Here is a 110,424-nt window from a genome sequence, read left to right on the forward strand (position 1 = left end):
AAAAGTAGAAAAAAACAAAATTGAATTTGAAGGAATTGTAATTGCTGGCCATACTTCTGGTATTGATTTAACTACATTTGCTAATAATCCTGCAAACAAGATTGATCAAATTGTAATAGGCTCGCGTGGAATGGGATTTCCTAAAGAACTATTCTTTGGCAGTACCTCTAATTTTGTATTACACAAAGCAAAGGCTCCGGTAACTATAGTAAAATAATCTCTAAAAACTTGATTTGAAAAAAATTTGGTATAATTTTTGAAAGCCGCAGACGTGTGAACGAGAAAAAATTATCTCTTCAATGATTGCGCAAGAGAATAACCCTCATCTTGGATTGTGATCTGTGCAAAAAACTACAAGAAAAACAAGCCAAATTTACTAAAGAACCTGGATTTAAAAAAGAAAGATTGTTGCTAACCAAGTAAATTGCTAGCAACAAGATATGCTCCTGCACCCATGCCAATCATTGCACCAATACCCATGCAGATAAGATCGAATTTCACGACCTTTCTAAATGGAGCATGAACAGTTTTATCCCAGTTTGAGATTTGTTGTGTTTTCATGATTATACTATGATGTTGTTTTACATAGTATGTAGTAACAATGTTGGATTACCGGTAAGCTGATCAGCTTACCAAAATATATGGTTACAATCAATTTACAATTTGTTATGCGAGAACACCGTTTCCCTAGACCAGACCAACTCTGTGAACTTTTTTCACAGCGTTCTCGCTATTTTAATAAAGAAATTCTAAATATTTTTTTGATTAATTATGAGGTGAAAGTTTTTTGAATTATGTTAATCTGTTTCAAAAGTTTGATTCAAAATTCGTAGACTATGCAATAATTGGGGTTGTCTTGTTATTTTTTATCGGCATTCTTGCATTTGAATACAAGACAATTGGGTTATCTGAACCACTGCTATTGATTCCCATTGAATGGAAATCTTTCTTTGATGGATTGATATGGCCATTGGTTGTATTGTTGATACTTGATTTGGTATTAAAATACAAAAAAGTAAATGATCCAAAAAAATTTGTAAAAAAGTATTGGATTGACATTGTAATGTTGATATTAATTCCGATATTTTCTGCATTCAAATTTCTTAAAATTGGTTTGAGTTTAATCAAAAAACTAAAGACTGCAAAAATGAGCGCAAAGGCTCTGCATAAGACAAAAAAAGTAGTTAAGAAATAAGTGTCTGTGCCTGACAAATCAATTTTGTATGCAAATTCCATATGAACTCCTTTTGCTGGTATGAATCAATAGAATTTTTTTTATGTAAGAAAACAAAATTTTTGTCATAGTTGACTACAAGTATCTTGGATGTCCAAAGTGCAAAGAAGTGGGTCTGTACTGCACTGTTCGCCGAAAAAAAGTAGAAAAGATACTTGAAGAAGATCAAATTCCTTCCTAAGGTTGTTCGCTCTAAGAAATTAGTAGGGGGTTCCCTTTTCCCTTTGATTCTTAAATGCTGTAAGGTACCATTCAAACTCATCTAGAAAACGCTCAATTCTTTTCTCGTATTCTTGATGCAAAAGATTCCCTGATTCATCTATTGCCTCATGTACTTTTGAAATTTGAAGAGAAGAAGGAATTGAAGGGGAACCTAATTCTGCAAAAATCTGTCGCAAGTGCTGTGCTGCATTAATTCCTCCAAAGGCACCCACAGAATAGGAAACTATGGCAGAAGGTTTGAAAAAGTATTCTTCCAGACAATAGTCAAGAGTATTTTTTAATGCGGCAGATGTGGTGTGATTGTATTCTGGAGTGATTGGCACGTATCCGTCAGCAGAAATTATCATGTTTTGCAGTTTTTGAAATTTTGGCTCTGGATTTTTCATTTCTTTGTACATTCTATCTAGAATCGGTAAATCCAACTGCATTGGATCCACTAATGATACCGTGTGACCTCTATCCTTAATCTTTTCTATGATGTACTGACTAACTCTTTTACCATTTCTGTCACTTCTCACAGAACCTAAAATTATTGCTATATTCATGTCAAAAAATATTCAACTAATTTCATAAAGTTTTCTCTTTTTTGATTACTAAATAATCTAAACTAATTCCAAGGATAGTTTATGAATCTCTTTTTGTTTTTCAAGCATTTCTTTGATCTTTTCAGATAATGCTAAACTATGTGGACTAGTTGATTCAATGTCTCTGTATTCTGCAGCAAGCTTTTCGTATTCTTTTTGAAGATCTTCATAATACTTTATTTTTTCATTATTTTGTGTTTGAGTCATACAATTCACTTTTGTTTTATGCCTCAATGTCTATGCTTTTTAGGTATTTTGCAGCAAATGGTCTAAGTAGTCTTGTCATTTTACGAATTGTAACAGTGCTGATGTTTGTTTTTTTAGAAATTTTCTGCATGGAAATATGTTCATCATAATTAATGGCAGAAAGATAAAGTGATGCAGCTGTGATTCCAATTGGATTTTTCCCTACATGCAAATTCTCTTTTTTTAGATCATAGATTATTTTTGCTGCCAGTCTTGCAGTTTTTTCACTAACTGCTAATGTATTTGAAATTTTGGAGACATAGTCTGTATTAAAGGAACTTACTTTAAGTTCTAGATTTTTTACAAGTCTTTTGTATGTTCGTGAAAGCTTCTTTTTGCTGATATCTGCTACTTTTGATGTATCGTCCATACTTCTTGGAATTCCTAATTGTTTACATGCAGCGTAAACGGATGCTGCCATCATGGATGGAATGGAACTTCCTCGTATGATGTCCTTGCTTACTGCCTTTCTGTAAATATAGGCTGCATGCTCTTTTCCATTCTCTGGGATGCTGAGCTTACTGGCATATGCATCTAGTACTGTAAATGCTCTCATCAAATTTCTTTCCTTACTGCTATTTTTACTCCGTGAATCCCATAACCTCATTCTTGAGAAATGGGCCTTGTTATCGGACAAAATTCTTTTTCCTACTGCATCAATATTTTTTTTAGAAATTACTGAAGATTTTGACATGTTTGACATTGCAATTTTTGAGGGAGGTCCGTTACGTACATTTTTGAGATAATCTTCATTTGTAAAAGTACCTGGTCCATTAGTTTGATCAACTATTTTTTCTTTTAACACCATCCCGCAATCACTACAACATACTTCTCCTGTATTGATGTCTGTAATGGGTGATGTGTGTTTATTCTTAAAACAATACTCTAGTATTTGCTTCATGGGTGTTATTGATGACAAAATGTTATTATGATTTGTAAAATTGTTAGCTTATTTTCAATTAATTAGCTTATAAAACTTAGGCATATTATATACAACAAAATTTTAAGATCATAAAACTAGAAAATATTTTTTTAAAATAATTGTATCTTTTTCTGTAGTGCTATTGTTTTGATTTTTAAAAACGCCTGTTTACATCCTATGGGTAATGTTTTCTTCCAATCTGCCATTTTTCTAGTCGTTTTCTTTCATAATCTTCTAAATCCTTATTTTTAGACATTGAGCATAAAATACATCATCATCATCTATAACTAATTATCAACAAATTATTTGAAATTAAACAAATCAGCTTATGAAGTAATAATAATAGTTTTTAACAAAAACACCCATGGGAGTTTGTTTTCTACTAGTTACTTGCACAGTAAATAAAAATATAGAGACGGCAGAAACTATTAGAAAATTACCTGGTGTCAAAGAAGCAATCCCTGTAATTGGCGCATATGATTGTATTGTAAAAACCGAGATGGACTCTGACGATGTCAAAAATTTTGTCTTATCTAGCATACGTCCTCTAGATAACGTACGAAGTGTTATTACACTATATGATGCGCCACCATTAATTCTATCATGACGTTTGATGATTCCAAGTTAAGCGTATACATTTTTGAGGATTCTATAGTAATAAAAAATCACAAAGATATTGCAAAACAATTTCCTAGATGTGGTATCACTAAGATAGAATCATTTGTGCTGGATATGGTTAAACGTGGAAAATTAGATGATTTGTTGTGTTAGATGAAATATTATCAAAAAACTGTTTAAAATAAAGGAAAAGTTTTGGATGATTGTTTATTATCTTCGTTGACCAAAACCCAAACTATTCTTCTCGGGCTTTGTCGTGAGTCCAATAGTATGCAATCTTTGATGGGATTAGCCAAAATTTCTTTGTTCCACCATCAATTTCTACAAGATCTGATGATTCATCAAACTTGACATTATGTTTGTGAAGTTCAAATTTTTCACCAGTGTCTGACATTACCATTAGCTCACCTTTCTCGTCAACCATTTTTTGTAGTTGTTTCAATTTTGTCATGCATTAATTTAGCTCCAGAATTACTTTAGTTCTAATATCAAAATCAGCTGAAATTAACAAGTGCAGCTTAGATGCGTATATGAATTTAAATCACAAAAAAATATTAATGTCTACACAGATTATCCCTAAATCATTAGATCATGCATGTGATGTTTTACTTGCAAACAATTCAGTAAGATATGTGGGCATTCTCGATAATATGGGCAATCTTATATTTGACAAAAAACAAAGAGAACTTGAATTACCTATATCTGATGAAAAATCACGTTCCCTATACATAAAATCTGTTTTGGGTATTTTATTTGAAAAAGATTTTGATAATAATGTTGGTCCATTAAGATACATTGTTAGCCATAGAACAAAAATTGATATGATATCAATTCCTATATTTGGTTATGTTGTGATGATCTCAATTGAACCAAATGAAAATTGTGATGTGATTGCAAATAGTGCCATAATGATATTTGAAAAATTGTTAAAAAATTAATTGCTTACATTGTACAAAAACAATTAATTTTATTAAGATTTAAAATATTTTTTTAATTATAATCTTCAAAGCTTAGGAGTTTTTATGTATTTTCGTATTCTAGAACAATTACAAATGAATCTGTATGACAAAAAAGTAATAAAATGTTCAAACTGCAAAAAAACAGTTGGGGAAATAGATATGGATGTCCAAATAGTAGATGTACTGTGCAAAAAATGTAAAAAAAAGATAGCCCAAAATGAGACTTCATACAATTATCTTGATAAACGAATGATTGAGACAATTATGCCATAAGCTCAAAAAATGATTTTAAACATACTAGCTTATGAATTACTATATCACTTAACTTTGGAATAAGACTATGGAAAAATTGCTTCATTCTGAGAAGTCCAGTCTTTTACATGAAAAAAATGTCAAAAAACAAAAACTTTTTGATACATGTAAGTTGGGAGGGCGATGGAAACGCACAGATAGTTTTACACCTCATCATTATGTTGCATTAGGTGATGGCGCATCATTGAACTTGAGCATGATTGGTGCCAACTATACTGAATTATTTAGATTCAAAAAGAATTCAGAAATTATAATCAAAGATAGTATTGCAGAATTTTATGAAGAGGATTTGATTCGGTAGATTTGTCTGAAATACTTTTTGCTGGATTATCTCTAGTCATAACTGGTATCTTGTATTTTTTTACAAGACAAATAATCAATCAAAAATTACAGGACCTTCAAGGCTCAGATAAGCTGTTGGGGTTAATTCTTATTTTTATTACCTTGGGTGAGATACTTTATCTAGGTATACACTTTGGATTATTTGATATTGCATTAGAATTGATTACCTCAATTGGTGCCGTAGCTGTAGTTATTGGAATAGCATTACAAAATCAATTAAAAAATACTGTTTCAGGTATTAGCATATTTTTGAATAGTCAAATCAATGTAGGTGATACAATAGAATTTGATTATGTTAAATGTAAAATTACAAGATTACATTTAACAAAAATTACTGCGATATCTGATGAGGGTATACGAGTTATCATACCTAATCATAAACTTAGCGAAGAGATGATCCAAATATATCCAAAAAAACTTAACACAATTCAAGCAAAAAATAAAAAATTTGAGAATTTTAATAAAATAAATAGCTGAAATTATTATTTGAAGCTTATAATTTGTTATAACTAAATATGCTGTAGTTGTTTTAATGAGAAAACTTTTAGATCCTCATCATGATTACCTCAAAACTGAAGAAAATGTTAAAAAATATCTTAATTCGTTGTCTGATTCACAATTAAAACTATATTTTGAAGCAATAGAATTTACCCCATTTCCATTAATGCTTATTCAAGAATATTCAAAACGTTTTTCTAAAAATCGTCAAAAAACACGTAAATGAAAATCACGTTGAAAAATAATTTTTCAAAATATTTTGAAATGTATTATAAAATATATTTAATAAGGATACACAAACTACTCCTGTAATTATGGATAAATATGAAGTTGTATCTGCAAATTTTTTAGAATTAGCAAGTGAACAACGACTAAAGATTCTTTCACATCTTAGCACCCATCCCTTACGAGTATCAGTTTTAGCTAAAAAAATTAATGTTACCTCTCAAGAAATCCATAGAAATCTTGAGCGATTATCAAATTCAGGATTTGTAAAGAAAGGTGTTGATGAGCATTTTCATATTACCACAATTGGACAGCTGATGTTGAGTCAAATGCCATTGATGTTTTTTATAACAAAGAATCAAAAGTATTTTGCCAGTCATGATGTGGGCGTATTGCCAATCAAATTTAGTCGAAGACTTGGGGTGCTTGAAAATTGTGAACACATCAAAGGTGTTACAAATGTTTTAAACAAGTGGAAAAGCATTTACAAAAATTCTAAAGAATTTGTTTATGATATTACCAATGAAATGCCTCTTGGCATGGATGAAATTCTGTTAAAAAGAATAAAAAATGGTGTAAAATACCGACATATAGTCAGTAAAGATCTAGATGAGCCTGAAGACAGGACTTCGAATTTACAGAAATTGGGATATTATGATTTTATCCAGAAAGGAAAAATTGAGAGAAAGGAGCTTTCTAAAACTAAAACTGTTTTAATTTTAAATGAAAATGAAGCTGGAATTGTTTTCCCTACTTCTGATGGGGAACCTGATCTACGACACATGTTTTATGGCGATGGAACTATGTTCCTAGATTGGTGTATTGATTATTTTGATTTTTATTGGAAAAAATCTAAAAAAATAAGCAAATTCCCAAAACGATAAACTATATTTTGTAATCTGTTCTCAAATGTGATAATTGAAGCTTATTTTCATAATTCGTGTTTACCTAGTATGATATACAATCGATTCAAAAAGTAAGTAATGAAAAACCAAAACGACAAATTTGGAATTATTATGTCCGTTGCTATAACTGCAGTACTTCTTGGTGTTGTGGGAAGTGTAAGTGCCACAAATGATGGCTCTATTCAACCACAAGGTCAGGCTATTATTGATAGAACCACCAATGAGATACAAGACATTCCAAATTCCATGCAAGATGTCACATCTAATGCTTTAAAAAATACTGAAGATATTATTTCTGAAATTCCAGATGTCGCTGAAGAGATAATTGAAGAATCTAATTCAGTATCTGAATTTGTAGATAATACCGGAGATATTATTGAAGATACTATGCCTGAAGTTCCTGTAGTTGTCAAACAAACTGAAGGAAAACTATTGGAAATGGTTAGTATTCCTCAAGATACAGGCGTTCCTGGTTGTGAAGAGTCAGACACATGCTACTTACCTATACATGCGACAATGAATTCTGGAGGAGAAGTAATATGGACTAATCATGACTCTATTCCACACACTGTAACATCTGGAAATCCTAGTGAAGGTCCCGATGGAATATTTGATAGTGGATTAATCATGCCTGGAAAAACATATTCAGTTCAACTGGATCTTGCATTTGAGTATGACTACTTTTGTATAGTGCATCCTTGGATGCAAGGTACAATCACAATCCAATGATTTTTTCATTTTTTGGGTACATTCAAGATTTTGTTTTAACTTGTGGTAATGTCAAACATATTTGATATTGTTTGGTACAAATTAAAAATTAGATAGAGATTTGTATGGATGGAAATTACTTAACCCATGTCTGAGGAATTTGTATTTAATATTCTTGTGTTGTTAGTGTCTGCAATTATTCTTGGAGAAGTTTTTAAACGAATTAAATTACCTGCAATGGTTGGCCATCTTTTAGCGGGAGTTATAATTGGACCGACATTGCTTGGAATTGTTCATATCGATGACTCTTTTCTAGTGTTCATTGATCTTGCAGTATTTTTCTTGATGTTTTTAGCTGGTTTGGAATTGCATCCAGAAGAAATCAAAAAGGCAGGAAAACGTGGTATTGTTTTATCTCTACTTGCTTTTAGCATTCCATTTTTGGCAACATATGGTTTGATGGATGCATTAGGACAACCAATGATTACATCAATGTTTGTTTCGCTGACTCTGGCAATTACTGCAGTACCCGTAAGTGCAGTAGTATTGATGGAATTTAAGCTATTGAAAAGTAAACTTGGTACCACTGTGATGACTGCAGGCATCATCAATGATATTTTATCCCTAGTTATCTTGGCAATAATTCTACAAATGGCAGTTAATGGAACTGACAGTGCTAGTCCTGAAGAATCTTTGGATATGATGAAAGTTGCACTATCTACTGCAAAAATAGCTGCATTTGTAGGTGGCATATTTTTGGTTGATTATTTGCTAAATAGATTTAGCCGCCAGGTTCCTAGAAAACTGATTCCTATTTTCTCAAAATTAAAGACAAGAGAATCTGGCTTTGCAATATTGCTGATTGTGACATTTGGTATTTCCCTTTTAGCTGAAATGGCAGGACTTCATTTTATTATTGGAACATTTTTTGCAGGTTTGATAATATATAGAAAAATCATTGGCAAAGAACATTTTGAAACCATTAATGATGTATATAGTAAAATTACATTTGGATTTTTCTCGCCAATATTTTTTGCATTCATAGGAACAGAATTACATGCTCAGTCTTTGTCCGGCTCAATTCCATTATTTTTGATGCTGTTGGCAGTAGCTATTGCTGGAAAGGTAGGCGGAGGATTTCTTGGAGCAAAAATTGTTGGCTTTTCAACACAAAAAAGCAAAGTCATTGGTTATCTTATGAATAGTAGAGGAATGGTTGAACTTGTTATCGCAGTTATTGGGTTAGAGGCAGGCATTATCGATGAGACAATGTTTTCAATAATAGTTGCTGTTGGATTTATTACTACAATTCTTGCACCCATAATGTCTAGAGTTTCTATAAAACACTCAAAGGAAAGTTTTTCATAGAAATTAAAATTTAATGATTAGAAACCTTAAAAATTTTCAGATAAAATTGATGATACAACTGTAAGTATTATTAACATTGGTGCAACAAATTTTAACACATGAATAGTCCAATCTGGAAAATTATATCTTGAATTTTTGTTTAAATTTTCTAAAATTCTTTTCTTTTTCATAAACCACGCTACTGAAATTACAAACACCAATTCTGCAATTGTAATGCCATATGTTCCAAAGATCTTATCTAAAAGATCTAGAAATTTTTCTTCTTGAAATTCAAGTGATATTGGTGAATAACTCAAGGCAGATGGAATTCCAAACATCAGTACCAATACCAACACAAAAAATGCAGCTTTTCTCCTTGATGTTCTAAATGATTCTTGAACTGATGCCATTGGAACTTGGAACAAACCTATTGCTGATGTAATTCCTGCAACAAACAGTAGTGAAAAAAATATTGCGCCAATTTGCATTCCGTAATCAATATTTGAAAAAATTTCTGGTAGAATATTAAATACTAATGGTAATCCTTGTGAAGGACTTTGGGCGTTTGAAAATACTAGAGAAAATATTATAATTCCTGCCAAAATGGACACTCCTGTATTTGTTACAATTATGGTTGATGTGGGTTTAAGTAAGAACTGCCTTTTGCCCAAATAGCTGCCATATGTCAGCATTGCTCCTGAACCTAATGACAGTGAAAAGAAAGCCTGCCCTAAGGCTGTAGTCCAGATCTCAGGATTGACCAAAGATGAAAAATCTGGCCTCAAAAAATACGTAATGCCTTCCATTGCATTTGGAAGTGTTATTGCATAAATTGTAAAAGGAATTAGTATGGCAATCAAAAAAACTACTGCAATTTTATTAAATTTCTCGATTCCGTGAATTACACCTTTATTGACAATGGACACTACGATTAATGTCACTACTACAAAAGAGATTAATGAAAAATATGTCTGGGCTAAATCTTCAAAACCAAGTACGTTTGAAACCAAAAAACTTGATAGATAAAATCCAATCCAACCAATGATTACCAAATAATAGCTTAGTATTACAAGCGAAACTGAAGCAATTAGAACACCAAACCACTTTAACTTTGTTCTAATTCTTTTAAGACTATTAACAATTGATGATTGAAAATATTTTCCAACTGAAAATTCCAACATCATGAGAATTACACCTAGCCCTACAACTACTATCAAAAAAGGAACAAGAAATGCTCCTCCCCCATTTTCTCCCACGATGTAAGGAAATCTCCATATGTTTGCCACTCCTACTGCTGATCCAATACATGCTAAAATGAAACCACTAGTTGATTTCCATTCTTCTCGTTTTACTTCTGATTCCAACTATATTTTTTTTTCAAAAAAACAAAAAAATACAATTAAGCTATTGTTGTTAAATTAAGCTTGAGATTTTACATGTTAGATGTATATCTTAATGGGTATTCTAAAAAATATACTTGAAAATAAATCATAAAACACATTGACATTTGTTGAAATAATATTTTCTAAACTACATGTAATGTTTAAGAGAAGTCATTTACAATATAGTTTATGGCAAATGTTACAATCAAAGCAGAGGAAAACGGTCCTCTACTAGTAGTGGTAGATAAAAAAACAACTGTTACCTTGTGTAGATGTGGCGGATCTCAAACCCAGCCTAGTTGTGACGGTGCACATGAAAAAATTGGGTTTAAAGCAGAAGGATCTGAAATTGAAATTCACAAACATCCTGAATCTAAAATGAAACCAAAATCTCTACGACATGGTGAAGGAAAATCTTTTTCAAAAATGAAAGAAGAAGTGGGATTGAAATAATTTTGACCTAATCATCTATTTCTTCTACGTTTTAGATAATCTGAAATTATTTTTCCTGCAAATTCGTCAGGTGAAAGTTCTTTTTTATTTGATTGTGATGCAAGCTTTTTTGCGTTTGTCTTTGATAGTTTAATTGATAATTTTTGTTTGATTCGCATAGTTCTTGCACGCTTTAGCAATTTTTGATGAGATGATTTTGGTGATTGGGATAATGCTTGGATGTATCTTCTTCGTAAACTTGGATCTAGTTTTGAAATTTGCCCTGCAATTTTTTCAGCTTTTTTTATGTTTGGGGTTATCTGGTAAAGTTTTGTCATTTCGTCTCGTGAAACTAATTGTGGAACAAGTGCCTTTAATTTGTCTGGAACTCCTGCAAATCCCAAGTATTTGTTAAGTGTGGGAATTGACATGCCCATTGATTTTGCAGCAGCTGATTTTCCTACATGTTCAGCTAAAAATTTACAAGAATCTGCAATCTCTTTGTGATTCATATCCTTTCTATGGATATTTTCAACTACTGATGCTGCTTTTGCATTCTCAAGATCATACGATGTTTGTTTTGTGAGAACGTGAACTGGAATTTTCTTTGCACCTAACCTCTTCATTGCAGCAAGTCTTCTTTGCCCTGACATTAGCAAGAATGTGTTTTTACTTTCTTTTTGAACTAGAGGTGGATTCAACAATCCCTCATTTTTAATGGATTTTGCTAACTCTGCAATGTTTTCTCTATCGAGTTTTCGTGCCTGAGCCTCTTTCCATACTCTGATCTGCTTTATTGGAATCTCTCTTAACCTGTATGAAATTGTAGGTTTGTATCTTCGCACCACTACCTCAAAAACATCGTCTTTAATGTAACTCTTGGTCTATTGAAAATAATTAAAACTCTAATTCTTTCAACCAATTTTTCATTAAAAAAATATAAATTAATTTCCTGAAACTAATTCCCAAATAAACTCAAAAAACTCTCTTATCATGCCACCTTATTCTTTGAAAATATAGTTAACTGTCAATCTAAAAAACCCTTGACTTGAATATAATAACTTTCAACCAGAAATTTCAAATTTTCTATAGTTTAAGATACCTTTCCATGAAAGGTTTATGTTCAAAATGTCATTCTTCCGGAATTTCACTAGTGATTGACAAAGAAACTTCTCAAGCAATTTGTGAAGTGTGCAAAACAGTATTCTTGATCTAGTCTTATGACTAGGATAATTTTGAAGAGAGCTCTTGGATCGCTTTTTGCTTTGTAGTTAATTCTTTAATTTTTTCTTGGAGTTTGGAATCCTCAGAATTTTTTGATTTGATATATTCATACTCTTCTAAAAGTTGCTTGTACTCTTTTTGTAGATTCTCATAATCTTCCAACTTTTCTTTGCTGTGCTCTATCTGAGTCAATGAATTTTTGTAAATTTCTTATTTGAAATAGGTTCTTGACAAAAAAATTTGTTTTGAGATAAATTTTTTTAAAATTACTCTATGCCTGCACCTCCTGTGGGTTTTTTGTTAAATTCTTGTAATTTTCTAGAACATGCAAGCATCTCTTCTCGCGTGTGCCTGTTTTTTTCACGCTTGCACATAGGACAAATCTCTTCAGATGATGATGGTTTTGGTGGTTTACTCATCATAACATGCTATTATACAATTATCCCTTATAGTATTTTTGATGATGTGGTTTTTTTGGAATTTGTTTTTTATGATCGCTTTTAAAAAATAGATCAAAATTATGGTTGTATTTGTTGAGTTTTCATTAAAAATTTCTGATAATGTTATTAATTACTGGCAATTTTATTTTTGAGTTAATGGCAGCAAAAAAACGTTCTATCGCTAGAAAGGTAAAACGAGGAGTAAAAAAACCAGTTCGCAAAGCCAAAAAGACTGCAAGAAGAGTTGCTACAAAAGTAAAGAAAAGAACTACAAAAGCCAAGAAAACTGTTAGAAAAGCAAAGAGTGCTGTTAGTAAGGCAAAAAGAAGAGCACAACAAGTAGCAAACAAAAGAAAAAGAGAACTTCAAAAATCAAACAACAAAGTCAAAAGCATGAAAAAGGCATTGAGAACTGCTGAAAAATCTGCACGCAAAAAGAAGGCAGATTATCAAAAAGCTCTAAAGAGAGCTTCACAAACCAAATAACTTTTTTATTTTTTTATTTTGATTTTAGATTATATTGTAAAATATGTGAGAATTATTACTTTTCGGACTTTTTGTAGCACTCTTCACATAATACAGGTTCATTTGCCCTAAAAATTAATTTGGAATCTTTTTCTTTTGCTCCACATTTGAAACATTCATCAACTCTTACCATAAATTTTTGTACATCTTTTCTTTAATAAGTTTGAATGTTTTAGAATCAAAACTAATCGGTATTTGTAAAAAATATTAAAACTTTAGAATTAATGAAACTACAAAATAATTAACCACATTAGAATTGGTTTAATACTATTTCAACTAAATTCAATTATGTCTATTCGTAAACCTGTGATTAGAAAACCAAAGGTTCCAAAAATCAAAAAACCCCTAATTTCAAAGCGCAAAGGTGTTGTTAAAAAAAAGCCCACTCTTTCTATGGGTAGAATTACTGCAAAAACCCAGAAACCTTCCAATTTAGGAAAAAAAAGTACTACTAGGACCTTGGGTACGTGTTATCGAGAAGAAAACTGTAAAGGGGTTTTGTATAGGAAGATAACCAAAACTCAGTGTAGACGTGAGGGTGGAAAAAGTTGGAGAAAAATTGGTGGCCCATGTGAGAAATTATAATTTTATAAAATTCTAAGGGATATACAAAAATGGACATGGAGCCTTCTTAAAGACTGCATCAACTGTACTGTTGTAATACAATCTTTCAGCATGAGTTCCTATCTTTGATTTACTCATTACAATAAGATCCACATTTTGATCCTTTGCAAATTCTATAATTGATTTTGATTCAAGATCACTTTTTATAATTTTAGAACTGGCTTGTATTCCTAATTTGTCGGCTTCTTTTTTTAGACGTTCATGATATTTCTTATTTTTTTCCTTTTCTTGCTCCATCTCTTTTCTATCGGATTTTGTTTTAAAAAATCCAAATGTTGCTTTGTCATGTATACATGTTAAGAATATGATTTTAGAGCAGTCTTTGTCAATTAATGGAAATATCTTTTTTACAGCTTTTTCACTGCTAGGTGTGGCATCATATGGAATTAAAATTTTTTTAATTTTTATTGTCATATGATATGTATGCTGTTAATTCTATTTAATGATTGGAATTCTGTATGATGTATTCAACACCGATTAATTAGATGCCTGAATGTTTTTTAACACTGACAATAAAATTAATGTGTGATTCCTGATTTTACAAAATTATTCAAATATTTTCATAGTATTTCTGATGATTCTTCTATCCAAAATTACTTTGATGTAAATCTTCCTAGTTGTCTTAAAATGTTGAGATTCAAAAATATGATTTGACATGAAGGCCTCTGATCTATTAGTTAAGTGTCTGGAATCTGAGGGAGTTGAATACATCTTTGGAATTCCTGGTGAAGAGAATGCTGATTTGATGATGTCCCTCTCCAAATCAAAAATTAAATTCATTCTAACTAGGCATGAACAAGGTGCTGCATTTATGGCAGATGTATATGGTAGATTGACGGGCAGAGTTGGTGTTTGCCTTGCTACACTTGGACCTGGTGCCACTAATCTTGTGACAGGTGTTGCAAATGCGAATATGGATAGATCCAGATTACTAGCAATTACGGGCCAAACTGACTCTCATCTTTTGCATAAAGAATCTCATCAAAATCTCAATGTTGTAAAAATGTTTGAACCTATTACAAAATGGAGCTGGTCTATACGAAACGCAAAAAATATTCCAGAAATTGTACGAAGAGCCTTTAAGATTGCACTTACTGAAAAACCTGGGGCAACTCACATTGAACTTCCACAAGATATTGCAAAGCGAAAGTCAGATATCCCTCCAATTGGATTTCAGAATATTTTTAGACCAAAGGCAAACCATGACCAAATAAAAAAAGCAGCAACAATGATCTTGAATGCGAAAAAACCTCTTTTGTTTGTAGGAAATGGATGTGCTAGAGAAGATGAAAGTGCACAAATTAGAAAATTTGTAGAGCAAACAAAAATTTTTTCAATTAACACATTCATGGGAAAAGGAGTTATTCCTGATGATTGTGAGACCCATCTTCAGACAATTGGAATTAAAGATGCAGATCATGCTTTGAAAGCAGTGTTAGAGGCTGATGTAATCATTTCAGTAGGATATGATTTGGTTGAATACTCTCCAAAGATGTGGAACTCTGATCTAAACAAGCAAATTATTCATATTGATTTTACTCCCTCTGAGGTTTATACATTTTATCGACCTGATGTTGAAATTGATTCTGATATTGGCTCTGCCATGGATTCTATTTTAGAAGAAATTGAAAAATTGCAATTAGAAAACCCTTCACTTGCATCTTTCCCACGCAAAAACGGTCCTGAAATTTTCAAAAAGATCCGTGCAGAAGTAATTGAGAGAATTAACACTTTCAATGATGATGATTCATATCCAATCAAACCAGAAAAATTGATTTTTAGTGTACGTGAATCTTTTGACCCTGATGATGTTGTGATTTCTGATGTTGGAACTCACAAATTGTGGATTGCAAAAATTTATCAAACATTTGAACCAAATACTTGCATCATTCCTAATGGCTTTGCATCTATGGGATTTGCACTACCTGGCGCTATATCTGCAAAGTTAGTTTTTCCAAAAAAATCAATTGTTGCAATGACTGGAGATGGTGGATTTTTAATGAATGTACAAGAAATAGAGACTGCAGTACGACTGAAACTACCAATAATTGTTATTGTTTGGGTAGATAATGATTACAATTTGATCTCTATTAAACAAAAACATGAATTTGGTAAAAGTGTCTTTACTGAATTTGGCAACCCAAATTTTGTTCAGATAGCAGAAAGTTTTGGGGCCAAAGGATTTCAAGTAAAATCTACTCAGGATTTCTCAAAAGTTTTGAAAGAAGCAAAATTAATTACAGATAAACCAATAATAATTGCAGTCGATGTTGACTATTCTAGAAATGAGGTTTTACTTGATGATTCATTTCCACCTTATGTAAAATCACTTAATGATAAAAAATGATTTTTTAATTATCTAATTCGTCAAAAAGCCTCTTTCTAACAATTTGGATATTGTAGTAGAACTTGCACATATTGGGGAACCGGTTGTTTTCTTTTTTGCCAACTCTAATCCTTTTTCACAGGTTATCATATCAAAAGAAACACCATATCTTTCTTGGATTGCTGGAGGTGCTATGCCATCATATATGAAAAATTCTCTGTAATCGATATTGTTTTGCATGATTGTTTCTAGAGTGTAATCAGAACTATCTGATGTGAATATGAATGTGTATTTTCCGGGTTCTTTTGGAGTCCATGTGTATGTTGCATAATCACTTTGTTTAGGACCTACTGACAATTTTTCAAATCCTTGAAATGCAAGCTCCGGTCCTTTGTAAATTGATAAACCAAAATTTGTTTCAGGAGGATTGCCTTCTCCAATATTTGCTACCTTGTTTGTAATGTATAGTGGTTGTTTTGTTGTAGGTGCTGTGTTTTTTCCTTCAATGTTTGAAAATAATATTGATTCTAATGTCCAATCAAAATCAGGTTGTGTGTGACCTGTTTTGACAATAACTGTTCCAATAATGTGTGGATATTCTGGATCATGATATTGATATATTCCATTTAGTCTGAAAGTAAATGACCCCTGTTCACCTGGTGGTATGTGACCAGTATCAAAATTTCCTGCTACTCTTTCATCGTCTTCAGATTGAATGGTAACTATTTGATGTGAAAATATGTCTTTGTTAATCCAAGTTATGCTATCTTCTACTATGATGGTAATTGTGTGAGGTTCTAAACATTTGTTTCCTAACTGACATTCTTTTTGATATGCACCTGATACAATGTCTACCTCATAATTTTCTGCAAAGGCTGGAGATATTACAAACATCACTAGCAATGATGAAAGAATTAGGATGCTCTTCATTATCTATAGATCTATTTTGAAACTACTTAAATGGTTTCTAGTTTTCATTTAGCAATAACGATTATTCTTTTAGTTGCTTTGTTGCATACTCAATTATTTTCGCGTACTCTGCATTGGGTTCTGTGCTTATCAACAACAACTCGCTTCCACTAATTGGAATAGTAATCAGTGTTACTTTGTCATATTCTATTGTAGCTGATTTTTCATTTCCAATTCTATATGAAAGATTTGTAGCCTTTGACCATCTATCCAAAGTATAATGAATTGACATCTGTATCTCGTCGTCTTTTAGCATTTTGTCTTCTGAATCTCTATTAATGCTTGCAACAATTTCGCTTTTTGTATTTGTGATACCGCAAAACCTTATTTTTGAATCAAAATCAATTATATTTTGACACAGATTTTCGTAATTCATTTGATTTCTTTGTTTAATATGGTATTAAAATCTGATGTTATAAAATGAAGATTCTTTTTTTGCCCCAAATCCATTATGCTACCTCTGAAAATATTGGTCTATAATTCATATCTGCTAATCTACATTTCATGTGAATTTGCTCATCAGTCTCTACCTTGCATTTTTCACAACCAAACTTTATTGGATTTGTACAAACAGAACATTTTTGCTTTATAGTCTGTACCTTCCCACATTTTCTACAACAATCTACTCTCATTTTACATTCCTCCTATAATATCAGCGAAAAAACTACTACTGAAACCACTGCTAGTACAATGAATCCATAGTAAGTTTTTTTGTGGCGTGGTATAGATTGTGATTTTTGCTTATTTTGAAACATGATAATCCCCCTTTGATACAGCAAGAACCCTGTGAAAAGAATCACAGGTTTGTACTTGTCTAGGGTAGCATTGTTCTTGCATAGTATGGATACGTTGTCTTTGATCATATACCTTGGTCAGCTAATTAGCTTACGATACTCTATCTTCAACTAGTACAAATCACAATTATGAAAACACAGCAAATCTCAAACTGGGATAAAATGGTTCATGCTCCATTTAGAAAGATCGTAAAATTCGATCTTATCTGCATGGGTATTGGTGCAGTAATGGGTATGGGTGCAGGAGCCTATCTTGTTGCTAGCGGAATCTTAGGCTAGCAACACACTTCTTTTTTATAATAACTAACACAGAAAAAAGCTATGAAATTTCGTACAGTAGAACCATCTTACACTTCAAAGGATGGATGCCGATTAGTGTGGCAAGGCGTGGATGAAGATGATGCTGATGTTGTCATATTAAACAAAGAAGAACTCGCCAAACTAGTTGAGATATTAAAACAAAATAAAACTGGCGAAGTTGAGCTAGAAGACCAAACCAGCTTTATTCGAATAAACTCTGATGTTACCCAGTTTAGCTTAACCAATCATGATTTACTTGAAGCCAATACCTCTGAAATTCAAGAACAGATTTTAGAATTTGCCAAAGTTCCACATGAACCACAATATGTTTACATTGGAACTAAAGAATTCTATCCTTCTGTCTGGATTCGAGATGATTCAAAACAAAAAGAGGATGCTCCTAAAAAGACATCAAAGCAGTCATTGATTCAGGCCATATTGTCCTCTGAACCTGAAAAACTCAGACAAGATCTTTCCCCTACTGACTTGTTTAGAGTATTTGCAACTAGACGTTCCACTAGAAAATTTGATAAGACAAAAGTGGAGGACTGGAAGATTGACAAGATTTTATCTGCAGCTGATGTTGCACCAACTGCTGGTAATTTTCAAGGATTTCAGGTGTTTCTTGTTAAAAACAAGTCTGCCAAAGAAGCACTAGTTGAGGCTGCAAACAAGCAACCATACGTAAATGCTCCTGTCGTTTTGGTGTTTTGTACAGACCCTTCTAGAGTAAATCTGAAATTTCCGCCTGATATTTTGGAAAAATTCTCCCTACAAGATGCAACTATTGCTGCAGCATTTTCATTACTTGCAGCATCTGGGGTTGGGTTGAGTACAATTTGGATAGGCATGTTTGATGAGGAAAAAGTAAAGAAAATTTTGGGCACTGATCTCAGACCTTCATCTATCTTGTGTATTGGGTATCCTGACAAGAAAAAATCCCCAAAATCTAGAAGAAAACTCAAAGAACTGATCAAGGTAATAGAGTAAACTGGAATCATTTTTATTTTGTATTGAGGACTAGCCATGATGGCAGATCTTATTGATGAAACTGCAGATTATGTGTTAGAGCTTGCAAGTTCTCAGAGATTAAATATTTTGATCAGTTTGCTAAACAAAGAACTGACTCCTACTGCATTTGCAAAAGAGATTGATGCAACAAAACAAGAAGTTCACAGAAATTTTCTTCGTCTAGAAAAATCGGGTCTGATAAAAAAGAAGGTTAATGGAAAATATACACTTACTACATTTGGGCAAACAATATGCACACAGGTACCTTCACTTGTATTTTTATCTCAAAACAGGAAATATTTTGAAGAGCATACCCTTGGTGATGTTCCACACAAGTTCCAAATGCGTTGCGGACAACTAACAAACTCCCAGTATGTTAAAGGCGTTTCAAAAGTTTTAGAACAGTGGAAACAAATCTACAAAAATTCTGATGAATACATCTATGAGATTTTATCTGAGGTCCCACTAGACTTGATTGAACCACTAGTAAAAAAAGTCAAAAAAGGAATAAAGTTCAACTATGTTTTCTCAGAGTCCGCTGTTGTACCAAAAGGCAGAAAGGCATTACTAAAAAAATTGGGCTTTTACGAGCTTATGGAAAAAGGATTAATTGAAAGGAAGATGGAAAAAAATGTCCAGACTGTTGTGGTACTAAATGAGAAAGAGGCATGTTTGATGTTTCCTACTTTGGATGGAGAGTCTGATATTAGCGAGATGTTTTATTCTGATGATCCGATGTTTCATGAATGGTGTCTTGACTATTTCAGATACTCCTGGTATGGCTCAGACGTATTTAGAGAAAGCAAACTAAAAGAGTAATGTATGTGTTATATGGACAAATTAAATTTGTATTTTCATGGATAAAGACACGATTCAAGAGATAGTTAATTTTATCAATTCCCGATATGATGATGACTTGCCTGGACCTGTCAAATTTATAGTAAAAAGAAAAGCCAAGAAGATTGAAAAACTAGATGTCAATGACATTCCAGAATCCATTAGAAAATGCACTATTGAAGAGTTTATTCTGATTCTAAAAGATGCCTATTCTAAAAAGGAATTACGATTTTAATCTCAAAATGAAGGGGCAAATGGTGAATGTCTCTTGTTTCTTATCTTCACAGCTGACTATCTTCAGAATGAAATCAACTGGTTCTCTTTGAACAAATCTTTATCAATTTGTATCTAATTGATAAACACATTTACTAATCACTTATCATGAAACAAACTTCAAAATTCAAAACTATCTCTAAAAAACATGTTCAAAAGAAAAAAAATCATTTATACAATAACGATAACAGCTTTATTGGCGTGGAATGTCCTTATTGTGAATCAAATGGTAGTTTCATCTTTTGGTCTCAATCTGATACTGTCGGACACTGTCCTCAATGTTCTAAGAATTGGGTAGAATACCAAGGAATGATATGGACCTTTTGATTAGAAGATGATGAAGATGTTATCTACAAAAGATATCCAAAAACTTGATTTGGCATGTACTGAACTTTCAAAAGATGAAAAAATTAGACATGTTGGAGTGATCAATGAGCTTGGACATCTTGTTGCAGGGGGATTCAAAAAAGGAGTTACTGCATTATTGACTGAAGAACGATTAAGGATGCTGTATATGCAGATGCAGCTTGATTTTAACATGAGACAAGAACTAGATGATCTTTTGGGCCCAATAGACTATATTGCATCAAGACGATCAAAATTACTAATCATTAGTGTTCCAATAGGTGAAAACTTGGTGTTAATTGCAGCAGAACCTGATGCAGATGACAAAAAAATAATCAAACATGCCGAAGAACTGTTTGATGATATCTCAATTAATACTCTAAAATGACTGTATTTTAGCAAAAAAGGAAAAACTCTTTGTCATACAGAACAGTAAAACAAGAATCGTGTAAGCACTCTGCATCAGTAAAGATGCCTGGATTAAAAAATAAACGTGAATGTATTTTATGTCACAAAATTTTTGATGGCTAAACTTTTGAGTAGATGAAATGATTTGGTGTTATAGGCATGAATAATTTAAGAACATACAAAAAGCAAGAGGAACTTCAATACTTATGAAATTCTTTTTTATTTTTCTCCTTTTGTTCTTCCTTTCTACAAATTATGCATTTGCACAAAGTGTTTCTCAAACTGAAATTGAAAATTTTTATGGAAATTTTACTTTATCTCTAGAATCCCCTGAAGACTATGTTGAACAAATTACCAAAAATCTAGCTGCTGGTTCAAGTGTGTATGATCTAGCTTTGTATATGCTTAGTATGGCAGTTTATGCTGTATTTGTCTGGCACTTTTACAGATTCATCTCACGACGTGAGATTATTCCAATTGACTATGACAAATATGGTACAGATGGAAAATTATCTGTTACAAGAATAGCTGCATATGCTGCAGCACATGTCTTTTTATTTCCTTTAATTATTTTTGTCTGGTTTTTGGTTTACTCATTTTTCATGTTTATCCTTGCAAAAGACATGCCAATTGATGTGGTCGTACTTGTTTCAATTTCCATAATTGGCGCCACACGAATCACATCCTATTACAAAGAAGATCTTGCTAAAGATGTTGGAAAATTACTTCCATTTGCATTGTTGGGTATATTCCTTACCAGCGCCGCATTTTATACTGACACATCAAACTTTTTCTCAATTGAGGAAATAGAATCAAAATTATCCGGATTGCCAATACTGCTCTCAAGAATAATTGAATTTGTAATCATTATTGTGGCAATTGAAGTAATACTTAGAACATTATTCTTGATTAAACGCAAACTAATTCCTACCATAGAAGAAAAACTAGAAGAGCAAATTGAAGATCAGATTGATGAAAAAATAAAAACACATGTTGAAAAAATAGAAAAGAATCAAAAAAATCTTGAAAAGAAGATAGAAGAGGAAACTGATAGCATTGAAAAGAAGATAGAAAAAGAAACTGATGATATCGAGAAAAAAATTCAAAAAGACTCATCACAAGACAGTACTTTAGGAAAATAATCTCAATTACTGCAGGCTCAACTAATGCAGTTTATGGGTATTTTTTAAAATTTTAAGTAAAATCAAAAAAATATGTCCTTGTTAACTGGAAAATAAATTGACCTGATTAAGAATGAAATCAACTAGATGTTTGATTTTAAAATCAACTCAAAATCATTTTCTCTTTTATACACCTTGTTCTTAGTCAATACATGCGATGTCCTAATTGTGGAAACCAAGCAAGCTGGAGAGATCCAAACTGTAACAAATGCGATGCAACCTTACACCAAAAAAACTGTAAGGGCAAATCTCCTGACTGTAAATGTCATGGAATAAATGATCAGATTTGGACGCAGAAAAAATCTTCACAGGTCTGACACTTGTATAAATATGATAATCTCCGAGAAAAATAATGAAAGTATCACTAATTTACAATCAATCAAAAATTGATCCACAAGATGTTATCAACGTCTTTGGAATGACTACAAAAGAGCACTATAGTCAAAAAGCAGTTGAAAGAGTTGCACGGGCTTTAGAAAAAGGCGGTCATACAGTTAAGGTCATTGAAGGAGATATTCACTTGGCAGATGAGCTTCGTGAATTTATGCCAAAAGTAGTTGCAGGGGACACTCCTGGTATGGTGTTTAACATGGCATATGGAATTCAAGGTCAGAACAGGTACACACATGTTCCTGCGATGATGGAAATGCTTGGAATTCCATACATTGGATCTGGTCCTGCAGGTCATGCAATTGTTCAAGACAAAGTCATGACAAAAATTGTTCTGCAAAAAAATAATATCCCTACCCCGGGATTTTGGGTATTCAAAACACCTGAAGATACATTTGATGATTTAGTTTTTCCTGTAATTGTAAAACCAAAATTGGAATCAACTTCGATGGGTATGGAAGTTGTTGATAATTGGGATGATCTTCGGGCTGCAGTTAAAGTACAAATTGAAAAATTTCAACAAGACATTTTGGTTGAACAATTTATTTCTGGACGAGAGTTTGCCGTTGGGTTAATTGGTAATAATCCAAACATTGAGGTTTTACCCATAGTTGAAATTAATCTAGACAACCCTGATCAAATCCAAACCATAACTGACAAAAAGAAAAAGGGAGGTGTTGATAAAACGTGCCCTGCAAATCTCTCAAAAGAAAAAACAGAAGAGATGAAACAGATGTGTATCAACGCATTCACTTCTTTGGGACTAAATGATTACAGCAGAGTTGATTTTAGAATGGATAAAGATGAGAATCTCTACATTCTAGAGTTAAACTCCATGGCAAGTTTGGGAGTGGGAGGATCTCTGTATTATGCTGCAAAGACTGCTGGATATACTTATGAATCAATGATTAACAAAATTCTTGATGTGGCAGTAATGCGATACTTTGGTTCATTGCATCAGGTGCTAGATGATGATCCTGACATGACTCAACCCTTGCGTGTAATAGCACGTACATATCTTAGAAGTCATTTACACAGTTTTAAGGAGACACTTAGGGATTTTGTCAATCTGAATACTCATGTGTATAATATTGAGCATGTAAATAAACTAGGAAGCATACTTTCTAAGCGACTTAAACATTTAGGATTCAGCGAACACATCCATAATCAGACCGACATTGGAGATATTCGTTTTTTTAAGAATCATAATGACCAAAAAAGTGACGTCTTGATCATTTCCCATTTAGATACTCATTACGGCCCTAATGACTTGATATCGTACTATGAAGATGGTGATAGAATACATGGCTCAGGAATTGCTGAAAGCAAGGGCGGCCTAACCGTAATGTTGGGTGCATTACATGCACTACGCTTTGCAAAACGCCTTCGTAAAGTAAAATGTGCTGTATTGCTTACAACTGATGACAGTCTTGGTGGTAAATTTAGCAAAAAACTAGTTCAACAATATTCTAAAAAATCAAAGTATATCTTGGGATTAAAATCTGCCAGCAAAGATGGTGGAATAATTACAACGTGTTATGGGAGAACCGATTACCAAATCCGTTTTACTTCAAATGAAACGGCTGATGATGTGCATGGTATAATCCCAATGTTAGGCAAAAAAATTTCTGCAATTGAAAAACTATCAAAAGATGAAAAAGATTATCGCATAAGAACCACCTCGGTTGTGGCACAAGGAACGCATGGTCATACTCCTAACTATGCATCACTTTCATTGATATGCAGCTACAAAACTAGTCAACTAGGAGCTACACTTGATTCAAAAATACGTTCCATTATGAAAAAACGTGAAACTGGACAAATAAAACTTGAAGCTGAAATTAACCAAATACAAACTCGACCGCCCGTAATTGAAGAAAAGTCTGACAAAAAATTCTATGAGATGGTAGAAGATTTAGCTAAAAAGCATGAAATCAAAATAAAGAGACATCAACAAATAATGTCCTCTGATATTAGTAATGTACCTTCCAGACTTCCAGCACTTGATGGATTTGGTCCACTTGGGCACAAATACCGCTCTGCCAAAGAATACATAATTCATGATAGCATCGTTGAGCGTTCTGCGTTATTGACCTCAATTCTTTACAAATGCAGTGAAAAATGAGAATTGGGTACATTGGAAAAAATAGACCTATCTCCATTCATATGGCAAATATGGTAACTAGGAAGGGAATAACCATTGAAAGATAAATTTGGAATAATTGTTAATCGACTCATTTACGGCTTTACTTTTGCATTTTTGTATCAAATTGTAATTGGAATTGCAACATCTCTACTTTCATTGCCTCTTACCGGCAACGTTCAGGATCTCATATATGGTGTAGAAAAAATAAATTCTCAAGAAGGAGTCTTATTTGTTGCTTGGTGGATAATCTCCACAATCATCATTACAGTTATTGCACTAGTAATAATTAGATACAAAAAATATCTCTCGCCATACAAAGATGAAAAAGACATTGAAGTTCCACCAAAAATTACTACAATTACTGCAATAATTATTGGCGCTTCTATCTCATTTCTCTTCTTCTTACTTGATGCAATTATTGGTTTAGTGGTAACCCCTGGTTCCCAAACAGATGTCGCAGCAATCTACGAGTCTGCACTTGTTGGTGATTTCACCCCGCTGTTTGTTAGCATTATTTTTTCAATAATTGCAGGATTCATCATTGTAGGAATTGCAAGTAAGACATCAAAAGTAAAAGAACTCACAAAAGACATTGGATTGCAAGACATCACTGGGATTAAACGAATTATGAACATGACTAAAACTCAAAAAACTACCCTATCTGATACAATCGGTCAACGCCCTGGAGCCTTAATTCATGTAGGAGAAAAAAAGGTAGATCATGTTACAATCAACCTAATTGAATATGATGCTGAAAACATCAATCAAGTACAAAATGCTTCTATTGAGCAATGTTTAGAGTCTAAAAACAAACAAAATGTTTCTTGGATTGATATTATTGGAATTCATGACCCAAAAATCATAAAAACATTTGGAGATAGTTTTGATCTTCATCCACTCCACCAATCAAACATAATGAACACTGAATTAAGGCCATCAATTGAAGTATCTGATAATCATATTTTGGTGATGCTAAAAATGCCTCATTACAGCAATGAAACTGGAAAGCTAGAATTAGAACAAGTCTCAATCATTATATCTGAAAATCACCTTGTGACATTTCAAGAAACTCCTGATGATTTCTTTGATCAAATTCGTAAGCGATTGCAAGACAAATCAGGATCTATTAGAAAACTCAAGAGTGATTATCTGGCATATGCGATAATTGATGCAATTGTTGACAGCTATTTTTTGGTAATAGAACAAGTCGGTGACATCACTGAAGACATAGAGGAAGAATTAATGAAAAACCCTACTGCTGAAACTATGCAGACCATTCAAACATTAAAGCGCAGAATGATAGCACTAAGAAAATCAATCTGGCCTGCTAGAGAGATTGTAGATTCTTTAATACGTGAAGATACGATTTTCATTTCTGAAAATACTAAAACCTATCTTCGTGATGTTTACAATCATGTGATCCAAGTAACTGATTCTATTGAAGGGTTACGTGATGTGATTGGGGGTATGCTTGACACATATCTGTCTAGCGTAAGTAATAGAATGAATGAAGTCATGAAGACTCTTACAATTATTGCGTCCATATTCATTCCAATTACATTCATAGCTGGAATTTATGGTACTAATTTTTCATATGTACCAGAACTGGCATGGGAAGGAAGTTACTTTGTAATGCTTGGTGCGATGGGAATTATCTCTATTACCATGATTGCATATTTCAAAAAGAAACGGTGGATGTAGTGAAGTATAGTGGTTAGCAGTATACTTCAAAGAACTTATGAAATTCTTGAAGGTACTACTAATGACAAATTAGCCAAGGGGTTTCAGATTTTCATTATATCTTTAATTTCCGTAAATGTACTTGTAGTGATTATTGAAACTGAGGAATCTGTTTTAGATGAATATGGTTATTTCTTTACCCCCTTTGAAGTCTTTTCTATCATTGTTTTTACAGGAGAATATGCTGGACGACTAATTGTTTGCAAACTCAATCCAAAATATCAGAATAAAAAATTTGCATTACTACGATTAGTTTTTTCTCCCATGATGTTAGTTGATTTAGCTGCAATTTTGCCATTCTTCTTGCCATTTATTGTCACAGATGTAAGATTCATCAGAATCATCAGGTTGTTGAGATTATTCAGATTATTCAAACTTGCAAGATATTCTGAACCAATGCAAACATTGGGCGAAGTATTCAAGTCAAAAGCAGGTGATTTGGCTGTAGCATTCTTTATCTTGTTCATTGTCTTGATTTTTGCTTCTAGCTTGATGTATCATGCAGAACATCAGGCTCAGCCTGAAGTATTCTCTAGTATTCCTACTTCTATGTGGTGGGGAGTGATCACCTTGACTACCATTGGCTATGGTGATGTATACCCAATCACTTTGGCTGGAAAAATAATTGGTGCAGGTGTTGCAATTCTTGGAATAGCAGTTTATGCAATTCCTACAGGTATCATGGCCTCTGCATTTACAGAGGAATTGAGGAGAAGACGTGAAACAGAAAACAAGAAATGTCCTCACTGTGGCAAGGACATTACAGGAATATGATATGGAGATTAAAAATTGGATATTAGACAAATAGAAAGCTCATTCAAACCAACTTCAAACAAAAAATGTGCCGTTGGCAAAAAGGGAATGGTTGCATCAGCATTTCCTGATGCTACAAAGGCTGGAATTGAGATGCTCAAAAAAGGTGGCAATGCAATTGATGCTGCATGTGCTACTGCACTAGCATTAGGTGTTTGTGAACCTCAAGCATCTGGAATTGGAGGACAATCTATGGCAATTATTCAATATAATGGAAAATCACATGCCATTGATGGTTCTAGCCGTGCTCCATCCCTTGCTCATTCATCTAGATTTAGAAAAAAAAGACATCGACGTTTAGGATACAGAGCTACTACTATTCCAAGCACTTTAGCTACAATTGGATTTTTGCATGATAGATATGGTAAATTAGAATGGCAAAAGATAGTTGCTCCTTCTATTAGAATTGCAAAAAAAGGTTACAAAATTACCAAACTACAACATGATTTGCAAGAAAGAGAATTGAAAAACTTTCTTTCAATAAAATCAAAATCTGGGGCAAAATATTTTCTCAAAGATGGTGTTGTTCCATATGATGTTGGAGATACATTCATTCAACCTGATCTAGCTTATACTCTTGAAGTAATTTCAGAATACGGGTACAGTGTTTTTTACCATGGCTCAATTGCAAAAGCAATTGCAAAAGACATGGAAGAAAATAGAGGATTGATACGAGAAGAAGATTTGTCCTATATGCCTGAACCAATTATACGAAAACCCTTAAGCAGAAAATATCGACATGTTACAGTTTCAACTTTGCCTCCACCTGCAGCTGGAAGAACACTACTGCTTACACTCATGATGCTTAATCACTTACCATCAAAATTCTTGCGTAGCTCAAAACCTAGTTCATATCACTTTGTTGCCGAGACATTTAGAAAGGCATTCTTGCATCGATTGCAACGCCCATTTAATCGTCATACTTATGACCAAATCACAGACAAGTTCCACCTCCAGCGCTCTTTTGCAAAACAGATGGCAGAGTCAATTCACAACTCTATGGATGCGACCCTGCCTATGATTGATCCTGAATTTGGCGGAGAAGATACTACCCACCTATCCACAATGGATGCAGAAGGAAATGCTGTTGGTATTACTCAGTCAGTAGAGCTTGCATATGGCTCAAAAGCTGCAGCTGACGGTTTAGGATTTTTGTACAATAATTACATGTCTGCATTTGAATTTACAAATCCAAACCATCCTTACTATATACGCCCAAACGCAATTCCTTGGACATCTGTTTCTCCGGCATTAATTTTTAATGATTCTAAACTTTGGATGGTAGTTGGAAGTCCTGGTAGCCAGAGAATATTTTCTACAGTGACACAATTTCTATCAAGAATTATTGATGGCAATTTGCCAATGAGTGATGCAATTATCAGACCACGCTTTCATTGCTCTATTGGTGGAACTGTTAGCATTGAGGATGGTGGATTTCGTAAAGAAGTAGTTGATTTTCTCAAAGAAATGGGATATGAAATCTCAGTCAAGGAGAGATACTCATTTTACCATGGTGCTATTCATGCAGCCATGAAAATGCAAACTAAAAACGGTTTTCAAGGAGTAGCTGAAGTCAGGCGTGATGGAACAGCAGAAGGATTAGATTGAATAAACTTCCTGTCTTACTATCAATTCCACATGGGGGATTGAAAAAACCTGCAGAACTTGAGGGACACCTGTCAATTACCAATAAGGACTTGTTTGATGATTCTGATCCTTTTGTAATTGAAATGTATGACTTGCAAGATAAAGTTCAGCGTGTAATAAAAACAGACATTGCAAGGACATTTGTTGATCTCAATCGTTCACTACAGGACATGCCTCCAAACAACCCTGATGGGTTAATTAAGAGCTCAACGTGTTATGAAAAACCAATCTATATCGTAGGAAAAGAACCTGATGAATCTCTTAGAACTCTGTTAATTGAATTGTATTACCTACCCTACCATAGGGCAATTCAAAAAAGCTTTACAGAACTTGATTTACAACTATGTCTTGATTGCCATTCTATGGCATCAACTGCTCCTGGTATTTCTCCTGATGGAAAAGACAAGAAAAGACCATTGTTTTGCCTCTCAAATCAAGATGGCTCTACATCTTCTAACGAGATGATTGAATTGCTTGCTGATTGTATCTCTGAATATTACTCTATTGACAGGAAAGATATTTCATTAAATGATCCATTCCATGGAGGACACATCACTAAAACATATGGGAACAATCCCATTCCTTGGATTCAAGTTGAGATGAATCGAAGTCTCTACTTGTCTGATCCTTGGTTTGATGAAAACTCTCTATCTGTAGATTTTACACATCTTCAAAAACTCAACAAACAATTTGAAAATTCTTTGAATGCCTACTTTTCAAAGATTGTGTGATTTTATCTTGATTCTTGATATGAATTTCATGTTGGTACTTGATTGTTGTTGAACTATCTGTTATGATTCAAAATTGATCAATTAGCTGTCTTAATAGGCATAAATAGTCAAGTAGCTTTATTCTCTCATGGGATTATCTAATCCAGAACTTAATGGATTACGAGTATTTACCCCATCTTCAATTCTTGATAACACAATAGGGTTTTTTGAATTTTTACGATATGAAACAAAATCTCTAAGGGATACAAACGCAGTCATAAAAGATGATTTTTTAGAACTAATCCCAAAAAGCACAAAAATAAAGAAAGCTTCCAAACTTAAAAAATCTGAAATTTCAAAACAATTTAATGAATTTATAAAGAATTTGGATCGAACGCTTTTTGTAAAAAACACTCCCGATGAAATTGTTGATATAAAGTGGGAAAGAATAGATAGCTTTTGCAAATTATTACGATTAATTGAAAGAAGTGATGAACGTAAGGTTCGTTGGGCACTGTATCATGTTTTTGCAACTGGCAAAACAAAAATCTCAAAACAAAATTTGAATGACCTTTTGAAAGACTTTAAGATAAAGAACTTGGACAAAGTTCTTGCAAAAATTATCAAGACTGAGACATTATCTGGATTGGATGCAACTTATGATGGAAAAATATTCACTATTAATCACAAATCTGGCGATAAACTTGTTTCACATTATTTAGCTGATGCAATTGAAGAACCATCAAGACGTTCTCCTGGTGAGTTAGAAGAAGAGATATTGGATTTAATTGATGAAGGATCTTATTCCAATCAAGAAATATCTCAAGCATTATTGCTTGATGAAGGACTTGTATCCCGAACAATTAGTAAGCTACGAGATCAAGATAAGATTATACTTTCAAGTTTTGGTCAACGTGGAACAAGATACTTTACAACAAATTGCGATAATTGTCCTTTTGGAACAACAAAGGCATCGTGTAGAAAAGAGGCAATATCATACATTGCATCTGCTTTTATGCAAGACTTTGGATTGGATCTTTCTGCAAGTGACTTTGAGTCTGTGGAAGCAAATCAGGCACTTTTAAAAATTAAAAGAATTGTAATGATGGCAAGAAAAGAAAAAAACACCAAACTTGAGCGTAATTTGAGTCAAAATCTGGAATTTTTACTATCTAAAGTAGTTGATAAATTCACCGAGATTGAATCTCCTGACAAAAAATCTTTGAATGTGCCTGAAATCAAGATGGAAATCACTTCAGACATATCAAAACTGCCACTTTTGTATCAGTTAGGTCTAAAAAAAGGAGCCAGAGGTGGAATACACCTAATGGATGAGATGCTCCATTTAGCATCAAAATCTATCAAAACAGAAGACAGACTAAAAATCAAAAAACATGCTTTAAACGAGACAAACAAATTCCTAAAAAACATCGGCCTCGATAAAAAAGACTCCTAGGTATTTCATTAGGAATTTTTTATCCAACGCAATTGAATCTAATGTTTCAACTTTCATACTGTGTGATTGAATTGTTTTTTCTCAAAATCATCTTTTTATACAAACAATTCCCAAAATAATGGATGCCATTGAATCGTAAATTATTGTTATTGATTCCAGTTCTGATGTTTGTTGGAGTTGGATTTTATTCTGTTTCTGCTGAATCCCTTGTTCCTTCATGGATAAAAAACACTGCACTATGGTATGGTGAGGGTTCTATCTCTGAGCAAGAATTCTTGGACTCTATGCAGTTCCTAATTAATAATAATATTATATTTTTAGACAAGGTTGAAAAAGGCAAGGTCCTAGATCCGATTATTACATCTGATGATGTTATTGTCACAAAACCTAGAATCAATCAGTGCTCTGTATTGTACCAAGCATACAAAAATGTTGGAAAAATACAGTTTGTTGCAAAATATGATCACATTACATTTATCAATACATGTGTAAAACTCTACCAAGATCCTATATGGAATTATCAAGGAGAAGATAGAGTAGACAAACTCAATGAGCGATTTATGGAACTCAATCAAACCCTAAAAGAGGAGAGAGCAAAACTGTCATACGCCACATCAATTAAAATCATCTCAAAGACAGATATCGGGCAAGGAAAGTATGATGTAAAATTCAACGCATGTGCAGGAGATAAGAGAATTGACAAGGCAAAGATTCTTGTAAAATCTGAAATTGAGGCAGTTCAGGTAGGTACCAGCAAAGATATTCCTGAAAACTCTTGCAGAACATATGTAACACAACTACATGCAAAAAATCCGGCAAATATTCAGGCTAGTGTACTAGAAGAAGTTTTTGTTGAATAACTAATCTATCTTAATTTATCTTGGAGGCTCTTTTTTAATTCTATAGATGTTTTTCTTTGATAGGACGATAGGTTCACCACTGTTATCAGTGCCTTCGTAATCTACCCCAATCTTTCCAAACTCATCGTCAATGTCTTCAACTTGTGAAATCGTAAATTTTAATTTCAGTACTTCGTCTGTGTATAGTGGTTTGAGAAATCTTGTGTTTCTGTTTTTCCACTCTGGGTCTCCATCTGTTCCAAGAAATACAATATGATTCCCATAAATCTGGTTCAGTCTTGAAAATTCCCCTTCCATTCTAGATAATATTGCTCTGCCTGAAACTATTTGCTGTTCTCCTTTTTGCTTGTCTTCTAGGAATGCATTTCTTACTCTAGAAAAATTCAGGTATTCCTCTAATTCCTTGTCTGAAATACTACATGTAGAATGAAATGTGTCTCCTACTCTGAATTCCGAAAATTTCTTCATTCTTATCTTGATTCATCAACACAGAAAGTAACTTCAGCTGATGAAGCAGCGCTATCTGAAACAAGGAAATTAATTGCATCTGCAATTCTCTCATTATTTGGCTCTCCACCTGTTACAGTTCCTGGGAAAACCGAAAACATTCTGATTTTAGATTTTAATACATCGCTTAATTCCTGATTGACTGTTGTTGTAAATGGTCTTAATGCTCCTCTGAAAACTTCTACCTGTGCTCTTTGCGTTCCTGTAGTCTTTCTTCCAACTGGCAAGTCTGGACCGATGATCATAATTGCTCCCTTTGCATCCTTGTAAAGGCGTGGGTCTTTTCCTCCACCTGGGACAAACTGTTCTAGTGCTCTTTGTGCTACTGTTGCAGGAGTTACAATGAATTTTGCAACAAGTTCATCCCATCCTGCCCTTGTTAACTCTGTTAATTTTCCAACTTCTGGCAGTTTTCCTGTAGTATGAATTACAGCTAGAACTTCTCCGATGTTGGTCTTGGCTGTGTTTAGCCACCTTTCAACTTCCTCAGGATTTGTAATATCTACTACATGTGAATGGAATTTTCCGCTAATTTGTTCTTGAATCTCCGTTGGAGTGGTTTTTGAAATAAAGCATGCAACTTTGCCGCCATTTTTCTCAACATGGTCTGCCAAAAATTCAACTCTTTCAGAATCTGCTTTGTCAGTTGCATCAACTGTAAAGATTACTGCTTTTCCTGCAAAGTCTGGTTGATGAACTCCTGGTGTTGTAGTTCCAATATGTGGTCTTACTGGATAAAATACTCTGTCTCCTGGAATTACTTTACCGTTTAGAATTTCTGCAATTTTATCATCACACAAATTGAGAACTGATTCTGCAACTTGTGTTTGTTTTAGGAATTCTTGGTCTGCAATCATGTGTGATGTGTTGTTTTGAATCTTTCCTGCCAGCTTTTGAATTTGTTCTAATAATTTTGTAAATGTCTCAGTTAGCTTAGCAACATCTCTGCCGTTTGCTAGTTTTTCTGCTGTTTTTGCAATCCCTTCCTTGTCTACACCATCTGCTAGTATGCATTCTAACAAGTCATCTTTTGCTTCTTCAACTTCAACTGGACTAAGGTCTTCAAATCCACTAACTCTCATGAATTCTGCTGCTGCTTTTGGATAAACTGTTTTGTAAATTCTGTCCGAGTGAACAGGTCCGGGATTTGTTGCAATTGATATGATTCCTTTGTCAGTTAACTCCCATGACATTGCTTCGGCAAGTCTGTTCTTTGCACCTTGTGATGCAGTGTATGGACTTCTAAATCTGTAAGGTCTTTGCTCTAGTGGCCTCTCTTCTGTAAAGAATGTTGAAATTGTTATTATTTTTCCTCCTTCTTTCATTACTTTTAGTGCTTGAACTGAACCCCAGAATGTTCCTGTTAAATGAATTCCAATTGTACTTTTGAATTCATCTAGTGGCGCATTTGCAAAACATGTTACTGGACCTGAAACTCCAGCATTATTAATTATGTAATCTACATTGGTTCCTTCATTTTTTAGAGTATCAAACATTTCATTCATTGCTGTTTCATCAGCAACATCTACACCTGCAAAAATTTTGACTGTTGCATTTACCCCTTGTGGGATTTTTCCTTCAAGTTCTGTTGCTGCTTCTTGTAGGGGTTCCTTTCTTCTACCAAGAATAATTACACTGGCCCCGTTTTCTACAAATTTTGTTGCAATGGCTTTTCCAATACCTGTTCCGCTTCCTGTAACTAGTGCGACTTTGTCTTGGAATTTTAGCATAGATAAAGTCTCAAATCTTTTGTAATATTTAATTGGATTGATCCCTGAAAATTTTTTCTTGATATCTTTATTTGTGGGTATGATTCATGATTCTTGATGCATGATACAGAGCCAGATACATTTGTCTATCAGACATGGCCTGAGAAATTTAGTAGTATGTTAAAGGAGATCGGTGTGGATTCAGAATCAAAAGAAATTGGAACTGATGATGTTGAACAAGGTGATTATTACAGTAGATATTTTGCTAGTACCGCTAGAATGATAACTAATAGAGGATGTCTTGACGTTAAGAATTCTAACATTGACGTGATTCAAATTATTCAAAAGGGCTAAAAATGCAAGATCCAAATCCACTCCCTTGGGGTGCACTAGACAGATTTCAAGCACATTTTATTGTAAGAAAAGATACTGGCCAAGATGTTAGTAACTATGTTGCAAAAACACAACTTACAACCAAAGGCCACTTTGCATCCAAAACTGTTCTCAAAGTGAGTTGGGATGGACCTGGTTCATTAGCTCAAAAATTAAATCAAGATACTGAATTAAATGAGATGATTGCAAGGCAGTCAGTCAAAGATGCTACCATCTATGTTGAGCCAACAGAAAATGCAGTGAGAATTCGCAGTAAATGGGATAATCATTTGTCTTTTGGAATTACAAAAGAGCTTTTTGAAATCTATGATCGTATTGCAGGTCACATAAAATCTGCTTAAGCTTTCCACCAATCTAAAGCTAAAAAGTCAACATTGTCTTTGCCTTTGGGAATTGCTAAAATGAATTGTTTTCTTACAGTTGTTGCAAGTCTTCCTGCAAGTACAATTCCTGTGGATGTAATTGACTCACTTCGATTATACACTTGAATTAAAAACGGTGCATGATCTATTCCTGGACCTTTCTCATAAACTGCAAAATCACAACCAAACTTTATTCCGGGATTGATAATGTAACCCTTGTCTCTAAAATTTTTGTATACTAGATATTTTTTATCAAAATCATGATGCTCTTGTTTGCAAATATCTGTCATCTGTTCAACTGTAACTTTACGTTTTGATTTTGAAATTGTAATTTTTTTATTTTCCAACAAATACAATGCTTCAATTAAATCCAAAATAAGAGGTGCATCAATTTCTTCAATCTTTGGTTTTGGTATTCCTATTGGCTTTCCATAATATCCTTGGCTGAAAAGTTTACGCGACTCTTCGATATTCCATACAATTACTCTATTTTCAATTAACTCTCCTTTCACAATTTTTTTAATAAATTAAAGTGTATATGAATTCACTAGCTTGAAGTGTTCTTTAAAATATAAAATAAAGTAAAAATGTAGATGATGGTTTGTCTATAGGCTTAGTGCTAACAAAATGAAAGAATCTGAAACCCTTTGGCATTTATCTGCCATCTCTTCAATTCCCTCAATTACATCTTTCATTAACATCAATTCTTTGGTGTTTGTGACTTCACTTAGAAGCTTTATTGTTGCTTGTCTGTATTTGATGTCTATTTCTCTTTCAATTGTTTGTGTTTCTTGTGCCAACTCAATTGCATTTGCAGTATTGGTGTTAAGACTTCTAATGATCTCATTTAGTTTGTAGACTTCGTCTACTACCAATTCAATTAGTTTTGTCAAGTCTTTGTCTAGTTTTGCACTTTTTAGTGTAGTTGCTTTTACATTTGAGAGTTTGAATGAGATTCCGGTAATGTAACCTGCAATTTCATCCATTGTATATGCTGTGTTTAGAAGATTCTCTCTATTCATGATCAAACCCCCTACATCTGCAACCTCACGTGTAATCTTTCTTCTTAGATTCTCTACTTCTTCCTCAATTGTTGAGATTTGCTCTAGTGTGTTTTTGATTCCTGTCTTGTCTTTTTTCATCATCAGTTCAGGAAGTGTTGCTAGTTCTCTAGAAGCATTAAGAATTCTGTTGATTTCGTCTTGTAAAACTGCTATAGCCTTTCTTTTTGCTTGAACTTCAAGCTCTCCGCTATACATAACAAAAACTACCAAATCCCAAGGTAATTTAAATCCTCTATGATTTTTGATATTTTTTGAGCATGATTACATGAGGCTTTTGTCATGTGCTACTTTTTTCTGACCTTGGTATAGTGTAATTATTTCTTCATTTGTGGATGCATCCTCTGCCATTTTCTCAACTCTCATTTTTCCAGTAAATTTTGGAAACCTTAACGCAAGTCCTGCACCCTTTCGAACTTTGTCTCTTGCTGCTTTGTGAATTGGACTAAGTGTGATCTCAGATGCAACTACCTCTATTACTAATTCTGGTTCAAACCATACATCAGCTTCCATTTCACTATCGATGCGCGGATTTTTTTTGATTGTAACTTTGGGACTTAGAATTTGATACAATTGGTCCAAATCTTCATCTGAAAATCCAGTACCAACTTTACAAATACTGGTAAATGTATCTTCATCTTCCTCATATGTTGCCAGTAACAAGGTTCCATAACTCCCAGTTCTTCTTCCTTTTCCAAAGAATCCTCCTATGACAACTAGATCTAAACTATCTCCAAGCTCATTTTGATACTCTCTTTTGAGTTTTAACCAATGACTTCCTCGTGAACCTGCTTGATATGGTTTATCAAGCATCTTTAGCATCAGTCCTTCACTTCCTGCGTTTATGCTGTTTTCAAAAAAGTCTTCAATGTCGTTTTCGTTTTTTACTATTGCCATTGGAATGTGTTTTACAAATTCATCTTCTTTTACAACTTTTTCCATCTTCTCTCTTCTTTCTTTATAGTCTAACTCTAAACAGCTTTTTCCATTGCAGTACAAAATATCAAACAGATTAACTGTTATTGGGTACTGTGTAACTGCTTTTTCTATTTTGTATTTTCTTCTTCTGTGCATTAATTCTTGGAATGGTAAAAATTCTCCTGTGTTTTCATTAACTGCAACTGCCTCTGCTTCTAGTATGATGTTTTCTGCTTGAATTGCTTTTGGAATTTTTTCTATTATGTCTGGATAGTAGCTTGAAATGTTTTCTAGACTTCTTGAAAACAAAACAACTTTGTCTCCTTCAATATGCAACTGTACTCTTTCTCCATCTAGCTTGTATTCTGCTGCAAACTCTTCTCCCATTTTCTCAATTGCTTCTTGCTCACTCTTTACTCTGTCTGCAAGCATTGGTCTGATGGGATTAAATAAAATTATTTTGAATTTTTCAACTCCTTCTAATCCGTCATTTGCTAAAATCTCTGCGACTTTTCCCAAGTCGCTAGAAACATTGTATGCATGCTCCAACACTTTTCTGTTTTCTTTATTTCCTGAAAATGCTATTGCTAATGCATCCATTACTGTATTTTCTGCAATTCCTAGTCTTAGTGTTCCTAACAAAATTTTTAGAATAAAACTTGCTTCTAGTGGACTTGCATCGTTTAGAAGACTTGAGATGTACTTCATCTTCATGTCTTGTGATCTGTTTCCTTCTAGCTTTGCAATTTTGAATAGTGTCTCATAAACGCGCTCTACTGTAATGTCTTCTACAAGAAACGTTGTTTGTGTTTTCTGCTCTAGTATTATGGTTGCAGCATGTCCCATGTCTCCTCCTTTTCTATATTCTTCTTCAATTTTTTTAATTGGAATGCCTGAAGACTTTGAAATTGCCCTTATTGCAAGTTTTTCTGCTACTCCTAACTCTATTCCTTCAAAGTCTGGTCTTAGTTTTCCTTGTAAGAGGTAAACTATTTTTGAGATTACTTCTTGTGGTGTCTTTTCAAATAATTCTACCAAGTATTGAGTTAACTCTAATCTCTTTCTAGTTGACTCCATTTTGTTAAATGCGTCAGCTAAAACAGAAAACTCCATTCTAATTCTTTACGTAATGTTGAATAAAAATTGAATCTAGATGTATCTGAAAATAGTTGGCTTGTCTGACTTTGGAAGATCAGATACTAGCGCAAAATTGTATAGTGGGTATGATTTTTTGTACTGCTTCATAAAACTCCATGCCACATCATGTGTTTTGAATTCTGTTCTCAAGCCATCAATCTGACTCTTTTTTCCAAATACATCAAATGGGACTACTGAATATTGTTTTGGACGGTTGTGGGGTTTTGCCTTTAGGAGCCAAGCAAGTGCAAATACAAAAACTGCTCCCAATACGACGTATTCTCCTGCAACTTTGAAAAAGTCTAGTACTATTACTGGTATAGTTTTACCAAATAATACTGCCATGAAATTTGAAAATGAGATAACAGCTAATGCTGTGAAAATGTATGTCTTCCAGTCAAAAATCTTTTGAAAATCCATTTCTGCCTAAATACAGTAATGTCTTTTTAGATTTAACCATTTCTTATAATTGCAGAGTCCGAACTGGCTAGTCTGGATCTTCGTAATTTTCTTTCTTTTGTCCACTAGAAGTGCTTTCTTCCATTGGTTTCATCTTACTTTCAAGAACATCCATTCTTGCTCTATACCCTTCAGCATATTCTAATTCTGATGGAACAAGTGTTGCTGGATGAATGAATCCTTGACTTCTAATTGCCATTGCTTTTTCTGTTGCTCTTTCTCTAATTAGATCCCAATCTGGAGTTGAGAATCCATCAAATGGACCTGTAAACTTTCCATTATGCATACTAAAAACAAGTGCTTCAACTATTGGAATGCAAAAGTTGATTGTTGCTGCAGAATTTAGTTTCACAGGCATTAAAGGCATGTTGTGACTTCCTCTTGTATTTCCTGCAACAAAGTGTGGATTGTTAAAGACACTTCCTACCTCTTCGGTTGCAGGGAATCTTTTTTGTGTTCTAACAAGACAAATTGGATCGTCTTTTCCAACATATGTTCCTGCAATGTTGTGTAATCTGTCAGTTGATGCAGCTAAAATTGGCTCTCCATCTTTGGTAGTGACAGAATCTACAACATATCTTCCTGGATACATTAATGCAGCTTCAATTGTTGGTTTGTCTTGCCATAATTCTAATTCTGCAATCTGAGCTTTCTCAACATCCATGATGTTCATTTTTACTCCTTCTGCAAGATTCTTGTTTACGATTAATCCTGTGTTACTTAGTGCGTCTACAAACATTCTGTAAATTGGATAGTTGAATGCACCTGGTTCTGTTTTATCCGCTGCAAATACTGTAAATGCTTCATTAGGTCTTTCTTCAAACTCCATCTCTGCAACCCCTGGACCCATACCTTTTACGTTTCCTGAAAATGAATCTTTGAGTAAATCTTGTCCTGCCCCATACAGACCTTCTTCTTTTGCAACTTGAGTTCCTGCCATGAATGCATCCCATGCTAATTTGTGAATCTGTTGGTTGTCTACTCCGTGAGTGTGAGACATTACAATGTGAGTGTCGTCTCCACAATATCCTATGTAATAATCAATAAGCAAATCTGCTGAATTTTTGACGGTATTTTTAATTGCGTCTAACAATCCGTCACTTGGTTTTGTATGTCCACCGACACCACCGACATCGGCTTTGATAACTGAAACTGTAATTTTCATATTTTCCATTTTTGCCCCTTTGATTTATGTGCTTTTAGCAAAGTCTTCTGATCTGAAATTAATTGAAAAATTTTGGATTTTTTTTCAAAAATTCATAACAGTAATAAATGCCCTCAGATACGCACTCTACATGGCAGATAAACCACACTTGAACCTGATTGTTACAGGTCATATTGATAATGGAAAATCAACAACTATGGGTCATTTCTTGATGGATCTTGGTGTTGTAGATGAAAGAACAATTGCAGCACATGCATCCGAATCCGAGAAGACCGGAAAAGGTGATACTTTCAAGTATGCATGGGTTATGGATAACATTAAGGATGAAAGAGAGAGAGGTATTACAATCGATCTTGCATTCCAAAAATTTGAGTCTCCAAAGTACTTCTTTACTTTGATTGACGCTCCTGGTCACAGGGACTTTATTAAAAACATGATTACTGGTGCTTCTGAAGCCGATGCAGCAGTCTTAGTACTTTCAGCAAAAGAAGGTGAAACAGATACTGCAATTGCTGCAGGAGGTCAAGCAAGAGAACACGCATTCTTACTCAAGACTTTAGGTGTAAACCAACTAATCGTTGCAATCAACAAGATGGATGATAGCAACTATTCTGAAGACGCATTTAAAGCCGCCAAAGAAAAGGGCGAAAAATTAGTTAAATCTGTAGGTTACAAACTAGAAAATGTGCCATTCATTCCAGTTTCTGGATGGAAAGGCGATAACTTGGTTAAAAAATCTGAGAACATGCCATGGTACAATGGCAAGACCCTACTTGAAGCATTTGATGACTTTACAGTATCTGAAAAACCAGTAGGAAAACCACTACGTGTTCCAATCCAAGATGTTTATACCATCACTGGTGTTGGTACCGTTCCAGTAGGTAGAGTTGAGACAGGAACTATGAAAGCAGGAGACAAAATTGTTGTAATGCCTTCAGGTGCTCCTGGTGAAATCAAATCTATTGAGACACACCACCAAGAGATGCCATCTGCAGAAGCAGGTGATAACATTGGTTTTAACCTTAGAGGTGTTGAGAAGAAAGATATCAAAAGAGGAGATGTTCTTGGAAGTCCAGATGCTCCTCCAGCAGTTGCAAAAGAATTCAAAGCACAAATTATTGTAATTCACCACCCAACAGCAATTGCACCTGGTTACACTCCAGTTATGCACGCACACACTGCACAAGTTGCAGCAACAGTTACTGAGTTTCTACAAAAGATCAACCCCGCAACTGGTGCCGTTGAGGAAGAAAATCCAAAATTCCTCAAAGTTGGAGATTCCGCAATTGTAAAAATCAGACCGGTAAGACCAACTTGTATTGAAACATTCCAAGATTTCCCTGAGATGGGTAGATTTGCCCTAAGAGATATGGGTGCAACTATCGCAGCAGGAATCGTTAAGGAAATTACCGAAGAGTACAAACCATAGGCGGATTTTTTATGACCCAAACCGCCCGTGTCAAACTCACATCAACAAGTCTACCAAAACTAGATGGAGTATGTGGGGAAATCATGGGTATCGGTAAAAAAACAGGTGTTAAGGTAAAAGGTCCAACACCACTTCCTGTAAAAAGATTACATGTTGCTACTAGAAAGTCACCCTGTGGCAGTGGCACTGAAACCTATGAGAAGTGGGAGATGAAAATGCATAGAAGAATTATCAATATCAACGCTGATGATAAAGCAATCAGACAACTTATGCGACTAAAGATTCCTGATGACGTCTACATTGAACTCTCCTTAACATAATCTCTAAATTACAGAAATTTTGATGATAAACATGGCTGAAGAAAACTTTGATGATGAAGTAGAAGAAACACCTGTTGAAACATTTGATGTAAACTATTCTTGCCTTAGATGTGGAACTATGGTCTCAAATACTGAACTATCTCGTTTACCTGAAATCAAATGTATTTGTGGATTCAGAGTATTTACTAAAGTAAGACCCCCAGTAGTCAAAACTGTAAAAGCAATCTAATTCTCTCTGTCTTTTTTGTAACTGTGCTCTCTTTGCAAATGAGTTCGCATATCTTCCATATTTGAAAAATATTTGTCACACACTTTGCAATCATACTGTAAATCTTTTCCATGAACAATCTGTTTGTGATTCATCAACTCTTCTTGTTTTGAAAATTTACTATCACAACTATCGCATTTTATTTTTTTAAAAAATCTCAACTGTTATCCTAACTCTGCTTTTTTCTCATCCCAGCATTTTCTGCACAGCTGTCCATCTACCTTCCATTTTCCTTTTGGATTGTATCTGATCAGTCCCATCTTGCCCCCACACAATGAACAAAAGTTTTTCTTTTTTCCAAATGATTCTTCTTTTTTATCAAAACATGGCTTGCAAAGAAGTCCCTCCATGTCCCATTGCCATCTTGGCTCCCACAGGTCCGTTATTTTTTGAGTATTCCCGCATTCGACGCATGGTTGTCTTACCTTTCCTTCATAGTACTCCTTTTGTTTTTCAAAATGGCAATCCCCACAAAGTGAACCTTTGATGTTCCATTCTCTTTTTGGTTTGTGCTTGTGAGTTAGTTCTTTGTTGCAAACGGCACAAAATGATGGCTTTTTACTAAATAATCCCATTTTACAAATCTGATGTGAATGTTTTATTCTATATAGCTTATCCTGTTGTTTTATTCTGGCACATTATGAAAATGTTAAATTTTTTGAATTCATATTTTTAATATGGAAATTATGGGAAGAGGATTTAGACAGATCATTCGAGAATCTCCACTGTATTTTCATCTGGGACTAAAAATTGGCGGATACAAGTTATTTGGTAGAAAGAGTCCATTTTATGGCTCAGCTGATATAATCAATGTCTGCAATTTGCATTGCGAACACTGCTACTGGTGGCTAAACCGAAAAGAAAATGAGGATCTCACAACTCAGCAATGGAAAAAAATCATTGATGAAAAGTTCAAGAAGCAACATGTATTTATTGCAACTTTGGTTGGTGGTGAACCTATGATGCGTCCAGACATTGTTGAACTGTTTGTCAAAGAATTTCCAAAAAGAGCATGTGTTGTGACTAATGGAACTTTTCCAATTCCTTACTTTAAGGACATTTACTTTTACTGGATTTCAATAGACGGAGATGAAAAGACGCACAATAAAATTCGTGGAGAAGGTGCATGGGCAAAAACTAGAGAAAATGTTCTAAACTATGTAAAAAACAATGGCCAAAAAGCCTGGAAAGATATATGGATAACAATGACCATAAACTCACAAAATTACAAAACAGTTGAAAAAGTAATTGATGATTGGAAAGACTATACTAATAAAATTGGATTTCAATTCCACACACCGTTTATGGAAAATGATCCTCTTTGGCTTCCATTTGGTAAAGAACGTGACAAAGTAATTGATAGACTAATTGATTTAAAATTAAATTCTCTAAAAAATTATATCATCAATCCTAAAGAACAACTAGAAATTATGAAACAAAATTGGGGTGGAAAAGGAACCACTCCTATTGATTGCCCTACTTGGGCAATTGTTTCAGTTGATCACATGGGTCGGGAAAAACAACCCTGCTGCATAGGAAGTGCTGAGAAAGATTCTATGAAGCCAATATGCGAAAAATGTGGTTTGGGATGTTACTCTGTATTGTTAGGATATGGAATAAAGGGAATGGCTTAATCATAGATTGGATAAAACAAAACAAAAATAACAAAAAAAGCGTTTATTCGCTTAGCAGTTTTTCAAGAGCTTGACTTGCATTTAGCATGCCGTTTCTTTTGGCATACTCTTCGATCATTTTGTATTGTTTTTCAGTAAAACATACTGGCATTGAACGTCTTTCCATACAGAGCAGTGGTATTTTTTACTAATATCCTTTTCTCTCGGAAGATATTTCAAACCATTTTTTGTCTTTAAGACTATGGCAAAGAAAAGACAGATCTTAGTTATTGGCCACAACACAAAGGGATGCCTTCCTAAGCATGAAAAAATTGCTTATGAGATTGGGGCTGAAATTGCAAAATCTGATTCTGTCTTAATTTGTGGTGGTCTGGGTGGGGTGATGATTGCAGCAGCTCATGGCGCAAAGGATGCAGGAGGTCTAACTATTGGAATAATTCCTCAAAATGATCCTGCTGAGGCAAATGAATACTGTGACATTGTAATTCCGACCGGAATGGGATTGGCACGTGATTTTCTCAATGCCTTGTCAGCTGATGGTGTGATAATTGTAGGTGGCGGGTCTGGAACGTTATCTGAAACATGTGCTGCATACATGCACAAAAAACCAATGGTTGCAATTAGAAATCTTGATAGCTCAGTTGATCCATTTATTGGCGGATATCTTGATCACAGAGAAAACATCAAGATAGTTGGAGTGGATACTCCTCAAGAAGCAATTAAAAAAATTCTAGAATTAATATCTCCATAATATTCTTTAGTCAAAAGATTGTATGCTAGGTTATGGCAATTCAAAATGATGAGGAATGCAAACAACTCATTGACAAATTAGACAAAGGATTACCTCCTCAAATGATAGATGAAATCATATCTTATCTTGAAAAAACAAAAAACTCTGAATTTACCATGACTTTGGTAAAATATCTAAACAACCAAAACATTCAATCACGAAATTCTGTGTGGGCACTAAGTAGTCAGATTGCAATGATTGGTGAAGATGTAGGTAAAATAAAAGAACATTTGGGCATTCATTAGTTCTGCATAGACACCAATAATGGGTCTGGTTTGTAAAACTCTCCGTACTCTTGAGCAAGTTTGTTTAACTCTTCTACAATATTTTTGATGCCAATCTCTTTTGCTGTCTCAAATAGTGGTTTTTTGAGACCCAATCCTAATTGAACTGCTTTTTCAATTTCATCAATGTCACTTGCACCATTTGTTACAAGCCATGCTGCATTGTTTAGAATATTTGCAACAATCTGAATTGGGTCACATTTTTGTGCCAGCTCTTCAGATAGTGTAACTCTTTCATATTTGTCATCAGAGTATTTGTAATAACCTTCACCTGATTTTTGCCCCAACTTTTTTTCATCAAACATTTTTTCAACTAGTGGATGTGGGTTGATTACTTTTTTGTCCCTCAAGTGCATCTCAACTGTTGCCTTGTGTATTACATCCATGCCTGTAAAATCTGCTAATTCAAAAATTCCCATGGGAAATCCTAACTTGAATTTTACTGCCGAATCAATCTCTTCAAGAGTTGCTCCAGTTCTATCTTTGACAAAACATGCTTCGTGAACCATTGGAATGAATAATCTGTTAATGATGAATCCTGGGACATCCTTTCTACACAGTACTGCTTGTTTGTTTACTGATTTTACAAAATCTTTAGTCAACTCTGTGACTTGCTGAGATGTTTTTTCTCCTGGAATCACTTCAACTAATTTCATTAGTTGTGGAGGGTTAAAGAAATGAATTCCAATAAATTTGTCAGGCCTAGATGTTGTGTTAGCAATCTCTGTAATTGGTAATGTACTTGTGTTTGATGCAAAGATTACTTCAGGTGCTGCCACCTCATCTAATTCTGCATAAACTTTTTTCTTCAAATCCATTATCTCTGGTACCACCTCTATTACCATCTCTGCATCTTTTACTGCCTCCTTCAAATCTACTACTGGTTTAATTCTACCAAAAATTGCATCCCCTTCTTCTTTTGAAATTTTTTCTTTTGAAACTAGTTTATCTAAACTCCATCTTATTTTCTCCATTGCCTTATCCAAAAATCCTTGCTCGATATCTCTTAGGACAATATTGTATCCTGCAGTGGCTGATACCTGTGCAATACCGTGTCCCATTACTCCTGAACCTAAAACAGTGATATTTTTTATCGTCATGATCTTCCAAAAATCACGTATCCTTTATAATGTATTTCAAAATTTTAACAAAATATGGGTTTGTTCAAACGTAACAAAGACAATGGCAGTAAAACAAAATGTGATACCTGTGGAACAGAACTACATGATCCTGAACGCCTGAAAAGACACATGAAAAAAGCACATGGTAATGTCCCTGCAAAGAAATTAGATCCTAATGCAGGTGATGGCGGTACTTGGTAGAATGGAGATTAGTTCAAGCCAAAAGGCTGGATTAGTCTTTGGAGGTGCATTTGTAGTTGCAGGATTGGTATTGTCTACTTTGGTGTTTCCATTTTGGAATTTAATCCGTGAGGATATCTATGAGGATGTTGAAATTTTGAGCAATGATAATGGAATCTGTTATGTTGAAACTAGTGATGCAATACCAAAAACAATTGAAAATTGTAATCACAAACCTGGTGATGTTACAACTATCAAGTTTGGCAAAGGATTGGCATGGGCAACAGTTGTAGACCCATAATTAACCATTTAATATTAAAAAAAATATGATATGATATGGATTGTATTTTCTGTAAAATAATTGCAAAGGAAATTCCATGTAAAATACTTGGAGAAACTTCTAACTCCATTTCGTTTCTAGATGCATTTCCTCTAGCAAAGGGACACGTTCTAGTAATTCCAAAAAACCACCATCAGAAAATTCAAGACATGTCTGGTGATGAGAATGCCGATTTGTTTTCACTTGTGCATAAAATGATATCTAAAGTTGATTCTATTTCTGGTGCCACTTTGGTTGCAGTACACAACGGAAAAGATGCAGGACAAGAGATACCACATGTACACGTTCATTTAGTTCCAAGAAGTTCTGATGATTCTGCATCTGCAATACATAGCATGTTTGATGGCACATTGAAATTGCCTGAATCCGAATTAGATGAGATATATGAAAAACTAAAAATGTAATTTCAATAAGGATACATTCTTTCTTTCGTGTCTGTGTTTTCTACAATTATTGCCTTTGTGGGACAAGTCATTGCTGCATCCATAATCTTGTTTACTCCTGCACCTTTTTGATTAATTACTGATGATTTTGGATTCATCATTCTTTCTTTGTTAATTTCAAATACGTCTGGAGCAATTATTTCACAGCTACAACAACCAATGCACAAACTCTTGTCTACATCTACAAAGAGATTAGGCTGCTTTTTAGGCTCTTTTGCCTTTTCATATTCTCCATTTCGTCCATCTGGACGAACTCTTGCATTGTATTCTTCCCAAAATTTTTTTTCATACTCTTTCCAAAAGTCAGGATCTCCTTCTTCAAACTCTTTTGTGTACTTTCCCCAGTCTTGCTCTGGAATTTTTTCATCTTCAGGTGCGCCCCATGGTTTTCTTTTGAAGTTTGTTTTTGGTTTTGAATCATTTTGATGATAAACATCATTTCTCTGATGATGATTTTTTTTAAGAAATTCATATGCCTCTGTAATTCTTTTAAATTCCACATCCTCATTTTTGTTCTTACTTTTGTCTGGATGATGCTCTAGTGCCTTTTTTCTAAATGCTGATTTTATCTCCTCTTGTGATGAGTTTGAATCAACATCCAATACCTTGAGGGCCTGATACGCGTTCACTAATTTTAGAGATTTATCATACGTTAAAAATAATTTCGTTTATGCCATGTATGATTATTCATTCTAGTATGATCTCATCTTCTGCTTTCCATGCAGGCTCTACTATGCACAAAAATCGCAAGTTTTCTTCCCCCTTGTTTTCAATATGTTGCTTTGAGTTTGGTGGAACATATATCGAATCATCTTTTTCTAGTTCTAAAACTTCATCATCTACTATCAAATTTGCGCTTCCCTCTAAGATATAGTATATTTCAGATGACTTTAGCTTGTGAATCTTTGATTTTTTTCCTGGCTTTAATGTGAATTGTGCAAGGCTATAGTTAATCTCGTTTAGCGTATTGTGTGGGTGAAAAAATTGTTTGATACTAGTTCCTTCATTTCCTTGGATTGATTCTATTTCTGAATTTTTTCTAACTGACATTCTCTAAATGATATTAATAGCCTTTGTCTTAAAATCTGATTCCCACCAGACTGTCTTGTACTGTGCATTTTTTCGTGGCAAAATATTGATTGCAATATGAGAAAACGTCTTTTTTTTATCCACAGATCCGTGAGTATGGAGTGTCTTTGCAGGTATGTGTACAATGTCCCCTTCGTTTAGAGTAATCTTTTCAGTCTTTTTTATTTTGAAATTGCTTTTACTTGTGCCATACTTTTTAAAAATTTCAAGACTGCCTTTACCTTTGGTTGCAATTAATACTTGGTTTCCATTATGTGCATGAAGTTTTGTTCTAGAACCCTTTTCAAAATGAACATGATAGATGTCTTGATCTTTTGATTTTATTTTCTCTGATAGAACCTTCATCCATGTTTTAGATGTAAACCAATTTGGATTTACATTTCTTTTATCATTAATACCATTGATATTTGATTTTTTCATCTTAAATTCTATCCAGAATCTTCTTTTTCTTTGCCTGAAATTCTTTTTGAGTAATGACTCCTGCCTTTCGAAGTTTTCCTAGTTTCTCAAGTGTTGCCAAATCATCTTCAGTACCTACCCCTGCATTTTTTACAGCAGAAATACCTTCACTAATTTTTTTGGTACCTTTCTTGTGTAGTTGCTCGCTTTCTTTTTTTGCCCTGTTTTGGATTTCTTTGCTTGCCTGTGCTGCCTGTTTTGCAGTCATTGAACCAAACTCTACTGCATCCTCTAATACTTCGTCTGCTCTCTTTACCCCTTCATCAATTGCCTTGTCTGCTTTTTTCAAAAATCTCTCAATATATCCAACTTTCTTTTTTGTTGCCATATCTGTATTTTGAAAAATCTATTATTTAATTCCTAGTAGAATTGGTTTAATAGCTATGATGCTGTATTTTGTTTAGTTTTGGTAAAGTCAAATTATGATGTAAAAACCACAGTTCTAAGAAAGAGCATAGAACAAGATGAGGCAGAGCAGATTGTTGAAGACAAAAAGACCTCACCATTCAAGTCATTGCTTTCAAGACCAAAAAAAGAAGAGGTTCACCTCCATTCCTTAAAATTATACTATGAGTGCATTTTGCTAGTATCTGGAAAGTACATTGCTGATTATTTTAGAAAGGCAGTACATACAATCTCTGTTCCTTCAAATGTAAATGAAGTTGTTTTGGGAGATGGTGTGTTTCCAATCAAATCAAAGTCAACTCTAGAAAAAGCATTTGTTGGAAAGCGAGGAAAAAACAAGATTGACATAAAACTTGAGGAGCATGTCTTTGTTGAAGAGGAAGACGAGCTTGCGTTTGATCATCATGGAAGAGAGATAAACTTTCCATTCAAAGTAAATTCAAAATCAGTTGAAAATTATCCAAAGGGAATACTAGAGCAAAACGAACCAAATGTCAAAAGACCAGAGTTGACATATGATGCAGCTATTGACAAGCTTCAGACGATGCTAAAAAAACCATTGGAAACTGATGTCCGGGATCTTTCTGAAGAATTTGTTTTGCGAGAAATTACTGAACTGTATGTTCCAATATTTGAGGCACGACTCATTGGCCCAAAAAAGAAAGTTGGTCTTATTAGAGTTGATGCGGTTCGCAAAAAAGTATTATAATTTTAGCAACTTTCTGAACTGATCATTGCTGTGCAACTTTGTAAATATTGGCTCTTCTTTTGCCCATGCGCGAATGACTTTGGGACTTACAGATACTGCCTGCTTTAGGAGTTCTAGGGATTCGGGATATCTCTCAAGTGCTGCGAGACTGCGTGATTTTGCATAAACCACATTAACATTGCCTTTGAATTTTTTTAAAATCTCATCAAACACATCTAGTGCTTTTTTGTGTTGCCCTAATTCTGCTAACTGTACTCCTTTTTGAAAGAATGCATCCAAATTATTTGGATATTTTTTGCAAACATTAGAAAAGCAATTCAAGGCTTCCTCGTTTCTTTTGAGTTTTCCTAAAACTATTCCTTTGTAAATTTGGGCATTTGGCTTTTTTGGATCAATTGAGATTGCCTTGTCTAAAATAGTCAAGGCCTCTTCATGCTCTTGGAGTTTGTCTAGTAGTACGCCTTTGTTAAAATAGGCTGATGCGTACTTTGCATCAGCTTCTATTGCTTTGTCGTAATATTCTGCTGCCCCCTGAATGTTGCCAGTCTCTGCCATAGCTATTCCTCTGTTGTTTAGGGCTTGGGCATCTTTAGGATCAACTTCTATCAGTCTGTCAAAGCAAGTAATTGCGTCCTGATATTTTTTTATCTTGTTTAGCGCCAATCCCTTTTGTAGTAATGCCTCTTTGTTTTCTGGCTCTTGTTTTAGAACTTTGTTAAATAATGAAATGGCAGCTTTTGGTTGATTTCTTTCTACCATGTCCATTGCATCATACATTAGGTCTTCAGGATCTTCTTTTTTGCCAAACAGTCCCATTTTTTTTAAAAACCTCTCTTCTATAATCAAACTTTACTGATTATTCAATGATTTGAATTTCTTGATGGCCTCCTTTGCCATATCTTCTTGGGACTTTGCATCTGTATTGGTAGGGTCATCAGTTGCATAGGCATCTTTTACTTCCTTTTTCTTTTCCAATATTTTGTAAAATCACTTATTTTATAAAAACATGAAAATTAGTTCTGGTGTTGTCTGAAATTTCATTTCTAGCTGAAAAAGTGTTTGTTCACAGGTGGCCCCATGATACTCCCTTGTGGAGTGATGAAGTCAAAAAGAAATTAGATGAGACCATCTCCAAAAATTCAAATCCCAAACAAATAACCATCAAAGAAAATATAATTCAAATCCAAGATTTTGAGTTCTCAAAATTAATCAAGATTGGAATCTCTGTACCCTTCTTCAAAGACGAGTGCAGAATGATATTTGAGTGTCAGTTTGGAGAACTGTATGCCCACATACACATCACTGTAAAGTCAAAAGAATATCTAGAAATTTTCCGAAAACTAAAGGCTTGGAAGTCAGAATTCTTTCCAAATGACTCTAATAAATAAAGTCCTCAGATGCCTTTACCATCTTTTTGATATCTGACTTTGAATGTGCATCTGATATTGCGCCAAGTTTTCCTGGTAAGAAAAATATTCCATCATGGGCTATCATCTTAAAGTGATACTTTGCCAATAATTCCCCATCGCATTTTGCAGCCTGAGATGAGTTTGTAATTTCAGTAATTCCGTCTTTTAGAAAATGAGTCATAAACAATGAACCCTTTCCAGTAACTGCAACCTTACCATCAAATGTTTTGGTAATCTCTTTTCTTGCATATTTCCCAATAGAGTTAATTTTAGAATAAATTGATTTTTTACTTTTCAACTCAGATAGTGTAGAAAAACCTGCCACCATTGAGGCAGGATTTGCAGAAAACGTACCTCCACCAACATAACTTCTCTCTGACTTTTTCTTTCCAGTGGTATCTGCATACTCCATGATTTCCTTTTTGCCACACATCACACCAATTGCCATTCCCCCTCCTACAATTTTTCCCAAAGTTACAATGTCAGGATCAAGCTTCATTGTAGGGTATAGGCACCCAAATCTAAATCTAAATCCAGTAACAATCTCATCTAAAATAAATAACGAATTGTTCTTTTTACAAAACTCCTGTACACCTTTCAAGTAATCAACATCAGCTGGAATACATCCTCCACCACCTAGAACTGGCTCTATAATTACACCAGCTAATTCCTTGCAATATTTTTTCAAAATAGAAAGTGATTTTACCAAATCATTGTATGGAATTGATATAATCTGCTCTTCATTTACAACACCACTACTTTCAGACTCTGAAAACGGCCAGTTTACAGATTTTAGTAAATCAGAAGTATATCCGTGCCATCCACCATCAATCTTTGCAATAATTTTTTTCCCAGTTACAGAGCGGGCTAATCTTACTGCATACATTGTAGCTTCAGTTCCAGATGTGACATAACGAATCTTCTCAGCTACTGAAACTGCTTTTGATATTAGTTCAGACAGTAAGATGGTCTGCTCATTTACTGTTCCATACATCCAAGATTTCTCAATCTGTTTTTGTAGATTCTTTTTAACTCCTTTTGGACCGTGTCCTAGAATCAAAGCCCAATGACCCATCCAGTAATCTGTATACTTGTTTGAATCAACATCAATCAAATTTTTTCCTAAAGATTTTTTTACAACAAATGGATATGGTTCATAAAATCTTATGTTATGAGAAACGCCATTGATATGCATCTTTGCTGATTTTGCAAATAGTTTAGCTGATGCAGGAGTTTTCTTTTTGTACTCTTTAGTATAATCCAAAACCAAATTCACAAATTCGCTTCTATCATTTTAACTATTGAAAATGGCGTAGTCATCTGGCACAAATTTTTGAAAACTATATAGTTTTGCAACGTTGAAACATTGTAATTTTTACAACAAATAGCCCCGATCAGGTATAATTTTACGCATGGTTTATATGGATTCTGAGGTGTTGACCTTTTGCATACGTAACGCAATAGGCGGCGCTTGTGATGAAGTATGGTATTATGCCATTTTGTGATTCATGGGCCTCCAGTTACGCATACAAAAATGAGGATTTGATCAAGTGATCAATATCTGAGATGTGAAGATTATGTGCATCCGTCAATTCCAATTAAAGTACAAATGTACTTCAATAATCAAAATCAAAAATTTCAGAATCCGGTTGATCCTGCCGGACCTGACTGCTATCGGATTGATACTAAGCCATGCGAGTCATTGTAGTAATACAAGGCAGACGGCTCAGTAACGCGTAGTCAACCTACCCTATGGACGGGAATAACCTCGGGAAACTGAGTATAATGCCCGATAGAACACTATATCTGGAATGGTTTGTGTTCCAAATGATTTATCGCCGTAGGATGGGACTGCGGCCTATCAGTTTGTTGGTGAGGTAATGGCCCACCAAGACTATTACAGGTACGGGCTCTGAGAGGAGTAGCCCGGAGATGGGTACTGAGACACGGACCCAGGCCCTATGGGGCGCAGCAGGCGAGAAAACTTTGCAATGTGCGAAAGCACGACAAGGTTAATCCGAGTGGTTTGTGCTAAACGAACCTTTTGACAGTCCTAGAAACACTGTTGAATAAGGGGTGGGCAAGTTCTGGTGTCAGCCGCCGCGGTAAAACCAGCACCTCAAGTGGTCAGGATGATTATTGGGCCTAAAGCATCCGTAGCCGGCTCTGTAAGTTTTCGGTTAAATCTATACGCTCAACGTATAGGCTGCCGGGAATACTGCAGAGCTAGGGAGTGGGAGAGGTAGACGGTACTCGGTAGGAAGGGGTAAAATCCTTTGATCTATTGATGACCACCTGTGGCGAAGGCGGTCTACCAGAACACGTCCGACGGTGAGGGATGAAAGCTGGGGGAGCAAACCGGATTAGATACCCGGGTAGTCCCAGCTGTAAACTATGCAAACTCAGTGATGCATTGGCTTGTGGCCAATGCAGTGCTGCAGGGAAGCCGTTAAGTTTGCCGCCTGGGAAGTACGTACGCAAGTATGAAACTTAAAGGAATTGGCGGGGGAGCACCACAAGGGGTGAAGCCTGCGGTTCAATTGGAGTCAACGCCAGAAATCTTACCCGGAGAGACAGCAGAATGAAGGTCAAGCTGAAGACTTTACCAGACAAGCTGAGAGGTGGTGCATGGCCGTCGCCAGCTCGTGCCGTGAGATGTCCTGTTAAGTCAGGTAACGAGCGAGATCCCTGCCTCTAGTTGCCACCATTACTCTCAGGAGTAGTGGGGCGAATTAGCGGGACCGCCGCAGTTAATGCGGAGGAAGGAAGGGGCCACGGCAGGTCAGTATGCCCCGAAACTCTGGGGCCACACGCGGGCTGCAATGGTAACGACAATGGGTTTCGAATCCGAAAGGATGAGGTAATCCTCAAACGTTACCACAGTTATGACTGAGGGCTGCAACTCGCCCTCACGAATATGGAATCCCTAGTAACTGCGTGTCATTATCGCGCGGTGAATACGTCCCTGCTCCTTGCACACACCGCCCGTCGTTTCATTGAAGTGAGCTTTTAGCGAGGTGACGTCTGATTGGCGTTATCGAACTTGAGGTTCGTGACAAGGGAAAAGTCGTAACAAGGTGACCGTAGGGGAACCTGCGGTCGGATCACCTCCTTAGATAAGGAAAGTGTACGGATGCACTAATCTTCACATCAAATCATCGATGCAATGCATCACGAAAGTGGTGTATGAAGGATGTAGCGGGTCCCTGCCAGGGGATTCGCAATGATCGTCGTGCATAGTCGTGTAATATGTGGCTGAATTTGCCGGTGTAAAGACGGTAATAGGTGGATTGCTAGGCTTGAGGAGAGATGAAGGACGTGGCAAGCTGCGATAAGCTCGGGGTAGGCGCACGCATCCTATGATCCCGAGATGTCCGAATGAGAATCTTGCACTTTTGTGCATTCCAGTACACTAGTATTGGAAGTCGAACCGTGGGAATTGAAGCATCTTAGTACCACGTGGAAAAGAAATCAATTGAGATTTCCCAAGTAGAGGCGATCGAAAAGGAAAGAGCCCAAACTGAATCCTTCGGGAGATGTGGTGTTTTGGTATGATAATATGGAATCTTGAAACACAGCTGAAATGTTCTGAAAAGTACTGACATAGAGGGTGATATCCCCGTAAGCGAAATGGGAAGAGTCCTATTCATACCCGAGTAGTTGTCCTTGGTAGTGGGCAATGAATATGGGTGAAAGTAGCATCCGAGGCTAAATATCTCTCAAGACCGATAGTGGACTAGTACCGTGAGGGAAAGCTGAAAAGTACCCCGGAAGGGGGGCGAAAAGTGCATGAAACCTATTACTTACAGACGTGCATGGCATGGAAGGTGATTTTTTCATTTTGGAGATTCTAGCAATAGAGTTGAAGATTTGATGTTCAAGTCATCAGTGTCATGCGTTCCGTCTCGAAACACGGGCCAGGGAGCTAACTGTCATGGCAAGCTTAAACCTGTAAAGGTGTAGGCGAAGGGAAACCGAGTTCTCGCAGCATTGTGAGGAGAAGCGTGTGAAAGTGCGTAGAGTCATGGCGGCTAGGCTAGAAGCCAGTCGATCTATTCCTGGGCTAGATGAAGGCGGGCGAAAGCCCGCTGGAGGTCTTAAGACGTTCTGACGTGCAAATCGTTGTTGTGACCTGGGAATAGGGGTCAAAAACCAATCTAGACTGGCGCTCGCTAGTTCCAACCGAAGCGTCTCGCAGGGCGTGCTTTGTGGAGATAGTGTTTCCGGTAGAGCACTGATAGAGCGGCGCGGGGGAGAAATCCCTCACCGCTCATTCAAACTCCGAACGGATATACATCGTAGAAGCAAGGACACGGGTTCATGTGGCGTAAGGCTCATGACCGAAAGGGGTTTAACCCAGACTGAAGTTAAGGTCCCCAAATTTTTGCTAAGTGTCAAGCTAAAGAGCGTGTTCTCGCCAAGACAGCAGGGAGGTAAGCTCAGAAGCAGCTATCCTTTAAAAAGTGTGTAACAACTTACCTGCCGAGGGGGGATGCCTCAAAAACGGACGGGGCTAAAGCAAAGTACCGATACTTTAGATAATCATCAGTGGATGATTCGTGGTAGGTTGGCGTAGTGATTGGGTCGAAGCAGGGCGGTGACGTCCTGTGGACCGGTTTCTATTGCAGATCCTGGCGGCAGTAACAGCATAGTATGGTGAGAATCCATACCACCGTAAGCGCAAGGGTTTCCAGGCAATGCGTTATCAGCCTGGAGGTAGTCGATCCTAAGATGTACCTCAACAGAGTACACCGAATGGGAAACTAGTTAATATTCTAGTACCTTGCATTGAGCGTTTGAGCTATATGGTTCGCTTCCGGATAGGGATTGTACAATCGTCGTTGTATCTAACTATTCGAGAATTGGGGAGTGTCGTAATGACGAGAACCAGTTCGAGGTAGGAATGGCTTCGCGTTAGCGGAGTTTTCTCGATTCCAGGAGACCATGAAAGACTGTGTAGTTAGCAAAGTGCAAGCTCGTACCCAGAACCGACACAGGTGCGCTGGCTTAGTAAGCTAAGGTGCTACGGGTATACCGTATGGCGAGGGAATTCGGCAAATTAGTCCTGTAGCTTAGGTATAAGGGATGCCTGCGATCTTCATGAGGAATGGGGACCGCAGGTTGCAATGACAAGGGGGTTTCGACTGTTTAATAAAAACACAGGCGACTGCTAGTCCGAAAGGATTTGTATAGTCGCTGAATCCTGGCCGGTGCCGGTACCTAAAACTTGGGTTCAACCGAGCTAAGGGCCGGTTAACGCCGGGAGTAACTCTGACTCTCTTAAGGTAGCCAAATGCCTTGTCGGGTAAGTTCCGACGCGCATGAATGGAACAACGAGAGCCCCACTGTCCCCGCCTACAACCCGGTGAAGCCACATAAGGTGGACGAACAGTCCATCGCCTTCCATCGGGGAGAGAAGACCCCGTGGAGTTTTACTGCAGCTTGTGCTTGTGGTATAGTAAGAATTGCACAGGGTATCTGGGAGCCATGCTTAACACTCTCCGGGGTGTTGAGAAGCAACGATGTAACACCAGACTCTTTTTGCAGTACCACTTATCCAGTGAAGACCGGAGACACGTGCAGGTGGGCAGTTCGGCTGGGGCGGCACCCCTTTGAAAAGATATCAAAGGGGCCCAAAGTTGAGTTCAAACGGGGCAGAAATCCGTTGAAGAGGGCAAAGCCAAAAACTCGACTGAATGGATTTCCAAACGCACGGAATTCATAGACGAAAGTCTGGCTTAGCGATCCTTCGTGTGCCCACTATTGGGGCCCGGAGGTGACAGAAAAATTACCCCAGGGATAACAGGCTCGTCGCGGGCGAGAGCTCCTATCGACCCCGCGGTTTGGTACCTCGATGTCGGCTTTTCCTATCCTGGTCCTGCAGCAGGGGCCAAGGGTGAGGCTGCTCGCCTATTAAAAGGGAACATGAGCTGGGTTTAGACCGTCGTGAGACAGGTCGGTCTCTGCCTGATGGAAGCGTGAATAACTGAGGGGAAGTTGCTCCGAGTACGAGAGGAACAGAGCAGCGTGGCCACTGGTTTACCGGTTGTCTGACAAGGCAGGCCGGGCAGCTAAGCCGTTTAGGCTAAGTGCTGAAAGCATCTAAGCACGAATCCTATCCCGAGACAAGTTATTCTTTCGTAAGATGAAGGTCGGCAGCAGAAGACTGCGTTGATAGGAAGGTGGTGTAGATCACAAGCTTCGGCGAGTGGTGAGCCAGCCTTTACTAATAGACCAACACATCGGTTCAGCCACTTACATAGAGACTATGCGCGATGAATCATTTCATTCATCAAAAGTGGAATATACACGACTTGTACGATGATTTCATTTTTAATCATGCTTAGCGAAAGCTATAGAATTTATGATTTGAAATTTCCTAGTGAAAACTATACATCATTATTCACTTTGTAATCCAAAATAACATACAACCGCATGATGCTGTGATTATTTTTTAATAATTATTTTTCTATTCAAATGTTTGAATTATTTTTTCAAAATACTCTGATGCTTTTCTGAGAATTTGGGACTAGTCATCTGTAATAGTATGTTGAACAACATGGGGTACTGTTTCTGTAAGTAACAAACCTGCTACTTTTACAATCACTTTACCTCTGTCTTAGATGGTTTGGTGCTTTATTCTTCTAATTCTATGTCATTTTGAAGCTCTTTTGGTAATCCAACCCACCAATCCTTTTGGCTGTTTGACATCAAGAGAACAGATCAAAGGTTGCTAATAGATCTGTTGGTTAATTCTTCAAAGTAACAATTCAAGAAAATCTGACCTCTTTAATCTTTCAAATATATGATATCTGATGAATCTTGTGTATTTTTAATCTTTACAACTAAAGTGTCTCCCAATCTGTTGAAAATTCTTTGCCTTTTTTGATTGGTCAAAATCCATCCCAGCACAACATCAAATGGTAGTAAAAACGATTTTCCAAAACTACTAATTAAAACCCCTTTTAAGTTTAGATTTTTCCCATAAACGTCTGTACTTTTCAAATTAAGAATTTTCTTACCAATTGTCTGACCTGTTTTGTATTCCAAAACTGTCCAATAAACAAAAAATATGATGCTAGTTGGAATGTATTGAGTATTTTCTGCCCAAAAAGTTCCTTCATCAAATTTATAATCTATATTTCCAAATACTGCAAAAATAATTCCAGTTGAAATTGATGAAACAATGATAAAATCAATCAACCATGCAAAGAACCTATCTGACCATTTTGCAAGAATAATTTTTGATGAGATTTCTGAATCCCCCATAATTTAATTAATTATTTCAAATTTATAAAACATGTTAATCATTAGCTAACACTGTTTGCAACATATTTGATTTATCTACCCATGATTAATCAAAACACATGAAAGCAAAATTTGCAACATCTTGTGTCTCTTGTGGTGATAAGATTCAACCTGGAAAAGAGATATCAAAAAATAAGGATGAAAAATGGGTGCACAAACACTGTGCTGAAGATTCTGAAGGCCTACCCTAGAAATTAATATGACTCTATTCAATTAATTTTGAATTTATTTTTGATATCGATAAATCCTTTTGATGTGTTTTTGTGGACTTTTCGTAGAAATGAAAAGGACATTGTAAATCTCTACAATACACTGTCTCCGATTATGCAGCTTGCCACTGGTGGAAATATGCTAAATTTTGGTTATTGGTCCTCCGAACACTCTGAACCACTTACTGCTCAGAAAAACCTCTGCATGGTTTTTGCAAATCTAGCTGAACTTTCATCTGCAAGACATGTTGTTGATGTAGGGAGTGGCTTGTCTGACCCTTCTCATCTTTGGCAACAAAAATTTCCAAACCTCCATTTGTATGATGTAAATATCAATTATTCCCAACTTTTATTTGGAAAGAAACAGAAAATTGAATTGTTAAACTCTTCCTCAACCAAACTACCTTTTGCAAATAATTCTGTAGATCGTGTTTTAGCATTAGAGTCTGCACAGCACTTTAAGCCATTTTCTGATTTTATTTTTGAATCAAAAAGAATATTGGCAAATTCTGGATTACTTGTAATGGCTATTCCTGTAACTCTTGGAAATTCTTCTATCAAAGACTTAGGTATGCTAAAATTTACTTGGTCTTCAGAACACTATTCCTTAAATGATATAAAAAAAATTATTCATTCACATGGATTTATAATTGAAAATGAACAACTAATAGGAAATTCTGTATATGATCCACTTGCAGACTATTATATCAGAAATAGGGAGGAAATTAAAAAATCTATTTTAAAAAAATATCCAAACTATGTTGAAAACATATTATACAAATCAATTATTAAAATGAAAGAGGCATCTGAAAAAAAAATTATTGATTATGTACTTCTAAAATGTATTTCCGATACTACACAATGAGTATTCTTTTCAATCATGTAGTATAAGGCTTGAATATATTCATCTTCAGAAGTTAATCCGTCTATAAACCACACGATACTTGTTTTCCACCATGCGGGAATTTTCTTCAACAGGAATTCCTAAATCTTCATCAAGTAAAAATTGATAATTTCCTATGCCTTTTTATGAAACAATTTTTGAATCAATCATAATTCCATCATCATCAATTTTTTTAACTTCAAACTTTTCTGTTACTGTGTTTCCATATTTGCTTGTGTATGAGTAAGTTACATAATCTGTTTCTTTTGCACATATGCCTTCGACACATGATCTCTGACTAACATTGTATATTATTTTTGGAGAAATTATGTTATTATCGATTAACGCCCTAACTCCATATGGCTATAGGCTATCTTTGTATTTCCCATCTGCCCATCTTTTTGTGTCTGTTATTACCTCATGTGGCATTGTAGTGAACTCTGTGATGTGTCTTTTTTTAGAAAACTAGAATCTCCGAGATATTTTTCTATTTTTGCAAAAAGCACAATTCTCTTGCTTGATGTTCACTGCTCCATGATTGTATAAAATCCTACATGCTCTAATATTTGGATATTGGGGATGTATATCTACAAGTGTATCTTACCCAACCGATTCATATTACTCATAAAAAAATTCACAGAATTTCAAAATATCTTCAGGTGTTTTACTGAAAAATCAGATAGATGTGCAAAGGCATCTTGTACACTAAAACTTCCTAATATTATAATTGCTAAAATTAAAAATATTGTTATTTTCAACATTTTCAATTTTCAGTTTTTGCTTATTAATTTCATGTAAAAACTTGTTAACTTTGTGACCAATTTGGAAGATTTTCAATATGAATAATTGACTAGGTTTTTATTTTTGATATCTTGAATTATTTTATAATGTCTAGTTCTGAAGGAGTTTTGAAATTATATGGTGAAAAATGTGATAAATTACTAAAAGAATCTGAGATTCGTTTTGCCGGTATAGTTGATAAAGCTGGACAGCTTATTGCAGGTGGATTCAAGGAAGGATTGACTCCTCATGAAGGTGATGAAACACGATTACAATCATTTTTGGAATTTGTATCAAAGGCATCTATAAGAAAAGAATATGATGAAAGTTTGGGACCAATTAATTATCTTGCCGCAAGACGAGATAAGGCTGTTTTAGTGAGTTTCCCATTTCCTATTACGCAGATATTATTGCTGATTTCTGCAGAGCCGACAGCCAATATCGAAAATTTAGCAAAAAAAGTGGTTGAAATCTTTACTGATGTGAATTGACCTTTTAATTTCTGATAAATTCTTTAATACCTAAAAAAAATCTTTTTTATTGTTGATTAGATATTGTGCAGTTTTTTCAATCTTGATTCTATTTCCTTTTTCTTCTGCTTTTGGAATTGTCAATAATGTTTCTTTAAGTGATTCTTCTTTTATGGAAGGTGATATCATTAAAGTATCTGGAAATGTTCAATATGATCCTGAAAATTTTCCTGCTGTAATAATTACAATTTTGCCTCCAGACAATTCAGGTTTTGTTGCAGTTGATCAAAAAATTCCTAATTCTGATGGTAGTTTTTCTGCTTCATTCAAAACTGGTACCAGTTGGACTCAAGAAGGTACATACACTTTACGAGTTTCTTATGGGACAACATTTGAAACCAATTTTCAATATTTGTTTGCAAATAATGACCTGCCATCTACAACTTCATCTTCAGAACCAAAAACATCTTCAGAACCAAAAACATCTTCAGAACCAAAAACATCTTCAGAACCAAAAACATCTTCAGAACCAAAAACATCTTCAGAACCAAAAAAATTAGGTATTGCCCCGTTTGTTGATGTCTCAAAAGATCCTTGGCATTATGTTGAACGCTATAACAACGAACCTAAATACAAAAAATGGTTTGATGACAATTATCCTAATTACCAATCTATCTATGAGGCTGTAGGTTTGACAGGACCTGTAGAAAAAATTCCTCCTTGGATTAAACATAATGCTTCATGGTGGGCAGAAAAAGAAATTGATGATAACACGTTTGTTCAAGGAATTAAATTTATGCTAGAAAATGATATAATTTTAATTTCTGAAATGACTGAATCAAAATCGCTTACTGCTGAAAAAATTCCTGATTGGGTTCGCAATAATGCTAATTGGTGGTCTCAAAACATTATCTCTGATAATGAATTTATAAATTCTTTAAAATTTCTTATTGAACAAGGAATACTTGTAATAAACTAATTTTTTAAGCATATAGTTTTAATTTGATAAATTACTTATCTAATTTTATGAAGGCGACATTTGGTGCTGGATGTTTTTGGCATGTTGAGGATTTGCTTAGTAAAACAAAAGGTGTAAAATCTACACAAGTTGGATACATTGGAGGTAATTTACCTAATCCTACATATGAAGAAGTATGCACCGATAGAACGGGACACGCTGAAGCTGTTGAAGTCGAATACGATCCTAATGAAATTTCATATGAAGAACTTTTAGATGTCTTCTGGAACAACCATAATCCTACTAGTTTAAATCGTCAAGGCCCTGATGTGGGGATACAATATCGTTCTGCAATTTTCTATCATGATGAAAAACAAAAAGAGATTGCAGAAAAATCAAAACAACAACTTGATTCTTCTGGAAAATATGACAAACCCATAGTCACTGAAATTAACCCTGCACCTACATTCTACAAAGCAGAAGAATACCATCAAAAATATTTCAAAAAGAACGGATTCTAAGTTATTTTATGGCATTTAAATTCTGATTGTGTATTTTTAGTAACTTGCTCCTAAAATGCATGATTTGTTTTGTTGAATACTCTCTAAAAAACCATAATTTTTGATGATCGCAAAATTAACTAATACTTATCTACCGATAATAATTGAAGCTAAAACAGTGGATGAAAAATTTCTTGAAATCGATGGGAACAAGATTCGTTATTTAGAATCTGGAAATTTTGATAAAACATTGGTTCTTATCCATGGATTGGGGGCATCTGCTGAAAGATGGGAACAAGTAATGCCAATTTTTGCAGAAAAATTCCGTGTAATGATTCCTGATCTTATTGGATTTGGATATAGTGATAAACCACTTGCTGATTACACAATAGAATTTTTTTCAAATTTTCTTGAAAAATTCTTCTTGACTGCAAACATCTCTTGCCCTTATTTGATTGGTTCTTCTTTAGGAGGACAAATATCTGCTGAATTTACTGCATCGCATCCCAATGATGTTGACAAACTAATCTTGGTGTCTCCCTCCGGTGTTATGAAGCAGTCTACTCCTGCACTTGATGCGTATATTATGGCTGCACTATATCCTAACGAGCAAAATGCAAAAAATGCATTTGAAATGATGGAGGCTTCTGGTGAAAGCATCGATCAAAAAATTGTCGATAACTTTGTTGAAAGAATGAAGTTACCAAATGCCAAACTTGCATTTATGTCTACTATCCTTGGATTGAAAAATGCTGAAATCATCACAAAAAAATTACCTTCCATATCTACTCAAACCATGTTAATTTGGGGCAGTGAAGATCCAGTAATCCCAATTCAATACGCTGATGATTTTATTTCCTCTCTAAAGGACTGCCGCTTTGTTAGAATGGATGGATGTGGACACACTCCATATGTTCAAGATCCTCAAACTTTTTCAGAGAAGGTACTTGATTTTCTGGGGGCAAATTAGGTGCACTTAAATACCACTTAATTCCTACCATTACCTATGAGTGGTAATACAAACCAATATGATCCAAGTGAAATGTTCAAAGATTGGATACAAAAAAGTGGACGTGCTCAAGCAGAGTTTATGAAAAATTTTGGTGCTTTAATGAATAATCAAACTAGCAAAACATTCAACCCTTTAGATACTCTCAAAGAAGTTTCTGAAACTACTAGACAAGCTCAATCAAATTTGATGGAAAACATGTCTTCTATGCAAAACAAAAGTATGGATACTATGTTTAGCATTGGACAAATGCTTCCTTCTTTTATGAATTGGGGTGCATACAAAACTACCGTAAGTAGTAATGGTAGAATTTCGATCCCAGAGGCAGAACGTAATGCCCTCGGATTAGGCGAAGGTGACTTGGTTCAAGTCATCGTTCTTCCAATAGCAAAAAAATCAAAAGCTAGGGAGGTGAAAAATTGAGTAAGAACGAACAAGCACAATCAAATCCAAAAGATCTATTTTCTGTATATCAACAAAACGTAGATAAATTCTTCAACGGTATTAGAACATCAGTACCACAATATCATCAAGCAATTACAAATGTACAACAGGAATTCATACAGGCTTATGAAAACATTGCAGATTCTACCCTTTCACTACAAAAACAATTTGCAAAGAAAGCAGGTATTGCAGCAAACATTCCTGAAGCAACAATCAAAGTAATGCAAGATACAACAGAAGAAATCGTAAAGGCTACATCAATTCAGAACCAAGTAACACTTGCAACAATTGATGCAACACAACAAAATATCAAGACCTTTAATGACAACGCAAAATCATTTGCTGAGTTAAACAGAAACATTCTACAATCTTGGATTTCTGCATTCACCACAAAGAACAACTAGTGGCGAATCTATTTTTTTAATTTTTTTCCTTTTTTATGATCTTTCAGCCAACCATTGACCCAGCTCAGGCAATACCTTTTTCTGAGATAATGAACTAGCAATCATCCCAACATGGCCTGTGGGGTACATTCGCAATGTCTTGTCTTCACTTCCGACCGCGTAATGAAGTGGCATGCTGCATTCAGGTGAGACTAAATGGTCTCCTACTGCTACCTGTGTGAAAATTGGCATGTCTATTTTTTTCAAATCCACTAATTGTCCTTCTACATACATTTTATTTTGAATAAGCAAATTTTCTTGGTAGATATCTTTAATCCACTGCCTGAATAATTCTCCTGGAATTGGTGGTGTGTCTCCCAACCATTTTTCTACTCTTAGGAAACTATCTACAAATTTCTTGTTTTCAATATTTTTGAAAAAATTGACATATTTTTCAATACCTTGTTCAAATGGTTTGAGAACTGAAAAACAATAGTACATGAATTCTGGAGGCATGTTTCCAATAATTTCTACCATTTTATCCACATCCATATGCTTTGCAAGATTACTAATTACTGTGGTATCACGCCATCCATCAATTACAGGTGCAGTGGCAATGTAGTTTTTTACACTTTCTGGATGTAATGATGCATATGTTGTAGCAATTGTTGCACCAGTACAATATCCTTGCAATGAAATTTTTTCAGTGGATGTTTCGTTTTTAATGTATTCTACATATGTATCTAGATATCCATTAACATAATCATCAAAATCTAAATATTTATCCATGCTAGTCGGTGTTCCCCAATCAAGCATATACACATCAAATCCTTGTTGAAGTAAATTCCGCACCCAACTTTTTTCTGGATGTATATCCAAAATATGATATCTGTTAATTAATGCATATGAAATCAGCAAAGGAGTTTTGTGTTGTTTCTCAGTAATTGGCTTGTAATGTAATAATCTAGTTTTATCCATTTGTTGTACAATATCATGTGGAGTTACTTCCAAACTAATTTCATCCGGAGCTGCTACTAATTTTGGTGCATCAATAACATTTTTACTAAATTTTAGAATCTCTTCAATTATTTTTGGATCTACATTTGATTCACTTTGCATTTTTCTTCATCTCTTTTTTCTTTAATTCTAATTCTAGTTTTGCTACTCTTTTTTTGAGTGAATGTATTTCTTTGTAGACTTCATCAATCTCTTCTTTACTTGGAAGATTCACAGATTGTAGTATTACATTTGTGATGTTGTTCCAATGTTTTGTTAATTCTAATTCTTTTGAAACTAGTTTACCATAATTCTCTCCAAATTTTCCCGAATCAAACAATTCTGTAAAATCGTTATCAAAAATATCAATCCAAATTCTTTTGACTGCTTCCATTTGCTCAACATCATGAGGAATTTCAGGTGCTTTGAGATTGACTTTTTTTTGTGCATCACTCCATGTATCTGCTAGTTGTTTGTAGTACTCTGTTAGGTGCTTGTTAAACTCCATCAAATCCTCATTAATTTCAATTAATTCAGTTGATATTTTCTTAGAATTTGCGGCAAAAGCACGCATTGGACCAATTGATGCTAATGCTTGTGGTTTGCTTGACATTAAATGCACAATATCTGTCCAGAAAAGTGAAAGATGTTTGTAATAATCTGTAATGTCTTTAGTGGACTCTGATTGCATAGACATCTTTTAAAACAGATCGCAATAAATAGTTCGCTTACATAATTAGACAAGTGGAGAACATAGAAGAACTAGAGAAAATTTGTCAAAAAATTACAAAATTAGATCCTAAAATGCGCTCAGCTAGGCTCATCAATAGTAGAGGTCATTTGATTGCTGGTGGAATGAAAGAAGGCTTGCTTTCGCTTGAGGCACAAAAACAAGATGAAATGATGTTTATGGAATTGGCATTACGTGTTAGAATGAGACATGAATTTGACAAAGAGTTTGGTCAAGTTCATTTTTCTATGTCTTATCGTGATAAAGTAATTGTTATGAGTTTTCCATTATCCAATGATGATGTACTGTTAGTGTCTTGTGAGAAAGAAATTGATTTTGGGAAAATACCATTTAACATCCTTAAAATTATTGAAAATCTTAAAAAATCTCCTATGAAAACATTTTGATCACAACAACTTAATTCTGCTCATCATAATTTACAATATTGTCTCAGGAAGTAGATTGGCATGAAATTGAATTGCTTGTAAAAAACATCTCTCAAAAAATAACAAAATCATCTCGAACTTTTTCTAGTATTACCACTCTTAGCAGGGGTGGATTAATTCCTGCACGTCTAATAGCAGATCAGTTGGGAATTAAAAAAATATATGTTGATAAAAATAGCATATCTGCAAATTCTTTGTTTGTTGATGATATTTTTGATACTGGTAATACTTTTAATAAAATCATTAAGCGAGTTGATATTCCTTCAAAATTTGTTTATGTAACCCTGTATGCCCGACGCGGAAAAAAATACCCTGAACAATTAGTATATGCTAAACAAACTGATGATGATGAATATGTTGTATTTCCTTGGGATAAATTAGAATTTGAAAGATCTCAGAAATAACTTCTTAATCATTAATTATTTTTCTTAATCCTGCACATCTGTTTCTAATGGTAACTTCTGTTACTCCTGATGCTATGGATATGTCCTTTTGTGATTTTACTTCTCCAGTACTAATACATGCAAGATACAATGCGGCAGCAGCTATTCCCATTGGGTCTTTTCCTGCAACTACTCCCATCTTCTTTGCTTCATTTAATATGGCAATTGCTTTTCGTTTACTTTTTTCACTGAGTTCTGCAATGCTAGCAATTCTAGAAACTCCTTTCACTGGATCAACTACTGGCATTTTTAATTCCAACTCTCTGAAAATTAATCTATAACATCTTGCAACATCTTTTCTTCTAATGTTGATTCCTTTTGCAACATCGTCTAGTGTTCTTGGGGTCTCTGTATTTCTACATGATGCATAAAGACATGCTGCCACCAACCCTTGAATTGAACGCCCTCTGACAAGTTTTTTCTCCATTGCTTTTCTGTAGATATAAGCAGCTTTTTCAATTACTGCATCAGTTAATGCTAATTTGTCTTTTAGTTTATCCATTTCATTTAGTGCTTGTCTTAGGTTTCGATCTGCTGAAGAATGTGCTTGACTTCTGCTATCCCAAGTTCGTAATCTTTCAATTGAACTCTTTACACTTGCAGACAGTGGTTTTCCTGTTGAATCTTTGTTTGCTGCTCCAATTACAGTTGACAGACCCATGTCGTGCATTGTAAGTGATGTTCCTGCACCTGTTCTTGCTTTGTTTCCTTCATCATTTGAAAAAGAACGCCACTCTGCCCCAGTATCTGCAATTTTGTCTGAAACAACAAATCCGCATTTTCCGCAAAATAATTCACCTGTGTTCTCATCTGTAATCATTTTTTTATCGCCACAGGCAGGACATTTTGAACCTGTAACCATTGGGTTTCTAAGCATAATACTTTGGATTTCTTTTATTACCTTATTATCCATTTTACCTGATTTCTACCGGTTATTTGTGTGTAGGTTAAGCTAATTCTGTTTTTTCAACAATTTTTCAAAAATTTAGCTTAACAAACAATATGCATATGATGGTGTGAATGAGGGATACATTATGCTGGTTTTATCTTGGACATGTTTCAAACCTATAGAATGACCCAGCTCATGAGTCATTATCGTCTCTACACTTTTAACATCATACAATTGAAAACTTCCATCACAATTGTAATCCCCTAGTGTAACTTCCAGCACTCCTTTTCCAAGATGTGCATGTCCTAAGACACCTTCGCCGATATTTCTAACTACCCATGTTACCCAAACATTTGCTTCATGTTTTAAATCAGTTATCTCAAATTTCATTTTTGCCTTTTGATCGTTTGTGATAAGTTCTTGCTCTTCCCAAAATGCAAATGAATTACTTAGTGTACTTACATGATCTAGTGGAAGACCTGTAGGCTGTTCATTAATGAAAACTTTGTAGTATATGATGTACGTTCCATTGACAATTTCATAGGTTGGATCTGGAAAGTTTTTTGCAGCTTTTTTTACTTCTTCTTCAAAATTCCATTTTATATAGTCTCTAAGAAATTTTTTAATTACATCTTGACTAGGATTTGAATATTCAATATACCGTGTCTCTTTTGAAATGTTATTTTTAATATCTTTTAGATATTTTTTAAATAGATAAAATTCATAGTCTGATTCCTCTTGTGTTTTTTGTGGTGTCTCTTCAATATCAATTACAATTAAACCATTTTTTATCATGTATTGAATACCTTGAACAAATGATTCATCATCAATTTGATTGTCTGCCCACCAACCTGCATTATTTTTTATCCACTGAGGTATCTTTTCTTCAGAAATATTTTGGGTTTCAATTGATGGTATCTGAATAATTTTTTTATTTATCATGTATAGTAATGCGGCAACAAATTCTGAATCATCAATACTGTCATTTGACCACCATTTTGCTATTGGCTTTATCCAGTCCGGTATCGATATTATTTCCTGACTTTCGAATCTTTCAGGTTTTTCTGTAGGTGTGTATGGATATTTTGAAACAACTTTGTCTACAAATTCTTTGTAATTTTTTATGACGGTGCTATCTGGTTTTTCTTGTAGAGCTTTTTCAAAATATGCTAATGCTTCTTGATATTCACCTAAATTCCCAAACCCTACACCCATTCCAGTTAATGATATGACATCATCAGGTTTGTCTTGTAAAATTTTAAAAAATTGTTCTAAAGATTTTGTGTGATCTCCAAGATTGCTTTGAGCAATTCCCTTCATCTTCAATGTAGATATATTGTTTGGTGCACTCTCAAGTATTTTATCATAAATTGTTATTGCTTGTTTGTATTCTCCATTAGAAAAATACTTCATAGCTTGATTGAACATAATTTCTGGTTCTTCATCTGATTGTGCAAATGAAAAATTTGCAACACTTTGCATTCCAAGTAACATGATAAATAAAATACAAGAAATTCTCCTTACACCATTTATCATGTAAAATGAGTGCTACATGGTTTATTTTTATTTTCTACTAACTTTTGTGCATACTTTTCATATTGTTTCATATGTATTTTAGAAAATCTTTAATTTATTGGGAGTTTGTGTTTTGATATTGAAAAAGATTGGTGCAGGGGAAATCATCTATGAACTTCGTAAACAAATACAACAAGCACAAGCAGATTTGGCACGATTAGGTGATCCTTCATCTGATATTCCTGAATTAGTTGACACTGCAAATCTTATTAGATCCAATGAATACCTTCAAAAAGCAAATACTAAACAAAATGAATTGATTGCTACCTATGAGAAATACTCTAATGCCTTGGAGGAGTTGCTCTCTACTTTGTTTGAGATACAAAATGAACTTAAAGAGATTGTAAAAGAACAGTCTTCTATGCTTTCCAAACCAAAGCGCTCTTCAAAGACTAGAAAACCAAAAAACACAAAAAAATAATTTATTTTCCTAAGTGGACTATGTCCCCTGCAATTACCCTATTTGTGTTACTATTATTTGATAAAATTAGCGCACCATCAGCATCAATTCTAATTGCCTTTCCTTTTATTTCCCCCTCAACTGTATTTATTTTGACATTTTTTCCAATAGTTGATGATCTTTTTGTCCATTCTGAAATAATTTTTTTTGTTTGTCCTGAATTTAGTAATTTGTATATTTTTTCCAATTCTACCAAAAACGATTGAACTAATTCCACTGGTTTAATTTTTGTTTTATATTCACTAAGTGAGGCAACACCATAAAAATTAGGAGTGCTGCTGAGATTTTTTTCAATTTTTTTTACATCTACATTAAAATTTATTCCAACACCTAATACTAAACTCTCAATTTTGTTTGACTCTAGTGATGCATCAACTAACATCCCTGCCAGTTTTTTTCCTCTAACCGTTAAATCATTTGGCCATTTTAGTTCTGGAGAAACCTTCAATGTCTTTTCCAATGCTATAGCTAATGCTAATGCTGAGGCAATAGGAAATAATGTTGCTGTTGATATGTCAAATTTTGGATGCAAAATAATTGAAAACCATATACCTCCTTTTGGCGAGACCCATTTTCTTCCTGATCTTCCTCTTCCAATAGTTTGTTTTTCTGCAACTATTATGGCTCCATTTCTTTCAGGGTCTTGTGCCATTTTTAGAGCTTGATTTTGTGTAGAATCTGTTGAATCAAAATAAAATGCTTGTTGTCCAATCATTTTTGTCTTTAATCCTGAAGTAATTTCCCATGGAAGTAATGCATCTGAATTTTCTGTTAATCTGTAGCCTAGTTTTTGCTTTGATTCTACAGTATATCCTAATTCTTGAATTTTTTTAATATGTTTCCAAATTGCAACTCTGCTAATTCGTAGAACATCACTCAAATCTTGACCTGAAAGATATTCTGTATTGTGTGTCTGTAAAAATGTAAGAACTTTGATTAATCCTGGATTGTCAAATGAATTGTAAATCAATTGTAATTTCTTTTTGTTTCAAGTATAAAATTTACACTAGAATCCAATATCTATGTCAAAACCACCATCGTCCATGCCGCCATCATGTCCTCCACCATCGTCCATGGTTCCATCAGAACCTTCTGGCATACTTTCAGCTGGAACATAATCTCCCATACTGGCACCAATCATACTGAACATCATACTAAACATCATTATGTCCATAATTCCAAAAAACATCATCATTGGGAAAAATGATCTATTGTCATCCATGAAACCTTGAAGTTTTTGTTTATCTCCACTTTGGTATAATGCTTGCATTTGATTCCATTTCTCTTTAACTTCATGTAATCTGTGATCTAGCTCGTTTGAACCTTTATTCGTAATCTCTAATTCAATTTTTTTTCCTAACCATCCTTTTTTTTCTTCAACTGTTATGAGGTTTCTTTCTTCTAGTTTTTCTAAAATGGAATTAAGTTCGTCAGGTTTTATTTGAGTTGCTTTCTGTATTTTGTCAAATTTCTTATTACCTCTCCTGATTGCACCTAAAACAATAATGTCTTTTGCCTCTCCTTCCATATCTTTCCATTTTCTATACTATTAAAAAATTCTTTGTTTAGTATTTCAAAAATTATATTCCTCACCTTCTTTTGATCTATATGGAACGAGACGATCATACGGATGAAGAAATTCGAGATATCTTATCTCTAAAAAAAGTTGCCGTAATTGGAATGTCAAAAAATTCATCAAAGGCAGCACATTATGTACCCCGATATCTGTCTGAAAATGGCTTTGATGTAAAGCCTGTGAATCCTACTGCTGATGAAATACTAGGAAAGCAATGCTATGATTCTATTTCTCAAATTGATGAAGAAATTGATATTGTAGATATTTTTCGCCCATCAGAGGACGTTTTGTCATTTGTTCAAGAGGCAATTAAGAAAAGACCTAAAGTTATTTGGCTTCAAGAGGGAATTCATAATCCTGAAGCTGAAGAATTAGCTAGAAACGAAGGAATTGATGTTGTTTTTAACAGATGTATGTTGGCAGAACATCAGAGATTGAGTTAGTATGGAAAACTTTGAGAATTTTTATCAGGATATACTTGATTTGGCAAAAAAATATGAGGCAAAAAATATTCCAATAAAGATTGAAAGGGATTTGGAAAATGATATCATCAAAATATTTGGAGAGAAAATTACATCTTTAGCAAGAGCAAAAAATGGTCTTAGTGATGTGAGTGAATTATCATATACCACTGCAGAACATCACCCATATTGGAATTTATTGTATAATTGCTCCGAAATTGCAACGAGTCTTCTTGAAAAATGGAAAGATTCCCTTTCAGAAGAAGATTTGGGTGATATTGAGTGGGCATTAAAAGAATTGACTCAATCTCTTGAACAAATTAAAAATAAAAATCTGATTGATTCCTAGGCAGAGATAAATATTCTGAGATGAAAAATATTGCATGCCTATCAGGCTTGGATTAATTGGTAAAACCAATACTGGAAAAACCACTTTTTTTAATTCTGCCACTTTATCTTCAGAAGAAATCTCGTCATATCCATTTACTACTAAATCTCCTGTTTCTGGAGTATCAAATGCAATTACTCTTTGTGTTCACCCTGAATTTAACATACAAGATAACCCAAATAATTCAAAATGTGTTGACGGATGGCGATACATCCCAATAGAACTAATCGATCTTCCAGGATTGATAAAGGATGCTTGGAAAGGAAAGGGTCTAGGAAATCAATTTCTATCAATTGCTGCACAATCTGATGCATTACTTCATGTTGTTGATGCTTCTGGAGGAATTGATTCAACAGGTAAGATTAGTGAGGTTGGTACTGGAGATCCAATTTCAGATTTTGCAGATATTGAAGAAGAATTAATCATGTGGTATCATAAAATTCTAGAAGGAAACAGAGAAAAAATATCAAAGTTGGTTAATTCTGGTTCTGAATTTGTAGATGTTGTAACTGATCTTTATCGTGGAATAGGTGTAAACAAATCACATGTAAAAGATTCACTTGTAGCAACCGGTCTTGAAGAAAAGAACTTTGATGATTTTGATATGACTGATACAAAAATATTTGCTTCCTATCTAAGAAAAATCTCCAAGCCTACATTGATTGTTGCAAATAAAATTGACGTTGAAGGCGCAGACGCAAATTTTGTTAGATTACGAGAGCGCTATAATGACTCTATTGTAATTCCTGTAAGTGGTGACAGTGAATTTAGTCTTAGACGCGCTGAACAAAAGGGATTGATAAAATATTCTCCAGGTTCAGAACAATTTGAGATTCTAAAACCTGATGAATTAAATGAAAAGCAAATCAACGCTTTGAATTTTATCAAAAAAGGGATTATGGGTGAATACATGCGTACTGGTGTTCAATTTGCTATTAATGTGGCAGTATTCAAATTACTCAAAATGAATTCAATATATCCTGTTGCAGATGAAACAAAACTTGCTGACAAAAAAGGAAGAATTCTACCTGACTTGATTCTTCTTAAAGATGGGGCAACAATTAATGATCTTGCAAAGGAAATACATACTGATTTGACAAAAGGTCTTCTTTATGGCAAGGACTTGAGATATAATCTTAGATTGCCTGTTGACTATCAACTAAGAGACAGAGATGTTGTGTCTCTAGTTAGTGCTGCAAAAAAATAAACTAGACCTTTTTTTTACTTCGTGGCTTTGTTCTAAGTACTGCTTTACAACAAATGCATCTAGGATCATCAATTGCCAAAAATATCCCACAAAATGTACATCTTTTTTGTCCTATCTCGTATCTAATTTTATTTGGTGCTGGTCCTGCCTTGTGCATCTCACAAATACCTCTACATGTTCTACCCATTAATTTCACCTCCAACTTTTTTCAAAATTTCCTTTGTTCTGTCTCTAATTGTAACTGCACTAATTCCAGATACTTTGGAAATTTTTAATTGAGAAACCTTCTCGCCATTTTTAATTGATGCAAGGTATGTGGCTGCTGCTGCCATGGCCATTGGGTTTTTACTTGCCGAAACCCTATTTTTTGCTGAAACATCTAAAATTCTAAATGCAAGTCTTTCTGATTTTTCAGAAATACCTACCGCTTTTGCAATTCTTGTAACAAATTCTGTTGGGTGATAAATTTCAGGAGTTAAATCTAATTCCCTAGCAAGATATCTGTATGTTCTCTGAATGCTTTTTTTGCTCACATTACCTGCATTAGCAATATCTTGTAATGTTCTCGGCGTGTTTGTCATTCTACATGTAATGTATACTGCAGCACAGAGAATTCCTGCAGTTGATCTACCTGCGAGGATTTTTTTTGCAGCAATTTTTCTAAATAAATAGGCGGTTTGCTCTATAACTGATTCTGGAAGTCCAAGTTTTGCACTTACTCCATCTAGCATTGTGAATGCCTTTTGGAATGATTTAACAGAATTTGCTGATCTGCTATTTCTATCCCACATTCTTAGTCGGTAAAACATTCTACGATTTTCACTTGATAAACCCCTTCCAGTTGAATCCCTGTCCTTAGATTCAATAATGGTTGATAATCCCATATCTATCATTTTTAGAGAAATTTTTCTACCCACTCTGGTATTATTTTGATAATCTTCACTTGTCATGCCGACACTTTCAGGACCACTGTCTACTGATCTTTCAGATAATACAGCTCCGCAATTGATACATGCAATTTCTCCTGTGTGTAAGTCTGTAATGACTTTATTTTTTTTGCAAGTCTTTTGATGTACAAGTTTAGTCAACATTTTATTCTCTCCTTAAAAGTACTCCACATTCTTCACATGAGATTCCGAATTCATGGAAATCAATATTTGAATTGCCACAATTAATACAAATTCTGATTTCGTTATTCTTAATTTTCAAATTATTACTTTGCTCATGAATTATCTGTTTACTCATGAATCAATTTGGTTCTTACTTTATTTAAGAGGGCAAAAATAATTTCTCTAGTGCCAACCTACTCTACATACATTTGACGTTTGTATCCTAATAAAATTAAAGTAATTCCTAATATCACTACTCCTAATGAAATTTTTTCAGATGTGATTTCTGGTGATGTAAAAAAATGATGCACAAAGTCTGGACCCCAAATTATCAAATTTTGAATTGGAATTATGGCTGCAGAAATTAAAAAGATAACTCCAAAAGCTGTTAAAACATTTGGTTTGTATGATTTAAATGAAAACATTTTTGATCCTATGATATATACACTATTGTTGCAAAAATTTGTGAATCAGTAATAGAATTTTTTCTTAAAATTTTTCTAAATAACTCTTGCCTAGTTTCCATGACCTCTGCATATGTATGCTCTAGATGTTCTTGTTTCATAATAAACCTAAGACGTTAGACTATTTTAGTAGTCAAAAATTTCAATTCTAGTGCTAATTTATGGGTACTTTTACCTACTAAAAATTTTCTTTTGGCACTATGAATATTTTTTCATTCTTATTATATATTATAATTTTGCAAGGCTATGTATGCCACATATTGTATTTGATAAAAGAATTGATCTAAATGATTTCTCAAATAAATTTGATCCAATATTTCAAAAAGAACCTACATTAATTAAAATTTCAACTATTTTTGTTGATAAGAATGGATTAACTGCCTTGCTTCCCACAATTGTTATTTCTGATATTCATCAGGAATTTTTAATTGAAATTTCTACAAGAAAAGAAAAAACTACAATAAGACTATACCCTGCTACTGATCCTGAAAAAACTGATGGTGTTAAAACTTCGATGGCATTACTTGCAAAGCAAATAATTTCTTACTATTCTGATTTTAAAGTTACAAAAACTAATCTTTCTGATTATCTAAAACTGGTTGTGGTAAATTGAATAATTTTACATTAAAGCGCCATTCTGTATTGTCTCAAGAACAAATTTTTGCAATTAGTACTGATGTGAAAAACTTTCATCTAATAATGCCTGATTATTTTAAATCTTTAGATATAATTAAACAAAACAATAATGAGAAAATTGTTTATGAGAAAATTTCATTTCTAGGAATTCCTATGAAAATTAAAACTAGACATGTTATTAAACATCCAAACATCCATGAAGTTCATATCTTCTCAGGCCCAACAAAAGGAACTAGATTTATAGAATCCTATGTTAAATCTGGTAATGGCACAATTGTTACTATTGATGTTCATTTGAACTTTAATGGGATTTTAAAATTATTTTCGTTTCTCAAAAGTTTTGTTGCAAAAAAAATGAGTCAGACCATGGATGACTTTATCATATCTGCTGAAAAATTTCATTTATCTGGTACAATTCAAAGTTAGCACTATTTTGTAATTTTATCCCTAGATAAATACCAAAAGCCAATAATTTGATCATGAAGAGCAGTGTTATTGTTATCGGTGCTGGTGTTGGAGGTTTGACAACCGGTGCTTTGCTTGCCAAAGAAGGTTATTCAGTACATATTCTTGAGAAATCATCAAAATTAGGTGGTAGAACTGCTTCTTTAGTATACAAAAATCACATCCTGGATAATGGTTTTCACATCATGCCTTTTTACAAAAAATCTGCAATTTTTAGCGTTTTGAAAAAAATTGGAATTGACTCTAGACTAAAACTTGCCACTGTCAATAACATTGCTTTTCATTCTGATTCTGGCTTTCACAAATATCCTAAGGGTATGCTAGATTTACTCCAACTATCTTTAATTCCGCTAAAAAGTAGAATTCGTTTATTGAAGTTATTATTACCTATGGCATTTACTTCAATTGAAAAAACTGAAGAATGGGATGAAAAGTCTTTAACCGATATTACTGAAAAACTTGATTCTGATACCAAAGCATTTTTTGAGGCAGTCTGTATGTTAGCATTTGCTGATACTGCTGATCACATTTCGTTAGGTGAATTCGCAAGAACAATAATTCGAGCGAATCCATTCAAAGGCGGAACTAGTGAATTTGCTTACCCCGATGAAGGTGGGTATGATTCTATTTCTCAAGTTTTAGGTGATTATATTTTGGAGCAAAACGGAATAATTGAAACAAATCAATCTGTCAAAAAAGTTGTCATTGAAAATTCCAAAGCCATTGGTGTAATTACAGGTAATGAAAAATTTTATCCTGCTGATTGTGTTGTCATTTCGTATCCTGCCTATATGGCTTTAAATCAATTATTTGATGATGGTGTAATTGATAGGAAGTTTATTGAAAAAATTAATCGCCTAGATAAAAAAACTGCTGTCGTTGAAGTTCATTTTGCATTAAATTCAAAAATTGATAATAAGCAAGTTGTATTTCCTGTAGGTAACCACTATACAACTAAAGGGATATTTTTTATTTCAAATATTACTCCAACTGTATCTCCCCACGGGGAACATTTGATTATTGCAGGAACTCCTGTAAATCCTTCTGTGGCAGATAACTCTGAAAAAATTAGAGATATTGTAAGTACTATGAAAAAAGAAATCTCTTCAATTTATCCTAATTTTACCTCTTCATTATTATGGGAGCGACCAATGGCTTGGAAATTAGTCGAATCTGTTGTAAAAGAACCTGGAATGGTCTGGAAATCCAAAATGCCCCATCAAATACCTGACATAGAAGGGCTATTTTTTGTGGGTGACTCAACAATTAGTTATGGAATTGGGACTGATTCTGCAGCACACAGCTCAATTCTATGTTATCCAAAAATTGAATCATTTCTTAAGACTTAAACTATATTTTTCTTAGAATTTTTGGGACTTGTTCAAGGCCACAATCTGGAATTACTTCTCCTGCAAATTTAGGAATTTTTTCGCCTCTAAGTGCGTACCCTCCAATCAAAACTGGTATGTTTATGTGATCCTTAATTTTTTTAACAAGTCTTTGACCTGCTGAAAGATTATCTTCAAGTGTAATTGATATCATAACTATGTCTGGTTTATTATTGTCAATAAAGTTAAGAATTGATTCAGTTGGCATTGATACTCCCATATTGTAAATTTTAAATCCCTTAATTGATAGATAGGTCTCTAGAACATCACAACCAAGGTGATGCTCTTCCCCTTGTGGTATGCAAATGAGAATTTTTTTCTTATTGGCTGAACCCGTAATTTTATCCATGATAATTTTTACTAATGTCTGTGCAACATTGCTTGCTACGTGTTCTGTGGCTATACTGATTTTTCCAGTTGCCCACTCATCTCCAATTCTGTACATTGTAGGTTTTAAAATTTTATCAAAAAAATCTGGTGCATTAAAAATTTTAGTGTACTCATCATATGTTTTTACAGAGTCATGAATATTTCCCTCTGTTAATTTTTTGTATAATTGTTGTTTTGATTTTTTTGTGGCGTCTTCTCTTTTTTTGACATCTTTTGGATTGTATGATGCTAATACTGATAATACCTTTGGATCATTTCTATAATCTACTGGAATGTCGTCTTTCACTACATCTGATGCCTTTCCAAGATACTTTACAATTTCTTGTTTTGAAGTACTTTTTTTAGAATCCCATACGCTTTTTACCAGATACAAATATTGATCTGATTTTACTTTCTTGGCTCTGATGTAAACCATACTTTGTGTCTAATGTTTGGATATATAACTAATGGTAATTATAATTGCTAGTGGTAATTTACAATTTCCCACCCTTAGGTTTTTGCATGCACATACATGATGTTACCACTAGTAGTGTAGTTAACACTAGTTTAAATAATTTAGATCTATGAGAAAATTGTGACATCTAATAAAAACACAAAGATGACTTCTAAAGCGGCACTACAGGAATCACCATTTTCAATCTTAGTTACAGGCGCAACTGGATTCATAGGCTCCAGATTGATTTCCGAACTATCTTCTTCTGGATACACTGTAAAGGGGTTGAGTAGAAAAAAAATTTCTGATACAAAAAATGTAAAGTATGTTCAAGCTGATGTTTTTGATCCTAAACAACTGCTACATGCACTAGATGGTGTTGAAATTGCGTATTATCTACTCCATTCTATGGAGGGTAGTAAAGATGAGTGGCAGGAATTTGCATCTAGGGAAAAGATTCAAGCTGAAAATTTTCTTAAAGCTGCAACACAGGTTGGAGTCAAAAGAATAATCTATCTTGGAGGATTGGTTCATGAGGGCTCAGATTTATCTCCACATATGAAAAGTAGAAAACAAGTTGGACAAATTCTTGCATCTGGTGATATTCCAGTTACTGAACTGAGGGCATCTATAATTATTGGTGCAAAGGGTGGCTCATATGCAATGCTTCGATACTTGGTTGAACGATTAAGAATCATGGTTTGCCCCTCTTGGGTAAAATCTCTAGCACAACCAATAGCTGTTGATGATGTAGTACATTATTTGGCTGAATGTATTACAAAATCTGAAACAGTAGGAAAAATATTTGAAATTGGCGGTCCTGACAAAATGACCTATGAGGAGTTAATGCGTGTATATGCTGCATACCTTAACAAAAATTTGTTTGTTATTCAAATCCCATTTTTGACTACTAGATTGTCTTCTTATTGGGTTGATCTAATAACTCCAGTAAAAGCATCATTGGCTAGACCCTTGATTGATAGTCTGGTTCATGACACTGTGGTTACGGATGATTCAATAACAAAAATTATTCCACTTCGTTTGAAATCTGTTCGTGAGTCAATTGATATCGCAACAAAAGAGATGAAATCCTCCCCCCCTAAAATTGAATCCAAAACTGAAAAAACTAATTTTAAAATTAATCAAAAAATTATCCAAACCTCACTAATTGCACTTGGAATAATTGGCACCACCTACTATTGGTTAGATGACCGTGCAGATGTGTATGATCCACTATGGATACTTGCATCTGTTGTATGGTTTACTGTGATTGTTCTTTCAATTGTAACTATTAGAAACAAAACCAGGTTGGGATATATGATGGCTGGTGTGCTATCTTGGGTTACCCTTGCCTTTTGGCTTTTTGATAACTATTATGTTGTCTTTGGGATCTCACTTATTGCATCTACGCCAAATGAATTAATTACTATTAGAAATTTTATTGGTATTGCAGTTGCATCCATCACTGTGATTGCATCTCATAATCTATTTCACAAAGTAATGATCTATCAAGCAAAAGGAAAGCCTATTTGATTTTATTCTATTTTAGAAAAAGAATTTTCTGAAACTATCGTCTTTTGAAATTCATTTGGGTGTATAATTTTTGCAAGAATTTCAATTCCTTCAATTGTACGTATGCTAGGTTTGCTAAAAAAAGAATTTGCGTCAACTGCAAAAACTTTGTTGTTTTTTACGGCATCAATATTTAGCCATGCCTGATTTTTTGCCAGAATCGATTTGTATTCTAAAACTGTTCGCTTGACATCAAACCCACAAGGCATGAGAATTATTATGTCTGGATTACTTTCTTTAACCTCTTCAAAACTCATCCGTCTAGAGTGCTCTCCTGCTCTACTTATCAAATTTCTACCTCCTGCAATTTTGATCATTTCTGGAATCCAGTGACCTGCTGTAAAAAATGGATCAAGCCATTCTAATGCCAAAACTTTTGATGATTTGTCTTTTACTCTATTTTTGATTTTTTGAATTCTTTTTTTCAAAGACTCTAAAATCTCTTGTGCTTTCACTTCTCTTCCTAAAACAATTCCTATCTCTCTTACTGACTCAAATATTTCTTCTAAATTGTGAGGATCCATTGAATACACTGATGGTTTTTTCTCAAGAATTTTGATGGCTTTGTTCACTTGATTGGTGTAAGCTGCACAAACAGAGCATGTTTCTTGTGTAATTATTATATCTGGGTTTGCATCAATTAGATTTTTTTCATTTAATTCAAAAATGTCTTTTTTATCATTGAGTAACTGGCAAGTTATAGTATTGATCTGGCTACTTGTTAATTTTTCAGAATCTATTACTGAATTGATTACTTTTGGCTTAAGAGACGCTTCAGTTGGAAATTTGCACTCATGTGTTACTCCGTAGAGATCTTCCTGAGCCCCTAACTCATAAATTAATTCTGTAGCACTTGGCAAAAACGACACAATTCTTTTTTCCATCTGCAAATCCTATGTGTATAAGTTCTTAAATTCAATTATGCACTATTATGTGTATGAAACCACAATCGTGTAGAAATTGCGGGAAAGAGCTATGGGAAAACCAAACCATTTGTCCCAAATGTGGGAGAGAAAGAGAACAAGAAAATCCTGAATAATTTGCATTTACACATTGTCAATTTCTATGATTCATCAAGTTATTAGACACAACCTATGCATAATTTTTGATGTCTTCTAATTCTCAGGATATACGACGTTCCATTTTAACAAAGTGGCATGAAACATTATCAAGATACGGAAATCTATTTTCTTCTGATTCAATTAGTGGTACAAGCCCTCCGTCTGTGTTTGTAGGTTCGTACAATTATCCCAAAGTCTTTGTAGGTCCAATGGTTCCTCCAATTCATGGAGATACAAGTTTACTTGATTCACCTGAAAAATGGAAAGGCAAATCTCTGGAAGAAATTGTAAATTTTCGATTAAATTTAATTCGTGGGACCCAAAAAATACCTATTGATAAAACTGAAGGTCGTTACATAGAGAGTCTTCAAGAAGTAACAATGTCTTCAAAACCAACTGATTCAGATTTAATTTTCCAAAAATCTGTTTCTTCAAACATTTCTTTGGATGGTGAAAGTGCACCTTTTGGTCCTACTGGTGAGATAAAATCTGCAAAATTTTCTGGAACATCATCTGTGAAAACCATTGAAAAAACATTCTATGATAAGGATCTTAAGGCCCAAGATGCTGTTTTAAATTTATACAATTCTGGAATTGATATTTCAAAAATTCAAAAGTGCTTTAGTATTGGAATGTTAGGCCAAAGACGTAAACTTGTCCCTACCAAATGGAGCATCACTGCAACTGATGATATTATTGCATCCTCTCTGGTTGAAGATGTATTGGATTACGGGTTGATTGATTCTTGCAAAGTTTTTTCATATGATCATCTTGGAAATCATTTTGCTGTTGTTTTATTCCCTCATAGGTGGATTTATGAAATGATTGAAGCCTGGTATTCTAATGGTGTTATGGGATTTGGTTCTGATCATGAGGATGCACGTGGAATCAATCATCCTCCTGCTATAGCAGGTGCTTATTTTGCAGCAAAATTAGGCGTACTTGAATATCTCCACATACATGAAATTCAGTCCGGCGTGGTGATTCTAAGAGAAATTAGACCTGAATATGCTATTCCTGTTGGTGTTTGGCAGGTACGTGAAGGTATCCGGGAAGCAATGAAGAGAAAGCCCTTAGTTGTAAACAATTTTGATGATGCTCTAACATTGGCCTCAAATAAGATGAGTATTAGTAAATCTGAATGGTTGTCTCATGGCAATATTTCAAAATTAATGCGACAAAAAACACTCTCAGATTTTTTCTAGCTCTATTTCTGTGATAACATTTGAAAGAAATTTCCTAGTTGATTATCTGCATACAAGAGAAAATATGTTTGATTTGCAAGATATGTAGTGTTGAATCTATAGGTGATTGGATTAATCTCAGATAATATTTTTCCAACCGTGATCTTACCTTCTCTAAATTGATTTAATAATTTGAAAAATAATTCCTTTTCAGAGACATTGAATTTTTTTGAAAAATACCCAAAAATATGCATTATAGCATTTGCATGCGATTTGGTTGTTGGTGGTTTTTCTAACGCTTTTCTAAGGTGCTTTTCATATTCTGACATAATCTCTGATAATGAAACTTTTTTGTAACTTGCAACAATGTTCCCTAAAATTTTTAATTCATTTTGATCATGAACCATAAGCATGTATTTGTTCATGGCTTGAAATGTTACCAGATTACTGATCTTTCCTTTTTTCACATCATCGAATCTTTTTAAGACATATTCTTTGATATCCTCTTCAGACAGTATTGACATGTCAGTTTTCTCTTGATTTTTGTTCACTTGTATGGATCATTTTTTTTTGGATATAAACCAGAATTGCTTGAATTCAAATTACCACTAGATTTTGCCTTGTATTTTTGGCACTAGAAGAACATTTAGCACCAGCTTATATATCATAACTGAAAATAGATGTTAATGAAAATAGCATTAACTGCAATGACTGCAATAATACTAGTAGCATTAACATCATCAGCATATGCCGACGTTCCATCTTGGGTCAAAACCAATGCAGGTTGGTGGGCCGATGGCACCCTATCAGAATCTGAATTTGTTTCAGGCATAGAGTTTTTGATTAATGCTGGAATCATCACAGTTGCGCCAACAACCGTCTCCACTCAAAGCTCAGAAGGAGTTCCCGACTGGGTAAAAAACACCGCAGGTTGGTGGGCAGAGGGAATAATCACTGATGGTGAATTTGTAAATGGAATCCAACACCTTATTTCCATAGGATTAATTTCTGTGGATTCAAGCCAAACTCAGGAAGATATCTCGTCTGTAGAAAAAACATCCGACACAGAGTTGTCAATGTTTGAAAAGGAACTTGAAAAATGTTCTGAGATTACAAAGGCATACAAAAGATTAGACTGTGAAAAACCTATCAAGAAAGCAATTCAGCTTTACGAATACAAAAAGACTGCACAAAAGTTTGAAGTAGGTCCGATAATTTACTATTGGCAAGGAATGGGTACTGAAGGAAGTGAATTTGAAATTACTCCTACAGGACAGGCAATTCTAACTATACGTATGCTAGCTGAAAATACTAGTTCTGATATTGTTGCGTTGAATTGTACTAGTCCCCAGATATGTAACTATGATGTTTGGGATGGCTCAACTGCATTCAAGTATTCTGGTATGGACTTTACCAGCGGTCAAATCAACATTAATCCTGGAGACACTAGAGAATTCAATATGTTATTTGGTCCTAACATAGGATATGGTGGAACTCAGTTTCTATATGATCCATCATTGACATATCACTTTAGAATAAGTGAGAACTTTGGAAGTACAAATGTCCTATTAGAATTGGAATAGGATTTTCCTTTCTTTTTTATTTAATCACAAAAACCCAAGAGCATAAATTCTAGATTATTGGAACAAAACCACCTTGAGTGAAGAATCTTCTGACTTTGCAAAATATGGCTCTTATGAAATCACTGATTCTTTGAATCTTACATTCCCTGGTACTGAAATCAAGATTAGAAAAGTTGGGAATAATGTCTTTTCCTATGCTAGAAATGACTCTGAAGATAATTTTGTGGAAAAATTAATTCCCACTAAATCTGAAAAACTCAAAATTGAAATTACACCTATACGCCCCTTGAATTTTCCTGCGCGTCGCACAAATTATGTATATTTAGAACTTGAAACTCCAATTTTTCTACATGAGGGGTCTTCTGCAGCAGTTTTTGTTAGATGCCCTATTGAAATAGGCGTATATTATATCCATGAAACTCATGAAAATTCTTTGGATTGCTTTACTTGTGATTCATTTAATGCTCGATTTTGTCTATATGGGTCTCCTGAATCTGGGACTTTGTGCAAATATTACAAATCTGAAATTGTTGAATCTTATGAGGATTCTGTCCCTTATGTTAATGGAGTTTTACAGATTTCCTTGAATAACCATTTACAAAAAGGAGTTAGTATTGGAAAAATTGTTTTTCCAATTTCTGATAATTCCATTTACTATAAAGGCTCTAGGGCAATAATTGATTCAATAACTGCTGAATTGAAGAAAAAATTAACCATTGAAATTATTGATATACAACCAAAATCAATTGAAACAAATTGGAAAAAATCACCTACATACGAAAAAATTGAAACTGCAAAACGGATGGACATGGGTGTTGATTAATGGTGTTTGAATTTCTACAAAGTTTTGATGCAATTGAAATCACAGGTGGGTTGACGTTACTTAATTTGTTAATGGGTGGAATAATAATGGCTGTTGGCCTTATTATTGCAAGAACTATAAAATTACTTTTTACAAAATACTATGCACCAAAACTACCTCAGGACTCTGCAAAAAATTTAGGAAAATTAATCTATTTTGGAATAATCATTCTTTCATTTTTAGTTTTTACTTCTTCAACGGGAGTTGATTTATCTGGATTACTTGTTGCAGGTGGAATATTTGGAATTGTAATTGGTTTTGCAACTCAATCAGTTGTAGCCAATTTAATCTCTGGAATATTTTTGATGATTGAAAAACCTGTAAAACAAGGAGATAAAATTGAAATTCCTGGTACAGATGTAAATGGAACCTTATTAGATATTAGTACGTTTTCTGTTCGCGTTAAAAGATTTGATGGAACAATTATACGTGTTCCAAATGAATCCTTTTTTACATCTAATATTAGATCCCTCAGTTCTACCCCTGTTCGTAGATCTGAGGCTATTGTTGGAATTGCATACAAAGAAGATATTGATGGGGCAATCTCTGTTTTGCAAAAACATATTCGTAAGGCGCTTCCATATGTTTTGACCTTTCCTGAACCTGAATTTAGAATTAAAGAGTTGGCAGATTCAAGCGTAAACATAGAGATTTTAGTTTGGCATCCCAGAGATGATTGGGACCAAGTGGGCCCAAAATTACTGAAAGCTGCTAAAAATGCATTAGATACTGCTGGAATTGAAATCCCATTCCCACAAAGAGTTGTTTGGCAAGGAAAAGAATAAAATTTCTTTATACTTTTTTTACAGCCATCTGTTTTTTGTTTTGTCTTTTCTTAATTAGACTAAACATTATCATTCCAACATTGACAATTGAAATTATTTCAATTAGGTCTACTCCGTACAAAAACCAATCAATTACTGGATGCACTCTTGATATCATGCCTGCCTCCAACATCATATCTGCATTCCATACCATATGTGGAATTTGAATAAATTGAATAATTGCAATTACAATTACACTTCCAAGAATTTTATTTTCATACCAATTCCAAAATTTGTTCCATGCATTCATAATAATAATTTATTTTTGCATGTATTAAACAACACGAAAATTAGATGTAACTAATTAGACTGTACTAATTTTTTTGTGCCCAATTTTTTAAAAATTAGCTTAAGCTTTTCTTTTTCTTTTGTAAATTAACAATCCAATAAGAACTAATGATGAAAAAATAATTCCAATCAAAATACTAATTGAAATATAATCATTTACAAAAAATTTTGTTTCAATCCAAGATTTAGGCAACAAAATAAACATGTCCTCTACAGAAAAATCTTCAATTGTCCCAACTGCTAAACTATATTTTCCACTCTGATTTTTTTCATCTGTTACGATGATGAAATATTTTCCATTAGCTGGTATCTCTGTTTTTAATTCTTGTCTTTCCCAATAAGTGACTTGACCAAATGGTTCATAGAATTCGGTTCCAGGAAAATCTTTTTCGTAAATTACTTTCTTTGTAATAGAATCATTTTCACTCATTAATACAAGAGTTGGTGCATAATTCTCCAGCCCTTCAATTTTTGGAACAACAATACTTGCATAAAATGAATCACCTTTTTTTGCATCAAATGTGTAAAATTTTGCCTCATTTACACCTAAATTTTCATAAATTGCCCATGAAATCTTATGATCTGGAATGTCAAGTGCAGATTCAAAATCTCTGTGAGAATCATCATGACTAATCAATTTATGGGCATAAGCTTGATTTGTTAAAAGGATTGCCAACACAACTAGCAAAATTGTACTTTTCATAAAACCATTGATTTTTGAATCACACATATTTTTTTAAAAAACATTGGTGATTTTTTTCAATTTTTTTAAATCTTTTATTTCAATATCATTACTGAGTGTCACTATTTTAGCTAATTTTGGGTTAGCTTCTTTTCCAAGTTTAAGTACTGTATCTCCTTTTAATTTTATTTCCAAAGTAATGCCTTCATGTTTGAGTTTTTTTGCAAGATCCTTTGCTTCTGATAATTGTTTTATTATTCCTGGCTTTCTTGAAATTTTTATTGGAATATCTACAATATCAATAATTTTGGAACTATTGTTGCATGAAAAACTAACTGCAGGTTTATTGTCCCATTTTACACTAAGACTTCCATTTGTTAGTGATGATAAAAAATTCGAAGGGAGATTATTTTTCATTCACTCCACCTCATTTTGCAGTAATTGTCAGTCTACCTTTTAGGGAAACCGTACCTGTTGGAACTACTTTGCCATTTTTCTCAACCTTGCCTTTCATCTCAAGATCATCAAAATCATAAGTGATTGAGGCATGTTTTTCAGTAAGTTTATCAAAAACTTCTGCAAGCAAATTTGCCCATTCTTGTTCTTCGGCCATAAATTATTGTGTTAAACATGCTATTTAATTAACAAAAAAAATTTTTTCTAGTGCTAATTTTAGACTGTACACATCTTGAAAATCTCTTTTGATTTTTGTGATTCCGATTTGTGCTCCAAAATTGGTTTTGGATATGAAGAATTTTTTGGAAAACTCTTCCAAAGTAAATGAATATTTTTAGCTGGCAGTTCTTTTAATTCAGGAATCCATTTTTTGATATATGTGCAATTGGGGTCAAATTTTTTTTGTTGTATCCATGGATTAAATATTCTGAACCAAGGCTGAGCATCACATCCAGTTGATGCTGCCCATTGCCAATTTCCTATATTGACACATGGATCATAGTCGATGAGTTTTGTAGCAAAATATTTTTCTCCCAATCTCCAATCAATATGCATGTCTTTTGTGAGAAATGATGCTACAATCATTCTAACTCTGTTATGCATAAATCCAGTTTGATTAAGCTCTCTCATTCCTGCGTCTACTATGGGAAATCCTGTTTGTCCTTTACACCATTTTAAAAAATATTTTTTATCTTTGTGCCACTTGATTTTTTGAAAGTTCTTGTTAAATTCTTTTGAAAATGTGTATTGAAAATGGTGCATTAAATATGTGAAAAAATCTCTCCAATACAGTTCTCTAATAATTGTATGATTTGGACCAAGTGTGTTAATACACACCTCATAAATTTCTCTTATGGAGCAAGTACCAAATTTGTTGTGTGCTGAAAGTAGTGATGTTCCATTTATTGCTGGAAAATTTCTTTTTTCGTCATAATCTACTAAATTTTTAATATTTTCTAGTCTCTCAAGGCACGATTCTCTTCCTCCTTTCTGTTGCAGTGAATTTCTTTTAATTTTTAATTCAGAAATATTTTCAATGGTTGTTTCAGATTTAATTTTGGCATCTGAAAGATTTGAAAAATTATATTTCTGCGGTTGCCTAATTGGTAATTCTTTTGCCTTTGAAAAAAATGCAGTAAAAATTTTGTATGGTTCCCCTTTACCTGTTTTGATTGTATCTACGTCATGCAGTAGTATATCATCTGCAATTACAAAATCTATTTTATTTTCTTCACAAATTCTTTTAATTTCTTTATCTCGCTTTTTACTAAATGGTGTATAGTCTCTGTTTACAAAAATTGCATCTATTTTACAATCTGTTATTAAATCCAAAATTATTTTTTTTGGATGTCCTGAAAAAATATGTAAATGTGATTTTGAATCTAAAAGTTGCTCATTGAGTTCACATATACAATCTTTAAGAAATTGCATTCTAAATTCACTGAACTTTCTATTTGATTTTTTGATTAATAATGGGTCTATGATGAACGCTGGAATTACTTCTAATGATGTCTTTGAGGCTGCAATTAAGCCAGAATTATCTATTTTTCGTAGATCTCGTCTGAATATGAACAGTGTTCTTTTGTATTTTGTTTTTTCACTAAATTCTGACAATTTCGTTATGTGTGTTGTAGGTTGTCATTACTAAAATTATTGTATTTCCAGTATAAAATTAAAACAAATTTTTTTCTAGTGGTAAATTATTTTTGTGATTTTATAAAATCAACTATGGATAGAATTTTTCCCATATCTGCTAAATGCCCATAACTTTTTTTCCCGCTAATTAATGATTTTTTCAATGGTTTGTTACTTAACGTACAGAAAAGCATTTTGCCACTACCAAGTGGAACTGTAATTCTTTTAATTTTTTGATATGATGAAATTGAATATAGCCCATTTCCGATGAAATCTTTTACTCGAGCATTCTCATCCCATGCATGCAATGCTCTCAATAATGTTTGCTTTGTTTCTTCAAATGGAACAAGATTTTTCAAACCTTCTCTTTGACTCCACCATAAAATTTCTCCTTTGTCATTTGAGACTGCAGCGAATCTAATATCATCATTGAAATCCATTAGCATATTGAGGAGTTTTTCTAATTTATCCACACAACAAGATTACCTTTTCTGTTAATAAATATTCCAAAAAGATGAACTAGTGGTAAATTGAATTTATTTGGGGTAATTTTGATGTTTTACTCAAACGTGTTTACGAAATCAACTATTGATAAGATCTTCCCCATCTCTACCAATTTCCCATAACTGTGTTTTTTAGTATTTTTCATAGGGGTGTTGTCTATACTCATAAACAACATGTGAAATGCATCAATAGGTAAAGTAACTCTCTTTGTTTTCTCAAATGATGTTATATGATACAATGGTTGCCCTAGGGGATTACGATCTGCTGTCTTACATCTGTCAATCCAATCATCTGATTCGCGTTTTAGAGCCCTTTTGGTTTCAGCTAAGGGGACTTGCAATTTTTCTGAAGTTCTTTTAGAACTCCATAAAATATCTCCTGATGTATTACTGATAACTGCAAGTCTTATGTTTTCATCAAAATCCATTAACATATTCAAAACTTTTTCATATCGTCCCATAAAACTTGTATTATTCTAGATAATAAAAAGAATTTGTTACTAGTAGGCAAGTGCCAACAAAACCCCAGTAAGGATTAACTTATATCTTATTTTGAAAAAGTATTTTCATGGTACAGACATTTGAGGGCTTTGTAGGTCAAGTTTGGCAAGAATTCCCTCAACTAGCAGAATGGCATGATGATGATCCAAATTTACTTCAATTGTGGGATTTAGAGACCTTTATTGAGGCAGGTTATCATAACTTTCATGCTAGTCGAAAAGAATTGTATCATATTAGCAAATTAATTGAAAATTATGCAAAAGATAATGGGCAACCACTACTTGCAACTTTTGAAAAAATTGCCCGATACAAATTTGTTGAAAAGAGATACCAGAAGATGATTGAACAAATTCCAAAGATATGGGTTGTTGCAGATTATGGCAAAACCACTATCAAAACACCTCCAAAAATTGATGTTATTAATTGTAAAGACACGCCACTATTTGATGTCTGGAGTGTCATTACCAGAGGTCCTTATGGGCCATTTGGTTTGATTGCAGAAGAATATGAAGATGGAAAATTTAGAGGCTTCTTTACACTAAACTCCAATGTTTGCAGGCATGCTCTCAAAATTATGAGCAAAGCACTTGGCAAAAAATTTGACATTCAATAATTTTGTGATTTTTCTTTAATTTCTTAGGCCCACGCAACAATTTTTTGATCCTTATGGTACACTCCTAAAAACATACCTAAAGTGATTCTTGACGTATTACCTTGGATTTTTGTTACTTCGTGAAAATGATTTGGATTAATTATTACTAAATCTCCTTTATTCACACTTTTTAGTTTGCAGTAATTAGAGGATACAACTTTTGGTGAGTATCCAAAATCTATCTCTCTAAATTTTTCATCGCTTCTTTTCCATTGGTTCTCATAAATTATTACTTTGCCTCCAACTTCTGATTCCTGCAGATGTATGACACATGATAATTGGGAATCAATATTTGAAATACAAAATTCTTTTCCCTCGTATTTGATATTGTCTTTGTGAATGGGTATGGCTTTCCCTTTTTTGTGAATTCTAATTATGTATGGCGAAAAACTTTCTTGTGATTGTTTTGCAAGAGAAATTGAAAATGTTGGAAATGCTTTTTTGAACATGGCGAAAACCTTGGAAGATGGATTTTCAACTTTAGTAAAAATTTGTTCAAATTGTTTTTGGGTTTTTTTAGCTTTTTCAAAATATTCATTTTTTTGTGTTATGTGGGACATTAAAAATGGGCCAATGTGCTCAAGTTTAGTTTTCTGAAAATGTGTTTTTTTAGCTTTTTCTATTTTTTTTATAATAAATTTACATTGCTCTTTAGAATAAAAATTTCTAATTATTATAGCTGGGATTTTTTTGTTCAAAAGCAATTCTAAATCTAAATGATTTATGCTTTGGTTTTCTATTACTAGTGGATTCCACACTAATATCCACCCACGCCTGAATGTGATACTTTGGATAAAAGAAACCCTGATTCATCCTTGCCCTCAATCTCACATTTTAGAAATGCATCATTCGTACACTGTTTCAAAATTTCTTCATTCCACTCTGATTCACTATGTGGAAGTCCAGGAATGTCTGCCTGAATAATTTTAATTTTTTCAACATCTAAGTAATTCTCTTTGTTTCCATTTTTTCTATGTGTCACATTAAGGATAAATGATGTAGGTGATAAAATATCCGATCCGTTTCCCCAAATAATGTCAGTCATTTTCTACAACTTTATGATCAAAATCAATTTTAGTTTTTAGGGATTTTTCTGTTATCTCAATTGCCTTGTTTATAATTGTGGGACTAATTGAGAAGAATCCTCTGAACATGCCGTCTCCAATATCTTCTGCCACTAATCCAAACGGACCCTTATCTCCTTTTGTTAGTACCATCCAGATTTCTGTTAAGTTAGTTCCATCACAGCTTATTACTTCTGCATTTTTTGGTGGCTGTGGGGCTAATGATGGATTATTAAAATTTCCAATAATCCATACCTTGGGTATATCTTTGACCAATTCCATGTATCTGTCTTCAACATACTTGTATCTCTTAGATGTCTCAAATGTAGCTAGTAGTGGAACTTTGTATTTTGCTGCATAATTTTCAATAAGAATACTAAGTCGATAAAGTTCTTTTCTACCTGCCTCAAATCTCACATATCCTGAATTGATGTAGTCCCTAAGATACCACAATACATTATGATCTGTAATGTCTGTAATTTTTACATCTAAAAGTTTTGGAAATTCACTAAAAAGTTCATCAATCATGCTTTTGTATTCCAACTTCATGACTTTATTTTGTTAAAATGATATATAACTAGTGACCACCAATTTTACTAGTGCTAACATTACCACTAGCATCTAATTTTATTACTAGTTAAATACCATTTTTGCACAAACTAGCTATTGAAATTAAAGTTAACTAATTTTTGTAAAAATTGTGAGAATGAGTACTGTGATTGGTCATGTGATTACTGTTATGGGAAAACAGTTTTGAAAACCATTGAGAGATAAAATTGCAAAAATCTAATCCCTCAAAAATTGATTACATGCTTTCAGATACAAAAATCCCAATTAGACTTGCTTTCATCAAGCCTGATGGATTCCCAAACATACTTTCTTTATGGTATGAAGAAATTAATGGAAAAATTTTCTGCGCAACTCAAAAATCTGCCAAAATTGTTTCATATATTCAAAAAAACCCGTCCTGTGGATTTGAAATTGCTGCCGATAATCCTCCTTACAAGGGAGTACGTGGAAGTGGCACTGCTAGAATTTTAGAAAATAAAGGACAAGAAATTCTAAATATTTTAATGAAAAAGTATTTGGGAGAAAAGGAATCTACCTTGTCAAAATTTCTCAAAGAGCATTCTTCAAATGAAGTAGGAATTGAGATCACTCCTAGTAAAATTTTCAATTATGACTACTCAAAACGAATGAGGGATGTATAACAAATGCAAGATGATAGATGTCCTACATGCGGTTCCAGAAATTATGGAATTCTTGAAATAAGAAGAGATTCAAAAAATAATCCTGCTGTGAAACGTCATTGTTATAACTGCAAAAAATTTTGGTATTCTGATTCTAACTGAAGACGTGGGCATATCTTCTACCCATACCAGAAATTTTGATTAGTTGGCACTAGATTATAAAATTGTCCCTTGCTTATATTCTAAAAACACAAAATTATAGTGAGGAGAAATGCAAGAAACAACATACAAAAAAACACCACGGCTAAAATTCATGTTGATTTTGGCTGCAGCAACTTCAGTAATCCTAGTTTTTACACTAACTCCTTGGAATGTAGTTCCAACTCTAGTTACTGAGGATGTAGCCGTTATCGCCGTTACTGACTATGGCTGTGTTGGAGAATCTGTTTTGGGGCATTCTGTTGTTGTAGCAGATTGTGATGCAGGTGTTGGAGATATAATTTCTGCAACATTTTATGTTCCTGCAATGGAACAAAACGGGTACTATGATAGAATCGAGGATAAACTAGCAATGGTTAATCCTTAATTTTTCTTTTTTAATTTTCAGCTTTGATGCTTTCTTTTTTCATCCAGATGGTCTTTCCTTTATGATCTATCAATTCTACATTCATCTCATTGAGCTTATCTCGAATTTTATCTGCTTCTTCGAATTGTTTTTCTTTTCTAAATTTTTCTCTACTTTCAATTATGTTGTCAATTTCCTGTTTCTTTTCTAAGGTCATTTCTGGGATGTTTAATCCCAAAATTTTTAACATTCTTTGAAATTCTGGCTTTATAATTTCTGCATCCTTCATTCCTAATTTCTCCTCAGCTGCCAATCTGTTTGTTTCTTTGACTAGTTGGAAAAATGCTGATAATGCTAAATGAGTGTTAAAGTCATCTTCTAACGCATCATTGAATTCTGAGGTTAGTTTGCTAATTACAGGTAGAATATTTTCATTATTTTGACTATTTGCATGAATCAGTTCATAGTAACATGTTTCAGCTTGTCTCCATTTAGTGAAATTTTCTTTTAGTAATTCTTCAGAGTAATCGATAGGCTTTGAGTAATGTCCTGAAAGGCAGAACAATCTGATGATATTTGGACCCCAATTCCCTAAAACATGCTTAATTGACTTTATGTTTCCAACTGACTTTGACATTTTTTCACCATCTATTGTAACCATTCCAACATGCATCCAAATTTTTGCAAATTGAGCGCCTGTACATGATTCAGATTGTGCAATCTCATTTTCATGATGAGGAAATATCAGATCTCTTCCTCCCCCATGAATGTCAAAATTTTCTCCAAGGTATTTTACACTCATCGCTGAGCATTCAATATGCCATCCCGGTCTTCCCTGACCCCATGGACTCTCCCATACTGGTTTTGTATCTGAAAATTTCCACACTGCAAAATCAAGTGGATTATTTTTTGCCTCATCTACCTCGATTCTTGCCCCTGATTGCAGTTCTTCAATTTTCTTTTTTGATAATTTGCCATACTCTGGAAATTTTGATACTGCAAAGTAAACCCCGTTCTTTGATACATATGCAATTTGTTTTTTGATTAATTTTTCAATGAATTGTATGATATCTTCTATGTGTTCTGTTGCCCTTGGATAGTTTGTTGCATGCTCTACATTTAACCCATCAAAATCTTTGAAATAATTTTCAATGTACGTTGTACTAATTGCCTCTGCAGTCGTGTTTTCAGCTTGTGCCCGATTAATTATTTTATCATCAACATCTGTAAAATTTTGTATAAACTCTATCTCAATTCCTTTGTCTTCCAAATATCTTCTTAAAACATCAAAAACTATGATTGTTCTTGCATGACCAATATGTGATTCATCATATACTGTTACGCCACAAAGGTAAATTTTGACCTTTTTTGAAATATCTAATTCTTGTTCTTTATTTGATAGTGTGTCTTGCAGTTTCATAATTATTCTCTATTTGGCTTTTGAGCAGGCAATCTTTTATGTTCACTGTTTTTGTTTAGTTCCTGGATTTTCAATATTGTTGAATTGTCAATCTGTGTGAGTTTTTGAGTTTCATCTACAGATAGTTTTTTCTCAAATAGACAATAAAGAATGGAATCTACTTCTTCATATGATACTCCTAGTTCATTTTCTGCCTCATGATCTTTCCACAAGTGGGGGCTGCTCTTTTTTGAAATTATATTTTCTGGAACTCCCAAATATTTTGCAATCTCTCTGACTTGTAGTTTGTATAGTGAAATTATTGGAGTAATGTCTGATGCCCCATCTCCAAATTTTGTGAAATATCCAATTAGGTATTCACTTTTGTCACTTGACCCAAGTACGAGATAATTTTTGGCGTTTGCATAGTAGTACAAAATGTTTGTTCTAATTCTTGCTCGAAGATTGCCCTTTGCCCTTTCATTTGGTTCCAAATACATTGAATATTCGTTAACTATTGGTTTAATGTCGATTAGTTTGTATTGTATTCCAGTAAGTGAAATCATCTTTAGTGCATCTTCTGTTTCAGTTTTTGGAGTAATTGATGTGTCTGGCATTACTATTGCCAGTGTTTTTTCTTTGAGTTTTCTTTTGCAAATGTATGCCAAAACTGCAGAATCTACTCCACCACTTAATCCAAGAATTAGCCCTTCTACTTTATTTTCCTCAATTTGCTCATCTAGAAAACTTTCAATTGTATTGGTAACGGCAGCATAATCCTGATTTTTTATCTCATTAATAATTTCCTGATTCAATGAATCGTTTGTAAAAACTGAGAATAAAAATCGTGCCTAAAAATTTCTAAATGTCTACGTAGATTCCATCGTCTCTTGCCTCAACAGGATACGTCTCTAATTTGACATCTTTGAGATAGTCAGTCAGTTCTCCTGTTTTGATGTTGTAGTGCCAGAAATGAAGTGGGCATTCAACGATGTCTCCTTCAAGCTTGCCTGGTGCAATTGAACCATCTTGATGAACACATAGATCATCCATTGCGTGATATCCATCTTGATTAAAAATTGCAATCTGCTTTCCATCAATTTTGAAGGCTTTGCCTTTTCCTGAATCAATATCTCCTTTTTCTGCAATTTTCTTCCAAGTCAATGATTTTCTGATAATTTTGTCATTTATTTACATTCGCATGATAAGATTTTATATCTCCAAAAGTGGGATTGTCTTATGAGTAAAGTAAAGTCTAGTCCAAAACTGATCAAAGAAGGAAAACTATCTTATGAATGGGCAAGATCTCATATGCAAATTTTAGATAATACAATTAACAGATTAAAAAAATCAAAACCTCTCAAAGGCATTACTCTTGGATTCTGTCTTCATATTACAAAAGAGACTTCGGTGCTTTTAATGGGCGCAAAAGAACTTGGTGCAAACGTTGCATGCTGTGGTGGAAATCCTCTTACAACACAAGATAACGTTGCAGCATTTTTAGCCTCTCAAGGAATTCATGTCTATGCATGGAATGGGCAATCTGTTAAAGATTATGATTGGTGCATTGATCAAGTTCTAAAACACAAACCAACAATTCTTACTGATGATGGCGCTGACATGAACATCAAGGCTCACTTTGACAAGCGATTTAAGAACATGAAAATTTTAGGTGCAACTGAAGAGACAACTGCTGGTGTTACAAGAATCAGAGCAGTTGAGAATCAAGGAAAGTTACGTTACCCTGTAATCTTGGTAAATGAGGCATATACAAAACATATGTTTGATAATCGATATGGCACTGGTCAAAGTACAATTGATGGATACCTTCGTGCCATGAATTTACTTATGGCATCAAAACGTGTTGTAGTTGTAGGATATGGTTGGGTTGGACGCGGTGTTGCATCAAGATCCCATGGAATGGGCTCCAAAGTAATTGTCACAGAGATTGATCCTATAAAAGCACTTGAAGCACATATGGATGGATTTGAGGTAATGCCAATGTCACAAGCTGCCAAGATTGGTGATATCTTTATCACCTGTACTGGAATGACTAGTGTAATTAGAAAAGAACACATTCTAAATATGAAAGATGGTGCAATTATGGGAAATGTTGGCCACTTTGATGTAGAAATTGATAGTGAATTTTTGTTAAAGAAATCAAAATCTGTTAAAGAAGTAAGACCCTCGCTTGATGAATGTGTTTTGAAAAACGGAAAGAAAGTCTATCTGATTGGGCAAGGCCGTCTTGCAAACCTGGTTGCTGCAGAAGGACATCCTCCAGAAGTAATGGCCCAATCATTTTCAAATCAGATTTTATCTGTGATGTACATCCTCAAAAATCACAAAAAGATGGAAAACAAAATAATCAATGTTCCGCAAGAAATTGATACCCAAGTTGCAGTTGATGCACTAAAGGCCATGGATGTAAAAATCGATAAACTTACTCCTGAGCAAGTAAAATATGCAAACAGCTGGTAAAACTTCTTAACCCCATCACTGCTTTTGAGAATATCTGATGAACAAGAGAGCTATCATTACTAGTGCATTACCTTATGCAAATGGTGAAATTCACCTAGGGCATGTTGCATCTACATATTTGCCTGCAGATGTCACAACTAGATTTCTAAAACAAAATGGCGTAGAAGCATACTATGTTTGTGCATCTGATGATTTTGGTACTCCGATTCTAATTCAATCTGAAAAGGAAGGAAAAACTCCTGCAGAATATGTTGCACATTGGAATAAACGTGATTATGAAGATTTTAGTGCATTCAATATCAATTTTGATTATTTTTACAAAACTAGTTCTCCTGAAAATATTAAATTTGTTCAAGATGTGTTCAAAAAATTAAATGCTGCAGGGCATATCTATGAGCAAGAAATTATACAATTTTATTGCAATAATGATAAAAAATTCTTGCCTGACAGATATGTCAAAGGAGCATGTCCCTACTGCGAGGCTGAAGATCAATACTCTGATCTTTGTGAGAGTTGCGGAAGAGTTCCTGAAGAAATAACAAATCCAAAATGTTCTTTATGTGGTCAACCGCCAACAAAGGAAAAAACAACACATTACTTTTTCAAACTTAAAAATTTTGGAGAATCACTTTCTAAATGGCTAGATGAAAATGAGCATCTTCAAAAAGATGTTAAAAAATATGTCCAAAACTGGATTAAATCTGGACTAATTGATTGGGATATTACAAGAGATATTACTTGGGGTGTTCCAGTACCACTTGAAGGTGCACATGATAAGGTATTCTATGGATGGTTTGATAACCACTTGGCATACATTTCAACTGCACTAAAATTTCTAAATGACAAAGGTATTGATGGAAAAGAATTCTGGAACTCTGCTGACATTTATCATTTTATTGGAAAAGATATTGTTTATCATCATTATCTGTTCTTGCCTGCAATGAGACTGGGAATCAACAGTGAGTACAAGCTACCTGACTATATTCCAACAAGAGGTCATCTTACACTTCAAGCAAAAAAAATCTCTAAAAGCAGAAATTGGTATATTGGACTAAAACAATTCTTAGAGTATTACCCTGCAGATTATCTTAGATTCTACCTAGTGTCTATCAATCCATATTCTCAAGATGATTTGAATTTTGATTGGGATGACTTTACGACTAGAATTAATTCTGAATTAATTGGAAATCTTGGAAACTTTGTAAATCGTGCATTAGGATTTACAAAAAAGGCATTTGATGGAAAAATACCCGAGCCTGAAAAATTTGATGAAAAAGATTTTGAGGCAGAGCAAAAAATCAAAAACTTGGCATCTGAGGTTGGTGCCTTAATGGAGCAAAATCATCTTGATAGGGCGCTCAAGAAGATTATGGAATTCTCATCTTTTTTTAACCAATATTTCCAGCATAAGGAACCTTGGAAAAAAGGTTCCGGTACTGTAACTTGTGTATATCTTTCAGCCAATGCCGTTCGAAGTTTAGCAATTGCAACATTTCCCTTCATTCCTGAATCTGCCCAAAACATTTGGACTCAATTGGCTTTGGATGGTAATGTTAATGAACAAAATTGGAATGATATGTCTGTTTTAGGAGTTTCTTCAGATCATGTACTTGGGAATGCATCGCTACTATTTGCTAGAGTTGAAGAATCTGATATTGAAAAATACAAAAAACAATTAGGACCTTCAGAATGAAATGAAACATATTCCAAGAATTTCAACTAGGGGATACTATGATCTTAAAACTGGAAAAACCCTAAAGAAAAACAACTATTATCTTTATCCAAAAAAAGATTTTCAGAAATTAATTGGCTCAAAAGAATTAACCATAATGATTCACGGGTTGAGAAATGATAATGCTGGTGCAATTGCAAAAGTTCGTTTGGCTCGTAATCGATTAAGAAAATTGAATTACTATTATCCTGTTGTTGGATTTAGTTATGATTCAAACACCACTGGTGCTCATTTAATTAAACATGCAAAACATGCACTTCGTGTGGGACAGATTATTGCAAAAAAGAATGGGCATAATCTTGGACGATTTGTTGAAGATTTTAAAAAACCCAGTCCTCAAACAAAGATCCGCTTAATGGGACATTCTTTGGGCTCTCAAGTCATTTTAAGTACTGTAGAATATCTTGCAAAAAAGAAACAAAATTTTGGTATTTTAGAAAGCATCTATCTTTTTGGAGCTTCAATCACAGAAGATGTTCCTTCTTCAAAAAAATATGGTAAACTACTTCAAAATATTGTTAATAAAAAAATTGTTAATCATTATGCCCCTACTGATGAGGTTCTTAGATGGGCAGATGATAAAAAGTATGTTTTAGGGCCTCTTGGTTTACATGGTGCAATTAGAAAACCAATTTCTAAGTATCATCAAAAACTTGTAAAACCAAAAAATCATAGATTTGCAAGTTATGCTACAGTGTTGAATACATTCCCTTAAGTTTCGTATAGTTTTTAGTGCCTATTTTTGAAATTTGATTGTGGTAAAATCAATTAATTTTGTTGTGTTGGGAAAACAAGATATTGCATCTGAATTCGGTAAAAAAGGCACTGAAACTGATCTAACTCTTTATGATAGAAAAGAATCTGATGTAATCAAAACATGGGTCATACCTAGTGGATTTCCTGATAAAATACAGCCTTTATTTCAAGCGATTAATCTAGCTGAATATGTAATATTACATGTTGATAAACTAGACAAGTTTACTGGGGAGCAAATCATTGCACTTGATTTATTAAAAAAAGAGAAAGGAATATTGTCTCATACATTTGAAGTTGATGAATCTAAACTTGATGCCCTGATTAACGGTACTGTGGTTGAAAAATACATCAAAGTTGATCAAGACAAAATAAAAGAAGAGATGGATAAACTAGAACCCCTTTCTACTGATGGCTCATCTGAAATGGTAATTGATCACTGTTTTGATGTAAAGGGGGTTGGCACAGTAATTTTGGGTAAAGTCACTAATGGTAAAGTAAAGCAATATGATAATCTGAAACTATATCCTGCTGGAATTGATGTACTCATAAAATCAATACAAATGCATGATGATCCTGTTGAAGAATCCATCTGTCCTGCAAGAGTTGGTTTGGCAGTAAAGGGTGCTAAACCTGATGAGGTTGGGCGTGGTGATGTTATTTGTGAGGAAGGAACAGTCAATATCAAAACTGAAATTGAAATTGATTTTCAAAAGAATCCTTTTTACAAAAGTGAAATTGCAGAAAATCAAGGTTGTTTAGTTAACATTGGATTGCAAATCAAAGCTGCAAAGTTTACTTCAATATCTCCTCTTAAACTAACATTTGAAAAACCCATTGTGTGTAAATCTGGGCAAATTGCAATTATTCTAAAACCTGAATCCCCTACAATTCGCATTCTTGGTAGTGGCAAAATAAAATAGTCTAATTTAATAAAATCAAATTTTATAATTTATTATGCGTGGATTAATGATGGGTAGATTTCAACCATTTCATCTTGGTCATTTAGATTTAGCAAAGCAGATTTTAGAACAATGTGATGAGGTAATTATTGCAGTAACTAGTGCACAATTCAATTATTTGGAAAAAGATCCTTTTACCTCTGGTGAAAGAATTGAGATGATTCATAATTCCCTTAAAGATGAAAATTTGGATTTGAAAAAATGTTTTGTAATTTCATTAGAAAATCAATTTAATGTTGCAACATGGGCATCATACTTGAAATCTGCTTTACCTCACTTTGATAAAGTGTACAGCGGAAATGATTATGTTTCAATGCTTCTCTCTGATTCTGGAATTAAAGTGGCAAAACCTAAATTTTTAGATAGAAACCAATTCAATGCTACAAAAATTCGCTCTATGATAAAATCTGATGAAAACTGGAAAGACTCAGTTCCAAATGCAGTATATGAATTCCTCACAAAAATTAATGCAAAAAATAGACTATCCGTAATTTCTAAATCTGATACCAACCCCACAAAACACTGATGGATCCCATACGTGCTTGCCCTATTTGCCCTAGTTGTGGATCAAAGAGATTTGTTAGATTGTCTGGTGATAAAGTAACTGTACAATGCCGTTCATGCGATAAAATTATTGAAATCTAAGTTTCATAGTTAATATTTGCAAAAGATTCTGCCAAAATCATGGCACAAACATGGAAAGATACTGATATCAGTCTTGATCCAATTAAAGATCAAACCATTGCTGTGATTGGTTATGGAATTCAAGGTGATGCACAAGCAAACAACATGAAAGACTCTGGTCTAAATGTTATAATCGGTCTTAAGGAAGGCGGAAACAGCTGGAAAAAAGCCGAAGCTGATGGTCACAAAGTAATGTCTGTTGCAGATGCAACAAAACAAGCTGACATTATTCACATATTGATTCCAGATATGATTCAAGGTCAAGTATACAAAGATGAAATCGGACCCAATCTTTCAGAAGGAAAAGCATTGTCATTTTCTCATGCAGCTGCAATCTATTGGAAATGGATTGAAGCCCCAAACAATGTTGATTTAATCATGATTGCACCAAAGGGACCTGGTTCTAAAGTAAGAGAAACATTTCTTGATAATTTTGGAACTCCTGCCATTGTTGCAGTTGAACAAGACTTTACAGGAAAAGCTTGGGATAAAACATTGGGAATTGCAAAAGCCATTGGAAGTGCCAGAGCTGGATTGATCAAAACTACTTTCAAAGAAGAGGTAGAAACTGATTGGTTTGGTGAACAGGCAGACCTATGTGGTGGTGCAGCTTCTATGGTAACAAATGCATTTGAAACTCTAGTTGAAGCAGGATACCAACCAGAAATTGCATACTTTGAAGTCTTACATGAACTCAAACTCATCGTAGATATGATTCAAAGATATGGTATTAATGGAATGTGGAGACGTGTAAGTGAGACTGCAAGATATGGTGGTTTGACTCGTGGACCAATGGTAATGGATGCTGCAAACAAAGAGAATATGAAAAAAGTTCTAACAATGATTCAAGATGGAACCTTCAACAAAGAGTGGATTTCTGAATATCAGAAAAGTGGTAAAGATGCATTTGACAAATACATGAAACAATATGACGAACACCAAATTGAAAAAGTTGGAAAACAAATGCGTAAAATGATGTGGCCTGATTCCACAGAATAATTCTTTTTTCTTATATTTTTCTTAATTTTGCTACGCCCGTATTGATATGGTTAATTATTGTAGGCAGTGGTGTTCCAGGACCAAATACATGGTCAACTCCAGCTTTAATCAATTCTTTATGATCAATTTCAGGAATTACTCCTCCGCCAACAACTAGGACATCGTTGATCTTTTTCTTTTTTAGAGCCTTTACTACTCTTGGAAATAATGTCCCGTGCGCACCATTAAGTAAACTCATAGCAATTGCATCAACATCTTCGTCTTCTGCAATCTGTGCTACTCTTTCTGGTGTTGCAAAAAGTCCAGAGTAAATTACCTCCATTCCTGCATCTCTGAATGCTCTACACAAAACAAGTGCTCCTCTATCATGCCCATCAAGACCTAATTTTGCTACTAAAATCTTGATGTTTCTTGTTTGTGTTTTTTGTTTCATGATGTTATTCGTTATTTTGTATATTTTAAAGGCTTTATTTGATTTTCGAACCCTCAAAACGAGGGGGGTTAAATTTGATTTTCTGATTTGTAATTTAATAGAAAATCTACTTAAAGAGTATCAAAATCACCTGAATCGTGGACGTTAATCCAATAAATTATGAATTAACATTTGAACCAGATCTTAAAAAATTTACCTTCTTGGGAACTGAAGTAATCACTGTTTCTTGCAAAAAGGCAACAAATCTTGTCACAATGGATTGCGCAGAACTAAAAATCAAATCCTGTGATGTTCAATCTGGCACAAAATCTGTTAAATCCTCTGTAAAAACTGATGAGAAAAAAGAAAGACTATCAATTCGATTAGGAGAAAAAATCAAAGGTAAGGCAACAATACATCTGCAATTTCAAGGGATTCTTAATGATAGATTGTTAGGATTCTATCGCAGTCAATACAAAGAAGGTAGCACTACAAAATACCTTGCAACAACTCAATTTGAAGCAGCTGATGCTAGACGCGCATTTCCTTGTTGGGATGAACCTGAAGCAAAGGCAACATTTGAGATTTCAATCATTGCTGATAACAAGTTTACTGCAATCTCTAACATGCCTGTAAAATCAACGAAAAAAATTAAAAACAAGACTCAGTATAAATTTGAAAAAACACCTGTTGTTTCAACTTACTTGATCTATCTTGGTGTTGGTGAATTTGAATATCTAACCGGAAAAACTGGCAAAGTCCAGATTAGAGTAGTCACTACAAAAGGAAACAAATCAAAAGGAAAGTATTCTTTAGAACTTGGAAAAAAACTTCTTTCCTCTTATGAAAAATATTTTGGAATAAAATACCCATTACCTAAACTAGATTTAATTGCAATTCCTGATTTTGCTGCAGGAGCAATGGAGAATTGGGGTGCAATCACATTTAGAGAAACAATCTTGCTTTATGATCCTAAAACATCTTCGACAAGAACAAAACAGTTCATTGCTGAAGTAATTTCACATGAAATAGCACACCAATGGTTTGGAAACCTTGTTACAATGAAATGGTGGAATGACTTGTGGCTCAATGAAAGTTTTGCAACATTTATGGCAACAAAATTTGTTGACAAATTTTATCCGGAGTGGAATCTTTGGGATCAATTTATTGAAGATGCAATGAATAATGCAATGGGATTAGATGCATTAAAGACAACTCACCCAATTGATGTCAAAGTAAATTCTCCTGCTGAAATCAGAGAAATATTTGATGCTATCTCTTATGATAAGGGTGGATGCATTTTGAGAATGCTTGAAAATTATGTTGGTGAGACTAATTTCAGAGCAGGTCTCAAGAAATATCTCTCTACATTCAAGTATGGAAATGCTAAAGGTCAAGATTTGTGGGATGCAATTGGCAAGGCATCAAAAATGCCTGTAAGTGCAATGGTAAATTCGTGGCTAAAACAGCCTGGATTTCCTCAAATTGACATATCTCAAAAGAATAATGATTTGGTCATAAAGCAAAATCGCTTTTTGATGGAGCCTACAAAGAAAACTCAAAAAGGATTGTGGCATGTTCCATTTACTTATGGTTTGGGAAAAGATACTAAAACCAAACTATTAACAAAAAAATCAACTACTCTAAAAGCCCCCAAGGGACCTGGATTTGTTGCAAACATCGGCCGCACTGGATTTTATCGTGTAAAATATGATGATGGAATTTTACTTGATCTTAAAATGCTAGTTGATCAAAAGCAAATTCCTCATGTGGATAGATGGGCTATCCAAAATGACTTGTTTGCATTGTGTGTTGCAGGAAAAGAGGAAGTTGAAAACTATCTTGATTTCTCTGATGCATATTTTGAAGAAGATTCGTATCTACCACAAACAAATGTTGCAAATAATCTCAACTTTTTATCACTATTGACTTTCTTTGAAGATTATACCGAGCAAATTAGAAACTATGCAATTAATTACTTTCGAAAGATTTTATCTAATCTTGGATGGGTTCCTCAAAAATCAGACAAACATACTGATGCATTCTTGAGAGGTTTTTCAATTTTTGCATTAGGTAAACTTGGAGATGAACATGTACTTGAACAAGCACAAATTAAATTCAAAGAGTTTTTGAAAAACCCCTCATCACTACATCCTGATATACGTGAACCCGTTTTCTCACTTGTTGCATGGACTGGTAATGCAAAAACTCATTCCCAATTAGTAACATTGTACAAAAAAGCAAAAACTACTGAAGAAAAATTACGATTTTTGGGTGCAATGTGCAGCTTTCAAAATGAAAAATTGCTTGTCAAAACATTACAATTCTCTCAAACCTCTGAGGTTCGTTCTCAAAACATGCAATTGCCAATAATGAAGATTGCAGCCAATCCTTATGGCAAAAAAATTCTTTGGCCTTGGCTAAAGAAGAACTGGGGAAAATTAAGTAAAAAAGTTGGACATGGAAATCCTTTGTTTAATAGAATTGTAGCAAGTATTGCACTAGTAGTTGATGACTCTATGGAAAATGATATCAAGTCATTTTTCAAATCCCACCCAACACCTGGAACTGAAAGAACACAAGCCCAGACAATTGAAAAAATTAGAATTTACTCTAAATTCTTACATCAAATGAGAAAAGAATTCAAATAATATGGCAAAAAAAATCCTTCCCGCAATATCTCTTGGAGTGCTGACCATTATTGCATTAGTCTTTTTAACTGGAGGGGGAACTGATGACAAAGATGTACTCCGTCAGACTTTTGAAGTAGATGCTGTGTATTATGATACTGGTCATGTTGAGATTGCTTTTGTAGACAAGTCAGAAAAAACTAATTCTGTGGTAATGGAGATTCTTGGAATGGATGAAACATTTCAAAAAACATTTTATGATTCTCAGTTCATTGAGATAGTTCCATTCCCAAATGAACCAAAATATGGATGGGCGGTTCATCCAATTGTACTGGAGATAGAGCATTTAGAATTGGGTCATATTCAACTAAAGACTGAGATTCATCCGCTAGGAGATTCTATTCCTCCTGTGATTTATTCAAGGCCTTAGATCGGATACAAGATTTTATTGCACCTCAAAAGATTATTCTGTATTGGATTTGCTTGTTGACTTGAAGAAAGGAAGACGTGGTGCAATTGCTAAAGCCATAACTATGGTAGAAAATGATCAAAAAGAATCAAAAAAACTCTTAAAGAAAATTTTCAAAAATACTGGCACTTCTATTATTATTGGAATTACGGGACCTGCTGGTGCTGGAAAAAGCTCGTTGATTAACAAGACTGCTGTGGCAATGAAAAAACTGGGCACAAAACCTGCTGTTTTGGCAGTTGATCCTACCAGTCATGTTACTGGCGGTGCAATTTTAGGTGACAGAGTTAGGATGACTGAATCAACTGACTCTGGAACTTATATTCGAAGTATTGCATCTCGTGGTGCCACTGGTGCAGTATCTCGCTCTTTACGAAACAGTATACGTGTTTTAGAATATGCAGGATTCAACCCAATTATTATTGAAAGTGTTGGTGCAGGACAAACTGAAGTTGAAATTTCAAATATTGCCGATATCACAGTTGTAGTCTTTAATCCAAACACTGGAGACAGCATACAAACAATTAAGGCAGGTCTAACTGAAATTGGAGACATTTATCTTGTAAACAAGAGTGATCTTAGTGGAACAAATCAACTGTTTGATGCAGTACGTGATTTTATTGGAGACTCTGAACGAAATCCAACAATCCTTAAAACATCTGTAAAAAAGAATACTGGAATTACCGAATTTGCAAAAACTCTCAAAGATATGATGGCATTAAAAAAGAAATTAAAGAAGCAAAAGGACCAAGAACGATTAGAGGCAGAACTAAAAGATATTGTTTTAAATAACATACGTGAAAAGATTGATGTCATGTTGGATTCTGATAAAACATTTTCAAAATACCTAAAAAAATTACAATCAAGGGATATGGACCCATTTGACGCAGGAGAAAAAATTACAAAATCAATGTTAAAGTGATAATATGGCCACAAAAAAATCAAAACAAAAACAACCCGAGAAGAAGGTCTTTACTGATTCTAATTTTCCGGTAAAACGTATCTATCAAAAATCCTCAAAGAAGAAACCTGTAGAAGATGCTGGTAAATATCCATTTACTAGAGGCATTCATCCTGGAATGTTCCGTGATAGATTTTGGACCATGAGACAATATTCTGGATTTGGTGATGCCAAGCTTACTAATGAGAGATTCAAATTCATGCTTGAGAAAGGACAAACTGGGCTTTCAATGGCCTTTGATCTTCCAACGCAAATTGGTTATGATTCAGATGCTCCACAAGCAGAAGGTGAAGTTGGCAAAGTTGGCGTTTCCATTACATCAATTAAAGACATGATGACTGCCTTTGATGGGATACCTCTTGGCAAAGTTAGTTCATCTATGACCATTAATTCTACAGCGTCAACACTACTTGCATATTATATTGCAGTTGGAGAATCTCAGGGATTCAAAAGTCAGGAATTGCGTGGCACAACTCAAAATGACATCCTCAAAGAATACATTGCAAGAAACACCTACATCTATCCACCACAACCATCTATGAGATTAATTGGTGACATGATTGGGTATTGTGCAGAAAAAGTTCCTTCATGGTACCCTGTATCTATTTCTGGATATCATATGAGAGAAGCGGGATGTACTGCAACACAAGAAGTTGCCTTTACTTTGGCAAATGCCATAGCGTACATTCAAACTTGTTTGGATAAGGGACTAAAAATTGATGACTTTGCACCTCGTTTATCGTTCTTTTTTTGTTGTACAATAGAATTCTTTGAAGAAGTTGCAAAGTTTAGAGTTGCACGTAAAGTCTATGCAAAAATTCTCAAAGATATGTTCCATGCAAAAAACCCAAAGTCATTACAATTAAAATTCCATACACAGACAAGTGGCGAATCATTAACTGCCCAACAACCTGACAACAACATTATTCGTGTAGCAATTCAAACTATGGCCGCAGTTGCCGGTGGTACTCAATCACTTCACACAAATTCAAGAGATGAGGCACTAGCACTCCCAACACAAGAATCTGCAAAAATAGCTTTGAGAACCCAACAAATTGTTGCACATGAGAGTGGAATTACAAAGACTGCTGATCCTCTTGGTGGCTCCTATTATCTTGAAGAGTTATCTGACCAGATTGAGGAAGGCGTTTGGAAATATCTCAAGAAAATCCAAAAGATGGGTGGTTCAGTAAAGGCAATTGAGAAAGGATTCTTCCAATCAGAAATTAGACAAAATGCATATCGATTAAAGAAAGAAGCAGATAACGGTGAGAGAATCCTAGTTGGTGTTAACAAATATGTCGAAGAAGAAGAACAGCCAGAATTGCTAAGAATTGGCGGTAAAGTTGAGATTCAGCAGAAAAAGGCATTAAAAAAATTGCGTGCATCCAGAGACAAAAAGAAATGGGAAAAGGCACTATCTGCAATGCAGAGTGCAGCTGATACTGATGAGAATCTGATGCCTTACATAATTACTGCTGCAAAGGCATATGCTACTACTGGTGAAATTAGCAATACATTCCGTGAAGTATTTGGTGAATACCGTCCAAAGGAGGTATTTTAGATGAAAATTGATCATATTGCAATTGCAGTAAATGACGTTGAAGAGTCTGCCAAAGTGTATCAACAGGCCTTAGGTGTTGATTCTGTAGAGTTTGAAACCGTAGAATCTGAGGGTGTCAAAGTTGCAATTATTCATTTAGAAAATGGGCGTGTTGAGCTTATGCAGCCAACAAATGATTCTAGTCCAATTAAAAAATTCTTGGAGAAAAAAGGACAAGGACTTCATCACATGGCATTAGAAACTGACAACATTGAAGGTGAGGTGGAAAGAATGGAAGGATGCGGTGTGCAATTCCTAGGTAAGATTAGACCTGGTTCTGCAGGCACTAAAGTTACTTTTATTCATCCAAAGTCCCTTCATGGTGTTTTGGCAGAACTTTGTGCTCATCCAAAATAATAATATTTTAAAAATAATTTATTCCATCATCTTTAATGTGTCTGATGCAGTAATGATTCCAACAATTTTAGATTTTTTTGTAACAAGTATGCATTTTGAATATCGAATTAATGGAACAAGTACATTTGCTGGTGTCTCAAAATCAACAATTGGTGGAACAGGATCCATTGTATCTGCAAGTTTTGCATTCTTTAATTCAGCTTCTCCAATATCTGCCAGATGCTTTACAATTCCATCCTCTGAGACTACTCCTACTATCTCTTTTTCATCAAATACTGGAATTTGACTGATTGATAATTGATGCATCTTCTTTATTGCATCATGAAGTGTATTTGATGGTTTCATCTTTACAATATCTTGGCTGCAAAAATCTCCTGCTTTGTGAGATGATGATCTTCCTTCTAGGTTAGATAAATTCTCAAAAATTTTTTTTGCAGTTTCATAACTTGGCTGACTTCGCCCTGATTCTATTTGATTAATCATGGATGTACTTACCCCAGTCATTCCTGCAAGCTTTTTTTGGGTGATGCCTAATTTTTGCCTCATCTGCTTTATTGATTCGATATTTGGTAGCATTTGGGATTTAGTAAGGCTTAATCTCTATTAAATTATACTGGATTATTTTTTCTTTGAATACTCAATTGATGCTTGTGCTGCTGCAACAATTGCAATAGGAATTCTATGAGGTGATGCACTAACATAGCTTAATCCTGCTTTATGGCAGAATTTGATAGAACTTGGGTCTCCTCCGTGTTCTCCACAAATCCCAACTTCCATATTCTTTCTTATTCCTCGACCATTGGCAATTCCAATTTTGATTAAACTACCTACACCGTTAACATCAATTGATTGAAATGGACTTCTTTCTAACAGTTCTTTTTCCATGTATTCTGGAAGGAACTTTCCTTCTACATCTTCTCTACTGAAACTAAACGTTCCTTGTGTCAAGTCATTAGTACCAAAACTAAAGAATTCTGCAGTTGTTGCAAGTTCATTGGCTGTTAATGCAGCTCTTACTACCTCAATCATTGTACCAAAGTTAATTGTTAATTTCATTTTGTTTTTTGTCTCAACTTCTTTTTTTATTTTATCATAAATCTTCTTTATGTGGTTTAATTCTGCAATACTGCTAATTTGTGGAATCATAATTTGTGGATGTGCTTTTACTTTTTTCTTTGTCAATTCCACTAATGCCTCAAACACTGCACGAATCTGCATCTCATAAATTTCAGGATACGTAATTCCCACTCTTACTCCCCTGTGTCCCATCATTGGATTGACTTCTGCCAACTCCCTTGCTCGCTTTAAAATAATTTTGGCCTCCTTGAGTTCTTTTGTTGCCTTTTTCTTCTCTAACTTGTGGATTTTTTCAGCTAGTTCTTCAGGATTTGGCAAGAATTCATGTAATGGTGGATCTAGTAATCTGATTGTTACTTCGTATCCTTCCATTGCTTTTAGAATTTGAATAAAGTCGCTTTTTTGTAATTGCCCTAATTTTTTGAGAACTTTTCCTCGTTCTTCAATATTTTCAGCCATGATCATATCGACAAATAGGCCAATCCTGTCACTTGCATTAAACATCCTCTCCGTTCTACAAAGACCAATACCTTGAGCACCGAATTGTCTTGCAAGTTTTGCAGCTTCTGGAGTATCTGCATTGGCACGAATGCCTAATGATTTTGTTTTTTGTGCCCAACTTAAAATCTGCTCAAAGTCCTTTGTTACTTTTGGCTCTACAGTTGGAACTTCTCCAATTAGGACTGTACCTGCACTACCATCAATGGTAATAGTTTCACCTTCTTTTACTGTGGTGCCGTTTGCAGCACATGTGTTGTTGTCATAATTGATTTTTAATTCTGAGCATCCTACAATGCATGGTTTGCCCATTCCTCTTGATACGATTGCAGCATGAGATGATTTTCCACCTAAACTAGTCAAAACTCCTTCTGATGAAAAGAATGCCGGCACATCTTCGGGTTTTGTTTCTTTTCTAATTAAGATAATTTTTTTTCCTGCCTCTCCTAACTCTATTGCCTTTTTTACATCAAATACTGCAATTCCACTTGCAGCTCCTGGAGACGCTGCAATTCCTTTAGCTAATTGCTTGTGATTTTTAACTTTTGATTCATCCATAGTTCTATGAAGTAATGCCTCTAGCTGTTGTGCAGGAATTCTTGTCAGTGCTTTGTTTTTATCAATTAGTTTTTCTTTTACCATGTCTACTGATGTTTTAATTAATGCCATTGCACTCATCTTTGCAGTTCTTGTTTGCAACAGGTAAAATTTTCCTTGCTCTATGGTAAATTCAATATCTTGTGGTTCTCTGAAATGTTTTTCTAATTTTGAGCATGCGTTACTTAATTCCTTGTAAGATTTTGGCATTTCTTTTTTTAATAGAGAAACATTTTTTCCAGTTCTAACTCCTGCAACCACATCTTCTCCCTGTGCGTTGATAAGATATTCTCCCTCAATCTCTTTTTTACCATTATGTCCATTTCTTGTAAATACTACTCCAGTTGCACTGTCATCTCCCATGTTTCCAAATACCATGGTAACAACATTGACTGCAGTTCCATTTGCAATGTCTTTTGTTATGTTGTTTTTTTCACGATAAACAATTGCTCTCTCACCCATCCAACTTTTGAATACGGCCTCAATTGCTAATCCTAACTGCTCATTAGGTGAATCTGGAAATTTTCTTTTTGTGTGTGATTCGCAGATTTTTTTATACTCTGATACAATTTTCTTTAGTGATTCAACACTTAACTGACTATCATCTTTTACTTTTTGTTTAGTTTTTGCAGATTCAAGCAC

139 protein-coding genes and 2 rRNA genes (2 of these 141 only partly in view) are annotated in these 110,424 nt (G+C 34.3%); 81 read left to right on the forward strand and 60 right to left on the reverse strand.

Going from position 1 to position 110,424, the window contains the following annotated elements; translation table 11 throughout:
• A protein-coding gene (locus NPIRD3C_RS05245) for a universal stress protein (protein ID WP_148703157.1) crosses the window boundary here: on the forward strand, nt 1–217 show its 3' portion. It extends 212 nt beyond the left edge of the window; 217 of the gene's 429 nt are visible here — the last part of the coding sequence; its start codon lies beyond the left edge, outside the window; the stop codon is at nt 215–217.
• Between the two features lie 194 nt (nt 218–411).
• On the opposite strand, the gene NPIRD3C_RS10615 is transcribed toward NPIRD3C_RS05245, so the two are convergent.
• Nucleotides 412–561: a hypothetical protein gene (locus tag NPIRD3C_RS10615; protein WP_182126881.1), complete on the reverse strand. Its 150-nt coding sequence runs from the start codon at nt 559–561 to the stop codon at nt 412–414.
• A 226-nt stretch (nt 562–787) separates the two neighbouring features.
• Between NPIRD3C_RS10615 and NPIRD3C_RS05250 the strand changes: the two genes are divergently transcribed.
• On the forward strand, nt 788–1,195 hold the full coding sequence (locus tag NPIRD3C_RS05250; protein ID WP_237087608.1) for a hypothetical protein: 408 nt from the start codon (nt 788–790) through the stop codon (nt 1,193–1,195).
• Between the two features lie 239 nt (nt 1,196–1,434).
• Here the strand turns inward: NPIRD3C_RS05250 and NPIRD3C_RS05255 are convergent, their stop codons facing one another.
• The 3 genes from NPIRD3C_RS05255 to NPIRD3C_RS05265 are packed head-to-tail and all read right to left on the reverse strand — an operon-like array spanning nt 1,435 to nt 3,187.
• The gene (locus NPIRD3C_RS05255) at nt 1,435–2,001 is read right to left on the reverse strand and encodes an NADPH-dependent FMN reductase (RefSeq protein ID WP_148703158.1); all 567 of its coding nucleotides are present in this window, start codon (nt 1,999–2,001) and stop codon (nt 1,435–1,437) included.
• A gap of 57 nt (nt 2,002–2,058) precedes the next feature.
• Nucleotides 2,059–2,247, reverse strand: coding sequence for a hypothetical protein (locus NPIRD3C_RS05260; protein ID WP_148703159.1), 189 nt, complete (start codon nt 2,245–2,247; stop codon nt 2,059–2,061).
• Nucleotides 2,248–2,263: 16 nt separating this feature from the next.
• A complete protein-coding gene (locus tag NPIRD3C_RS05265) occupies nt 2,264–3,187 on the reverse strand; it encodes a transcription initiation factor IIB (RefSeq protein ID WP_148703160.1) in 924 nt (307 codons plus the stop codon).
• Nucleotides 3,188–3,572: 385 nt separating this feature from the next.
• On the opposite strand from NPIRD3C_RS05265, the gene NPIRD3C_RS05270 reads away from it, so the two are divergent.
• Nucleotides 3,573–3,815, forward strand: a complete 243-nt coding sequence (locus NPIRD3C_RS05270; RefSeq protein WP_148703161.1) for an Lrp/AsnC ligand binding domain-containing protein — start codon at nt 3,573–3,575, stop codon at nt 3,813–3,815.
• 246 nt (nt 3,816–4,061) lie between these two features.
• Here NPIRD3C_RS05270 and NPIRD3C_RS05275 read toward each other — a convergent pair whose 3' ends face one another.
• The gene (locus NPIRD3C_RS05275) at nt 4,062–4,277 is read right to left on the reverse strand and encodes a hypothetical protein (protein ID WP_148703162.1); all 216 of its coding nucleotides are present in this window, start codon (nt 4,275–4,277) and stop codon (nt 4,062–4,064) included.
• Between the two features lie 106 nt (nt 4,278–4,383).
• On the opposite strand from NPIRD3C_RS05275, the gene NPIRD3C_RS05280 reads away from it, so the two are divergent.
• The 8 genes from NPIRD3C_RS05280 (at nt 4,384) to NPIRD3C_RS05315 (ending at nt 9,143) form a co-directional block, all read left to right on the forward strand.
• Nucleotides 4,384–4,764 (forward strand): DUF6659 family protein, encoded by a 381-nt coding sequence (locus NPIRD3C_RS05280; protein ID WP_148703163.1) that lies wholly within the window; start codon nt 4,384–4,386, stop codon nt 4,762–4,764.
• Between the two features lie 84 nt (nt 4,765–4,848).
• On the forward strand, nt 4,849–5,058 hold the full coding sequence (locus NPIRD3C_RS05285; RefSeq protein ID WP_148703164.1) for a hypothetical protein: 210 nt from the start codon (nt 4,849–4,851) through the stop codon (nt 5,056–5,058).
• A gap of 67 nt (nt 5,059–5,125) precedes the next feature.
• Complete coding sequence (locus NPIRD3C_RS05290; RefSeq protein WP_148703165.1) at nt 5,126–5,398, forward strand: hypothetical protein; 273 nt, start codon at nt 5,126–5,128, stop codon at nt 5,396–5,398.
• A 2-nt stretch (nt 5,399–5,400) separates the two neighbouring features.
• A complete protein-coding gene (locus NPIRD3C_RS05295) occupies nt 5,401–5,916 on the forward strand; it encodes a mechanosensitive ion channel domain-containing protein (RefSeq protein ID WP_148703166.1) in 516 nt (171 codons plus the stop codon).
• 55 nt (nt 5,917–5,971) lie between these two features.
• Complete coding sequence (locus NPIRD3C_RS05300) at nt 5,972–6,163, forward strand: hypothetical protein (protein ID WP_148703167.1); 192 nt, start codon at nt 5,972–5,974, stop codon at nt 6,161–6,163.
• A gap of 88 nt (nt 6,164–6,251) precedes the next feature.
• Entirely contained in the window at nt 6,252–7,046 is a 795-nt protein-coding gene (locus tag NPIRD3C_RS05305) for a helix-turn-helix transcriptional regulator (protein WP_148703168.1), read from the forward strand.
• Between the two features lie 132 nt (nt 7,047–7,178).
• Nucleotides 7,179–7,796: a cupredoxin domain-containing protein gene (locus NPIRD3C_RS05310; protein WP_160272876.1), complete on the forward strand. Its 618-nt coding sequence runs from the start codon at nt 7,179–7,181 to the stop codon at nt 7,794–7,796.
• 126 nt (nt 7,797–7,922) lie between these two features.
• Entirely contained in the window at nt 7,923–9,143 is a 1,221-nt protein-coding gene (locus NPIRD3C_RS05315) for a cation:proton antiporter (protein WP_148703170.1), read from the forward strand.
• A 26-nt stretch (nt 9,144–9,169) separates the two neighbouring features.
• Here NPIRD3C_RS05315 and NPIRD3C_RS05320 read toward each other — a convergent pair whose 3' ends face one another.
• Nucleotides 9,170–10,486 carry a sodium-dependent transporter gene (locus NPIRD3C_RS05320; RefSeq protein ID WP_148703171.1) on the reverse strand — a complete coding sequence of 439 codons (1,317 nt, stop codon included), beginning with the start codon at nt 10,484–10,486 and terminating at the stop codon, nt 9,170–9,172.
• Nucleotides 10,487–10,693: 207 nt separating this feature from the next.
• On the opposite strand from NPIRD3C_RS05320, the gene NPIRD3C_RS05325 reads away from it, so the two are divergent.
• The gene (locus tag NPIRD3C_RS05325; protein WP_148703172.1) at nt 10,694–10,957 is read left to right on the forward strand and encodes a CDGSH iron-sulfur domain-containing protein; all 264 of its coding nucleotides are present in this window, start codon (nt 10,694–10,696) and stop codon (nt 10,955–10,957) included.
• An 11-nt stretch (nt 10,958–10,968) separates the two neighbouring features.
• Here NPIRD3C_RS05325 and NPIRD3C_RS05330 read toward each other — a convergent pair whose 3' ends face one another.
• The 3 genes from NPIRD3C_RS05330 to NPIRD3C_RS10620 form a co-directional block, all read right to left on the reverse strand.
• A complete protein-coding gene (locus NPIRD3C_RS05330; protein ID WP_148703173.1) occupies nt 10,969–11,784 on the reverse strand; it encodes a ParB/RepB/Spo0J family partition protein in 816 nt (271 codons plus the stop codon).
• A gap of 376 nt (nt 11,785–12,160) precedes the next feature.
• Nucleotides 12,161–12,352 (reverse strand): hypothetical protein, encoded by a 192-nt coding sequence (locus NPIRD3C_RS05335; protein WP_148703174.1) that lies wholly within the window; start codon nt 12,350–12,352, stop codon nt 12,161–12,163.
• Between the two features lie 74 nt (nt 12,353–12,426).
• Nucleotides 12,427–12,582 carry a hypothetical protein gene (locus tag NPIRD3C_RS10620; RefSeq protein ID WP_182126887.1) on the reverse strand — a complete coding sequence of 52 codons (156 nt, stop codon included), beginning with the start codon at nt 12,580–12,582 and terminating at the stop codon, nt 12,427–12,429.
• A 174-nt stretch (nt 12,583–12,756) separates the two neighbouring features.
• Between NPIRD3C_RS10620 and NPIRD3C_RS05340 the strand changes: the two genes are divergently transcribed.
• Complete coding sequence (locus NPIRD3C_RS05340) at nt 12,757–13,086, forward strand: hypothetical protein (RefSeq protein WP_148703175.1); 330 nt, start codon at nt 12,757–12,759, stop codon at nt 13,084–13,086.
• Nucleotides 13,087–13,413: 327 nt separating this feature from the next.
• Nucleotides 13,414–13,710 carry a hypothetical protein gene (locus tag NPIRD3C_RS05345; RefSeq protein ID WP_148703176.1) on the forward strand — a complete coding sequence of 99 codons (297 nt, stop codon included), beginning with the start codon at nt 13,414–13,416 and terminating at the stop codon, nt 13,708–13,710.
• Between the two features lie 12 nt (nt 13,711–13,722).
• On the opposite strand, the gene NPIRD3C_RS05350 is transcribed toward NPIRD3C_RS05345, so the two are convergent.
• Complete coding sequence (locus NPIRD3C_RS05350) at nt 13,723–14,163, reverse strand: universal stress protein (protein ID WP_148703177.1); 441 nt, start codon at nt 14,161–14,163, stop codon at nt 13,723–13,725.
• Nucleotides 14,164–14,404: 241 nt separating this feature from the next.
• Between NPIRD3C_RS05350 and NPIRD3C_RS05355 the strand changes: the two genes are divergently transcribed.
• Nucleotides 14,405–16,096 carry an acetolactate synthase large subunit gene (locus tag NPIRD3C_RS05355; RefSeq protein WP_148703178.1) on the forward strand — a complete coding sequence of 564 codons (1,692 nt, stop codon included), beginning with the start codon at nt 14,405–14,407 and terminating at the stop codon, nt 16,094–16,096.
• Nucleotides 16,097–16,108: 12 nt separating this feature from the next.
• Here the strand turns inward: NPIRD3C_RS05355 and NPIRD3C_RS05360 are convergent, their stop codons facing one another.
• The 3 genes from NPIRD3C_RS05360 to NPIRD3C_RS05370 form a co-directional block, all read right to left on the reverse strand.
• The gene (locus tag NPIRD3C_RS05360) at nt 16,109–17,005 is read right to left on the reverse strand and encodes a CARDB domain-containing protein (protein WP_148703179.1); all 897 of its coding nucleotides are present in this window, start codon (nt 17,003–17,005) and stop codon (nt 16,109–16,111) included.
• Between the two features lie 61 nt (nt 17,006–17,066).
• Nucleotides 17,067–17,420, reverse strand: coding sequence for a hypothetical protein (locus NPIRD3C_RS05365; RefSeq protein WP_148703180.1), 354 nt, complete (start codon nt 17,418–17,420; stop codon nt 17,067–17,069).
• A 73-nt stretch (nt 17,421–17,493) separates the two neighbouring features.
• Nucleotides 17,494–17,676: a hypothetical protein gene (locus tag NPIRD3C_RS05370; RefSeq protein ID WP_148703181.1), complete on the reverse strand. Its 183-nt coding sequence runs from the start codon at nt 17,674–17,676 to the stop codon at nt 17,494–17,496.
• Nucleotides 17,677–17,967: 291 nt separating this feature from the next.
• Here NPIRD3C_RS05370 and NPIRD3C_RS10625 point away from each other — a divergent pair, with 291 nt between their 5' ends.
• The 14 genes from NPIRD3C_RS10625 (at nt 17,968) to NPIRD3C_RS05435 (ending at nt 31,955) form a co-directional block, all read left to right on the forward strand.
• A complete protein-coding gene (locus NPIRD3C_RS10625; protein WP_182126891.1) occupies nt 17,968–18,117 on the forward strand; it encodes a hypothetical protein in 150 nt (49 codons plus the stop codon).
• A gap of 42 nt (nt 18,118–18,159) precedes the next feature.
• A complete protein-coding gene (locus NPIRD3C_RS05375; protein ID WP_148703182.1) occupies nt 18,160–19,128 on the forward strand; it encodes a nitroreductase family protein in 969 nt (322 codons plus the stop codon).
• A gap of 39 nt (nt 19,129–19,167) precedes the next feature.
• Nucleotides 19,168–19,968 (forward strand): helix-turn-helix transcriptional regulator, encoded by an 801-nt coding sequence (locus NPIRD3C_RS05380; RefSeq protein ID WP_148704139.1) that lies wholly within the window; start codon nt 19,168–19,170, stop codon nt 19,966–19,968.
• Nucleotides 19,969–20,005: 37 nt separating this feature from the next.
• Nucleotides 20,006–20,221 carry a hypothetical protein gene (locus NPIRD3C_RS05385; protein WP_148703183.1) on the forward strand — a complete coding sequence of 72 codons (216 nt, stop codon included), beginning with the start codon at nt 20,006–20,008 and terminating at the stop codon, nt 20,219–20,221.
• A 146-nt stretch (nt 20,222–20,367) separates the two neighbouring features.
• Nucleotides 20,368–20,586, forward strand: a complete 219-nt coding sequence (locus tag NPIRD3C_RS05390; RefSeq protein ID WP_148703184.1) for a hypothetical protein — start codon at nt 20,368–20,370, stop codon at nt 20,584–20,586.
• Nucleotides 20,587–20,602: 16 nt separating this feature from the next.
• A complete protein-coding gene (locus tag NPIRD3C_RS05395; RefSeq protein ID WP_237087609.1) occupies nt 20,603–20,992 on the forward strand; it encodes a DUF6659 family protein in 390 nt (129 codons plus the stop codon).
• 253 nt (nt 20,993–21,245) lie between these two features.
• A complete protein-coding gene (locus NPIRD3C_RS05400; RefSeq protein ID WP_148703185.1) occupies nt 21,246–22,154 on the forward strand; it encodes a hypothetical protein in 909 nt (302 codons plus the stop codon).
• Nucleotides 22,155–22,545: 391 nt separating this feature from the next.
• On the forward strand, nt 22,546–24,708 hold the full coding sequence (locus tag NPIRD3C_RS05405; protein WP_148703186.1) for a M20/M25/M40 family metallo-hydrolase: 2,163 nt from the start codon (nt 22,546–22,548) through the stop codon (nt 24,706–24,708).
• 75 nt (nt 24,709–24,783) lie between these two features.
• The gene (gene corA / locus NPIRD3C_RS05410) at nt 24,784–26,430 is read left to right on the forward strand and encodes a magnesium/cobalt transporter CorA (protein WP_148703187.1); all 1,647 of its coding nucleotides are present in this window, start codon (nt 24,784–24,786) and stop codon (nt 26,428–26,430) included.
• Between the two features lie 9 nt (nt 26,431–26,439).
• Nucleotides 26,440–27,243, forward strand: coding sequence for an ion transporter (locus tag NPIRD3C_RS05415; RefSeq protein WP_148703188.1), 804 nt, complete (start codon nt 26,440–26,442; stop codon nt 27,241–27,243).
• A 15-nt stretch (nt 27,244–27,258) separates the two neighbouring features.
• Nucleotides 27,259–28,890, forward strand: a complete 1,632-nt coding sequence (ggt, locus tag NPIRD3C_RS05420) for a gamma-glutamyltransferase (protein ID WP_148703189.1) — start codon at nt 27,259–27,261, stop codon at nt 28,888–28,890.
• Nucleotides 28,887–29,660: an N-formylglutamate amidohydrolase gene (locus NPIRD3C_RS05425; protein ID WP_148703190.1), complete on the forward strand. Its 774-nt coding sequence runs from the start codon at nt 28,887–28,889 to the stop codon at nt 29,658–29,660. Before ggt ends, NPIRD3C_RS05425 begins: the two co-directional genes overlap by 4 nt.
• 127 nt (nt 29,661–29,787) lie before the next feature.
• Nucleotides 29,788–31,095, forward strand: coding sequence for a helix-turn-helix domain-containing protein (locus tag NPIRD3C_RS05430; protein WP_192827835.1), 1,308 nt, complete (start codon nt 29,788–29,790; stop codon nt 31,093–31,095).
• Nucleotides 31,096–31,217: 122 nt separating this feature from the next.
• Nucleotides 31,218–31,955, forward strand: a complete 738-nt coding sequence (locus tag NPIRD3C_RS05435; RefSeq protein WP_237087610.1) for a plastocyanin — start codon at nt 31,218–31,220, stop codon at nt 31,953–31,955.
• A 15-nt stretch (nt 31,956–31,970) separates the two neighbouring features.
• Here NPIRD3C_RS05435 and NPIRD3C_RS05440 read toward each other — a convergent pair whose 3' ends face one another.
• Both NPIRD3C_RS05440 and NPIRD3C_RS05445 read right to left on the reverse strand, forming a co-directional pair.
• Nucleotides 31,971–32,423, reverse strand: coding sequence for a hypothetical protein (locus tag NPIRD3C_RS05440; protein ID WP_148703191.1), 453 nt, complete (start codon nt 32,421–32,423; stop codon nt 31,971–31,973).
• 2 nt (nt 32,424–32,425) lie between these two features.
• On the reverse strand, nt 32,426–34,192 hold the full coding sequence (locus NPIRD3C_RS05445; RefSeq protein ID WP_148703192.1) for an SDR family NAD(P)-dependent oxidoreductase: 1,767 nt from the start codon (nt 34,190–34,192) through the stop codon (nt 32,426–32,428).
• A gap of 96 nt (nt 34,193–34,288) precedes the next feature.
• On the opposite strand from NPIRD3C_RS05445, the gene NPIRD3C_RS05450 reads away from it, so the two are divergent.
• Both NPIRD3C_RS05450 and NPIRD3C_RS05455 read left to right on the forward strand, forming a co-directional pair.
• Nucleotides 34,289–34,525: a hypothetical protein gene (locus NPIRD3C_RS05450; RefSeq protein ID WP_148703193.1), complete on the forward strand. Its 237-nt coding sequence runs from the start codon at nt 34,289–34,291 to the stop codon at nt 34,523–34,525.
• 2 nt (nt 34,526–34,527) lie between these two features.
• Complete coding sequence (locus tag NPIRD3C_RS05455) at nt 34,528–34,905, forward strand: hypothetical protein (RefSeq protein WP_148703194.1); 378 nt, start codon at nt 34,528–34,530, stop codon at nt 34,903–34,905.
• Here the strand turns inward: NPIRD3C_RS05455 and endA are convergent.
• The 5 genes from endA to fbp all read right to left on the reverse strand — a co-directional run bounded on the left by endA (nt 34,902) and on the right by fbp (nt 39,666).
• Nucleotides 34,902–35,438: a tRNA-intron lyase gene (gene endA / locus NPIRD3C_RS05460; RefSeq protein WP_148703195.1), complete on the reverse strand. Its 537-nt coding sequence runs from the start codon at nt 35,436–35,438 to the stop codon at nt 34,902–34,904. The genes NPIRD3C_RS05455 and endA overlap by 4 nt on opposite strands.
• A gap of 93 nt (nt 35,439–35,531) precedes the next feature.
• Complete coding sequence (locus tag NPIRD3C_RS05465) at nt 35,532–36,185, reverse strand: DUF47 domain-containing protein (RefSeq protein WP_148703196.1); 654 nt, start codon at nt 36,183–36,185, stop codon at nt 35,532–35,534.
• Nucleotides 36,186–36,251: 66 nt separating this feature from the next.
• On the reverse strand, nt 36,252–38,018 hold the full coding sequence (locus NPIRD3C_RS05470) for an ATP-dependent DNA ligase (RefSeq protein WP_148703197.1): 1,767 nt from the start codon (nt 38,016–38,018) through the stop codon (nt 36,252–36,254).
• A gap of 36 nt (nt 38,019–38,054) precedes the next feature.
• Nucleotides 38,055–38,462: a hypothetical protein gene (locus NPIRD3C_RS05475; RefSeq protein ID WP_148703198.1), complete on the reverse strand. Its 408-nt coding sequence runs from the start codon at nt 38,460–38,462 to the stop codon at nt 38,055–38,057.
• Nucleotides 38,463–38,529: 67 nt separating this feature from the next.
• Nucleotides 38,530–39,666, reverse strand: a complete 1,137-nt coding sequence (fbp, locus tag NPIRD3C_RS05480) for a fructose-1,6-bisphosphate aldolase/phosphatase (protein WP_148704143.1) — start codon at nt 39,664–39,666, stop codon at nt 38,530–38,532.
• A 130-nt stretch (nt 39,667–39,796) separates the two neighbouring features.
• On the opposite strand from fbp, the gene tuf reads away from it, so the two are divergent.
• From tuf to NPIRD3C_RS05495, 3 genes are read left to right on the forward strand one after another with little or no spacing between them, the layout of a single operon-like run.
• Nucleotides 39,797–41,095: a translation elongation factor EF-1 subunit alpha gene (tuf, locus tag NPIRD3C_RS05485; protein ID WP_148703199.1), complete on the forward strand. Its 1,299-nt coding sequence runs from the start codon at nt 39,797–39,799 to the stop codon at nt 41,093–41,095.
• An 11-nt stretch (nt 41,096–41,106) separates the two neighbouring features.
• Nucleotides 41,107–41,415, forward strand: coding sequence for a 30S ribosomal protein S10 (gene rpsJ / locus NPIRD3C_RS05490; protein WP_008299200.1), 309 nt, complete (start codon nt 41,107–41,109; stop codon nt 41,413–41,415).
• A gap of 22 nt (nt 41,416–41,437) precedes the next feature.
• Entirely contained in the window at nt 41,438–41,644 is a 207-nt protein-coding gene (locus tag NPIRD3C_RS05495) for a TFIIB-type zinc ribbon-containing protein (protein WP_148703200.1), read from the forward strand.
• On the opposite strand, the gene NPIRD3C_RS05500 is transcribed toward NPIRD3C_RS05495, so the two are convergent.
• On the reverse strand, nt 41,641–41,844 hold the full coding sequence (locus NPIRD3C_RS05500) for a C2H2-type zinc finger protein (RefSeq protein WP_148703201.1): 204 nt from the start codon (nt 41,842–41,844) through the stop codon (nt 41,641–41,643). The two genes, NPIRD3C_RS05495 and NPIRD3C_RS05500, sit on opposite strands and share 4 nt — an antisense overlap.
• Before the next feature lie 3 nt (nt 41,845–41,847).
• Nucleotides 41,848–42,258 (reverse strand): hypothetical protein, encoded by a 411-nt coding sequence (locus tag NPIRD3C_RS05505; protein WP_148703202.1) that lies wholly within the window; start codon nt 42,256–42,258, stop codon nt 41,848–41,850.
• Nucleotides 42,259–42,360: 102 nt separating this feature from the next.
• Between NPIRD3C_RS05505 and NPIRD3C_RS05510 the strand changes: the two genes are divergently transcribed.
• On the forward strand, nt 42,361–43,317 hold the full coding sequence (locus tag NPIRD3C_RS05510) for a radical SAM protein (RefSeq protein ID WP_148703203.1): 957 nt from the start codon (nt 42,361–42,363) through the stop codon (nt 43,315–43,317).
• A 43-nt stretch (nt 43,318–43,360) separates the two neighbouring features.
• Here NPIRD3C_RS05510 and NPIRD3C_RS10980 read toward each other — a convergent pair whose 3' ends face one another.
• Nucleotides 43,361–43,483: a hypothetical protein gene (locus NPIRD3C_RS10980; protein WP_255464680.1), complete on the reverse strand. Its 123-nt coding sequence runs from the start codon at nt 43,481–43,483 to the stop codon at nt 43,361–43,363.
• A gap of 75 nt (nt 43,484–43,558) precedes the next feature.
• On the opposite strand from NPIRD3C_RS10980, the gene NPIRD3C_RS05515 reads away from it, so the two are divergent.
• Both NPIRD3C_RS05515 and NPIRD3C_RS05520 read left to right on the forward strand, forming a co-directional pair.
• Nucleotides 43,559–44,068: a TIGR00725 family protein gene (locus NPIRD3C_RS05515; RefSeq protein ID WP_148703204.1), complete on the forward strand. Its 510-nt coding sequence runs from the start codon at nt 43,559–43,561 to the stop codon at nt 44,066–44,068.
• A 32-nt stretch (nt 44,069–44,100) separates the two neighbouring features.
• The gene (locus NPIRD3C_RS05520) at nt 44,101–44,352 is read left to right on the forward strand and encodes a hypothetical protein (protein WP_148703205.1); all 252 of its coding nucleotides are present in this window, start codon (nt 44,101–44,103) and stop codon (nt 44,350–44,352) included.
• Here the strand turns inward: NPIRD3C_RS05520 and NPIRD3C_RS05525 are convergent.
• A complete protein-coding gene (locus NPIRD3C_RS05525; protein ID WP_148703206.1) occupies nt 44,349–45,491 on the reverse strand; it encodes a 3-hydroxyacyl-CoA dehydrogenase in 1,143 nt (380 codons plus the stop codon). The two genes, NPIRD3C_RS05520 and NPIRD3C_RS05525, sit on opposite strands and share 4 nt — an antisense overlap.
• Nucleotides 45,492–45,545: 54 nt before the next feature.
• Between NPIRD3C_RS05525 and NPIRD3C_RS10630 the strand changes: the two genes are divergently transcribed.
• Genes NPIRD3C_RS10630 through NPIRD3C_RS05535 form a run of 3 tightly spaced genes read left to right on the forward strand, consistent with a single transcriptional unit; the run spans nt 45,546 to nt 46,436 of the window.
• Entirely contained in the window at nt 45,546–45,713 is a 168-nt protein-coding gene (locus NPIRD3C_RS10630) for a hypothetical protein (RefSeq protein ID WP_182126903.1), read from the forward strand.
• Nucleotide 45,714: 1 nt separating this feature from the next.
• Nucleotides 45,715–45,993 carry a hypothetical protein gene (locus NPIRD3C_RS05530; protein WP_148703207.1) on the forward strand — a complete coding sequence of 93 codons (279 nt, stop codon included), beginning with the start codon at nt 45,715–45,717 and terminating at the stop codon, nt 45,991–45,993.
• A gap of 35 nt (nt 45,994–46,028) precedes the next feature.
• A complete protein-coding gene (locus tag NPIRD3C_RS05535; protein WP_148703208.1) occupies nt 46,029–46,436 on the forward strand; it encodes an HIT family protein in 408 nt (135 codons plus the stop codon).
• A 2-nt stretch (nt 46,437–46,438) separates the two neighbouring features.
• Here NPIRD3C_RS05535 and NPIRD3C_RS05540 read toward each other — a convergent pair whose 3' ends face one another.
• The 4 genes from NPIRD3C_RS05540 to NPIRD3C_RS05555 are packed head-to-tail and all read right to left on the reverse strand — an operon-like array spanning nt 46,439 to nt 48,351.
• Nucleotides 46,439–47,104, reverse strand: a complete 666-nt coding sequence (locus NPIRD3C_RS05540; protein WP_148703209.1) for a ferredoxin — start codon at nt 47,102–47,104, stop codon at nt 46,439–46,441.
• A gap of 58 nt (nt 47,105–47,162) precedes the next feature.
• A complete protein-coding gene (locus NPIRD3C_RS05545) occupies nt 47,163–47,525 on the reverse strand; it encodes a cupin domain-containing protein (protein WP_148703210.1) in 363 nt (120 codons plus the stop codon).
• A gap of 3 nt (nt 47,526–47,528) precedes the next feature.
• On the reverse strand, nt 47,529–47,984 hold the full coding sequence (locus NPIRD3C_RS05550) for a cupin domain-containing protein (protein ID WP_148703211.1): 456 nt from the start codon (nt 47,982–47,984) through the stop codon (nt 47,529–47,531).
• 1 nt (nt 47,985) lies between these two features.
• A complete protein-coding gene (locus NPIRD3C_RS05555; RefSeq protein ID WP_148703212.1) occupies nt 47,986–48,351 on the reverse strand; it encodes an SHOCT domain-containing protein in 366 nt (121 codons plus the stop codon).
• Nucleotides 48,352–48,429: 78 nt separating this feature from the next.
• Between NPIRD3C_RS05555 and NPIRD3C_RS05560 the strand changes: the two genes are divergently transcribed.
• Nucleotides 48,430–49,137, forward strand: coding sequence for a hypothetical protein (locus NPIRD3C_RS05560; RefSeq protein ID WP_148703213.1), 708 nt, complete (start codon nt 48,430–48,432; stop codon nt 49,135–49,137).
• On the opposite strand, the gene NPIRD3C_RS05565 is transcribed toward NPIRD3C_RS05560, so the two are convergent.
• Nucleotides 49,132–49,953, reverse strand: a complete 822-nt coding sequence (locus NPIRD3C_RS05565) for a tetratricopeptide repeat protein (protein WP_148703214.1) — start codon at nt 49,951–49,953, stop codon at nt 49,132–49,134. The two genes, NPIRD3C_RS05560 and NPIRD3C_RS05565, sit on opposite strands and share 6 nt — an antisense overlap.
• Before the next feature lie 33 nt (nt 49,954–49,986).
• The gene (locus NPIRD3C_RS10985) at nt 49,987–50,112 is read right to left on the reverse strand and encodes a hypothetical protein (RefSeq protein ID WP_255464681.1); all 126 of its coding nucleotides are present in this window, start codon (nt 50,110–50,112) and stop codon (nt 49,987–49,989) included.
• Between the two features lie 47 nt (nt 50,113–50,159).
• On the opposite strand from NPIRD3C_RS10985, the gene NPIRD3C_RS05570 reads away from it, so the two are divergent.
• Nucleotides 50,160–50,525, forward strand: coding sequence for a hypothetical protein (locus NPIRD3C_RS05570; protein ID WP_237087612.1), 366 nt, complete (start codon nt 50,160–50,162; stop codon nt 50,523–50,525).
• Here the strand turns inward: NPIRD3C_RS05570 and NPIRD3C_RS05575 are convergent.
• Nucleotides 50,515–51,816 (reverse strand): aspartate aminotransferase family protein, encoded by a 1,302-nt coding sequence (locus tag NPIRD3C_RS05575; RefSeq protein ID WP_148704144.1) that lies wholly within the window; start codon nt 51,814–51,816, stop codon nt 50,515–50,517. The two genes, NPIRD3C_RS05570 and NPIRD3C_RS05575, sit on opposite strands and share 11 nt — an antisense overlap.
• A gap of 372 nt (nt 51,817–52,188) precedes the next feature.
• Here NPIRD3C_RS05575 and NPIRD3C_RS05580 point away from each other — a divergent pair.
• Together NPIRD3C_RS05580 and NPIRD3C_RS05585 are read left to right on the forward strand one after the other, a co-directional pair.
• Nucleotides 52,189–53,659, forward strand: a 16S ribosomal RNA gene (locus NPIRD3C_RS05580).
• 147 nt (nt 53,660–53,806) lie between these two features.
• Nucleotides 53,807–56,796, forward strand: a 23S ribosomal RNA gene (locus tag NPIRD3C_RS05585).
• Together the 16S and 23S rRNA genes form the textbook arrangement of a ribosomal RNA operon.
• 539 nt (nt 56,797–57,335) lie before the next feature.
• Here the strand turns inward: NPIRD3C_RS05585 and NPIRD3C_RS05590 are convergent.
• On the reverse strand, nt 57,336–57,815 hold the full coding sequence (locus NPIRD3C_RS05590; protein ID WP_182126906.1) for an RDD family protein: 480 nt from the start codon (nt 57,813–57,815) through the stop codon (nt 57,336–57,338).
• A 98-nt stretch (nt 57,816–57,913) separates the two neighbouring features.
• On the opposite strand from NPIRD3C_RS05590, the gene NPIRD3C_RS10990 reads away from it, so the two are divergent.
• From NPIRD3C_RS10990 to NPIRD3C_RS05625, 8 genes are all read left to right on the forward strand, one after another.
• Nucleotides 57,914–58,045, forward strand: coding sequence for a hypothetical protein (locus NPIRD3C_RS10990; protein WP_255430772.1), 132 nt, complete (start codon nt 57,914–57,916; stop codon nt 58,043–58,045).
• A gap of 40 nt (nt 58,046–58,085) precedes the next feature.
• Nucleotides 58,086–58,928 carry a methyltransferase domain-containing protein gene (locus NPIRD3C_RS05595; RefSeq protein WP_148704146.1) on the forward strand — a complete coding sequence of 281 codons (843 nt, stop codon included), beginning with the start codon at nt 58,086–58,088 and terminating at the stop codon, nt 58,926–58,928.
• Nucleotides 58,929–59,833: 905 nt separating this feature from the next.
• Nucleotides 59,834–60,217 (forward strand): DUF6659 family protein, encoded by a 384-nt coding sequence (locus NPIRD3C_RS05600; protein ID WP_148703216.1) that lies wholly within the window; start codon nt 59,834–59,836, stop codon nt 60,215–60,217.
• 82 nt (nt 60,218–60,299) lie between these two features.
• Nucleotides 60,300–61,175: a hypothetical protein gene (locus tag NPIRD3C_RS05605; RefSeq protein ID WP_148703217.1), complete on the forward strand. Its 876-nt coding sequence runs from the start codon at nt 60,300–60,302 to the stop codon at nt 61,173–61,175.
• Nucleotides 61,176–61,222: 47 nt separating this feature from the next.
• Complete coding sequence (gene msrA, locus NPIRD3C_RS05610; protein ID WP_148703218.1) at nt 61,223–61,675, forward strand: peptide-methionine (S)-S-oxide reductase MsrA; 453 nt, start codon at nt 61,223–61,225, stop codon at nt 61,673–61,675.
• Nucleotides 61,676–61,778: 103 nt separating this feature from the next.
• On the forward strand, nt 61,779–62,624 hold the full coding sequence (locus tag NPIRD3C_RS05615) for an alpha/beta fold hydrolase (protein ID WP_148703219.1): 846 nt from the start codon (nt 61,779–61,781) through the stop codon (nt 62,622–62,624).
• Between the two features lie 36 nt (nt 62,625–62,660).
• Nucleotides 62,661–63,086 (forward strand): AbrB/MazE/SpoVT family DNA-binding domain-containing protein, encoded by a 426-nt coding sequence (locus tag NPIRD3C_RS05620; RefSeq protein WP_148703220.1) that lies wholly within the window; start codon nt 62,661–62,663, stop codon nt 63,084–63,086.
• Nucleotides 63,083–63,511 carry a hypothetical protein gene (locus NPIRD3C_RS05625; RefSeq protein WP_148703221.1) on the forward strand — a complete coding sequence of 143 codons (429 nt, stop codon included), beginning with the start codon at nt 63,083–63,085 and terminating at the stop codon, nt 63,509–63,511. The genes NPIRD3C_RS05620 and NPIRD3C_RS05625 overlap by 4 nt, the downstream gene beginning before the upstream one ends.
• A gap of 33 nt (nt 63,512–63,544) precedes the next feature.
• Here the strand turns inward: NPIRD3C_RS05625 and phaC are convergent, their stop codons facing one another.
• Nucleotides 63,545–64,609, reverse strand: a complete 1,065-nt coding sequence (phaC, locus tag NPIRD3C_RS05630; RefSeq protein WP_148703222.1) for a class III poly(R)-hydroxyalkanoic acid synthase subunit PhaC — start codon at nt 64,607–64,609, stop codon at nt 63,545–63,547.
• The gene (locus tag NPIRD3C_RS05635) at nt 64,599–65,177 is read right to left on the reverse strand and encodes a poly(R)-hydroxyalkanoic acid synthase subunit PhaE (RefSeq protein WP_148703223.1); all 579 of its coding nucleotides are present in this window, start codon (nt 65,175–65,177) and stop codon (nt 64,599–64,601) included. The genes phaC and NPIRD3C_RS05635 overlap by 11 nt, the downstream gene beginning before the upstream one ends.
• Nucleotides 65,178–65,230: 53 nt before the next feature.
• Here NPIRD3C_RS05635 and NPIRD3C_RS05640 point away from each other — a divergent pair, with 53 nt between their 5' ends.
• Entirely contained in the window at nt 65,231–65,623 is a 393-nt protein-coding gene (locus tag NPIRD3C_RS05640; RefSeq protein ID WP_148703224.1) for a DUF6659 family protein, read from the forward strand.
• A 35-nt stretch (nt 65,624–65,658) separates the two neighbouring features.
• On the forward strand, nt 65,659–66,066 hold the full coding sequence (locus tag NPIRD3C_RS05645; RefSeq protein WP_148703225.1) for a phosphoribosyltransferase: 408 nt from the start codon (nt 65,659–65,661) through the stop codon (nt 66,064–66,066).
• 4 nt (nt 66,067–66,070) lie between these two features.
• Here the strand turns inward: NPIRD3C_RS05645 and NPIRD3C_RS05650 are convergent, their stop codons facing one another.
• Nucleotides 66,071–66,982, reverse strand: a complete 912-nt coding sequence (locus NPIRD3C_RS05650; protein ID WP_148704147.1) for a transcription initiation factor IIB — start codon at nt 66,980–66,982, stop codon at nt 66,071–66,073.
• Between the two features lie 108 nt (nt 66,983–67,090).
• A complete protein-coding gene (locus tag NPIRD3C_RS05655; protein WP_192827836.1) occupies nt 67,091–68,530 on the reverse strand; it encodes a M57 family metalloprotease in 1,440 nt (479 codons plus the stop codon).
• Nucleotides 68,531–68,648: 118 nt separating this feature from the next.
• On the opposite strand from NPIRD3C_RS05655, the gene NPIRD3C_RS05660 reads away from it, so the two are divergent.
• Nucleotides 68,649–68,990 carry a hypothetical protein gene (locus NPIRD3C_RS05660; protein WP_148703226.1) on the forward strand — a complete coding sequence of 114 codons (342 nt, stop codon included), beginning with the start codon at nt 68,649–68,651 and terminating at the stop codon, nt 68,988–68,990.
• 1 nt (nt 68,991) lies between these two features.
• On the opposite strand, the gene NPIRD3C_RS05665 is transcribed toward NPIRD3C_RS05660, so the two are convergent.
• Nucleotides 68,992–69,999: a biotin--[acetyl-CoA-carboxylase] ligase gene (locus tag NPIRD3C_RS05665; RefSeq protein ID WP_148703227.1), complete on the reverse strand. Its 1,008-nt coding sequence runs from the start codon at nt 69,997–69,999 to the stop codon at nt 68,992–68,994.
• Nucleotides 70,000–70,035: 36 nt separating this feature from the next.
• Nucleotides 70,036–70,557, reverse strand: coding sequence for a hypothetical protein (locus NPIRD3C_RS05670; protein WP_148703228.1), 522 nt, complete (start codon nt 70,555–70,557; stop codon nt 70,036–70,038).
• Between the two features lie 80 nt (nt 70,558–70,637).
• Here NPIRD3C_RS05670 and NPIRD3C_RS05675 point away from each other — a divergent pair, with 80 nt between their 5' ends.
• From NPIRD3C_RS05675 to NPIRD3C_RS05685, 3 genes are read left to right on the forward strand one after another with little or no spacing between them, the layout of a single operon-like run.
• Nucleotides 70,638–71,048, forward strand: coding sequence for a CoA-binding protein (locus NPIRD3C_RS05675; RefSeq protein ID WP_182126911.1), 411 nt, complete (start codon nt 70,638–70,640; stop codon nt 71,046–71,048).
• Between the two features lies 1 nt (nt 71,049).
• Nucleotides 71,050–71,415, forward strand: a complete 366-nt coding sequence (locus NPIRD3C_RS05680) for a hypothetical protein (RefSeq protein WP_148703230.1) — start codon at nt 71,050–71,052, stop codon at nt 71,413–71,415.
• Between the two features lie 34 nt (nt 71,416–71,449).
• Entirely contained in the window at nt 71,450–72,661 is a 1,212-nt protein-coding gene (locus NPIRD3C_RS05685) for a redox-regulated ATPase YchF (protein ID WP_148703231.1), read from the forward strand.
• A 1-nt stretch (nt 72,662) separates the two neighbouring features.
• On the opposite strand, the gene NPIRD3C_RS05690 is transcribed toward NPIRD3C_RS05685, so the two are convergent.
• From NPIRD3C_RS05690 to NPIRD3C_RS05700, 3 genes are all read right to left on the reverse strand, one after another.
• Nucleotides 72,663–72,848, reverse strand: coding sequence for a hypothetical protein (locus NPIRD3C_RS05690; protein ID WP_148703232.1), 186 nt, complete (start codon nt 72,846–72,848; stop codon nt 72,663–72,665).
• Nucleotides 72,841–73,752, reverse strand: coding sequence for a transcription initiation factor IIB (locus tag NPIRD3C_RS05695; RefSeq protein WP_148703233.1), 912 nt, complete (start codon nt 73,750–73,752; stop codon nt 72,841–72,843). The genes NPIRD3C_RS05690 and NPIRD3C_RS05695 overlap by 8 nt, the downstream gene beginning before the upstream one ends.
• Nucleotides 73,753–73,964: 212 nt before the next feature.
• Complete coding sequence (locus NPIRD3C_RS05700) at nt 73,965–74,195, reverse strand: hypothetical protein (protein WP_148703234.1); 231 nt, start codon at nt 74,193–74,195, stop codon at nt 73,965–73,967.
• 289 nt (nt 74,196–74,484) lie between these two features.
• Between NPIRD3C_RS05700 and NPIRD3C_RS05705 the strand changes: the two genes are divergently transcribed.
• The 3 genes from NPIRD3C_RS05705 to NPIRD3C_RS05715 are packed head-to-tail and all read left to right on the forward strand — an operon-like array spanning nt 74,485 to nt 76,684.
• A complete protein-coding gene (locus NPIRD3C_RS05705; protein WP_148703235.1) occupies nt 74,485–74,847 on the forward strand; it encodes a hypothetical protein in 363 nt (120 codons plus the stop codon).
• 29 nt (nt 74,848–74,876) lie between these two features.
• The gene (locus NPIRD3C_RS05710; RefSeq protein ID WP_237087613.1) at nt 74,877–75,296 is read left to right on the forward strand and encodes an SRPBCC family protein; all 420 of its coding nucleotides are present in this window, start codon (nt 74,877–74,879) and stop codon (nt 75,294–75,296) included.
• Nucleotides 75,297–75,349: 53 nt separating this feature from the next.
• Nucleotides 75,350–76,684, forward strand: coding sequence for a phytoene desaturase family protein (locus tag NPIRD3C_RS05715; RefSeq protein WP_148703237.1), 1,335 nt, complete (start codon nt 75,350–75,352; stop codon nt 76,682–76,684).
• 1 nt (nt 76,685) lies between these two features.
• Here NPIRD3C_RS05715 and NPIRD3C_RS05720 read toward each other — a convergent pair whose 3' ends face one another.
• Nucleotides 76,686–77,528, reverse strand: coding sequence for a cobalamin B12-binding domain-containing protein (locus tag NPIRD3C_RS05720; protein ID WP_148703238.1), 843 nt, complete (start codon nt 77,526–77,528; stop codon nt 76,686–76,688).
• 183 nt (nt 77,529–77,711) lie between these two features.
• On the opposite strand from NPIRD3C_RS05720, the gene NPIRD3C_RS05725 reads away from it, so the two are divergent.
• Nucleotides 77,712–79,079, forward strand: a complete 1,368-nt coding sequence (locus NPIRD3C_RS05725; protein ID WP_148704149.1) for an NAD(P)H-binding protein — start codon at nt 77,712–77,714, stop codon at nt 79,077–79,079.
• Nucleotides 79,080–79,081: 2 nt separating this feature from the next.
• On the opposite strand, the gene NPIRD3C_RS05730 is transcribed toward NPIRD3C_RS05725, so the two are convergent.
• Nucleotides 79,082–80,002 carry a cobalamin-binding protein gene (locus NPIRD3C_RS05730; RefSeq protein WP_148703239.1) on the reverse strand — a complete coding sequence of 307 codons (921 nt, stop codon included), beginning with the start codon at nt 80,000–80,002 and terminating at the stop codon, nt 79,082–79,084.
• A gap of 53 nt (nt 80,003–80,055) precedes the next feature.
• On the opposite strand from NPIRD3C_RS05730, the gene NPIRD3C_RS11110 reads away from it, so the two are divergent.
• Both NPIRD3C_RS11110 and NPIRD3C_RS05740 read left to right on the forward strand, forming a co-directional pair.
• Entirely contained in the window at nt 80,056–80,157 is a 102-nt protein-coding gene (locus NPIRD3C_RS11110) for a zinc-ribbon domain-containing protein (protein ID WP_160272878.1), read from the forward strand.
• A gap of 69 nt (nt 80,158–80,226) precedes the next feature.
• Nucleotides 80,227–81,384 carry an Nre family DNA repair protein gene (locus NPIRD3C_RS05740; RefSeq protein ID WP_148703241.1) on the forward strand — a complete coding sequence of 386 codons (1,158 nt, stop codon included), beginning with the start codon at nt 80,227–80,229 and terminating at the stop codon, nt 81,382–81,384.
• 2 nt (nt 81,385–81,386) lie between these two features.
• Here NPIRD3C_RS05740 and NPIRD3C_RS05745 read toward each other — a convergent pair whose 3' ends face one another.
• Complete coding sequence (locus NPIRD3C_RS05745; protein WP_425338871.1) at nt 81,387–81,914, reverse strand: DUF1722 domain-containing protein; 528 nt, start codon at nt 81,912–81,914, stop codon at nt 81,387–81,389.
• Nucleotides 81,915–82,049: 135 nt separating this feature from the next.
• Here NPIRD3C_RS05745 and NPIRD3C_RS05750 point away from each other — a divergent pair, with 135 nt between their 5' ends.
• The 3 genes from NPIRD3C_RS05750 (at nt 82,050) to NPIRD3C_RS05760 (ending at nt 84,593) form a co-directional block, all read left to right on the forward strand.
• A complete protein-coding gene (locus NPIRD3C_RS05750; protein WP_148703242.1) occupies nt 82,050–82,946 on the forward strand; it encodes a peptidase in 897 nt (298 codons plus the stop codon).
• Nucleotides 82,947–83,019: 73 nt separating this feature from the next.
• The gene (locus NPIRD3C_RS05755; protein WP_148703243.1) at nt 83,020–83,769 is read left to right on the forward strand and encodes a DUF432 domain-containing protein; all 750 of its coding nucleotides are present in this window, start codon (nt 83,020–83,022) and stop codon (nt 83,767–83,769) included.
• A complete protein-coding gene (locus tag NPIRD3C_RS05760; protein WP_148703244.1) occupies nt 83,769–84,593 on the forward strand; it encodes a mechanosensitive ion channel family protein in 825 nt (274 codons plus the stop codon). The genes NPIRD3C_RS05755 and NPIRD3C_RS05760 overlap by 1 nt, the downstream gene beginning before the upstream one ends.
• Nucleotides 84,594–84,600: 7 nt before the next feature.
• On the opposite strand, the gene NPIRD3C_RS05765 is transcribed toward NPIRD3C_RS05760, so the two are convergent.
• The 7 genes from NPIRD3C_RS05765 to NPIRD3C_RS05795 all read right to left on the reverse strand — a co-directional run bounded on the left by NPIRD3C_RS05765 (nt 84,601) and on the right by NPIRD3C_RS05795 (nt 88,657).
• Nucleotides 84,601–84,882: a hypothetical protein gene (locus NPIRD3C_RS05765; protein WP_148703245.1), complete on the reverse strand. Its 282-nt coding sequence runs from the start codon at nt 84,880–84,882 to the stop codon at nt 84,601–84,603.
• A 99-nt stretch (nt 84,883–84,981) separates the two neighbouring features.
• Nucleotides 84,982–85,599, reverse strand: coding sequence for a hypothetical protein (locus NPIRD3C_RS05770; protein WP_237087614.1), 618 nt, complete (start codon nt 85,597–85,599; stop codon nt 84,982–84,984).
• A 57-nt stretch (nt 85,600–85,656) separates the two neighbouring features.
• Nucleotides 85,657–86,019: a hypothetical protein gene (locus tag NPIRD3C_RS05775; RefSeq protein WP_148703247.1), complete on the reverse strand. Its 363-nt coding sequence runs from the start codon at nt 86,017–86,019 to the stop codon at nt 85,657–85,659.
• A 10-nt stretch (nt 86,020–86,029) separates the two neighbouring features.
• The gene (locus NPIRD3C_RS05780; RefSeq protein ID WP_148703248.1) at nt 86,030–86,215 is read right to left on the reverse strand and encodes a hypothetical protein; all 186 of its coding nucleotides are present in this window, start codon (nt 86,213–86,215) and stop codon (nt 86,030–86,032) included.
• A gap of 59 nt (nt 86,216–86,274) precedes the next feature.
• Nucleotides 86,275–87,672 (reverse strand): cryptochrome/photolyase family protein, encoded by a 1,398-nt coding sequence (locus NPIRD3C_RS05785; protein ID WP_148703249.1) that lies wholly within the window; start codon nt 87,670–87,672, stop codon nt 86,275–86,277.
• A gap of 86 nt (nt 87,673–87,758) precedes the next feature.
• Nucleotides 87,759–88,166, reverse strand: coding sequence for a hypothetical protein (locus NPIRD3C_RS05790; RefSeq protein ID WP_237087615.1), 408 nt, complete (start codon nt 88,164–88,166; stop codon nt 87,759–87,761).
• An 86-nt stretch (nt 88,167–88,252) separates the two neighbouring features.
• A complete protein-coding gene (locus NPIRD3C_RS05795; RefSeq protein ID WP_148703250.1) occupies nt 88,253–88,657 on the reverse strand; it encodes a hypothetical protein in 405 nt (134 codons plus the stop codon).
• A 107-nt stretch (nt 88,658–88,764) separates the two neighbouring features.
• Between NPIRD3C_RS05795 and NPIRD3C_RS05800 the strand changes: the two genes are divergently transcribed.
• On the forward strand, nt 88,765–89,310 hold the full coding sequence (locus tag NPIRD3C_RS05800) for a hypothetical protein (protein ID WP_148703251.1): 546 nt from the start codon (nt 88,765–88,767) through the stop codon (nt 89,308–89,310).
• Between the two features lie 23 nt (nt 89,311–89,333).
• On the opposite strand, the gene NPIRD3C_RS05805 is transcribed toward NPIRD3C_RS05800, so the two are convergent.
• From NPIRD3C_RS05805 to NPIRD3C_RS05815, 3 genes are read right to left on the reverse strand one after another with little or no spacing between them, the layout of a single operon-like run.
• Nucleotides 89,334–90,107, reverse strand: a complete 774-nt coding sequence (locus NPIRD3C_RS05805) for a 2OG-Fe(II)-dependent halogenase WelO5 family protein (RefSeq protein WP_425338872.1) — start codon at nt 90,105–90,107, stop codon at nt 89,334–89,336.
• Nucleotides 90,107–90,394, reverse strand: a complete 288-nt coding sequence (locus NPIRD3C_RS05810; RefSeq protein ID WP_148703253.1) for a hypothetical protein — start codon at nt 90,392–90,394, stop codon at nt 90,107–90,109. The genes NPIRD3C_RS05805 and NPIRD3C_RS05810 overlap by 1 nt, the downstream gene beginning before the upstream one ends.
• On the reverse strand, nt 90,387–90,941 hold the full coding sequence (locus tag NPIRD3C_RS05815; RefSeq protein WP_148703254.1) for a hypothetical protein: 555 nt from the start codon (nt 90,939–90,941) through the stop codon (nt 90,387–90,389). Before NPIRD3C_RS05815 ends, NPIRD3C_RS05810 begins: the two co-directional genes overlap by 8 nt.
• A gap of 248 nt (nt 90,942–91,189) precedes the next feature.
• On the opposite strand from NPIRD3C_RS05815, the gene NPIRD3C_RS05820 reads away from it, so the two are divergent.
• Together NPIRD3C_RS05820 and NPIRD3C_RS05825 are read left to right on the forward strand one after the other, a co-directional pair.
• Nucleotides 91,190–91,624: a pyridoxamine 5'-phosphate oxidase family protein gene (locus tag NPIRD3C_RS05820; protein ID WP_237087616.1), complete on the forward strand. Its 435-nt coding sequence runs from the start codon at nt 91,190–91,192 to the stop codon at nt 91,622–91,624.
• 250 nt (nt 91,625–91,874) lie between these two features.
• On the forward strand, nt 91,875–92,189 hold the full coding sequence (locus tag NPIRD3C_RS05825; protein WP_192827837.1) for a hypothetical protein: 315 nt from the start codon (nt 91,875–91,877) through the stop codon (nt 92,187–92,189).
• Nucleotides 92,190–92,199: 10 nt separating this feature from the next.
• On the opposite strand, the gene cysS is transcribed toward NPIRD3C_RS05825, so the two are convergent.
• From cysS to NPIRD3C_RS05840, 3 genes are read right to left on the reverse strand one after another with little or no spacing between them, the layout of a single operon-like run.
• Nucleotides 92,200–93,588 carry a cysteine--tRNA ligase gene (cysS, locus tag NPIRD3C_RS05830; protein ID WP_148703255.1) on the reverse strand — a complete coding sequence of 463 codons (1,389 nt, stop codon included), beginning with the start codon at nt 93,586–93,588 and terminating at the stop codon, nt 92,200–92,202.
• A gap of 2 nt (nt 93,589–93,590) precedes the next feature.
• Nucleotides 93,591–94,382, reverse strand: a complete 792-nt coding sequence (locus NPIRD3C_RS05835) for an NAD+ synthase (protein ID WP_148703256.1) — start codon at nt 94,380–94,382, stop codon at nt 93,591–93,593.
• 46 nt (nt 94,383–94,428) lie between these two features.
• Nucleotides 94,429–94,731 (reverse strand): Rieske (2Fe-2S) protein, encoded by a 303-nt coding sequence (locus NPIRD3C_RS05840; RefSeq protein ID WP_148703257.1) that lies wholly within the window; start codon nt 94,729–94,731, stop codon nt 94,429–94,431.
• Nucleotides 94,732–94,806: 75 nt separating this feature from the next.
• Between NPIRD3C_RS05840 and NPIRD3C_RS05845 the strand changes: the two genes are divergently transcribed.
• The 6 genes from NPIRD3C_RS05845 (at nt 94,807) to ilvC (ending at nt 101,178) form a co-directional block, all read left to right on the forward strand.
• The gene (locus tag NPIRD3C_RS05845) at nt 94,807–96,048 is read left to right on the forward strand and encodes an adenosylhomocysteinase (protein WP_148703258.1); all 1,242 of its coding nucleotides are present in this window, start codon (nt 94,807–94,809) and stop codon (nt 96,046–96,048) included.
• A gap of 37 nt (nt 96,049–96,085) precedes the next feature.
• The gene (gene metG / locus NPIRD3C_RS05850; protein ID WP_148703259.1) at nt 96,086–97,741 is read left to right on the forward strand and encodes a methionine--tRNA ligase; all 1,656 of its coding nucleotides are present in this window, start codon (nt 96,086–96,088) and stop codon (nt 97,739–97,741) included.
• 1 nt (nt 97,742) lies between these two features.
• Nucleotides 97,743–98,495, forward strand: a complete 753-nt coding sequence (locus NPIRD3C_RS05855; RefSeq protein WP_148703260.1) for a DUF726 domain-containing protein — start codon at nt 97,743–97,745, stop codon at nt 98,493–98,495.
• A gap of 40 nt (nt 98,496–98,535) precedes the next feature.
• Entirely contained in the window at nt 98,536–99,456 is a 921-nt protein-coding gene (locus tag NPIRD3C_RS05860) for an EF-Tu/IF-2/RF-3 family GTPase (RefSeq protein ID WP_148703261.1), read from the forward strand.
• A gap of 34 nt (nt 99,457–99,490) precedes the next feature.
• Nucleotides 99,491–100,021: a nicotinamide-nucleotide adenylyltransferase gene (locus tag NPIRD3C_RS05865; RefSeq protein WP_148703262.1), complete on the forward strand. Its 531-nt coding sequence runs from the start codon at nt 99,491–99,493 to the stop codon at nt 100,019–100,021.
• Nucleotides 100,022–100,179: 158 nt separating this feature from the next.
• Entirely contained in the window at nt 100,180–101,178 is a 999-nt protein-coding gene (ilvC, locus tag NPIRD3C_RS05870; RefSeq protein ID WP_148703263.1) for a ketol-acid reductoisomerase, read from the forward strand.
• A 10-nt stretch (nt 101,179–101,188) separates the two neighbouring features.
• On the opposite strand, the gene NPIRD3C_RS05875 is transcribed toward ilvC, so the two are convergent.
• On the reverse strand, nt 101,189–101,611 hold the full coding sequence (locus NPIRD3C_RS05875) for a cobalamin B12-binding domain-containing protein (protein WP_148703264.1): 423 nt from the start codon (nt 101,609–101,611) through the stop codon (nt 101,189–101,191).
• A gap of 137 nt (nt 101,612–101,748) precedes the next feature.
• Here NPIRD3C_RS05875 and NPIRD3C_RS05880 point away from each other — a divergent pair, with 137 nt between their 5' ends.
• Genes NPIRD3C_RS05880 through mce form a run of 5 tightly spaced genes read left to right on the forward strand, consistent with a single transcriptional unit; the run spans nt 101,749 to nt 107,610 of the window.
• Nucleotides 101,749–104,241, forward strand: a complete 2,493-nt coding sequence (locus NPIRD3C_RS05880) for a M1 family metallopeptidase (RefSeq protein ID WP_148703265.1) — start codon at nt 101,749–101,751, stop codon at nt 104,239–104,241.
• A 1-nt stretch (nt 104,242) separates the two neighbouring features.
• On the forward strand, nt 104,243–104,650 hold the full coding sequence (locus tag NPIRD3C_RS05885) for a hypothetical protein (RefSeq protein WP_148703266.1): 408 nt from the start codon (nt 104,243–104,245) through the stop codon (nt 104,648–104,650).
• A 43-nt stretch (nt 104,651–104,693) separates the two neighbouring features.
• On the forward strand, nt 104,694–105,611 hold the full coding sequence (gene meaB / locus NPIRD3C_RS05890) for a methylmalonyl Co-A mutase-associated GTPase MeaB (RefSeq protein WP_148703267.1): 918 nt from the start codon (nt 104,694–104,696) through the stop codon (nt 105,609–105,611).
• Between the two features lie 4 nt (nt 105,612–105,615).
• Nucleotides 105,616–107,214 (forward strand): acyl-CoA mutase large subunit family protein, encoded by a 1,599-nt coding sequence (locus tag NPIRD3C_RS05895; protein ID WP_148703268.1) that lies wholly within the window; start codon nt 105,616–105,618, stop codon nt 107,212–107,214.
• On the forward strand, nt 107,215–107,610 hold the full coding sequence (gene mce, locus NPIRD3C_RS05900) for a methylmalonyl-CoA epimerase (RefSeq protein ID WP_148703269.1): 396 nt from the start codon (nt 107,215–107,217) through the stop codon (nt 107,608–107,610).
• A gap of 18 nt (nt 107,611–107,628) precedes the next feature.
• Here the strand turns inward: mce and NPIRD3C_RS05905 are convergent, their stop codons facing one another.
• Complete coding sequence (locus NPIRD3C_RS05905) at nt 107,629–108,186, reverse strand: CBS domain-containing protein (RefSeq protein WP_148703270.1); 558 nt, start codon at nt 108,184–108,186, stop codon at nt 107,629–107,631.
• A gap of 42 nt (nt 108,187–108,228) precedes the next feature.
• Nucleotides 108,229–110,424 carry the 3' portion of a pyruvate, phosphate dikinase gene (gene ppdK, locus NPIRD3C_RS05910; RefSeq protein ID WP_148703271.1) on the reverse strand. It continues 468 nt past the right edge of the window, so the window shows 2,196 of its 2,664 coding nt (coding positions 469–2,664); its start codon lies beyond the right edge, outside the window — the gene reads right to left on this strand; its stop codon occupies nt 108,229–108,231.

Source organism: Nitrosopumilus piranensis, from assembly GCF_000875775.1.
GTDB classification, from domain to species: domain Archaea; phylum Thermoproteota; class Nitrososphaeria; order Nitrososphaerales; family Nitrosopumilaceae; genus Nitrosopumilus; species Nitrosopumilus piranensis.

Bases quoted from the DNA above. Each gene is read 5' to 3' on its own strand.
- NPIRD3C_RS10615 (WP_182126881.1), bottom strand. From the start codon at position 561: ATGAAAACACAACAAATCTCAAACTGGGATAAAACTGTTCATGCTCCA.
- NPIRD3C_RS05255 (WP_148703158.1), bottom strand. From the start codon at position 2,001: ATGAATATAGCAATAATTTTAGGTTCTGTGAGAAGTGACAGAAATGGT.
- NPIRD3C_RS05260 (WP_148703159.1), bottom strand. From the start codon at position 2,247: ATGACTCAAACACAAAATAATGAAAAAATAAAGTATTATGAAGATCTT.
- NPIRD3C_RS05265 (WP_148703160.1), bottom strand. From the start codon at position 3,187: ATGAAGCAAATACTAGAGTATTGTTTTAAGAATAAACACACATCACCC.
- NPIRD3C_RS05270 (WP_148703161.1), top strand. From the start codon at position 3,573: ATGGGAGTTTGTTTTCTACTAGTTACTTGCACAGTAAATAAAAATATA.
- NPIRD3C_RS05275 (WP_148703162.1), bottom strand. From the start codon at position 4,277: ATGACAAAATTGAAACAACTACAAAAAATGGTTGACGAGAAAGGTGAG.
- NPIRD3C_RS05280 (WP_148703163.1), top strand. From the start codon at position 4,384: ATGTCTACACAGATTATCCCTAAATCATTAGATCATGCATGTGATGTT.
- NPIRD3C_RS05285 (WP_148703164.1), top strand. From the start codon at position 4,849: ATGTATTTTCGTATTCTAGAACAATTACAAATGAATCTGTATGACAAA.
- NPIRD3C_RS05290 (WP_148703165.1), top strand. From the start codon at position 5,126: ATGGAAAAATTGCTTCATTCTGAGAAGTCCAGTCTTTTACATGAAAAA.
- NPIRD3C_RS05300 (WP_148703167.1), top strand. From the start codon at position 5,972: ATGAGAAAACTTTTAGATCCTCATCATGATTACCTCAAAACTGAAGAA.
- NPIRD3C_RS05305 (WP_148703168.1), top strand. From the start codon at position 6,252: ATGGATAAATATGAAGTTGTATCTGCAAATTTTTTAGAATTAGCAAGT.
- NPIRD3C_RS05310 (WP_160272876.1), top strand. From the start codon at position 7,179: ATGTCCGTTGCTATAACTGCAGTACTTCTTGGTGTTGTGGGAAGTGTA.
- NPIRD3C_RS05315 (WP_148703170.1), top strand. From the start codon at position 7,923: ATGTCTGAGGAATTTGTATTTAATATTCTTGTGTTGTTAGTGTCTGCA.
- NPIRD3C_RS05325 (WP_148703172.1), top strand. From the start codon at position 10,694: ATGGCAAATGTTACAATCAAAGCAGAGGAAAACGGTCCTCTACTAGTA.
- NPIRD3C_RS10620 (WP_182126887.1), bottom strand. From the start codon at position 12,582: ATGATGAGTAAACCACCAAAACCATCATCATCTGAAGAGATTTGTCCT.
- NPIRD3C_RS05340 (WP_148703175.1), top strand. From the start codon at position 12,757: ATGGCAGCAAAAAAACGTTCTATCGCTAGAAAGGTAAAACGAGGAGTA.
- NPIRD3C_RS05345 (WP_148703176.1), top strand. From the start codon at position 13,414: ATGTCTATTCGTAAACCTGTGATTAGAAAACCAAAGGTTCCAAAAATC.
- NPIRD3C_RS05350 (WP_148703177.1), bottom strand. From the start codon at position 14,163: ATGACAATAAAAATTAAAAAAATTTTAATTCCATATGATGCCACACCT.
- NPIRD3C_RS05355 (WP_148703178.1), top strand. From the start codon at position 14,405: ATGAAGGCCTCTGATCTATTAGTTAAGTGTCTGGAATCTGAGGGAGTT.
- NPIRD3C_RS05360 (WP_148703179.1), bottom strand. From the start codon at position 17,005: ATGAAGAGCATCCTAATTCTTTCATCATTGCTAGTGATGTTTGTAATA.
- NPIRD3C_RS05365 (WP_148703180.1), bottom strand. From the start codon at position 17,420: ATGAATTACGAAAATCTGTGTCAAAATATAATTGATTTTGATTCAAAA.
- NPIRD3C_RS05370 (WP_148703181.1), bottom strand. From the start codon at position 17,676: ATGAGAGTAGATTGTTGTAGAAAATGTGGGAAGGTACAGACTATAAAG.
- NPIRD3C_RS10625 (WP_182126891.1), top strand. From the start codon at position 17,968: ATGAAAACACAGCAAATCTCAAACTGGGATAAAATGGTTCATGCTCCA.
- NPIRD3C_RS05375 (WP_148703182.1), top strand. From the start codon at position 18,160: ATGAAATTTCGTACAGTAGAACCATCTTACACTTCAAAGGATGGATGC.
- NPIRD3C_RS05380 (WP_148704139.1), top strand. From the start codon at position 19,168: ATGGCAGATCTTATTGATGAAACTGCAGATTATGTGTTAGAGCTTGCA.
- NPIRD3C_RS05385 (WP_148703183.1), top strand. From the start codon at position 20,006: ATGGATAAAGACACGATTCAAGAGATAGTTAATTTTATCAATTCCCGA.
- NPIRD3C_RS05390 (WP_148703184.1), top strand. From the start codon at position 20,368: ATGAAACAAACTTCAAAATTCAAAACTATCTCTAAAAAACATGTTCAA.
- NPIRD3C_RS05395 (WP_237087609.1), top strand. From the start codon at position 20,603: ATGTTATCTACAAAAGATATCCAAAAACTTGATTTGGCATGTACTGAA.
- NPIRD3C_RS05405 (WP_148703186.1), top strand. From the start codon at position 22,546: ATGAAAGTATCACTAATTTACAATCAATCAAAAATTGATCCACAAGAT.
- NPIRD3C_RS05430 (WP_192827835.1), top strand. From the start codon at position 29,788: ATGGGATTATCTAATCCAGAACTTAATGGATTACGAGTATTTACCCCA.
- NPIRD3C_RS05435 (WP_237087610.1), top strand. From the start codon at position 31,218: ATGCCATTGAATCGTAAATTATTGTTATTGATTCCAGTTCTGATGTTT.
- NPIRD3C_RS05440 (WP_148703191.1), bottom strand. From the start codon at position 32,423: ATGAAGAAATTTTCGGAATTCAGAGTAGGAGACACATTTCATTCTACA.
- NPIRD3C_RS05445 (WP_148703192.1), bottom strand. From the start codon at position 34,192: ATGCTAAAATTCCAAGACAAAGTCGCACTAGTTACAGGAAGCGGAACA.
- NPIRD3C_RS05450 (WP_148703193.1), top strand. From the start codon at position 34,289: ATGCATGATACAGAGCCAGATACATTTGTCTATCAGACATGGCCTGAG.
- NPIRD3C_RS05455 (WP_148703194.1), top strand. From the start codon at position 34,528: ATGCAAGATCCAAATCCACTCCCTTGGGGTGCACTAGACAGATTTCAA.
- NPIRD3C_RS05465 (WP_148703196.1), bottom strand. From the start codon at position 36,185: ATGTATAGCGGAGAGCTTGAAGTTCAAGCAAAAAGAAAGGCTATAGCA.
- NPIRD3C_RS05470 (WP_148703197.1), bottom strand. From the start codon at position 38,018: ATGGAGTTTTCTGTTTTAGCTGACGCATTTAACAAAATGGAGTCAACT.
- NPIRD3C_RS05475 (WP_148703198.1), bottom strand. From the start codon at position 38,462: ATGGATTTTCAAAAGATTTTTGACTGGAAGACATACATTTTCACAGCA.
- fbp (WP_148704143.1), bottom strand. From the start codon at position 39,666: ATGAAAATTACAGTTTCAGTTATCAAAGCCGATGTCGGTGGTGTCGGT.
- tuf (WP_148703199.1), top strand. From the start codon at position 39,797: ATGGCAGATAAACCACACTTGAACCTGATTGTTACAGGTCATATTGAT.
- rpsJ (WP_008299200.1), top strand. From the start codon at position 41,107: ATGACCCAAACCGCCCGTGTCAAACTCACATCAACAAGTCTACCAAAA.
- NPIRD3C_RS05495 (WP_148703200.1), top strand. From the start codon at position 41,438: ATGATAAACATGGCTGAAGAAAACTTTGATGATGAAGTAGAAGAAACA.
- NPIRD3C_RS05505 (WP_148703202.1), bottom strand. From the start codon at position 42,258: ATGGGATTATTTAGTAAAAAGCCATCATTTTGTGCCGTTTGCAACAAA.
- NPIRD3C_RS05510 (WP_148703203.1), top strand. From the start codon at position 42,361: ATGGAAATTATGGGAAGAGGATTTAGACAGATCATTCGAGAATCTCCA.
- NPIRD3C_RS10980 (WP_255464680.1), bottom strand. From the start codon at position 43,483: ATGGAAAGACGTTCAATGCCAGTATGTTTTACTGAAAAACAATACAAA.
- NPIRD3C_RS05515 (WP_148703204.1), top strand. From the start codon at position 43,559: ATGGCAAAGAAAAGACAGATCTTAGTTATTGGCCACAACACAAAGGGA.
- NPIRD3C_RS05520 (WP_148703205.1), top strand. From the start codon at position 44,101: ATGGCAATTCAAAATGATGAGGAATGCAAACAACTCATTGACAAATTA.
- NPIRD3C_RS05525 (WP_148703206.1), bottom strand. From the start codon at position 45,491: ATGACGATAAAAAATATCACTGTTTTAGGTTCAGGAGTAATGGGACAC.
- NPIRD3C_RS10630 (WP_182126903.1), top strand. From the start codon at position 45,546: ATGGGTTTGTTCAAACGTAACAAAGACAATGGCAGTAAAACAAAATGT.
- NPIRD3C_RS05530 (WP_148703207.1), top strand. From the start codon at position 45,715: ATGGAGATTAGTTCAAGCCAAAAGGCTGGATTAGTCTTTGGAGGTGCA.
- NPIRD3C_RS05535 (WP_148703208.1), top strand. From the start codon at position 46,029: ATGGATTGTATTTTCTGTAAAATAATTGCAAAGGAAATTCCATGTAAA.
- NPIRD3C_RS05545 (WP_148703210.1), bottom strand. From the start codon at position 47,525: ATGTCAGTTAGAAAAAATTCAGAAATAGAATCAATCCAAGGAAATGAA.
- NPIRD3C_RS05550 (WP_148703211.1), bottom strand. From the start codon at position 47,984: ATGAAAAAATCAAATATCAATGGTATTAATGATAAAAGAAATGTAAAT.
- NPIRD3C_RS05555 (WP_148703212.1), bottom strand. From the start codon at position 48,351: ATGGCAACAAAAAAGAAAGTTGGATATATTGAGAGATTTTTGAAAAAA.
- NPIRD3C_RS05565 (WP_148703214.1), bottom strand. From the start codon at position 49,953: ATGGGACTGTTTGGCAAAAAAGAAGATCCTGAAGACCTAATGTATGAT.
- NPIRD3C_RS05590 (WP_182126906.1), bottom strand. From the start codon at position 57,815: ATGGGGGATTCAGAAATCTCATCAAAAATTATTCTTGCAAAATGGTCA.
- NPIRD3C_RS10990 (WP_255430772.1), top strand. From the start codon at position 57,914: ATGAAAGCAAAATTTGCAACATCTTGTGTCTCTTGTGGTGATAAGATT.
- NPIRD3C_RS05600 (WP_148703216.1), top strand. From the start codon at position 59,834: ATGTCTAGTTCTGAAGGAGTTTTGAAATTATATGGTGAAAAATGTGAT.
- msrA (WP_148703218.1), top strand. From the start codon at position 61,223: ATGAAGGCGACATTTGGTGCTGGATGTTTTTGGCATGTTGAGGATTTG.
- NPIRD3C_RS05615 (WP_148703219.1), top strand. From the start codon at position 61,779: ATGATCGCAAAATTAACTAATACTTATCTACCGATAATAATTGAAGCT.
- NPIRD3C_RS05620 (WP_148703220.1), top strand. From the start codon at position 62,661: ATGAGTGGTAATACAAACCAATATGATCCAAGTGAAATGTTCAAAGAT.
- phaC (WP_148703222.1), bottom strand. From the start codon at position 64,609: ATGCAAAGTGAATCAAATGTAGATCCAAAAATAATTGAAGAGATTCTA.
- NPIRD3C_RS05635 (WP_148703223.1), bottom strand. From the start codon at position 65,177: ATGCAATCAGAGTCCACTAAAGACATTACAGATTATTACAAACATCTT.
- NPIRD3C_RS05650 (WP_148704147.1), bottom strand. From the start codon at position 66,982: ATGCTTAGAAACCCAATGGTTACAGGTTCAAAATGTCCTGCCTGTGGC.
- NPIRD3C_RS05655 (WP_192827836.1), bottom strand. From the start codon at position 68,530: ATGATAAATGGTGTAAGGAGAATTTCTTGTATTTTATTTATCATGTTA.
- NPIRD3C_RS05670 (WP_148703228.1), bottom strand. From the start codon at position 70,557: ATGGAAGGAGAGGCAAAAGACATTATTGTTTTAGGTGCAATCAGGAGA.
- NPIRD3C_RS05675 (WP_182126911.1), top strand. From the start codon at position 70,638: ATGGAACGAGACGATCATACGGATGAAGAAATTCGAGATATCTTATCT.
- NPIRD3C_RS05680 (WP_148703230.1), top strand. From the start codon at position 71,050: ATGGAAAACTTTGAGAATTTTTATCAGGATATACTTGATTTGGCAAAA.
- NPIRD3C_RS05685 (WP_148703231.1), top strand. From the start codon at position 71,450: ATGCCTATCAGGCTTGGATTAATTGGTAAAACCAATACTGGAAAAACC.
- NPIRD3C_RS05690 (WP_148703232.1), bottom strand. From the start codon at position 72,848: ATGGGTAGAACATGTAGAGGTATTTGTGAGATGCACAAGGCAGGACCA.
- NPIRD3C_RS05695 (WP_148703233.1), bottom strand. From the start codon at position 73,752: ATGTTGACTAAACTTGTACATCAAAAGACTTGCAAAAAAAATAAAGTC.
- NPIRD3C_RS05700 (WP_148703234.1), bottom strand. From the start codon at position 74,195: ATGTTTTCATTTAAATCATACAAACCAAATGTTTTAACAGCTTTTGGA.
- NPIRD3C_RS05705 (WP_148703235.1), top strand. From the start codon at position 74,485: ATGCCACATATTGTATTTGATAAAAGAATTGATCTAAATGATTTCTCA.
- NPIRD3C_RS05715 (WP_148703237.1), top strand. From the start codon at position 75,350: ATGAAGAGCAGTGTTATTGTTATCGGTGCTGGTGTTGGAGGTTTGACA.
- NPIRD3C_RS05720 (WP_148703238.1), bottom strand. From the start codon at position 77,528: ATGGTTTACATCAGAGCCAAGAAAGTAAAATCAGATCAATATTTGTAT.
- NPIRD3C_RS05725 (WP_148704149.1), top strand. From the start codon at position 77,712: ATGACTTCTAAAGCGGCACTACAGGAATCACCATTTTCAATCTTAGTT.
- NPIRD3C_RS05730 (WP_148703239.1), bottom strand. From the start codon at position 80,002: ATGGAAAAAAGAATTGTGTCGTTTTTGCCAAGTGCTACAGAATTAATT.
- NPIRD3C_RS11110 (WP_160272878.1), top strand. From the start codon at position 80,056: ATGAAACCACAATCGTGTAGAAATTGCGGGAAAGAGCTATGGGAAAAC.
- NPIRD3C_RS05740 (WP_148703241.1), top strand. From the start codon at position 80,227: ATGTCTTCTAATTCTCAGGATATACGACGTTCCATTTTAACAAAGTGG.
- NPIRD3C_RS05750 (WP_148703242.1), top strand. From the start codon at position 82,050: ATGAAAATAGCATTAACTGCAATGACTGCAATAATACTAGTAGCATTA.
- NPIRD3C_RS05760 (WP_148703244.1), top strand. From the start codon at position 83,769: ATGGTGTTTGAATTTCTACAAAGTTTTGATGCAATTGAAATCACAGGT.
- NPIRD3C_RS05765 (WP_148703245.1), bottom strand. From the start codon at position 84,882: ATGAATGCATGGAACAAATTTTGGAATTGGTATGAAAATAAAATTCTT.
- NPIRD3C_RS05775 (WP_148703247.1), bottom strand. From the start codon at position 86,019: ATGAAAAATAATCTCCCTTCGAATTTTTTATCATCACTAACAAATGGA.
- NPIRD3C_RS05780 (WP_148703248.1), bottom strand. From the start codon at position 86,215: ATGGCCGAAGAACAAGAATGGGCAAATTTGCTTGCAGAAGTTTTTGAT.
- NPIRD3C_RS05795 (WP_148703250.1), bottom strand. From the start codon at position 88,657: ATGGGACGATATGAAAAAGTTTTGAATATGTTAATGGATTTTGATGAA.
- NPIRD3C_RS05800 (WP_148703251.1), top strand. From the start codon at position 88,765: ATGGTACAGACATTTGAGGGCTTTGTAGGTCAAGTTTGGCAAGAATTC.
- NPIRD3C_RS05810 (WP_148703253.1), bottom strand. From the start codon at position 90,394: ATGACTGACATTATTTGGGGAAACGGATCGGATATTTTATCACCTACA.
- NPIRD3C_RS05815 (WP_148703254.1), bottom strand. From the start codon at position 90,941: ATGATTGATGAACTTTTTAGTGAATTTCCAAAACTTTTAGATGTAAAA.
- NPIRD3C_RS05825 (WP_192827837.1), top strand. From the start codon at position 91,875: ATGCAAGAAACAACATACAAAAAAACACCACGGCTAAAATTCATGTTG.
- cysS (WP_148703255.1), bottom strand. From the start codon at position 93,588: ATGAAACTGCAAGACACACTATCAAATAAAGAACAAGAATTAGATATT.
- NPIRD3C_RS05845 (WP_148703258.1), top strand. From the start codon at position 94,807: ATGAGTAAAGTAAAGTCTAGTCCAAAACTGATCAAAGAAGGAAAACTA.
- metG (WP_148703259.1), top strand. From the start codon at position 96,086: ATGAACAAGAGAGCTATCATTACTAGTGCATTACCTTATGCAAATGGT.
- NPIRD3C_RS05855 (WP_148703260.1), top strand. From the start codon at position 97,743: ATGAAACATATTCCAAGAATTTCAACTAGGGGATACTATGATCTTAAA.
- NPIRD3C_RS05865 (WP_148703262.1), top strand. From the start codon at position 99,491: ATGCGTGGATTAATGATGGGTAGATTTCAACCATTTCATCTTGGTCAT.
- ilvC (WP_148703263.1), top strand. From the start codon at position 100,180: ATGGCACAAACATGGAAAGATACTGATATCAGTCTTGATCCAATTAAA.
- NPIRD3C_RS05875 (WP_148703264.1), bottom strand. From the start codon at position 101,611: ATGAAACAAAAAACACAAACAAGAAACATCAAGATTTTAGTAGCAAAA.
- NPIRD3C_RS05885 (WP_148703266.1), top strand. From the start codon at position 104,243: ATGGCAAAAAAAATCCTTCCCGCAATATCTCTTGGAGTGCTGACCATT.
- NPIRD3C_RS05895 (WP_148703268.1), top strand. From the start codon at position 105,616: ATGGCCACAAAAAAATCAAAACAAAAACAACCCGAGAAGAAGGTCTTT.
- mce (WP_148703269.1), top strand. From the start codon at position 107,215: ATGAAAATTGATCATATTGCAATTGCAGTAAATGACGTTGAAGAGTCT.
- NPIRD3C_RS05905 (WP_148703270.1), bottom strand. From the start codon at position 108,186: ATGCTACCAAATATCGAATCAATAAAGCAGATGAGGCAAAAATTAGGC.